The following is a 102,390-nucleotide window of genomic DNA, read 5'->3' as shown; positions in this document are numbered from 1 at the left end:
CACCCGTTCGCCACTCGAGTACCCTGCAAGCAGGGCCTTTCCGTTCGACTTGCATGTGTTAAGCACGCCGCCAGCGTTCGTCCTGAGCCAGGATCAAACTCTCCACAAAAAAATTTCAGAACAAATCCGAAACAGGCCGTGAAAAGCCCGAAACCCAACAAAAGAACAAACCACCACAAACCACACAAAATGCAGCTCATGCTGGCGTCCAAAAAATTACTACAAAGAAAAAATAAACAGTCCCCTCAACCCGACGGGGTCAAAAAGAGGAAACCAAAAAAGGTAAACACAATCACATGCCAACCAATCCATCTCAATGCAGCCGAAACACCAAACAGCATTCAAAAAGGTACGTGTTCCACATACCCAACCGGCACACACCAACCAACAAACCACTAAGCCTGCTGGCAGACAAACCAATCAACACACAACCATGCACACAAAAAATAAAAAGTACATTGGCACACTATTGAGTTCTCAAACATCACCGCCAACCAACAGAAAATTAACTTCCCGTTAACCTCTCATCGGCAGCTCGTACAAACTTACTCAACTCAAAGAACAAAATCAAATCATCGAACCAAGTCCGTACAAAATGTCACCATCAAGTAACCTCCCGGCTACCTCTCGGCGACTTGGATTAATGTAGTCCACCACAACCAAACAACACAAATCCCCAGCACACAACGGAAAACTGTGTACTGGGGACGTCGTTAAAAGAGCTCTTCTTCCTGAGTTCTTTCGATCGTGGCGCCGAGACGCTGCAGGTTTTCTACAAAATTCGGATAACCGCGGTCGATGTGGAAAACATCGTGAACCGTAGTGGTCTCATCCGCACACAACGCAGAAAGCACCAAGCCCGCACCTGCGCGGATATCGGAGCTCCATACGTGAGTAGAAGACAGCCGCTCTTTGCCGCGGACTACTACATGGTGTCCATCAACCTGGGCATCGGCCCCCAGGCGCAGCATTTCATCTACAAAGCGGAAGCGGGATTCAAAGACATTCTCTGTAATGACCGTCGTTCCGTCCGCAATGGCGGAGATGCCAATGGCCATAGGCTGCAAATCAGTAGGGAACCCCGGAAATGGCAGGGTCTGATAGTCCACCGACTGCGGGCGCTGATCCATGCGTACGCGGAAGCCGTTCTCATAGGTTTCCAGTTCGGCACCGGCGGACTTCAGCTTTTCCAGTGGCAGGTGCAGGTGGCGCGGCGAGATACCGCCCACCGTGATGTCCCCCTGAGTCATGGCGGCGGCATATGCCCATGTACCTGCCACGATGCGGTCACCGATAACCTCGTGCTGGGTGGGCTGCAGCTTATCGACGCCCCGGATAGTCACCACCGAGCTTCCTTCACCTTCGATATCGGCACCCATGGACTTGAGCATGGTGCACAGATCGACGATTTCGGGCTCACGAGCCGCATTATGCAGAACGGTTTCCCCCTCAGCGAGAACCGCGGCGGTGAGGATGTTTTCGGTTGCACCCACTGACGGGAAATCAAGGCGAATATTCGCGCCACGTAGGTGGGTGGCTTCTGCCACGACGGCACCGTGCTCAATACGAGTGGTAGCGCCCAGCTTTTCCAGGCCCGTCTGGTGCATGTCTAGCGGGCGGGAACCAATCGCGTCGCCGCCGGGCAGCGCTACCTTGGCATGACCACAGCGGGAGGTCAGGGGTCCGAGCACACAAACGGAGGCGCGGAACTGGCGGACTGCATCAAAGTCCGCATTAGATTGTGGCTGCGCAGGAGTAGTAATCCGGACTTCAGAGCCCTCGATAACTACCTCGCAACCGAGCCCCTCGAGGACCTTCTTCATCAGGGGGACGTCCAGAATTTCTGGGCAGTTGGTCAGCGTCGTAGTGCCCTCCGCCAGCAAGGATGCGGCCATGAGCTTTAAGACGCTATTTTTTGCGCCATCTACTTTGACGGTGCCCTCTAAGCGGGCACCGCCGGAAACAATAAACTGATCTTTCACAACTGCCTACGCTACCGGTTCTTAAGGCAACGCGCCGATGCGACGGGCGGCATTGACCGCCTCGTAGCGGGTGTGCGCACCGAGTTTACGCATTACCGAGCGCAGATAAGACTTCACAGTTTCTGCGCCGATTCCCATTTCCTCAGCCGCTTCCACGTTGGTGTGGCCCAGGGCCACACAAGAGAGAACGTCGAGCTCGCGGGCGGAGAGCTTGGTGGATTGCTTCACGCGCACCGGAGAAACCATCTGGTCACATAGCGTCTCCAGTTCCTTGCGCAGCTCCTCGTCTTCCACGCGGTTAGCCAGCATGCGCAGCTTAGAGTGGGTGGAGCGTACCTGTTCCCACTCAGCACCGTTCATAACGTGGCCGCGGGCGGCTCCGCCTTTAGACCCATCGGCGCGGCGCATCGCGGAATTTACAGCTAGGTCCTGCTCAAGAGTGCGCGCGGTCATCGTCACTTCTTCAATGACCTTGTCGCCCAGGCGAACTGGTGAATGCACTCCCACGTAGAGGACGCCGCGGATTTCGCGCTGGACCGTAACGGGCACAGCCACGATGGAGTGCAGGCCCTCGTCTTGGATTACGCGATCATTCTCGTGCGAAATGGTAGTAGCACGGGTGTAATCGGAGACGCCTACCGCGCGGCGAGTGCTCACCACTCGCCCACCCACACCAACGCCTGAGTCAATGATCAGATTCTGCAGCGCTGGGGTACGTAGGCCCACCCACTGCGTAATCTGCAAGCGATTGTCTGGCAGCAGCGTGGCATACATCGTCACCGGAATACCTGTAGCGGTTTTCAGGGACGATAACGCCGCGCGTACGGATTCTTCATCATCTTTGAGGCGATGCGACTCCATGAGACTCTTTCCTCGTCGGGGGTAACCAAGCAGGTGTACCCGTCTTCCCCCCGGGAATTTGGGGGCCAGCGGGCAACTGAGTGGAAGTATAGACAGCATGTGGGGGTAATTCGAAATCGCCCCTGGCTTATCCGGTGTTGTAATCCCACATGGAATGCCCGAATGCCCGGTCTAGAATTTATATACTGACCGGTCTACTTGTGTAGTGTACCCTTGCGTTGTACACGATTTGAATCCAAATCCGATTCCCAAAGGAGTCAATACAATGGCTGTCTACAACAACATTATGGAAACCATCGGCGGCACCCCGCTGGTCCGCCTAAACCGTCTTACCGAGGGCAAGGGTGCAACCGTGCTTGCCAAGGTTGAATCTTTTAACCCCGCTAACTCCGTGAAAGACCGCATCGGCAAGGCCATCGTTGAGGCCGCTGAGAAGTCTGGTCAGCTCAAGCCGGGCGGCACCATCGTGGAAGCCACGTCCGGCAATACCGGCATTGCCCTAGCTCTGGCCGGCGCCACTTTGGGCTACAAGGTCATCTTGACCATGCCGGAGACCATGTCCAACGAGCGCAAGGTGCTGCTGCGCGCCTATGGCGCAGAGATTGTACTGACCCCAGGCGCGGCGGGCATGCAGGGCGCCGTCGACAAGGCGAATGAAATCGTCGCCGAGAACGACAACGCTATCCTGGCTGCACAGTTCGCCAACGAGGCAAACCCGAAGATGCACGAGGAGACCACCGGCCCGGAGATCTGGGAAGACGCCGAGGGCAAGGTTGATGCCTTCGTTGCTGGTGTAGGCACCGGCGGCACCGTTACCGGTGTGGGTCGCTTCCTCAAGTCCAAGAATCCGGACCTGCACTTGGCCGCCGTCGAGCCGTCCGACTCCCCTGTCCTATCTGAAGGCCACGCTGGCCCGCACAAGATCCAGGGCATCGGCGCCAACTTCGTTCCTGAGGTACTTGACCGCGAGCTTCTCGACGAAGTCTTTACCGCCACCACCGAGGAGTCCATTAAGGCCTCCCGCGACTTGGCCACCCAGGAAGGCCTGCTGGTAGGCATTTCCGCCGGCGCTAACGTCTCTGCAGCTTTGAAGCTGGCAGAGCGCCCAGAGTTTGAGGGCAAGACCATCGTGGTTGTCCTACCGGACTTCGGTGAGCGCTACGTCTCCACCATCCTCTTCGAGGACATCCGCGAGGCTTAAATCACTTCGGATGAATAAAAGCACCCGCCAACCTTGGCGGGTGCCTTTTTTATGCCAGTACTATGTGAGCATGAACATTATGAGCTACATCCGTGAAGACTTAGCGAATGCAAGAGATCACGATCCAGCCGCTCGCGGCGACGTCGAAAATGCAATAGTGTACTCCGGCCTCCACGCGGTGTGGTCTCATCGCATTTCGCACTGGATGTGGAAGCGCGGCCTACGCGGGCCCGCGCGCATATTAGCGCAAATTAACCGCTTCTTTACCGGCGTGGAAATCCACCCGGGCGCCACTATCGGTCGCCGCTTCTTTATTGACCACGGCATGGGCATCGTCATCGGTGAAACCGCCGAGATTGGCGATGGCGTCATGCTTTACCACGGTGTCACCCTCGGTGGCCAGGTACTCACTCAGACTAAGCGCCACCCCACCATCGAGGACAATGTAGTCATCGGCGCAGGCGCTAAGGTACTCGGCCCCATCACGATCGGTGAGGGATCGGCCATTGGCGCCAATGCCGTAGTGACGAAGGACGTGCCCGCCGAACATATCGCGGTGGGCATCCCGGCCAAGAACCGCCCACGCAATCCAAATGAGCGCATCAAACTGGTCGACCCCGACTACTACATCTAAATTCTCTCCCAGCGGCCCACAGGCACTTGTGGGCCGCTTTTTATATGCCTTCTGGGCGTAGCAGGTCGCGGTATTCGGGATTCTTTTCTATAAAGTGCGCCACGGCGGAGCAGGAAGCGATGACTTGCTTGCCGACGCCCCGGGCATCATCAAGCGCAGCCTTAATCAACGGCGCAGACAGTCCTTGGCCGCGAAAAGCATCCTTGATGACCGTGTGGTTGAACTCGCGGGTATCGCCCGCGTCTACGTAGTAGCAAGCACCCGCCTCAGTACCGTCCACGGTGAGGACGTAACGGGATTTATCGGTCTGGTGTGCAATAGCGTGTTCCATGCACCTATACTAAAGCAAAAATGGCCCCTCTTAAGAGGAGCCATTATTGTGGCCAGAGCCAGGATCGAACTGGCGACCCCACACTTTTCAGGCGTGTGCTCTACCGACTGAGCTATCTGGCCAGAAACCCGAAGGTTTCCGCGACCTTGACGGGACTTGAACCCGCGACCTCCGCCGTGACAGGGCGGCGCGCTAACCAACTGCGCCACAAGGCCATTTTAAATTATGCGTGCTCTCTGGCACGGATAGTTACCTTACAGAAGACTCCCGACACTCACCAAATCAGCACGTCATAACACTATTCGGGAGCCTGAAGAGGATCGCTTCCTCCTAATTTCATCTCAAAGCGCTCATAGTCTTCCAGTGCGGCAAAGTGTCGCGAGTAAAGGTCGCAATCTCGGTCCACATAGCCATACAGGGCCGGAGCAACATCTACAATGTGGCGCAACTTCAGCTCTTCATACTCTTGCTCGTGAGCTCGGTTAGCAACTTTGTGGTGCGCCTCCTCCTCAGAATCTGCGTAGACGAGGAAGAAGTCTTCCCGGTAGAAATTCCTAAGCTCCGAATCCTGCGACACGAGCTCAAAGACGACAATCCCTACGTATGGTTCCACAGTGCTGACTCTCCTAATTCCTTAGTTGGCGCCAGCGTACCAAAACAAAAAGCAGCAATCGTAGAAACGATTGCTGCTTTTCTGCGACCTTGACGGGACTTGAACCCGCGACCTCCGCCGTGACAGGGCGGCGCGCTAACCAACTGCGCCACAAGGCCAATCGAATATTTAATTCGTACCAACACTTTCATGTTGGTACCCCCAACGGGATTCGAACCCGTGCCGCTGCCGTGAAAGGGCAGTGTCCTAGGCCGCTAGACGATGGGGGCCCGTCGCGCTATGGCGACCTCTAGAAATATACTGGAGACCTCACCTAGTTACAAAATCGCTCCCCCAGAAAGATTAGGAACCATGTCTGACCAGCATCAAACGTGCTCCTGTCACGAGCCACACGTGCACGGATATAACGCAGATTCACAAAGTAAAGATCGCTACCTCGCACGGCTCAAACGTATTGAGGGCCAAACACGCGGCATCCATCGCATGATCGAGGAAGACCAGTATTGCATTGACATTATTACCCAGATTTCGGCCGTGAAGTCAGCGCTAGAAAATGTCTCACTCGCGCTCCTAGAAGACCATATCGAGCACTGCGTGGCCGGTGCTGCCGCCGAGGACGGCGAAGTGGCCACGGAGAAGCTAGAAGAGGCGATGCGCGCCATCAAGAAGATGGTGAAAAACTAAAAGGAGCCACCCTACCGGGTGGCTCCAGTTGTGGGCCCTGTGGGGATCGAACCCACGACCTGCGGATTAAAAGTCCGTAGCTCTACCAACTGAGCTAAAGGCCCAACGTCGTTACATCTTAGCTTGCGACATTTGCAAAGTCCTAATTAGGGGGCGTCGGCAAGCGAAAGGCGCCCAGCTCACCGCTGAGCGCTCGCCAGGACACAGTTAGATTAGCCGCGCATATCGCCCTTTTCCATGAAGTTCACCTGGAAGTCGAAGGCGGTCTTCAAATCGTGCGGGGTGTGCTGGAACTTGTTTTCCTTGGCACGCTTGAAGTAGTCCTCCAGCAGCGGACGGTAGTCCGGGTGAGCGACAGAGATAACCTTCTCCACGCGCTCCTTCGGAGCCAGTCCGCGCAGGTCAGCTGCTCCATACTCGGTAATGATGACCATGGTGTCGTGCTCGGTGTGGTCCGTGTGAGACACGAAAGGAACCAGCGCGGAAATGGCGCCATCCTTGGCCACGGACGGCGAGACGAAGGTGGAGATATAGGCGTTGCGGGTGAAGTCACCCGAGCCACCGGTGCCGTTCATGATTCGGGAGCCGGAGACGTTGGTGGAGTTGATATTGCCGTAAATATCGGCCTCAATCATGCCATTGGAAGAAATCAGGCCAACGCGGCGAATGACCTCTGGGTGATTGGAGACCTGCTGTGGGCGAAGAATGATGTGCTTGCGGTAGCGCTCTGCCTCCGCGTTCATCTTCTCGGCATACTCCGGGGAAAGGGCAAAGGAGGTAGCAGAGGCCATGGTCATCTTGCCGGCGTCAATTAGATCAAGCATGCCATCCTGGATAACCTCGGTGTAGGCTTGGATATTTTCAAACTTGGAATCCAGGAGGCCAGCCATCACGGCATTTGGCACGTTGCCCACGCCGGACTGCATGATGAACTTGTCATACTCAAGGCGGCCGGCAGCCACCTCACCCTCAAGGAACTCGATGAAGTTTGCAGCGATCTTTTCCGAGATCTCGTCCGGCTCCTTAAACGGCGCGTTGCGGTCGGGGGCATCGGTCTTGACCACTGCGACCACCTTCTCCTCCGGCACCTCCATGTAGGTGGTACCGATGCGGTCACCCGGCTTGGTGATAGGGATCGGCTGACGGTTCGGCAGCTTTTCGATGCGGTAGATATCGTGCATGCCCTCGAGGTTGATGGACTGCCACTCATTAATCTCGATGATGATCTTATCCGCAGCCTCAATATATTCGAGGTTATTGCCCACGGCGGAGGACGGGACGACGTGGCCTTCCTCGGTGATGCGCACAGCCTCGATGATGGCTACTTGGAAATCACCGTAGAAGCCCTCCTCTACTTGCTGGCCAGAGTGAGACAGGTGAATGTCCTGGTAGAGCGCGGTTCCGTCATTGAACTGCTTACGCAAGGTGGGATCGGAGTTATAAGGAGAGCGGAAGCGAATCGCCTCAGCTTCCGCGAGGACGCCATCGCAATCCGGAGCAGTAGAGGCACCAGAGAAGACATCGATCTTAAATTCCTCGCCCTTTTCGTGCAGGGCCTTGGCCTTTTCTGCGATGGCGGTAGGCAGGCCCTTAGGGTAGCCAGCGCCGGTAAAGCCGGAAATGCCTACGCGATCACCGTGGTTTACGTGCTGAGCAGCCTCTTCTGCCGAAACTACGAGCTTCTGAAACGGGGCATACGCGATTCTTTCGGACAAGGGTAATCCTCCTTCATCGAGAGACTAGCCAAAATAACGGCCGTCCTAATTAGTTACACAGACCACATTAGCGAATCTTTGCAAGATTTCCACCACATTTGTGTGACCCCCACCCCATAAAACGGAAATAAGGAACGCCACCACTGTGGCCCTAGTTGCTATTTTGGCCCGTCAACTAGCACAATTGGGGCGTGAATTTGCGCATTGGACACTACGATCTCTCCTCCCCCGTCATCCTCGCCCCGATGGCGGGGGTAACCAACGTTGCTTTCCGCACGTTGTGCCGCGAGCAGGAATTGGCGCGCACTGGCACGGTTTCCGGCCTCTACGTCTGTGAGATGGTCACCGCCCGCGCGCTAGTAGAGCGCAATGAAAAGACGCTGCACATGACAACCTTTGCTCCGCAGGAGGATCCCCGATCACTGCAGATTTATGCGGTGGATCCGGAATATACTTACAAGGCAGCAAAGATGATCGTGGACGAGAACTTGGCGGACCACATTGATATGAACTTTGGCTGCCCGGTTCCCAAGGTGACCCGTCGCGGCGGTGGATCCGCTTTGCCTTATAAGCGACGCCTCTTTGGCAATATTGTCTCCGCCGCCGTCAAAGCTGCTGAGGGCACCGACATCCCAGTAACGGTAAAGATGCGCGTAGGCATTGACGATGAACACCATACGCATCTTGATGCGGGGCGCATCGCCGTCGAATCCGGCGCCGCCGCCGTTACCTTGCATGGCCGTACCGCCGCCCAGCGCTATTCCGGTGAAGCACGGTGGGACGAGATCGCCCGACTAAAAGAGCACCTAGCAGACACTGGAGTCCCGGTTTTGGGCAACGGCGATATCTTCCGCGCCGAGGATGCGCGCCGCATGATGGAACAGACCGGTTGCGACGGCGTGCAGGTCGGGCGCGGCTGCCTCGGCCGCCCGTGGCTCTTTGCGGAGCTCGGCGCTGCCCTTCGCGGCGAGTCCATCCCAGCTGAGCCCACCCTGGGTGAGGTTACCCAGGTTATTCTCCGCCACGCAGAGCTACTCGCAGAGCACGATGGCGAGGATAATGCTTCCCGCGACATTCGCAAACACATTGGCTGGTACCTGCGCGGCTTCCCAGTCGGCGGCCAAGTACGCGCGGGCTTGGCCAAGGTGGATTCCCTCGACGCACTGCGAGAGCTCCTAGCCCCATGGGCAGATTCCGACGCCTTGGCTGCCGACGCCGACGGTGCCCGAGGCCGCCAAGGTTCGCCTTCCAAGGTGGCATTGCCAGATGGCTGGCTCGACGATCCGGAGGATGAATGCGTTCCCGTCGCCGCAGATATTATGAATTCCGGCGGTTAACCTTATTAGGGCATCAGAGCACCCTGGGGTATATAGGTATCGTGCATTTATCTTCCACTTAAGTTGCGCGGGAATGGAAAGTTTTCGCTATTATTTCTGGCATGCGTGCTGCCTACAGGGAACACTTAGACAACTTCTCCCATGACCTCATCGTCATGTGCGATACCGTGCGCACCATCATGGATAAGGCCTCACAGGCGCTAATCCAGGGCGTTTTGGAATCTGCCGAAGAAGCTCTCACTATGACTGAGGAGCTCGATGAGATCCGCACTCGATGCTCGGAGCGCGCCGTAAAACTTTTAGCACTAGAAAACCCCATGGCGCAGGATCTCCGCCAAGTTGTCTCTTCCATCTATATCGTGGAAGACCTCTACCGAATGGGAAAGCTTGCCCAACACATCGCGGATTCCGCACGCCGCCGCCACCCCGATCCCGTGGTGCCTGCGAACTACATGGGCTACTTTGAGGAGCTGTACCGTCTCACTGAAGAGATGGGTTCTGTGCTGCACAATATTCTCGTTACTCCCGACGCGGATCTATCCGTGAACCTTCGCGCCGATGACGACACCGTGGACGATATCAACTCTCATCTTTTGCGCCTCCTGACCCAGCGCGAGTGGGAAGGATCCGTCCGAGAGGCAGTGGAGACCTCGCAGATTACGCGCTATTACGAGCGCTATGCCGACCACTGCGTTTCGGTTGCCGGCCACATTATCTATTTGATCACTGGGCTGCTGCCCCACGACTATGCCAAGAAGCTAGAAGAGAGCAAGAAGGACGCGGAGTTCGAGGCCCGTATGGCCGAGCTGGAGCGTCAGTTCCGCCGCTAAGGAATAAAAACTAAGAAACGGGCCGGTTCGAATGAACCGGCCCGTTTTCTCGGACAATCTCTCTACTCTTTAGCCAAAGCGGCCAGAGATATAATCCTCGGTCTCCTTCTGGGAAGGATTCTCGAAGATCTTGGTGGTGTCATCGAACTCCACCAGGTGACCCGGCTTGCCGGTTGCTTCCAGGGAGAAGAAGCCGGTCTTATCGGACACACGGGCTGCCTGCTGCATATTGTGGGTCACGATGACGATGGCGAAGTTCTCCTTCAGCTCGTGGATAAGGTCCTCCACGGCGAGGGTGGAAATCGGGTCTAGGGCGGAACAAGGCTCGTCCATGAGCAGCACCTCTGGCTCCACGGCGATGGCGCGGGCGATGCACAGACGCTGCTGCTGACCACCGGAAAGGCCGCCGCCCGGCTTGTCCAGGCGGTCCTTGACCTCGTCCCACAGGTTGGCGCCGCGCAGGGACTTCTCCGCGACTTCCTTGAGCTTCTTCTTGTTCTTCTCACCGGAAAGCTTGAGGCCAGCCACGACATTGTCCTCAATGGACATCGTGGGGAACGGGTTAGCCTTCTGGAAGACCATGCCGATGGTGTTGCGTACGGATACTGGGTCAACCTTTGGTCCGTAGATATTGGTGCCATCGAGCAGGATTTCACCCTTTACCGAGGCGCCGGGAATGACCTCGTGCATACGGTTGATGGTGCGCAGCACGGTGGACTTACCGCAGCCGGAAGGGCCGATGAATGCGGTCACGGCCTGGGCCGGGATCTGCATATTCACGTTCTGCACGGCGTGGAAGTCGCCGTAGAAAATGTTCACGTCATTGAGCGCGAGCTTAGACATTTGGGAGTTTCTCCTCTAGCAAGTGTATGGCGGAATCGAGTGTTACGGCGTTTTACTTCTTAACCGAGAACTTTGCGGACACGATGCGGGCCGCAATATTGAGGACGGCGATGAGGATAACCAGCGTCAAAGCTGCACCCCAGAGCTTGTCCAGCACGGCTGGCTGAGCGCCAGCCTTGTACATATCCAGCATCATCAACGGGAGCGAGGACTGAGATCCCTTGAAAGCGTCCCAGTTGATGACGGAGGAGGAGCCAACCAAGACCAGCACCGGCGAGGACTCACCCATCACACGGGCAATCGCCAGCATGATGCCGGTGACGATGCCGGACAGGGCGGTAGGCAGAACGATACGGGCGATGGTCTTCCACTTTGGTACACCGAGCGCGTAGGACGCCTCACGCAAGTCCATTGGGACCACGCGCAGCATCTCTTCGGTATTGCGCACCACAATCGGAATCATCAGCAGTACCAGGGACAGCGCCACGGCGAAGCCGGAGCGGCCGAAACCGAAGAGGGTGATCCACATGGCGAAGATGAACAGAGCCGCAACAATGGACGGCACACCAGACAGGATGTCCACCATAAAGGTGGTGACGCGGCCAAGCCATCCACCCTTGGAGTACTCCACCAGGTAAATAGCGGTGAAGATGCCGATGGGAATGGAGATGACGGAAGCCAAAATGGTTTGCACGAAAGTACCCACGATTGCGTGGGCAGCACCGCCGCCAGCCGAGCTATTCATGATGCCGCGCTGGGAGGCGGTCCACCACTCAGGGTTGAGGATTACGCCACTACCGCGGGCGATGAGTTCCCACAGAACCCACACCAGCGGGACCATAGCCAAAATCATTGCGCCCCAGACCACTGCAGTGGCGATGTTATTGGTCATCTTGCGGGAGTCGGAGATGTCCAGGAATGTCGCGCCGCCTTGGGAGGCAGGCTTGGCATTAGTTGTCGTAGTCATTGATCCTCCCCTCCTTACTTCTTCTTCACGATGGCGCGGGCAATTGCGTTGACCACGAAGGTCAGCAAGAACAGCATGAGGCCGGCGGCGATGTAGGCACCAGCGCGCATCTCGTTACCGAACTCGGCAGATGCCAGGGCGATGGCCGTGGCGAAGGTCGTGCCGCCATCGAAAAGCGAGAAGCGGAAGTCAATCAGCGGGGAGACGACCATGTACAGCGCCATGGTCTCACCCAGCGCACGGCCCAGGCCGAGCATGGAGCCTGCGATATAGCCGGACATGCCGAATGGCAGCACGGTCATGCGGATAACTTCCCAACGGGTAGCGCCCAGCGCCAGGGCGGATTCCACCTGGCCTGGAGGGGTCTGCACGAAGACCTCGCGGGCGGTGGCCGCGATGATTGGCAGAATCATCACGGCGAGCACGATGCCACCGGTAAACAAGTTGCGGCCGGTAGCAAAAGAGGGCGAGTTATCGAAGACATGGAAGAGGAAGAAGCCGCCGGCCCAAGACTCCATCCAGGAGTAAAAGCCGGATAGCGCCGGGCCGAGAACCTGCCAGCCCCACAGACCATAAACAATGGAAGGAACCGCAGCGAGCATGTCCACCAGGAAGCCGAGAGGTTTGACCAAGCGGGCAGGCGCGTAGTTGGACAGGAAGATGGCAATGGCCAGGGCCACCGGCATAGCCAGCAGGAGGGCGAAGACGGAGATAAGGACGGTGGTACCGAACATGGTCGGGATACCGAACTTCATCGCAGAAGTATCGGTGGTCTCCCAACGGCCACCATAGGTAAAGAAACCCAAGATGCCGCCGTCGTTGACTCCCAGGGCGGGAACTGCACGCCACAGCAGGAAGGCGGCAATAGCCGCAATCATGACGGTAATAAGTGTTGCCGAAGCAGTGGACAGGAACTCAAAGACACGATCGCCTGGGCGCTTTACGCCGCTATTGGAGCTGGTGGTAGCTACCTCTTCGTGTCCGCTGGTGGAGACTCGCTCGGCAGCGGTGATATTCGCGTCCGCCTGCTCTGGAGCCGTGGTGAGATTATTGTCTGCCATGAGACTGTTAATCCTTTTCAGCGTTGAAAATGGAAAATATCGTTACATACCTGCGCCCCCAAAGCGCGAATCGTGTGCGGCAGTGGGGGCGGGAGGTATTAAGCTTTTACAGCTTTAGCGCTTACTGCAAAGCGTCAACAGCAGCCTTCAGCTTGTCCAGGTGAGCACCCTCAACCGGGATGAAGCCTTGCTCAGCCAGCTGGTCGTCCTGGTGATCCAGGACGGTGGTGAAGAAGGACTTGACCAGCTTGGAGGTCTCCTCATCGTAGCCCTTGGAGCAGACGATGTTGTAGGTGGTCAGGATGAGCGGGTATGCACCCTCGTTATCGGAGGAGAACAGTGCCTCAGAGTCAACAACCATGTTGTGCTCGGAGTCGGTCTTCTTGAACTCCAGGTTTTCCAGAGCCTTGTTGACGGACTCGGTGGAGAGCTCAACTGGGCCGTGGCCGAAGTCAATCTTGGCCTTCTTAACGCCCTCGCCTTCCTTCTGGTCTGCAAAGCCAGCCTCGACGTAGGTGATAGCACCGTCGATGCTTGCAACCTGGTCAGCAACGCCGGAGGAACCGTTAGCGCCCTCACCAACAGAATCCGGGAACTGCTTGCCCTCGGAGTCCCAGTCGCCCGTAGCGGCCTTCAGGAACTTCTGGAAGTTTGCGGAGGTACCGGACTCGTCGGAACGGAAGATGACGGTGATGTCCTTGTCCGGCAGGTCGGTGCCCTCGTTGTCAGCGGCGATAGCCTTGTCGTTCCACTTCTTGATTTCGCCCTTGAAGATCTTGCCCAGGGTCTTGGTGGAAAGGTTAATCTCGGTGTCACCCAGGTTGTAGGCGATTGCAACCGGGCCGATGGTGGTTGGCAGGTGCCATGCCTCGTTGCCGTCGCAACGCTTAGCGGCAGCCTCGACCTCGCCCTCGTCTTCCTTCAGGGCGGAGTCAGAACCAGCGAAGTCAGCCTGGCCGTTGGTGAAGGCCTCAACGCCGGCGCCGGAACCGGAAGCATTGTAGGACAGGGAAGCGTCTGGGTGATCCTCGGAGAACGCGGTTTGGAAGTAAGACATTGCGTTCTGCTGGGAGGATGCACCGTCGCCGACGAGCTCGCCGGAGACGTCCTCGCCGCCAGCGGAATCGGAGGAGGAGCCAGACTCCTCAGAGCAAGCTACGAGAGCGGTAGAGGTTGCGGCTACGATGCCGAAGATTGCGGCAGTGCGCTTGAAGTTGCGAATCACGGGAAAACCCTTTCCGGTGCAGATCAGAGATTGATTGTCCGAGGAAACCGCATCTCTTAGAGAGATTTTCCTGCATCCCGCTCCGCCTTCTGGGGCGGGATGCAGGTGCACAGGTGCGGTTAACTCACAGGGTGTAAAGCTATCCGCAGTATCTGACCAAAAGGGTTCTAGGAGGTGAACTCTGAGTGAACAAACACGGCCCACCCCATGACTTTAGTCACACGCACCCCATACAACGTGTTCTTCATCAACTTTAAAGCCCAGGCGCTCATATGCTTTCAGCGCCGGATCATTGTCCGCTTCCACATAAAGAATTCCCCGCTGAGCACCCTTTTCCACCATGCGACGCAGACCAATCTGCAGCAGCGGTCCACCCAATTTCTTGCCGCGATAGTCCGCAGCCAAGCCCACCACGTAGACCTCACCGAATCCCGGGGCTTCCTCCGCATGCCATTTGGTCCAGTGGAAGCCGGCTAGGACCGGATCTCCTGCCGTATCCCACAAGAAGAGCAGGTCAGCGGGATCAAACCAATCCGCCTCCATGCCGCGGTGCAGGCGATCTATATCCCAGCCACCTTGCTCAGGGTGCCAGGAAAAAGCCTCATTATTTGCCTTGAGCCACTGCTCCTCCACAAACTCCTGCCCCCATTTTGCTACCGACTCGGAGTAATTGAGCGCCGTCAAAGGCACGTCCTCGGGACGGGCGACAGCAGCGAGCTCTTCTCCCCCAATACCCATAACCACTAGCTTACGGGTGACCTGCAGACCTCGGGAGTGTGCCAGGGCCTGTGCGGCCGGCAGGTTCCCGTGGGCCCAGGCCTGGAGATTGGGGGGTTCCGCGGCGGCGTCGTAAAGCAAAGCCCCATAGCCCTGTCCGCGGAAATCTGGGGCGATAAATAGCTCGGCGGTGGAACCATCCAGCCCAGCCACGCCGCACGGCTTCTTATCTACCCACGCCACCAAGTGGCGATGCTGCAGGCGGGAATCAGTGAGGCCATTAAGGAACTGCTCTGAAAGGGGCGCCATTCCATCCACACGTTCGGCCTGCTCAGCAAGCTCTTCTAGGCGGCTCGCCAGCTCCGGGGAGTCCGGCAGGTTTTCTTCCGTGATACTAAAGGCATTGCTAGTCATAGACCCCAGAATACGTAGGGTAAGAATGAAGGGGTGAGTGTTCTAAGAATTGACCGGCGCATCGTACACATCCTCCTCGTGGTGTGCGTATTCATTGCGGCCTGGGTGGCGGATGCCTGCGTGGCTATGCACACGGAACACAAGGTGGCACAGGCCGTAAAAGCCAATTCACGGCTGGAAAATACGCCAGATGTCTTTATCGGTGGCACCCCCTACGTGTGGGCTGCGGCCTCGAAGGAAATTCCCTATTTGGAGGTCAAGGCGCTCGACGTGGAGGTGCCCAAGCTGGGAATGGTCAATGCTTCGACCGTACTGCGCGATATTACAGTGACCCCAGAACAAGTAATGAACGGCGATATTGAGGGCGCGCCTGTTTCTACCTACTCGCGCGGCATTTCCTTAGACGGGGTGGCGTTGGGCCGCCTGCTGGGAATTACCGATCTATCCATTGCCAACCCAGACGATATCTCCCCTTCCGGTGGCACCTCCGCGGAAGCTGAGCTGACAGGCACCCTGCCTGGCGATACTCACAAGTCCACCGCCAAAGTCACCCTCCGCTTAGTCGGGCCGGAGTTTCGCATGCAGGTCTATGACACCGATGACGAGCGCCTGCAAAAGGCCTTTTCCCTCAACTTTGATACTCGCCAGCTTCCGCTTCCGGCCCAGGCTACCGCGGTAAAAATGCAGGGCGGCACCATCTCCTTCGAAATACAGCGCCGCAATATCAAGGTGCAGCTGGCCCAACTCTCTCCTCTGGAGATTGAAGGCTCGGAGCAAAAGGCCGTGGAAGAGGCAGAAAAGAAAGCCGCCGACACCAAGCACCGGGTGGGACCTGCGCCGCAGGCTAGCGCAGGCGGATAAAGTCCCGGAGCACTTCCTTCATCGTGCGCTTATGGACTTCTCTCCTATCCTGCGGGGCGAATACCTCGATGGCTTCCTTCACGGAGGCTAAGGTAACGGCATCGAAGCGCCCCTCAGATTCCCCGTCGGCCTGGAAGCGCTGCGGTTCGCGGCAGACCAGTTCGACGCGCATGGCATCGTCGAAGGCCACGGTCTTTTCTTTGGTGAGCTTATTGAGCCATCCACGTTTATCGGCGCCAAAGAGGTGCAGCAGGCCGACGACGCCGCCAAGTCCGCTAAACTCCTCCAGGCCAAAAAGAGCAAGGCCCTCATCAAAAGAATTGCGCGGATTGGTCACAACCGGCAGAGGGCCTAGGAAGGTCCACGGGTTGGTATTGGAGGTAAACATGAGCGGCACATCGTCTTTGCGCAGCTGCTCGCCGGTGCTGGATTCGGCCTTAACCGCAATATGCGGTGGATTCTTCCGCGCGCGGCTCCACGCCCGAATGGCAACATTGAGATAGCGCAGTGGAGTGGCAGAAAATCCTTGCTCGCGCGCCCGGTCCACGCGCGCCAAAACATCCGCATCCAAGCCGAAGCCGGCATTGACGGCAAACCAGCGATCGTTCCACGTGCCCAGGTAAATGGTGCGACGGAGGTTGCGCTCCAGCATGCGCGCCAATACGTGAGTGGCTTCCACCGGAGTGTTGGGAAAACCTAGAGCGCGCACGAAAACATTGGCAGACCCGGTAGGAATTACGGCCAGTGCGGGGATGGAGTGGGGGTCGGGGCGCTGCCCATCGGCCGGGCCGAGGAGCCCGTTGACTACCTCGTTGACGGTCCCATCTCCGCCTACAGCGATAATGACGTCATAGTCATCCCTGGTCATTCCCTTGACCATCTCTTCGGCGTGGCCGGGGTGGTGCGTAAATTGCACCTTCAGGCGCAGCCCCTCCACCGCTTGTAGGCAAGGAACGATTTGGCGGAAAAGGGCGTTGGTTTGTGAGGTCGAGTTGGGATTCGAGATCATCAATGCATGCACGAGGCCCAAGTCTAGTAGTTAAATAGGCGGGTTCACGACTAGGCTGGACGCCCATGAGCGAAAATAATAATGAAACCACTCCCGAAAACATCGAAACCACCGCGGCTTCCCACCCGGAAAATGATCCGGGAAAGCTCAACGGCAACGATGCCGTGAACCAGGCCGCCGAGCAGTGGAAAGACGCCGCTAGCCGCAATATCCCCGCTCTCGAGCTGGGCGATACCCCGGTACCGGACGATACCGCTAACCTGCGCCAGGGCCCATCGCTGCACGACGGCCTGCTAGGACTGCTCCCCCTCGTGGGCGTCTGGCAAGGCGAGGGCCAGGCACACGATACGCAGGGCCAGGAATATACCTTTGGCCAGCAGCTGGTCATCGCCCACGATGGCGAGAATTACCTCACGTTTAGCTCCCGTACCTGGAAGATTGATACCGAGGGCAAGCCGGAAGGCCCCTCCGTGCGCGAGACCGGCTTCTGGCGCATTTCTGAAAAGGATGAAATCGAGGTCACTTACACCTCTTCCAACGGCATTGTGGAAATCTTCTACGGCGAGCAGTTCAATGACCGCGCATGGCAGCTGGAGTCCGCCTCCACCATGGTCACCGAAACCGGACCGAAAAACCTGGGGCCGGGCAAGCGCATGTACGGCCTGATGCCCAATAACAACCTGGGCTGGGTAGACGAGCGCATGGTTGATGGTGAGATGCGTCCCTACATGTCCGCAGAGCTCACCCGTATCGCTGGCTAGTCCCCTAGCGCTTTATCAATAAGGTCGCGGATAACGTCCACGTTATCCGGGGCCTTTAATTTTTTGTCATTAAGCCGGGTGACTCGGGCGGCAACGCGCACCGAAGACACCAGCCACACTGAGTCCGCCTTTTCCACATACTCCACGGTGAGCGGCTTGGCCTTACAGCGATAGCCCTCCTTTGTGGCGTGGGCAAAAAGGGCCGCCTGCGTGGTTCCGGGAAGGATGCCGCGGCCGGCGGCGGTGCGCAGTTTCTCTCCCTTGACGGCCACCACGGTCGAGGTTGCGCCCTCGAGGATTTCTCCAGTGTCCGGATCGGTGAGGATGAGATCCTCAAAGCCCTTCTCTCGCGCCATGCGCAGCATCGCCATCGTGGCCGCATAGTTGAGCGTCTTGGCGGGTAATTCCTCAGCTACGTGCCACAGGCGCGGGCTGGTCATGACGGCTACGCCGTGCGCGCGCTGTTCTAGGACCCTTTCCTCGATGGGTTGAACCACGACCCAGGCGCTCGGCCTTCCCGTAGAGGCGCGCCCGCGGGTATAGGTCCAGGTGCATTTAGCATCCCCTGTCTCGTCCCCGCAGAAGTCCGCGATGGCGAGACGCGTGGCTTCTTCCCACTTGTCCATGGGCGGCTCCGGCAGGTTCATCGTGCGGGCTGAATCGCGGAAGCGCTGCGCGTGGCGCTGCAGGTTAGCGGCTTTTCCGCCGCGCACGAGCAGGGATTCAAAGATGCCATCGCCGCGGGTGACCGCGGCATCGTCCGCGTAGACGAGAGGCAGCGTGGGCAGATGCCTGCGTACCGACCCTCCAAAGGGCTCCACAACGTAGATGACCGGCTCTTTTCGCGGCGAGAACTTCATACCTTTGATTATGCCCTACCATCGGTAGTTGTGAGTTATTCTTCGCCTCTTCTGCAACGCACCGGTGCCGCGGAGCACCAGGACGCAACCGTACTCGATGCCCAAGGCGTGGCCTGGCACTATGGCAATCCACTGGGTGAGCAACGGGCTGCCGATGGCGGCACCATAGTCATCGACCGTTCCCAACGCCGCGTCATCCGTGTCAGCGGCAAGGACGCCGCCGAGTTTCTTAATAATTTGCTTTCGCAAAAGCTGGATACCGCCCCCGTGGGCTTTAGCGCCGGTGCCCTTGACCTAGACATCCAAGGACATATCCTCCACCACATGGATATCGTCCGCACCGAAGACGCCTTTCTTATCGACGTCCCCGCGGCCCAATTCGACTCCCTTTTTAAGTTCCTCACCATGATGGTCTTTTGGTCCGAGGTCACCGTAGAGGAAGCCGATATCGCCATCCTCACTCTCCTGGGTGAGACCGATATTCCCCTACCACCCATGGTGGAGTTTTCCCGCCAGGTTCAGTGGACCGGAATCAATCGCGTTGACCTGGGAGTTCCGCGCGAATCCTTGGTTGAGGCAACGAAGCTCTTGGAGGAATCCGGCGCGCGACTGGCCGGGCTTATGGCGTTTACCGCCGAGCGTGTGCGGGCCCGTCAGCCGGAGCTGGCAGCGGATCTAGATAATAAATCCATCCCCCACGAGGTACCGCAGTGGATTAGCCGTAGCACAGATAATCCGGCCCACGTCCACCTCAATAAGGGCTGTTACCGCGGTCAGGAAACGGTAGCGCGCGTGGAAAACCTCGGCCGTTCCCCTCGCCTATTGGTGCAGCTGCACCTCGACGGCTCAGCCCCGCAACGGCCGAATGTGGGCGATGACATTACTTTCAATGGACGTAAGGTAGGCCGCATCGGCACAATCGTGGATGACTGCGATTTTGGCCCCATTGCTCTAGGCCTGGTGAAGCGCTCTGCGCTGGACGCCGGCACCCTAGAGGTGGGCGATACGGCGGCTTCAATTGATCCTTCTTCCATCCCCGAAGATGAGGGCCCCAAGGCCGGACGTGAGGCGGTAAACCGGCTGCGCGGACGTTAGATCTCCCACTAGCTAGGGGGCGGTGCGGAATTTTTTCGTCACACAGGCTATTGTGTCTTACAGGAAGATACTCAATAGACAAGTCGATGGGGCGCCCAAGAATCCCTGGCGCGCCCTACTAACCCAAGGGGGTCATGCACATGGGACGCGGACGCGCAAAGGCAAAGCAGACCAAAGTTGCACGCCAGCTCAAGTACAACTCACCCGAGATGGATATCGAGTCCCTACAACGGGAACTCGCCGCACAGCAAGAGGGTGACTCCCGCGATTATGAAGAGGATGACCCATACGCCGACTACGTCGATGAATGGGATGACGACCGCGACGAACGCTAATCTTCCGCTCGCCGCTGGATAGTTCAAGGGCCCTAGGATTTCCTAGGGCCCTTCCTCATGCCCTCCCCTGGCAGGGCAAGGCACTTTTAGAAATTTGGGTGCTCGCCGTGCATGAGCACGCGCGGCTCCTCGCCAGAGGCGGAGCGAACGGTGCCCAACTCCCACGCATCGATGTGGCGCGCGGTAAGCATTGCTAGGGCGCGGTCGCGGTCTTCAGGGTTGACCACGGCAATCATGCCCACGCCCATATTGAAGGTCTTCTCCATCTCAGCCAGCTCCACCTTGCCCACTGAGGAGATGAGCTTGAAGATCTGACCCGGGGTCCACGAAGCGCGGTTAATATCGGCGGCTAGGCCTTCCGGGATGACGCGCTCGAGGTTGCCGGCCAGCCCACCGCCGGTGACGTGGCAGAAGGTGGATACGGAGCACTCACTGGCCAAAGCCAAGCAGTCCTTGGCGTAGATGCGGGTAGGCTCCAGCAGCTCCTCTCCGAGGGGACGGCCCAGCTCTTCTACGTGGCCGTCGAGAGGCATGCCAGCCTGCTCCAAAAGGACGTGGCGGGCCAAAGAGTAGCCATTGGAGTGCAAGCCGGAAGACCCCATGGCGATGAGCACGTCGCCATCACGGACCTTATCGGGGCCAAGCACGCCATCAGCCTCAACGACGCCTACCGCGGTGGCGGAGACATCGTATTCATTTTCTTCCATCATGCCGGGGTGCTCGGCGGTCTCGCCGCCCAATAGCGCGGCACCGGCCTGCACACACCCCTCGGCGATGCCCTTGACTACCTCGGCCACCTTTTCCGGCACGACCTTGCCCACGGCAATATAGTCCTGCAGGAAAAGCGGCTCCGCGCCGCAGACGACGAGATCATCGACGCACATGGCGACCAAGTCGATGCCGATGGTGTCGTGCTTGTCCATGGCCTGGGCCACGGCCAGCTTGGTGCCAACGCCATCGGAACCCGCGGCCAAGATGGGCTCCTTATAATCGCCGAGCTTAAACAGGCCGGCAAAGCCGCCGAGGCCGCCAAGGACCTCGGGGCGGGTGGCGCGCTTGGCGTGCGGGGCGAAAAGCTCAACTGCGCGGTCGCCCTCTTCGATGCTGACGCCGGCTGCGGCGTAGGTATTGTCACTCATGGTTTCAAAAGTCCTTTGTTATTTGGTGCCGAGCAAGGTGCGCACGGCGTCTGCATTGGAGTTTCCGGCGGGCAGGCCGAGCGGGTACTCGCCCGTGAAGCAAGCGGTGCACAGCTCGGACCGGGGCTGCTCGGTGGCGGCCACCATCTCCTCAACGGAGACAAAGCCCAGGGAATCGGCGCCGATGGTGTCACAGATGGTGGCGCAGACGGTTTCCGGATCGTCGGAAGGGCTGGCATTAGCAATCAGCTCACCTGGGGAGGCGAAGTCAATGCCGTAGAAGCACGGCCACTTCACCGGCGGGGAGGCGATGCGCACGTGCACCTCAGCGGCGCCGGCCTCGCGCAGCATGCGGATGAGAGCGCGCTGGGTATTGCCGCGAACGATGGAATCATCCACCACGACCAGCTTCTTGCCGTTAATGACCTCGCGCAGCGGGTTGAGCTTCAAGCGGATGCCCAGCTGGCGCAGGGTCTGAGTCGGCTGGATGAAGGTGCGGCCCACGTAAGCGTTTTTGACCAAACCATGGGCGAAGGTAATGCCAGATTCGCGGGCGTAGCCCACGGCGGCTGGATTACCGGATTCGGGAACCGGGATGACGAGGTCCGCGCCCTCGGCCGGGTACTCGCGGGCTAGGCGGCGCCCGATGTCCACGCGGGAGGCATTCACGGAGCGACCCTTGATATCGCTATCTGGACGGGCCAGATAGACGTATTCGAAGACGCAACCGTGACGCTTGGCCGGCGCGAAGTTTACGGAGCGGATGCCGGCCTCATCGATGGCGACGAGTTCGCCGGGCTCAATTTCGCGGATGAACTGGGCGCCGCAGATATCGAGCGCGCAGGTCTCGGAAGCTACTACCCAGCCCTTGGCCAGGCGGCCAAGGACAAGCGGGCGCACGCCGTGTGGGTCGCGGGCGGCGTACATGGTGTGCCCATCAGTAAAGGTCAAGCAGAACGCGCCCTTAACTCGCGGCAGCAGGTCGCGGGCGGAGTCAAAGACGGAGGTGTCTTCATCCACGCCGTCGGCAAGCAGCATGGACAAGCACATGGAGTCAGAAACGGATTCCTCGTGCGGCTTGATGAGGCCGCGTTGCACGGCTTCCTCGCGCAGCTCCAGGTAGTTGACCAGATTGCCGTTGTGCCCAAGGGCAATGTCTACCCCGGTGGAAGAGGTAGAAAACATGGGCTGCACGTTGGACCATTCCTTGCCGCCGGCGGTGGAATAGCGCGTGTGGCCCACCGCTACGTTTCCTTGCAGGGCGGACAGGGTGGATTCATCAAAGATATTGGCCACCAAGCCCATGTCTTTGAAGACGACGATACGGTCATCATCGCCCACTGCAATGCCAGCGGCCTCCTGGCCACGGTGTTGCAGGGCGAAGAGCCCAAAGTAGGTCAGCTTGGAGACTTCCTCCCCAGGAGCCCAAACGCCATAGACGCCGCATTCTTCGCGGGGCTCCTGCTCATTGTGATCGTCAAGATTGGTGATACTAGGAGTATGTACTTCTACCACGGCGTTTATATTAGCCTGTCGCGCCGCTGGAAACTAACGGAATGAGCGGCAACCACTGCGCGATTTCGCCCGCGCGGGAGCCGGAAGCATCCACGCGACCAGTGCCTACGGACTCTTCCCAGTCCGCCAATCCGGTGGCAAGACGCAGCCATGTCTCCGGGTCGGTCTCCACCACATTGGGTGGGGTGCCGCGGGTATGGCGGGGCCCTTCAATGCATTGCACCGCAACAAATGGGGGTACGCGCAGCTCCACGGAATGTCCCGGCGCGTCGGCCTCGAGGGTGCGGGCGGTGCGCCGGACGGCGTCGGCAAGCTGGGCCCTACCTGGCTTATCATGCTCCGCCGGGGCAGCAACCCAGTCTTTAATGGCCAAGACGGCCGCGCGGGTAGCGGCGGGATCGACGGGCTTTTTCATAACTACATCATAACTACTGTTATCTTGTTGTTTATGTCACCTACGCCTTCCGTTGCGGAAAATCAGAAATCGCCGGCGCTGACGCTGCGCTTTATGGCATCGCCAACCGACGTCACCATGGCCGGCGCCCCCGGCATCAGCGGCGGACGCGTCCTGGAATGGATTGATAAGGCCGCCTATGCCTGCGCCGTGCAGTGGTCCGGCCAGTACTGCGTGACCGCATACGTGGGCCATATTCACTTCACCCGCCCCATCCCTTCCGGGCACATCGTGGAGGTACGCTCGCGCATCGCCATGACCGGCCGGTCTTCCATGCACATCGTCAATGAGGTGCTTTCGGCTGACCCGCGCGAAGGCATCTTCACTCGCGCCTGCGATTGCCTGGTCATCTTCGTAGCCAAGGACCCTGCCACTGGCAAGTCCACCCCGGTGCCGCCCTTCGTGCCGGAAACCGATGAACAGTGCCGCGTAGAAGAAGCAGCCAAGTCCCGCATTGAGCTGCGCAAGGCCATCGAGGCGGAGATGGAAGAGCAAACCTATGACGGGCCTTCCGATGCCCCGCGTATGGTCAACCGCTTCCTAGCCAAGCCCACCGACGTCAACTGGGGCGGCAAGGTCCACGGCGGCACCGCCATGCAATGGATCGATGAGGCCGGTGCGGCCTGCACCATGGAGTGGTCCGCCGAGCGCACCGTAGCTGTCTATGCCGGTGGCATCCGCTTCTACCGCCCGATTTCCATCGGCGACCTCATCGAGGTCGACGCCCGCATGATGCGTACCGATACCCGCTCGATGCAGATGTCCATCCACGTCCGCTCCGGCAACCCCCGCGGCGGCCGTGAGCACTTGCAAACCGCCATCCATGCCACCGTGGCCTATATCGCCCTCGATCATGATGGTCAGCCACAGGTGGCCCGCCCCTTCCATCCGCATACCGAGGAAGATAAGCGCTTGGCCGAGCACGCCACCGTGCTGCGCGAGCTACGCGCCAAGTACTCGCCAAAACCTTTGGTGGTGGCGCCGACAAATCAGCACATCGATTAACTGCGCTCCCCTCGTTTCGGTGTTAATAAGTCCATAGTGGGCGGCGAACACGCCTTCTTTCTGCTTTAGATGGACTTATACGCAGACGACGTTTCCTGCCGTCTGCTCTTATATCCACACAGAAACGAGGGAATATGCACACCCCAACTTTGCGCCGGTCGGTACGCACCGGCCTTGCCCTGATAGCTTCGGCCTGCCTCTTGGCGTCCTGCCAGAATCCGGATAACCGCCCAGCGGACGAAACTTCGGCCACCACACCCGAGTCTTCCGCCTCGCACAGCCCCACCAGTTCTGAGCCCGCGACCACAGAAGCACCTGAAACCTCCGCCACGGAAAGCGAGGGCCCACGCGCCACCGCCGAGGGACACGTGGTGGTCCTTTCTACCGGCGGCACTATCGCCAGCACACACGATAAGACTGGCGCGGTGGTGCCTACCGTTACTGGCTCCAAGTTGGTGGAACCGCTTTCTGGCACCTTTGATAACAACAAACTCACGTTAGAGGTCAAAGACATTGCTAAGCTGGATTCTTCCGCGATGACCTTGGACGATACCGATAGCATTATCACGGCCGTAAACAAGGAACTGCGTCGCGATGATGTCGATGGTGTTGTGGTAACCCATGGCACCGATTCCATGGAAGAGACCGCCATCGCTGTCGATACCTTCCAAGACAGTGCGAAGCCGGTGGCCTTAACCGGTGCAATGCGCCCCTTTGATGATCCGAATCCAGATGGCCCGGATAACTTGGCGCTCGCGGTGAAGACCGTCACCGATCCCGCCAATAGGGGCCGCGGCACGTTTATCGCCTTTGCGGATCAGGTCATTCCTGCCCGCGGCGCTTTCAAGTCCGATACGTCCAAAGCCGATGGCTTTGCCAATAACAATGGCGAGAAGCAGCCTCAGCGCCCGAAGGCTCTGAAGTTTAAGCCACTGGGCAATACCCGCGTCGATATTATCGCCGCCTACCCCGGCGCGCCGGCTGATCTCATCCAGCGTTCCTTGGACAGCGGCGCCGAAGGCATCGTCATTGAGGGCATGGGCGCCGGCAATATCGGCGACGAGCTAGCCCAGGCTGCTCAGGCCGCGGCCAAGAAGGTTCCGGTGGTGCTCACCACCCGCGTGGATCACGGCCCAGTGGAGGGAATCTACGGCGGGGCCGGTGGCGGTGCCACGCTTGCCGACGCCGGCGTTATCTCCTCTGGCACCCTGCGCGCTCCCCAAGCACGTATGCTGCTTGCCGCCGCGATTACGACCGATACCGATCCCGGGGAGCTTTTCCCTGACGCTGACTAAGCAGCGCCTTGGACTACGACCATCCACACCGCCACGAGGTGTACCACCGCCGCCGCGATGGTCGCGGTGTGGAAGTGCTCGTGGTAGCCGTAGTAGCGCGCGTTGCGCCCTGGCCATTTGAAGCCATAAACCAGCGCGCCTAGCGAATACACCACGCCGCCGGCGAAGAGCAGCCAGACCACCGCGGCCCCCGCCTGCGTCCACAGCGTGGGCAGCAGCGGCAGCACGAGCCATCCCAACGCTAGGTAGACCACCACGTCGAGCCAGCGCGGGTGGCTAATCCACACCAGGTTCAAAATCACGCCGAGAATCGCTCCTGCCCAGGCAACACTTAGCATCCATGCCGCCTGCTCCGGCGATAACACGATGAGGCACAGCGGCGTATATGTCGCGGCGATAAATACCGAAATGGTCGCGTGGTCCGCTCGCCGCCACCACTGCACCGTACGCGCGCTCGCCCACGGGTAGCGGTGATAGAGCGCGGAGACGCCAAAAAGCCCCACCAGCCCCACGCCATAGACAGTCACACCAAGCCCCTGCCACCAGTGCAGCGTCATCCATGCATAGGTAATGAGCACGGTGGAGGCAATCACCGACAATAACGCCGCTATTGCATGCCCCCAGCCACGGCTAAGCGGCCTCGAACCGCGGTCCGCCATCCAATAGGTTCGCTGGACAAAACCCGGCCCCGGCGCGCTATCTGCATGCAACTGTGCCACGGCGATACTCCCCTTCTACTGACCCGGCAACGGACAACTTACGATACCGTAAGTGTACGAGTAGAGGCGGAGGACATCAAGGGGAGATACTTGGAAGCTGAAGTGTCCCAGGTTTTGGTCCGTCTGAGTAGATGGGAAAATCTGGACAATTCCGAGAAAATTTGACCAGGATGCCAAGGACCGTGTGGTCCACCTTGTGGAGGACCGCATTTTGGCGGAAAACATATTGATGCAAGCCGTGTGCTGAGGAGTAGGCCCACAGCTGGGGTTTCATGGTACACAGTTCGTCTATGAACTTTGATGGGCCCGCCGTGCCGGGAACATACCAGAATCTGTGCCTGAAGATTTGGTCGCCGAAAACGCGATGCTACGCCGTGAAAATCAAGAACCGCGCGATACTAATGAGCTGCTGAAGGCTGCCTCAGCTTTTTCGCGTCGAAACCAGGCACAAAACGTTAAGAAATGATCCGGTTCATCGATGAACACCGGAATCGTTTCACTGCCCGAGTTCATCTGTAAGACGTTGAAAAATAGCCGGGCTAGTGGGTTTATCACCTCGCGTGGTTATCGCCAGTCCAAGGCAAGGCTCCACCAAAGGTTGAGATACCGATTCCCGGTCGCGGACGAAACCGAATTCTGGAAGCAGAACCCGCCACAGGCAATTATTAAAAATCAAGGCAAATGCCCAGGACCAAAACTCGGGACACTTCAAAATCTACTGGAAGTGTCTCACCCATCACGCCCCGCCCGCTACAGTTGAATGACGCTGACCCATGCAAGCAGTTTCACTACATCGGGAAAAATTATGATTCAGAGCCCAGACCAGTCTGTACCGGAGAACACACGCCGTGAAAAGCCCGAAATCTCCTTCGGACTACACCTCTCCAACCATCAAGCGAAGTACTTCGCGCACGAGCTTGAGCGGAGTTATGCCAATGACCATGTCGGCAAGCTTGCAGGACTGCTTTTCGACGCCCAGGTGGAACCTAAGCCTCACCAGATTGAGGCAGCATTATTCGCGCTGAAGGGGAACGCGACAAGAGGCGTCGTGTTGGCTGATGAAGTCGGCCTCGGTAAGACGATCGAGGCGGGCATTGTTATTACGCAGTATTGGGCAGAGCGTAAACGCCGCATCCTGATCGTTGCTCCTGCCAGCCTCCGGCAGCAGTGGAAACAGGAGCTGTACGAGAAGTTCTTGATCCCATCCGAGCTGCTTGACTCAAAATCCAAGGCAACGCTTCTGGCTAACAAGACGCCTGGTCAGGTCTTGATTGCCTCTTACGAGTTTGTCCAACAAAACAAGGCGGATCTGATGCGCCCGTGGGACTTAGTCGTTGCCGACGAAGCCCACCGGCTACGTAACTTCTATAAGGGCAAGAAGCATGCCAAAGTAGCGCATTCGGTCGGTGAGGTTTTTGATGGCGCAAACAAGGTAGTGCTGCTCACCGCAACCCCACTACAGAACCGCCTTGAAGAGATCTACGGTCTTGTCTCTATTTTCGACCCAGAGTACTTTCGGTCTATCGATGTTTTCCGCGAACGGTATGTGAAAGCAGGAAGCACCGAATTCAGCCCTGATGACTTGGCGGAGCGCGTCGGCCAGTTGACCAAGCGCACCTTGCGGCGTGATGCAGAGAAGTACATCCGGTTCACCAAGCGTGACCCATTGACCGTAAAGTTCCAGCCTTCACAAGCGGAACTGGATCTTTATGACCTGGTCAACGCCTACCTCCAACGCGATACCTTGTACGCGTTCAATGACTCGCAGCGAGCACTTTCTTCGCAGGTGATGCGCAAGCGGTTGGGTTCCTCAACATACGCCGTGGGAATTACGCTTCGTAGAACAGCGAATCGGCTGACAGAGGAGCTGGCAGCAGGCCAGCCACAGGACAATCGCATGCCACCGTTCGATTTCGTTAACGACATGCTTGATGAAGAGCAGGCAGCATATGAGGTGTTTGGTGACCTCGTGGAGAAGCACGAGGACTGGTCGGACCCGGAAGTCCGCAAAAAAGTGCAGAGCGAGATTGATGAGCTCAGAGAGTACGCAACGCTCGCGGAATCGATTCACCAGAATCAGAAGTCGCTGAAACTCGGGGAGGCCATTGAGCGCGGCTTCGCACGGCTGCGTGAGGTCGGTGCTCCCGAAAAGGCCATCATCTTTACAGAGTACAGCGACACCCAAAACTTCATCGCGGAAACGCTGCGACAAGCAGGGTACGGGGAAGGGCTGGTGCTGTTCAACGGCCAAAATGATTCACCTGAGGCGACTGCGATTTATCAGGAGTGGCTCACAAAGAATGTTGGTAGCGACGTCATTACCGGCAACCCCTCGGCGGATCGTCGAAAAGCTCTTGTTGATTACTTCCATGACTCCGGCTCGATCATGATCGCAACGGAAGCGGCATCAGAGGGAATCAACCTGCAGTTTTGCTCAATGCTGATCAACTACGACCTGCCGTGGAACCCACAGCGGGTGGAACAGCGTATCGGCCGCATTCACCGTTTTGGCCAGAAACACGACGTTGTCATCGTCAATTTCTTCAATGAGGGCAATGAGGCTGAGGCTCGCATCTTGGAGCTGCTGGAGAACAAATTCCATCTCTTCGATAGCGTTTTTGGCGCTAGTGACGAGGTGTTGGGCCGCATTGAGAGCGGCTTCGATTTCGCTCAGGAGATTGCGAAGATCTACGACAGCTACCGCACTGCTGACGAGATCAATCAGGCATTCAAGGAACTTGAGAAGAAATACGCCGCCACTGTGAGCAAGGACATGGCTGAGGCGAAGGCGAAGGTTTTCGACAACCTTGATCCGTCAGTGCGTGACCGCTTGAAGTCCTACGACGAGCAGTCTGGTGAGGTACTGAACAAGTTTGAGCGGCTGCTCCTCCTCCTGACCATTCACGGCTTACAAGGCAAGGCCACGTTTGAAGGCGACGGCCGCAACTTCGTGCTGAACACGCCACCAGCTGCGGGTATTGCGACTGGCCGCTACCACTTCAAGTCCTCACCAAGCGACAATTCTAAGCAGTACCGCTATCACAGTGATCTCGCGAAGTTCGTCATCGATGGCACGCTGACAGCGGACACGCCGTGCCAGACCCTCGTATTCGACATCGGCAAGTCCGACCGTGCTAGCTCCCGCATGAAAGAATTGGCTGGACAGTCTGGATCCCTCACTGTCCGGGGGTTGACGTTCAAGATGAAGGCCAACGACAGTGACATTTCCGAGAGCTACTTGCTCGCTGCCGGCATCACCGATTCCGGCGAGGTACTGAACCAAGAAGATGCAGCAGAGATGATGGATCTGCGTGTCGTCGACACGTTGGATATAGCAGGGCCACTCAACACGGATCTGTTTGCGGCAGCGATCGACCAGCAGCGGGAGTCTCTGGAAAAGGAAGTCCAACACCGCAACTCGAGCTACTACAACCAACAAGAGGAACTGCTTGAAAGTCAAATCCTTGACCTCGACACAGAGCGCAGGAAAGCGGTCCGTGAGCTTGAGAAGAAGCGAAAAGAACTGCGCAGAAAAGCCACTCAAGCTGACGACCCGATGGAGCAGCTGAGGTTCAAGAAAAAGGCCCGCAATCTTGACGACGAAATCGATTCGATCGAGGACCAATATCGAAGAGAAAAGCGAAACCTGCGCGATAATGTCGATGAGTTGCTTATTCTGATTAGACAGTCGCTTCAGGGCAAACGGTCTGAAAAGGAACTGTTCACTATCCGGTGGCAGATCAAAGCGTAAACGAAGATAGTCAAAGGGAAAACAATGAGCGAAGAACGAGATATAATCAACGAAGTTCCTGGCAGCAGCCCCGAGTTCCGTACCGAGCTGGCCGAGCAGATCGCCGAATTGGCACCCGAAGCGATTGCTGACGGCAAGATTGACGTAGAGAAACTCAAGGAGCTGCTCGAGGGCGACGCCTCAGACACCAGCGAACGCTTCGGCCTGTTTTGGCCTGGCAAGAAGCGCGCTATGCGCGCAGCACAAACCCCGACGACTGCAACGCTTCGCCCGGATAAGAAAAACTCGAAAGACTGGGACACGACAAAGAACGTATTCATCGAGGGCGACAACCTCGAAGTGCTGAAGATTCTGCAGAAGCACTACCACGGCAAGATCAAGATGATTTACATCGATCCGCCGTACAACACCGGCAAAGACTTCGTGTACCCCGATAACTACAAGGAAGGCCTCGAGACCTACCTCGAATGGTCCAAGCAAGTCAACGAGGACGGCACGAAGCTGTCGTCCAACTCAGAGTCCGAGGGCCGGTACCACTCCAACTGGCTCAACATGATGTACCCGCGGCTGAAGTTGGCTAGGAACCTCTTGACTGATGATGGTGTGATCTTCATTTCAATTGATGACAATGAAGCAGCACACCTTCGTAAGTTGCTCGATCAAATCTTCGGCGAAAATAACTTCGTGGCTGCCATAAACCATAAAGCTCGAGGATCTGTTTCCAACGACAAGATCGTCTCACCAAATCATAATACTATTTACTTGTACGCACGCCGCTTCGACCTAATTTTTGACATGAGAAAAGGAATTGGCCTCGATCCAGATTTATCTGGTTTTGATCATGAAGATGCACGTGGTGCGTATAAATTTGTCCCGGTAGATGGTCCGGGCGGCGCCAGAAAAGGTAATCCGTATTATGAGTTTTTGGGAGTCGAAGGATACTTCAGGTATTCAAAGCAAACAATGCAAGAACTGCATGATGCTGGAGAAGTTGTAAAACGCGGAAATACTTTGCAGCGCAAATACTACCGGCAGGATGCTGCACAAAAGCGTAAGACAGATACCACTTGGTGGGATACTGCTGGTTACACTTCCAGTGCCACGTCAGCGCTTAAAAAGCTACTAGGAGGAGCTTTTTTCGATAGCCCTAAACCTGTTTCATTAATAGAGCGAATGCTTACTCAGTTCACCGAGAATGACGCACTTGTGCTGGACTTCTTTGCAGGTTCGGGCACAACCGCCCATGCTACAGTTCAGCTGAATGCAAAAGATGGAGGAAACCGCAAATTTATCTTGGTGCAGCTGCCGGAGCCCACGCCGGAAAAATCCGAAGCAAGTAAATCAGGTTTCAAAACAATTCCTGAGATCTCACGTCAGCGTTTGTTACTAGCTAGCGAGCAGATTGAAAATGAGCTTGGCGAGCAATTGGCCAAGCGCGACGAACCGCTAGACACCGGCTTCCGCTCCTACAAGCTCGCCGACACCAACTTCACCAAGTGGTGCACCGACTCTGATACCGACGCGACTGTGCTCGAACAACACCTGCTGGATCTCCGAGAAAGCGCCGACGACAACGCCACCCCTGATGACCTTCTCACCGAGATCCTGCTCAAGCAGGGCCACTCGTTGGTCGAGCAGATTCGTGACCGCGATATCGATGGTCTGTCGTATAAAGCGGTAGTTCGAGTCGATGACGAAGACGGTGAAGAAGACACCCTGGTGCTCGCGTACCTTGACGAACACACCAAGCCGACCCTGTTACAGCTTCGTGAGGCTATGGAGGTCAAGCCAGCTCAGTTCATCATGCTCGAGGATGCGTTCCAAGGCGACGACGAGCTGAAAACCAACCTGGCACAAATCTGCAAGACCAACGGCATTGAGCTCTGGACGGCGTAAAGGATCAACATGAAATTCAAGTTTGATGCCAAGCAGCAGTACCAGGTTCAAGCGATTGATTCCGTCACCGACTTGTTCGAAGGTCAGCCGAACGACGCCGGGGACTTTCTCACATCGTTTCACACCGAACGAGTTCTGCCAGAGACCAGCAACCAAGCGCTTGACCTAGATCTAAGTGAAGAGGTTGGAGCCGTCGGCAACAACTTTTTGTTGGATGAAGCAACTGTGCTCGAGAACCTCAAGGTTGTGCAGAACGGACAGGGGCTTGAACCTGCAAAAGAGCTTGTTGACGGCCTCCAGTTCGACATCGAGATGGAGACAGGCACCGGCAAAACCTATGTGTACCTTCGCACGATTTTCGAGTTGGCAGAGAAGTATAACTTCACCAAGTTCGTCATTCTTGTGCCCAGCGTTGCTATCCGCGAAGGCGTGAAAACAAGCATCGAGCTGATGCACGACCACTTCCGCCAGCTATACCCCGCGTCCCCGTTTGACTACATGGTCTACAGCGGCAAAAACGCTGAGGAAGTGCAATCCTTTGCAACGTCGACAAGCATTCAGATCATGATCATGACGATCGGCTCGGTGCGTGGTCGCGGAAACAACTTGATCATGAACCAAACCCGGGACAAGCTCAACGGGTTACGGCCGATCGATTTCCTGCGTGCAACACGGCCAATTCTGATCATGGACGAACCGCAGAACATGGAATCTGAACTATCCAAAACAGCGCTAGCAGGCATGGATCCGGCGTTCATTCTTCGCTACAGTGCGACGCATCGCGAAACGCGAAACCTTACCTACCGTTTGGATCCGGTAGATGCTCATGAGCTAGGCTTGGTCAAACAGATCGTTGTTGCTGAAGCGACAGAGCATGGTGGCGACGCCAAGCCTTACATCAAACTTCTTTCCATCGATAGCAATCCGTGGCAGGCGAGCCTCGAGTTGGTGTGCCGTAAGAAGGACGGATCCCTAGCCCGCCAGGTGAAGAAGGTGAAGCAGAACCAAGACCTCGAGAAGGTCACTGGCAACTCCGCCTACGAAAACAACTGGCGAATCAATGAAATCAACCTCGACGGTCCTGGCTTCATCGAGCTAACCAACCACGGAATTCTCCAAGTCGGCGAAACGATCGGCGGCAACGACGAGACCGTGTACCGCGAAATGATCCGCGAAACCATCCGCGAGCACTTCCGCAAAGAATCGCTGATGCGCCCGCTCGGCATCAAGGTACTGAGCCTCTTCTTCGTAGATAAAGTGGCCAGCTACTTGGGAGACGGCACCGACAACACCACTGCCGACGGCAAGTTTGCCCAGTGGTTCGACGAGCTCTTTATTGAGGAACGAGACCGATTCCCGAAGTACAAAGACCTTTTGCCACAAGAGCCGATTGAGCTGCGTCGCGCGTACTTCTCTCAGATCAAAAAAGGCGTATACGGCGACACCTCGGGTGTCACAGCCAAGGATGACGACTCCTACGACCTCATCATGAAACACAAAGCCCGGCTGCTGAGCGAAGACGAACCTGTTCGCTTCATCTTCTCCCACTCCGCTCTACGCGAAGGCTGGGACAATCCGAACGTTTTCCAAATCTGTACTTTGCGCGAAATGGGCTCCGAGACCGAACGCCGCCAAACAATCGGACGTGGTCTGCGACTGCCCATTAACCAGAGCGGCGAGCGTGTAGCGGACCGTTCCGTAGCTCAACTCACCGTCGTCGCTAATGAGTCCTACCAAGAGTTCGCCACTAACCTCCAAAAGGAATATAAGAAGGCCGGAGTGGCGATTGGGTACATCCGCAAAGGCGACTTTGCCAAGCTGCCGAAACCCGACACGGAGGAGCAAATAAACTTGGGCTACACCGAGTCCGCCGAGCTCTGGGACCATCTGAAACAACGTGGCTTTCTTAACAAAGACGGCTTCGTCACAGCGTCCTTCACCCCGGACGCCGACGACTTCTCCCTCGGCCTGGATGCAGAATACAGCCCCGTAGAAGAATCGGTCATCGAGGTACTGCGCCGAGCGAAGATTGAGCACTACGTAAAACCAAAGCGCGATCGAACTACTCGCAAGCTGAACAAGCGGCTGTACTTTCAGTCGCGCGAGTTCGAAGAATTTTGGGAGAAGATCAGCCAACGCACGTCCTACAGCGTCTCAGTTGATCGCGATGTACTGATAAAGAGCGCGGTGCGGAAGATCAAGAAAGCTGAAGAGATCGCGCCCCTTCGTATCGAAGTGAAGAAAGCCCGACTGACCGTTGCCCGCGGTGGCGCCAAAGGCTCAGAAACAAGCAGCCGCACAGCCGAGCTACGAGGCGGGTACAAGTTGCCGGATATCGTATCCGAACTCCAAGAAGCCACATCGCTCACCCGTAAGACGATCATCGACATCCTCATGCAGAGTGACCGCCTCGACGAGTTCATCTCAAACCCGAACGACTACATCAAGATGGTCAAAGGCATCATCGAGGCCGAACTCGCCGCAATCGTCACCGAAGGCGTCCAATACGAAAAGATCGGCGGCAGCGTGTACTCGCTCACCGAACTTCAGCAAGACGACATCGAAGAAAAGCAATACTTCCTGGACAACTTGTACAAGGTCAAAAACCGAGAGAAAACCGACTACGACTTCGTTGTCTACGACTCTGAAGTAGAGCGCCGGTTCGCCGAACTCCTCGACGAACGCGAAGACATCAAACTGTTCCTGAAGCTGCCGCCGAAGTTCAAGATTGATACTCCGGTCGGGCCATACAATCCCGACTGGGCAATCGTGAAACAGGTGGACGGGGAAGACAAGCTGTACATGATCCGCGAAACCAAGAGCACGATGGTCGAGCATCTCCTGCGCACAACTGAGCAGGCCAAGATCGATGCCGCCCACGAGCACTTCAAGACAATCGGGGTTGACTACGCGAAGGCTGCCCCGGGGAATTGGAATATTTAGAATGACAAAGGCCCATGATTCTGAACTACTCCCCACTAATCGGTAACTGATTTCTCAGTCCAACTAATGGGAAGCAATTCCGAAGCTGGGCTTTTCGTGCTTCCACGTCATTGGGCGACGGGAATGGGCAGCGGTTTACTCCACCACGGAGTTAGCACCCACGGCATGGTCGAAGAGATCCGGCAGGGTGGCGGACCAGGCAGAGACCAGCTGGGAGATGGCGACGGATTCGCCGCCGAGGGTCAGTGCGCCGGTTTCGGTGGTCTCACCCACTATGGCGGCTGGGATGCCCAGCTCGCCGGCGCGGGCAAGCACCTGATCGGCGCGGTCGGCGGTGGTGGCCACGAGCACGCGGGAGGCAGACTCGGAGAAGGCGGCGACAAATTCATCCTCGTGGACTGCCGAAAGGTCCAGGTTGAGGCCGAGGCCGGCGCCGTCGGCAGTCGCACCAGCGCGCTTAGCCATCTCAAAAGCGGCTACTGCTAGGCCACCTTCGGACAGGTCATGCGCGGCGGTAAGCAGCTCATTGCCGTGGAAGAACTCGGCCAGGCGCTTCTCGTTGGCCATGTCCACCTGCGGCGGCAGGCCATTGAGGGAGGAAGCATCGGAAGTATCGGCGCTTACCTGTTGCCAGATGGAGCCGCCGAACTCGTCCTTGGTCTCACCGAGGGCGATAAGTATTTCCTTTTCGCCCACGGTGCCCAGCTCGTTGCCGATGGCCTTGTGCACGTCATCGATAACGCCCAGCACGCCAACCACCGGGGTGGGCAGGATTGGCTCCTCGCCGGTCTGGTTGTAGAAGGAGACATTGCCGCCGGAGACGGGGATGGAAAGCTCCACGGCGGCGTCGGCAAGCCCATGCACCGACTCGCGGAACTGCCACATCACGTCGGGGTTTTCCGGGGAACCGTAGTTCAAGCAGTTGGTAATCGCGACGGGCTTCGCACCGGTGACGGCGACATTGCGATAAGCCTCCGCCAGCGCGAGGCGGGCGCCCATATTTGGATCCAGCTTGGTGTAGCGGCCGGAAGCATCGGCGGAAACAGCCACGCCGCGGCCGGTCTCCTCATCAATGCGCAGCACACCGGCATCCGCGTGGTGGGACTGGACGGTGTTGCCACGCACGTAGCGGTCATATTGGTTCATGATGAAATCGCGTGAGCACAGCGACGGGGAGGAGACGAGCTTCTGCAGGGATTCCACCAGACCACGCTTGTCGGTGCCCTGGTACTTCTGCAGCTCGTCCTGCCACTCCGGGCGGGCATAGGGGCGCTCGTACACAGGAGCCTCGTCCGCGATGGTGCCGGCGGGAGCATCCACGACGACCTCACCCTGGTGGCGGATAACCAGGTGATTACCCTCGGTGACCTCGCCGATCTCGGCGCAGGTTACATCCCAGTGCGCGCAGATTTCGCGGAACTTCTCCACGTTCTCCGGAGACACAACGGCGCACATGCGCTCCTGGGACTCGGAGGCGAGGATCTCGGCCGCGGTCATATCCTTCGCACGCAGCGGAACATTATCGAGGTTGACCTCCATGCCGCCATCGCCGGCCGCTGCCAGCTCCGAGGTAGCACAGGCCAAGCCCGCACCGCCGAGATCCTGGATACCTACGACCACGCCGGCGTGGTAGAGATCCAGGCAGCACTCGATAAGCACCTTCTCTGCGAAGGGGTCGCCTACCTGTACGGCCGGCAGCTTGCGCTCGGCGCCGTCCTCGAAGGTATCGGAGGCTAGCACGGAAACACCGCCAATGCCGTCCAAACCGGTGCGGGAGCCGAAGAGCATGACCTTATTGCCCTTGCCGGACGCAAAGGCCAGCTTGAGGTCCTCCACCTTGAGGGTGCCCACACACAGGGCGTTGACCAGTGGGTTACCCGCGTAGGTCTCATCAAAGACGGTCTCGCCACCAATATTGGGCAAACCCAGGGAGTTTCCGTAGCCGCCAATGCCGGAGACCACGCCGGGCAGGACGCGCTTGGTATCGGGGGCGTCGGCAGGCCCAAAGCGCAGCTGGTCCATCACGGCAATCGGGCGGGCGCCCATGGCCATGATGTCGCGCACGATGCCGCCCACACCGGTGGCCGCGCCCTGGTAGGGCTCCACGTAGGACGGGTGATTGTGGGACTCCACGCGGAAGGTCACCGCGTTGCCGTCTCCGATGTCCACCACGCCGGCGTTCTCACCGATGCCAGCGAGGATCTTCTCCCCCATCTCCTCAGTCATGGTCTCGCCAAAATAACGCAGGTGCGTCTTGGAAGACTTATAGGAGCAGTGCTCGGACCACATAACGGAGTACATGGTCAGCTCCGCATCGGTAGGGCGGCGGCCCAAGATATCGTGGATGCGCTGGTACTCGTCATCCTTCAGGCCGAGCTCCGCGTAGGGTTGCTGCTCATCCGGGGTGGACTGTGCCTTTTCTACGGTGTCATTATGAACGGTCATTAAAGTGGCCTCCTTAAACCGCCGGCGCCTGGGCGACGGCCTTGATGGCGGATACGAAAAGTCCCAGTCCGTCGGTGGATGGGCCGGTCAACGTGTCAATGGCGTGCTCTGGGTGCGGCATAAGGCCCACGATGCGGCCAGACTCATCGCTGACACCGGCAATGCCGTTGACAGAGCCGTTGTAATTATCGGTATAGCGGAAGACCACGCGGCCCTCGCCCTCGATGCGGGCAATGTCATCATCACCGGCCTGGAAGCGGCCCTCACCGTGCTTGGCCGGCACCAGAATCTTCTGGCCCTGCTCAAACTCACTGGTCCACGCGGTAGTGGAATTTGCCACCTCGAGGTAAGTATCGGTGCAGTGGAAGTGCAGGCCCTTATTGCGGGTCAGCGCGCCCGGCAGCAGGCCCGCCTCGGTCAAAATCTGGAAGCCATTGCAAATGCCAAGCACCGGCATGCCCTGCTTCGCACGGTCAATAACGGACTGCATTACCGGCGCCAGCGCGGAAATAGCGCCCGAGCGCAGGTAGTCACCATAAGAAAAACCGCCCGGCACTACTACCGCATCCACGCCGTGCAGATCGCTATCTGCGTGCCAGAGGCTTTTCACCTCTGCACCGGCGGTGCGGGCTGCGCGAGCGGCATCCACATCATCCAGGGTTCCGGGGAAAGTGATTACTCCGATTGTTGCGGTCACTTACTTGACCTCCAGCCCAACAACCTCGTGATCCTCGATGACGGTATTGGCCAGCAGTGTGGCGGCTACCTTATCGAGGTCCTCTGCGGTAACAGAGTCATCGACCTCGATTTCGAAGCGCTTTCCCTGGCGCACATCGCTGACACCGGATACCCCGATGCGACCCAGCGCGCGGACGACGGCTTGGCCCTGCGGATCCAGAATCTCCGCCTTGGGCATGACATTGACAACTACACGAGCCATGAAAATATTGCCTTACTGTATGGGGCTTTGGTCTGCGCGGCTTAGTTTAGTTGGCACCCCCGGCTTTTACCTAGACTCACCCCCGCAGTGTGGGTTTCACCCCGCTTGGGCAAACTCTACGTGAACCTCAAACAACGCTCTGGCAAACTCCGGCGTGCGCTCCACCCCGCCCCGGCGCGGCGATCTACTAATAGACATCGCACACTATCGCTCTCATTTAAGGTTGAATCTATGTCTTCTCGTCGCCTAGGTGCGCTGGCGCTCGCCACCGCCTTGTCTACTGCCGCCCCTGCTGTACCCACTGCCACGGCTGCCACCGACGGTTCCGCCGCAGTCATCTCCGAGGTCTACGGGGGCGGTGGCAATAAGGGCGCTGCCTTCACCCATGACTTCATCGAGCTCTATAACCCCACCGATGCCCCGATTGACCTGAGCGGCTATACCGTGGAGTATTTCTCCGCCTCCGGCAACACGGGCGGCAAGGTAGTGCTTTCGGGCACCATCGCCCCGCATGGCTACTACCTCGTGCAGGGAGCGGCCGGCAATGGAGCGGGCGATGCACTGCCTACCCCAGACGCCGAGGGCAACCTCAACATGTCCGGTTCCAAGGGCTCCGTGCAGCTTGCCGACGCCACCGGAACCCCCATCGATGCCATCGGCTACGGCGCCACTTCCCTCAAGGAGGGCACCGCTGCCGCGGGTCTGTCCAATGCCAAATCCGCCTCTCGCGACGCCGAGGGCACCGATACCGATGACAATGCCGCCGACTTCACCACCGGCGCCCCTACCCCGACTAACGCCGGTAATGAGGCTCCCTCCCCTCAGCCTGAGGATCCGGCCGAGCCCGAGCAGCCAGCTCCCGAAGGCGTGACCGCCATCGCGGATATCCAAGGCACCGGCGCTGAGTCCCCGCTCAAGGACCAGACCGTTACCACCGAGGGTGTTGTCACCGGCGTGTGGAGCGAGGGTGGCCTCAATGGCTTCACCATCCAGACGGGCGGGACCGGTGCCGAAGCTACCGACGCCTCCCAGGCCCTCTTCGTGTACATGGGCGATAAGCCAGCCGACCAGTACCCGGACCTCGCGGATTCCGTTGCGGTCACCGGCAAGGTCTCCGAGTTCTACGGTTCCACCCAAATCACCGCCGCCGAGGTCACGCAGCTCGATACCCCGCTAGAGAAGGTCACCCCACTGAAGGTCGACCAGCTTCCCGATGGCAACGAGGCCCGCGAGCCCTTCGAGCACATGCTCATCCAGCCCGGCGAGCACACCGTAACCAATAACTACGCCCTCAACCAGTACGGCGAGATTGGCCTTGCCCCTGGCAAGGAAGCCTTCCGCCAGCCTTCCGATATCTTCTCCCCTTCCACGGATCCCAATTCCGATATCCAGAAGCTGACCAAGGACAACGCCGATAAACTGGTCACCTTGGACGATGGCCGCACCCGCGATTACCTCAAAACCGACCAGGAAACCCCGCTGCCATATATCGCCCAGGACGATGCCCACACCATCAAATCCCTGCGCACCACCGATACCGTCTCTTTCCAGCACCCGGTCATCGTAGGCTTTTCTCACGAGCAGTGGCGCTTCCAGCCCACCACCCCGGTTACCGGCAACACCGCGGGCGCAGACCTGCCCATCTCTTGGGAGGACTCCCGCGAGGCTGAGCTGCACGCCATCGATGACGTCAAGGGCGAATACACCATCGGCGCCTTCAACGTTTTGAACTACTTCACCTCCCTGGGCGAGGAACTCGGCGGCAGCGCCTACACCGACCGCGAGGGCAATAAGGTCACGGTCAACCGCGGTAAGACCCGCGGCGCCTATACCCAATCCGCACTCGCGGACCAGGAACGCAAGATTGTCGCGGCCATCAACGGCCTCGATGCCGATGTCATCGGCCTTTCCGAAATCGAAGATGGCTACGCTGTCACCGGCGACTTTGCCCAGCGCGATAAGGCACTCAAGCACCTGACGGAAAAGCTCAATGAGGCCGCTGGTTCCGATAAGTGGGCCTTCGTTCCTTCCCCGTCCAAGGACGCCGTACCGGACTCCCCGGATGTCATCCGCACCGCGTTTATCTACCACAAGGATGTGGTGAAGCCTGTCGGCGAGTCCCGCATCTTCCAGGACGATCGCTTCACCGGCACCGCCCGCGAGCCTCTTGCCCAGGAATTCCAACCGCTAAAGGAGGGCGAGGAGTCCTTCGTTGCCGTGGCCAACCATTTCAAGTCCAAGGGCTCGGTGGCCAAGGGCGATGCCGATTCCGGCGATGGCCAGGGCAATAACCCGAACGTGCGCAACGCGCAGGCACAGGCCGTCCTCGATGCCCTCCACAAGCAGGAAGACTGGAAGGATAAGCCACTTTTCGCCCTAGGCGATTTCAATACCTATACCCACGAGACCGCGCTCGACGTCTTCCGCAACGATGGCTTTACCGTGCCCGCCGAAAAATATGGTGCCGATCCCTCCTACCAGTTCTCCGGCCTGCTTGGCACCTTGGATCACGTGCTAGCGAACGAGATAGCCACCGGCACGCTTGACGACGCCCAAGTCTGGAACATCAATGCCGACGAACCCGTCGCCTTCGAGTATTCCCGCCGCAACTACAATATCGTCGACTTCTACGATGACTCCCCGTTCCGCGCTTCTGACCATGATCCAGTCAAGGTCGGTTTCACCCTCGGTGCGGACGACTCCGCCGGCCAGCCGGACGATCCAGCGGATGACCCGGCAGATGATCCGGTGGACAAGCCTTCCGATGAGCCTTCCGATAAGCCAGAGGACAAGCCCGCGGAAAAGCCAGGTAACCCTGGCTCCGGTTCCAACTCCAGCACTAGCTCCGTCGGCGCCGGTATCGCCGCTGCCATCGCGGCTATCGCCGGCCTCGTCGCCATCCCCGGCTTCCTCGCTGTGACCGGTAATCTCCAGAAGGCCATCCCGGCCCCGATCTGGGGCATGCTGCCTAAGGAAGTAAAGAACTTCATCACCAGCCTGCAGCGCTAATCGCCCACAGACGCAGACCCCGCTCGCTTCGGAGAAGTCCCAAGCGTGCGGGGTCTTAATTTTTGCGATTTCAACGATTTCGTCCATCTAAAACACTACAACCGTTGACGGAAACAGGGTTTTAGATGGACGAAATCGTGCTACCGGACATAGACACCACCAACCATCCCCGCCACTCTTGTTCGCAGAACCTCTGACGAGGGAATGCGCTCCCTATTTTGGCAGGAAGGCGCCATAATCGGCAGGGGTCGCCCCAGCGTTAATAGCCCGGTCGGCAGCTTTGACGAAGTCATGGATCACCTTGCGGTCATCTAGGTTGCGGCCGGACACGGACAGGCGAACGGTATTGCCGCGCTGCGCGGACCGCTCTGCTGCACGAATGATGTTCTTGCGCCACCACTTAGCGGAGCCAAAGCCCTCGCCAAAGGACAAGTTACGGGCCTGGTGGAATTTGCCGGAATTGATCTGCAAAACACCGCGGGTAGAGGCTGCCACCTCAAACTTAAACTGTGGCAATACCTGCAGGGTGCCGGGAGACATGCGCCAGCGCGGCGGGGCGAAAATTGTGGGTTCGAAGCCGATCTTGGCCATCTGACGGGTCGCACCCGCGAGTCGCAGCTTTGCCTCGTGGGAGTCGAGATTCGCAAACTCTGCACGACGTCCCTGCACCGAGCGGTCGAAACCGTTGAGGATGAGTATGCGGCCGGCATCGGCTTGGTCTCGGAGCCAGCTTTTGGTGTCTTTATCTTTCGCAAGGTGCCAGTTGCCGTCGATATGCGGGGCAATAAGCAGGGAAACAGGAATCTCCTCTCGATCAAGGATCGAGAGGAGCCGGCTAGCCTGCTTCCGTGTGTCATCAAAGATGCTGGAGATCGATACCAGAAGGTGGCCATTCATAAGAAAAATTATCGCACAGGAATTTAGGATTCGCGCGCTGGCCCCCTATCCGGGTTTTACTTCTCCAGACCAGTGGCCTTATTGATCGTCCACGCATACTCGAAGGCGTTTTGGCGCCACTTTTCATAACGGCCGGACACTCCACCGTGGCCTGCAGCCATTTCAGTTTTGAGCAGGAACTCACCGCCGGTGGCCGTCGCCCGCAGCTGGGCAATCCACTTGGCCGGTTCAACGTAGAGCACGCGGGTATCGTTTAGCGAGGTAATAGCCAGGATGTCCGGGTAGTCTTTGGCCTCAATATTCTCGTACGGCGAGTAGGACTTCATGTAGTCATAGACCTCAGGATCGTGGTACGGGTCGCCCCACTCCTCCCACTCAGGCACGGTAAGCGGCAGTTCCGGCATGAGGATCGAGGTCAGAGGATCCACGAACGGAACAACGGCTTGGATGGCGGTAAAGCGGTCTGGGGCCATATTGGCGATTGCACCCATAAGCATTCCGCCGGCCGAACCGCCCTCGGCCACCATTTGGTCTGCGGTGGTCACGCCTCGGGCGATGAGGTCATCAGCGACGTCGATGAAGTCGGTAAAGGTGTTTTTCTTCTTAAGCATTTTGCCGTCGTCATACCAGGTGCGCCCCATCTCGCCGCCGCCGCGTACATGGGCAACCGCAAAAATCATGCCGCGGTCCATCAGGGACAGGCGGGTCACGGAGAAGGCCGGATCCACGCTGACCTCATAGGAGCCATAGCCGTAGAGCAGAGTCGGATTCGGCTGGGTGCGGTCAAGATCGGCGCGATGGACAATGGAGACGGGGATGTCGGTGCCGTCGGCAGCCGTGGTCCACAGGCGATAAGCTACGTAATCATCCGGGTTATAGCCACCGGGAACCTCTTGCTCCTTGAGCAGGGTGTACTCGCCGGTGTCCACGCGGTAGTCGAAAAGCTGGGCGGGCTGGGTAAAGGACACATAGCTTACGCGAAGCACCGGCGCGTCCCACTCCGGGTTACCAGATACGGAAACGGTGAAGAGCTCTTCGTTGAAGTTGAGCTCTTCGAATTCGCCAAAGCCGTCATTAATGCGCATGATGGCGGCACGGCCAATGCCACCGCGACGGTAACCCACCACAATTTGGTCGCGGTAGGTATCCACGCCCTCGATGCGGGTGGTTTCCTTATGAGGCAGCAGCGCGGGCAGATCCCGGAGAGCGGGCAGCTCGCCGTCGGCCTTGGTATAGCCCACCTCGAAGTTGGGGCCGGTGGCATTGTGGGTGACAATCCAGTAGTCCTCGCCTTTGACGACGGCGTGATCGACGTCGTAGTCCACGCCGGATTCTCGCTCCCACAGCAGGCGGAAGTCCCCCTCGGGGTTGTCTTCTTCGAGCACCCATACCTCAGAGGTCACCTTGGAGCTTATGCCAAGGAAGAGGTACTTATCAGAGCGGGCGCTGCCGATGCCCACGTTAAAGTGCTCATCTTCTTCCTTAAACACCTGCACGTCCTCGGACTGCGCGGTGCCTACCTTGTGGCGCCAAATGGTATCGGGACGCCATGCATCGTCGACGGTGGTGTAGAAAATAAAGCCGTCTCCGGCCCAGGTAGCGCCGTAAAAGATGCCCTCTAGGTGGTCGTCGAGAAGCTCGCCGGTCTCTAGGTCCTTGATGTAGAGCTCAAAGCGCTCATCTCCGGCAAAATCCACCGAATAGGCTAGGTAGCGGCCAGAATCAGAGATGGAGGCGGCACCGAGCGCGAAGAAGTCCTTCCCCTCGGCCAACGCGTTGGCGTCAAGGATAATCTCTTCCCCGTCCGGGGTGCCTTCCTCCGGGATAACCGGGGCGGTCCAGGGGTCGGACCCCTCCTCTACTGGAAGGCGGCAGGAATAACCGTAGCTCTTACCTTCCTCAGTGCGGCCGTAGTACCAGTAATCGCCGCGGCGGGAGGGCACGGACATATCAGTCTGTTTGATGCGGGACTTAATCTCCTGGAAGATATTCTCCGTCATCTCCCCCAAGTGCGCGGTCTTCGCCTTGGTGTAATCATTTTCGGCGTTGAGGTAATCCAGGGTTTCCTGGGATTCCTTATCGCGCAGCCACTCGTAGTTATCCACGAACTCCCGGCCGTGGAAGGAACGGGTCACGGGGTGGACGGCGGCTACGGGGGCGGAAAGATTCTCGTTGCTCATGCCGTCCCACTGTACGCGTGGCACCCCGTGGTGCGGGAGCTTCGGCGGGGAGTTAGTCCTCGGGCGAGAGGAAATCAGCGAAAAGCTTGCCGGACAGCCGCTCGTAGGCCTCGATGTAGCGCAGGCGGGTGGCGGAAACGACGTCGGCAGGCAGCTGAGGTGGGGTGCCGTCGGCGGCTTGGTCCCATCCGGAGGCGTCGGAAGTCAGCCAATTGCGTACATACTGCTTGTCGAAGGATGGCTGAACCTCGCCCTCGACATAAGAATCAGCCGGCCAGTAGCGGGAGGAATCTGGGGTGAGGACCTCATCGGCCAGCACGAGCGTACCGTCCTGGTCGAGGCCGAACTCGAACTTGGTATCGGCGAGGATGATGCCCTTTTCCTCCGCAAGCGCGGCGGCCGTGGAGTAGATGCGCAAGGTGGCCGCGCGTAGCTCCTCGGCGCGCTCGGCGCCTAGCTTGTCCACCACGTAGTCGAAGGACACGTTCTCATCGTGCTCGCCCTGTTCCGCCTTGGTGGCCGGGGTGAAGATGGGCTCGGGCAGGCGGGAAGCCTCCACGAGGCCATCTGGCAGCTCGATGCCACACACGGTGCCATTGGCCTTGTACTCCTTCAAACCGGAGCCGGTGAGAAAGCCGCGGGCCACACACTCGAAGGGCAGCATGTCCAATTTCTTGACTACCATCGCGCGGCCGAGGCACTCGGCAGGGATGCGCTCATCATCGAGCGGGCCGGCCAGGTGGTTGGGAAAATCGATGGAATCGAAGAAGAACTTCGAGGTCGCGGTCAGCACGCGACCTTTATCCGGGATGGCCGGCTCTAAGGCGTGGTCGTAGGCGGAGATGCGGTCCGAAACCACCATCAGCAGGGTGTTTTCGTCTACATCGTAGATATCGCGGACCTTGCCGGAGGCAAGATGGGTATAAGAAGAAAGCTCAGGACGCATGACTTTCATTCTAGCGCCCAGGGGTGGCGAGTAGGTTTCGATCAAATAAGCCCCGGAATCCGCCGGGATCCGGGGACTATTTGATCGAAATGCGAAGGGGCTGGAATTGCGAAGGGAGCCGGAAAATGCGGGCTAGAGGATTTCGCCCGGGGTATAGGCGGCGGCCTTGGGGTGCTCGCCTACCAAGGCGTTAATGCGGTTGAGCACCTGGTTGACCTGGGACTCGGCAGCGCCGATGAAGGCGTGCTTATCGGCCAGGGCGGCCTCGAGGTCGGACTCGTCCATGGGCAGGCGGTCATCGGCAGCAAGGCGCTGGACCAAGTCCTGCTCGCCGCCGTTTTCGCGCATATTAAGCGCAACGGCTACGGCGTTTTCCTTGATGACCTCGTGGGCAGTCTCGCGGCCCACGCCGGCACGCACGGCCGCCATGAGGATGCGGGTGGTAGCCAGGAAGGGCAGGTAGCGCTCCAATTCGCGGTCAATCATGGCGGGGAAGGCACCGAACTCGTCGAGGACGGTGAGGAAGGTTTCGAATTGGCCGTCGAGGGCAAAGAAGGCGTCGGGAAGCGCGACGCGGCGGACGACCGAGCAGAAGACATCGCCTTCGTTCCACTGCTGGCCGGCCAGGTCTGCGGCCATGGTGAGGTAGCCGCGGAGGATGACCTGCAGGCCGCCGACGCGCTCGCAGGAGCGGGCGTTCATCTTGTGCGGCATGGCAGAAGAGCCGACCTGGCCTTCCTTGAAGCCTTCGGTGACGGTCTCATTGCCGGCCATCAGGCGGATGGTGGTGGCCAACGAGGACGGGGCGGCGCCGAGCTCCACTAGGGCGGAGATGGCGTCGAAGTCGAGGGAGCGTGGGTAGACCTGGCCCACGGAGTTGAAGATGCGGTGGAAGCCCAGGTAATCCGCGATGGCGGTCTCCAGGGAGGCAAGTTTGTCTTCGGAGCCGCCCATGAGATCCAGCATGTCTTGGGAGGTGCCCATCGGCCCCTTGATGCCGCGCAGCGGGTAGCGCGCGAGAAGGTCTTCGACACGCTCGATGGCCAGCAGCATCTCATCGCCGGCCGTAGCAAAGCGCTTGCCCAGGGTGGTGGCCTGCGCGGCCACGTTATGGGAGCGGCCGGCCATAACCAGAGACTGGTACTCGGCGGCATGACGGCCGATGCGGGAGACCACGGCAATGGCCTTATCGCGGATGATCTCCAGCGAGGTGTGGATTTGCAGCTGTTCCACGTTCTCGGTGAGATCACGGCTGGTCATGCCCTTGTGGATATGCTCATAACCGGCCAACGCATTGAACTCCTCGATGCGGGCCTTCACATCGTGGCGGGTCACGCGCTCGCGCTCCGCGATGGACTCGAGGTTCACGTCTTCCACCACGGCCTCGTAGGCATCGATGGCTTTGGAGGGGATGTCTACGCCCAAATCCTTTTGGGCGCGCATAACCGCAATCCAGAGCTTGCGTTCCAGGATGATTTTATGCTCCGGGCTCCAGATGCTGGACAGCTCTGCGGAGGCATAGCGGGAGGACAGGACGTTGGAAATCTTCTTCTTTTCAGCCACGTGACTATTATTCCATGCCTGCCCCACCGCGGGGTGAAGGGTTAGAGAGAAATCTCACCGTCTTCTGCTCGCTTGCCGATGTCCCGGCGGACAAAACCACCCGCAAACTCGATGCCGTCGACGGTGGCGTAGGCGTCTGCTCGCGCTTCAGCCAGCGTGGATCCCTTTCCCAGCACGCTAAGCACGCGACCGCCCGCGGTGTGGTAGGCCCCGTCTGTGTGAACGGTGCCGGCGTGCAGGACGCGTTGCGGATCATCCAGCGCAGCTCCGGAGATGGCATCGCCCTTGCGCGGGGAGGCCGGGTAGCCTTCTGCCGCCATGACTACGATAACGGCGAAGCCATCCTCCCATTCCAGCGGCGCGAGCTCGGCCAGGGTGCCAGTCGCGGTGGCGTGGAGGGCCTCTGCTAGTGGGGACTTGAGAAGGGAAAGCACGGCCTGGGTCTCGGGATCGCCGAAGCGGCAGTTGAACTCGACTACGGCCGGGCCTTCTTCGCCCCACGCCAAGCCGGCATAAAGCAGGCCGGAATATGGGGTGCCGCGGCATACCATCTCCTTGGCCACAGGGACGCAAACCTCGTCCACGATGCGCTGCACGCCCTCCTCCGGCAGCCACGGCAACGGGGTGTACGCCCCCATGCCGCCGGTATTGGGGCCTTCGTCGTTGTCATAGGCGCGCTTGTGGTCCTGAGCTGGCAGCAGCGGGACGACGGTCTCGCCGTCAACCAGGCAGAAAAGCGAAATTTCAGGTCCATCGAGGAAAGACTCCAGCAACACCGGATTGCCGGCGGCAAGGACGGTATCTACGTGAGCGCGGGCAGCGGCGCGGTCCGCGGTGACCACCACGCCTTTGCCGCCGGCAAGACCATCGTCTTTGACCACAAACTGTGGGCCGAAGCGGTCGAGCGCGGCCTCAATGTCTTCCTCGGCCGCACCTGGGCGCAGCTGTTCCGCGCGAGCGGTCTTAACGCCTGCCGCCTCCATGACGTCCTTGGCAAAGGCCTTGGATCCCTCGATCTGGGCTGCTTCCTTGCTGGGGCCGAAGACCGCGATGCCGGCGGCGCGCAGGGCGTCTGCCACGCCAGCAACGAGCGGCACCTCGGGACCGATGACGACGAGATCTGCGGCGATATCCCGGGCCAGTTCTACCATGCGATCCACGTCATCTACCTGGGAGTATTCCGGGTGGACCGTGGCGAGAGTGGACATGGCCGCGCTGCCCGGCGCGGCGTGGATTTCGGTGCTCTGGGGGTCGGCGGACAGGCCCTTCACAAGGGCGTGTTCACGGCCGCCCGAACCAATTACGAGAATGCGCATGCCCACCATCATAACCAGCGGGTAGCCTGGCACACATGGCTTCTGTATTTAGCAAGATCATTAACGGTGAACTACCCGCTCGCTTTGTCTACCGCGATGAGACCTGCGTGGCTTTCCTCTCCATCGAGCCGCTGCGCTACGGCCACACCCTGGTCGTGCCCATCGAGGAAGTAGATAAGTGGACCGACCTGGATCCGCAGACCTGGGCCCACCTCAACGAGGTCGCCCTGGAAATCGGCGGTGCCATCAAGACCGCGTTCAATACCCCGCGCACTGGCTATATCATCGCCGGATTCGACGTCCCGCATACCCACATCCATCTCTTCCCTACCGAGAAGATGGAAGAGTATGACTTTGCCAAGGCCTTCGACGCCGATAACACCGACGATGCCGCGATGGATGAGGCGGCCGCCCGCATCCGCCAGCACCTGGGCTGCAACGAGGAAGGCTTTCGGGAGGAGGACTAGGACTCAGAGGGGGCGACGGCAAGCGCGGGCAGGCGCACCGTAAAGGTGGTGCCGCGGCCGAGCTCGGAGTCGACGCTAATGCTGCCATCGTGCTGTTCCACTAGGGAGTGCACGATGGCCAAGCCCAAGCCGGAACCGCCGGTATCGCGGGTGCGCGAGGTATCCGCGCGGTAGAAGCGCTCGAAGATATGCGCCGCATCTTCTTTGGACATGCCTTTGCCATCATCGATGACATCGATCAGCACGTCATTGGCTTCACGGCGCAGGCGCAGCGTCACCGTGGCCCCCTCGCCGCCGTGGCGGATGCCATTGGTCACTAGGTTAAGCAGCACCTGGTGCAGGCGGCTGGCATCACCATTGACCACGGGGATGGACTTGGCATCATTGGCCACCGAAATCTCGCGGCCGGGGAAGGCCGCACGCGCGGACGAGCCTACGGACAGGGCCAGTTCCAATAGATCCACCGGACGCAGGTCGAGGCGTGTACCCTCGGCGCGGGTAAGCGCCAGCAAATCCTCCACCAGCAGGGACATGCGCTTCGATTCATCATCGATCTTAGAAAAGACCATGTCCACGTCCTTGGTGGCACCGGAGCGATAAAGCTCGGTATAGCCGCGCAGGCTAGTAAGCGGCGTGCGCAGCTCGTGCGAGGCATCACCTACGAAGCGGCGCATCTGTTCCTCTTTGTCCTGCGCACGCACGACGGAGCGCTGTAGCTGCCCCAGCATAATATTGAGCGCGGCGGCCAGCTGGCCCACCTCGGTATGCAGCGGCCACTTGGGAACGCGCTTGTCCAGGTCGCCCGCCGCGATTTCCGACGCCGTCTTTTCCACCACCCGCAGCGGCCGCAACGCCCTGCGGATAAACCAGAAACCCACGGCCGCAATGGCGGCCAAGGCGATGGCGGCGATGGTCACCTGCACCATCGCCAGGCCGTGCAGGATTTCCTTTTCATGGGTCATATCCTTAGCGATGACCGTGATGACGCCATTAGAATCCGCAAAAGCCAGCGCGCGCCACTTGGTATTGTTCTCGATGGACCCAACGGTGGTGGGATAGCCGCCAAGCGGGATATTCTCCGCATTCGGTGTGGTCGAAGACGGCCCCGAATAGCGGATGGTGCCATTGGGCAGGTAGTTCAGCACCACGTATTCGGTAGGCGGGCGCTTAGTGTGATCACCGATAAAGAAGTCATTGCTGATATCGCGTGCCCACGTAGTCGATGCGGAGCGCAGCTCATCATCGACGTTATTAAAGAGCACATTGCGCATAATGGAGTTCACCGCAAAGGACGAGCCTGTAATACCCAGCCCAGAGACTACGACAAGGAGGATGACCAACCACGTACGCAGCGGCATTGCCTGCGGAATCTGGGAAAACATCCGCCGCTTGGAGGACTTGTCCTCCCCCTCGTCTTGCCCTAGGCCTTCATGCCACATGGATTGCGGGCGCGCTGCCGCTGGCGCAGGCGCCTGGCCCTGGGTCTCCTGTGAATCTTCCATTACCACAGCACTTTAGGAGCGCGGGGTGCGCAGTACATAACCCACGCCGCGCACGGTGTGGATCAACTGGGTATCGCCCGTATCAATCTTGCGGCGCAGGTAGGAGATATAGGACTCGACCACGTTGCCATCGCCGCCGAAATCGTAGTGCCACACGTTATCCAAAATCTTGGACTTAGACAGCACCACTTCTTTGTTCTGCATGAGGTAGCGCAGCAGATTGAACTCGGTGGGGGAAAGCTCGATGAGCTCACCGGCCTTGGTGACCTCATGGGTGTCATCATTAAGCGTCAAATCTGCGTAGCTCATGGTGGCGTCGTTGGTGGATTCTTCCGCCGCACCACCGCGGCGCATGATGACGCGCAGGCGGGTGATGACCTCTTCCAAGCTAAATGGCTTGGTCACATAATCATCCGCACCGATGGTCAGGCCGTGGATGCGCTGGTCCACCCCATCCTTTGCCGTGAGGTACAGCACCGGGCCGTCCAGCCCCTCCTGACGCAGCTTTCCTAGCAGCTCGAAGCCGTCCATGCCCGGCATCATCACGTCCAGGATGTAGGCATCAGGGTTTACCTCACGGGCTACGCGCAGCGCCTCGTGGCCGGAATTGGCGCTGAAGACCTCGAAGTTCTGGAACTTCAACGATACGGTGAGCAGCTCCACAATATTGGGCTCGTCATCGACGACAAGAACCTTGGCGAGTTTTTTGTCTTCCATGTTCTCCTCAGACTCCCTTAAAGGTTGCGAATTTCTATCACGCAATCATGACACGCTTGCTTCCCAGCCTACTGAAGAGTTTCTGGCTGAATCCTGTGAACATAGATGGTCGCCCTGGTCGCCGCAAAAGAAAACCACGCCCCTCCCCTAGTGAGGAAGAGCGTGGTAACTAACGCGGCGCGCTATTTAGAAGTCCTGCGGGCGTGGGATGTTGCGCAGGTTGGACTTTGCCATGGTGATCATCTGGCCCACACCACCGTCCAGAACGGTGCGGGTTGCAGCCTTGGAGAAGCCCATGAGCTGCTCGATGGTCAGCGTTGGTGGCAGGGACAGGGCGTTGGGGTCAGTAACGACGTCGATAAGAGCCGGGCCGTTGTAGGCCAACGCCTTCTTGATCTGCTCCGGAGCTTCCTTCGGATCCTCGATGCGGAAGTGCTTGATACCGGAAGCCTCTGCAATCTTGGCAAAGTTGACAGACTCGTGGTCGGTCTCGTGCTCCGGTAGACCCTGCACCAGCATCTCCAGCTTGACCATGCCCAGGGAAGAGTTATTGAATACGAACATCTTGATAGGCAGGTTGTGGAGCTTTACGGTCAGCAGCTCACCCATCAGCATGGATAGCCCGCCATCACCGGAGAAGGTGATGACCTGGCGACCAGGGTTAGCGGCCTGTGCACCCAGCGCCTGTGGCAGGGCGTTGGCCATGGTGCCGTGGCGGAAGGAGCCAATCTGCTCGCGCTTGCCGTTGGCAGTGATGTAGCGAGCGCCCCACACGTTGCACATGCCGGTATCGACGGTGAAGATGGCATCTTCATCCGCGTTCCTATCGATGAGGTCTGCAACGTACTCTGGGTGGATCGGGGTGTGCTTTTCCACGTTGGAGGTGTAGGCCTCCACGACGTGCTCCAGCTTGCCGTAGTGCTTCTTGAGCATCTTGTCCAAGAAGGAGCGGTCCTTCTTCTCATCCACGTGCGGCAGGATGTTCTCGATGGTAGCGGCTACATCGCCGGTAACCGGATAAGAAATCTTGGTGCGGCGGCCGATGTGGGAGCCGTTGATGTCCACCTGTGCCACATTGGCATCCGGCAGGAAGTCGTTATACGGGAAGTCGGTACCCAACAGGATGAGCAGGTCAGCCTCGTGGGTGGCCTCGTGTGCTGCGCCGTAGCCCAGCAGGCCGTTCATGCCCACATCGAATGGGTTCTCGTACTGGATGTACATCTTGCCACCCAGGGCGTGGCCGATAGGAGCCTTAATCTTCTCCGCCAGCTTCAGCACCTGTTCGCGGGCATCCTTGACGCCAGCGCCAACGAAGAGGGTGACAGTCTTAGCCTCGTTGATGGCCTGGGTCAGGGCCGCAGCCTCGGCTGGGTCTGGGAAGACAACCGGGCGACCGGTAGAGATCTTGGACTCCACAAAGGAGTCATCGTCGGCGTCCTGCATGGAGACGTCGCCCGGGATGACCAGCACGGAAACACCGTTGCCCGCCATGGTGGACTGAATGGCGTGGTGCAGGACAACACCGCCCTGCTCAGCGGAATTGACCATCTCGCAATAACCAGAGCACTCCTGGAAGATTGCCTCTGGGTGGGTCTCCTGGAAGAACTTGGAGCCGATCTGGCGGGATGGAATATGGGAAGCCAGTGCCAGAACCTTGGCGCCGTTGCGGTGGGCGTCATACAGGCCCTGGATGAGGTGAGTGTTGCCCGGACCGCAGGATGCAGCACATACTGCCAGCTTGCCGGTGGTCAGGGAATCTGCCTCAGCGGCGAAGGCTGCAGCCTCCTCATTGCGGACGTGAATCCACTCGATGGAGGAGCGACGAACTGCATCCACAATCGGATTCAGAGAGTCACCGACCAGGCCATAAATGCGCTCGACCCCCTGCTTTTCTAGGGTGTCAACTAGCTGTTCTGCATAGTTACGTGCCATTAATTATCATCCTTAACTCTTAATTGGTGCTAATACCACTGTGCTACTTACACCGCAGGAAAGTCCACTATTCTCCTATACACTCACACAGTGTCCCCAGCTGTGAGGAAGGTAATACTAACCTATCTTTGACTGTAAACTATAACGACCGTTCGGTACTGTTTACTCTGCTATGAGTATCCACCCGCCCCGCGCACGAAGCCTTACCGCTCCGGCCTCCACGGCCGCGCAGCGGTGGTCTTTCTGCGCCGTCATCTCTCTGGGGTTACTCATGGTTGGGCTGGATAATTCCATCCTCTACACCGCATTGCCGCAGCTATCGCAGCAATTGCATACCACCGATACCCAGCAACTATGGATTATCAACGCCTACGCGTTGGTACTCTCCGGTCTCCTTCTCGGTACCGGCACGCTAGGTGATCGCACCGGCCACCGGCGAATGTTCCTCATCGGTCTGGCCATTTTTGGCGGCGCTTCCTTACTCGCCGCCTATTCCCCCAGCGCCTGGACGCTGGTCCTAAGCCGGGCCTTCCTTGGCTGCGGCGCCGCCATCATGATGCCATCGAGCCTTGCGCTTATCCGCCTTACCTTTCCCGATGAGGTGGAGCGCAACACGGCCATTGGCATTTGGGGTTCCGTCGCCGTCATCGGCGCGGCGGCCGGCCCCACCGTGGGCGGCTTCTTTTTGGAGCACTTCTGGTGGGGCTCAGTATTCCTACTCAATGTCCCGGTCGTGGCCCTTGCCCTCGCGTTGACCTTGCTCCTAGCTCCGCCAAACGCCCCAAATCCCCTTAAACACTGGGACTTTCCTTCGTCCCTGTATTCCCTTATCACTCTTACCAGCCTGGTATTGGCCATAAAATCCCTGCCACACGCGTGGCCGGTGAGCGTCGCTGCGGCTGCCGTCTTCGTCTGCGGCGCGCTCGCCTTTGCCCACCGCCAGACCCGCTTGTCAGATCCCCTTCTGACCTTCGACATCTTTGGCTCCCGCGTCTTCAGCGGCGGGGCCTTAGCGGCCGGCGGCGCCATGTTCGGTATGTCCGGCCTGGAGCTACTCAGCACCCAAAAGCTGCAGCTTGTCGACGCCCTCTCACCCCTCCACGCCGGCCTTATCATCTCCGCCATGGCGCTATCTGCCATCCCTACCTCCATCCTGGGCGGCGCCACATTGCATCGCCTGGGATTCCTCCCGCTCATAAGCGGCGGATTCCTCCTTATGGCCACCGGCATGACCCTGCTGCTCGCAACCCGAGGCGAGACGCTTGCCCTACTCGTTGTCGCCCTCGTCCTCACCGGCCTAGGCGCGGGCCTTGCCATGTCCGTATCCTCAACCGCCATCATCAATGCCGCGCCCCTCCACCGCACCGGCATGGCCACTGGCGTAGAGGCGGTCTCTTATGAATTTGGCACCCTGATTTCCATTGCCCTGACCGGAACCCTCGTGCCTTTACTCATGGCCCGCGAACTCCCACCTCACCTCGCAGAACTAGGAACCGACGCGCTGCATCACCCCGCTTCCCACGCGACCGCCGCCAGCGCCTACAATGCCGGGTATCTTTCCACCATCGGTGGCCTGGCTTGCTTCGCCTTACTCCTAGCCGCGATAACCGCCTGGTGCTTCCGCGATAACCCCAAATCAGGAGATCCCCATGCCGCGAATCAACAAAAAGACCGCAGCCCTTGAAGCTGCGCTCGACATCATCGCCGCCGAGGATGTCTCCGGCCTTACCTATGACTCCCTGGCGCAGGCGACCGGCATGTCCAAGTCCGGTCTCATCTACCACTTTCCTACCCGCCACAACCTGCTGGTAAATTGTCACCGTTTTTGCGCTGAGCGCTGGGAAGAAGAGCTCGAGCAACTAGCCGGCGGCCACCCTGCCAGCGAGCTCAGCTTGGCCGAGCGCTCCCGCGCCTTGGTGCTCTCCATGGGCAAAAAGGATCCGCTCGTCAAGCTGCTGATGTGTGTGCACTCCCAGACTCACCCAGATTTTTCTGCCCAATGGGCAGATGTGGATGCACGGTGGATGGTGGATCCCTCCGCCGCCGAGACCGACGAGGATGACCTGCTCGTCATGTTGCTTAGTACGGGGCTGTGGGTGCACGATCACCTCAACCAGCGCAAGCTCTCCCCCGCTAACCGCCAACGCATGGTTGACCGGCTTTTTGGGCTTATTGATGCCCCACAAAACACCACGAAGGCTAGGCCCACGCTGGACCCAGCCTCCTTTTGAGCTGGAGACGAGACTTGAACTCGCAACCTACGCATTACAAGTGCGTTGCGCTACCAATTGCGCCACTCCAGCACCGCGGGAGATATCCCGCTCGTTGCATAGTACCCGAGCACCAACGCTAAAGGGAAAGCCGGTCCCCCATCTATGCATTGACAGGGTACAGGGGCTAAAGTTCAGGCAGAATCTATCCCACTTTCTCAGCGCTTTTTCGAGGGTTATTTCCGTGTCATTTTTGTCCGCTATGCGGGAGCGCCTGCGCGCTTCCTCGGGCCAAGTAGCCATCATCGACGCGGCTAAAGCCGCACCGCCGCCATCGCCACTCGCCCCGATCGATCTCCATGATGCCGCTCAAGTCACCGGCGTCATGGAGATCGCCGCCCGCATTGGTGAAATCCTCATCGGCGCCGGTACGGCTAACTCGGATGCCCGCGCCCAGGTACACCTGGCGGCATCTTCCTATGGCTTGCACTACTGCCACGTGGATATCTTGATGAATACCATCACCATCCACACCACCATCGGCACCGGCGAGCAGCGCCAAAACCTGCACGTCTTCCGTGTGGTGCCGAGCATTGGCGTGGATTTTTCCAAGCTCTCGGCCGTCGATAAGCTCATTCGCTCTATCCACTCCGGCCAGATGCCACCGGCCATGGCGGAGCAGCGCCTCGACGAGATTGACCGCATGCCCGCCCCTTATAAGCCGGCCACGGTCATGCTCGGCTGGGGCGCGATGGGTGGCCTGATTTCCATGATGCTCGGCGGCGATCTGCTCGTCGGCGTGGTGGCCTTTGTGGTTTCCGCCTTCATCATGGGTCTGAACGCTTGGTTGGCCAACTATCGCTTGCCGCCCTTCTATCAGAATGTGGTCGGTGGCTTCTTCGCTGTCTTCCCTGCCGCCATTTTGTACAACGTGGCGGCCTCGTTCGGCATTAATTTCTCGCCGGCACAGATCATCGCCTCCGGCATCATCGTGCTGGTAGCGGGTCTAACCTTGGTGCAATCGCTGGTCGACGGCATCACGCGCGCCCCCGTAACCTCCTCCGCCCGCTTCTTTGAGGCGCTGCTATCTACCGGCGCCATCATCGCTGGCGTGGGCGTGGGCATCCAGCTGGCTGATTCGCTGGGCTTTAACCTGCCGCCGCTGGCCACGCTGGCCCCGCCGGTCTACCACGAGATTCCGCTGCTGGTGGTGCTCGGTGGCACCGGCTCCGCCGCCTTTGCGCTAGCCTGCGGGGCTGCCTGGATCGAGATCACCATGTCGGGGCTTACCGCCGCGGCCGGCATGATCTTCTATTACTTCGTGGTGGTGCCGTTTGGCATCGGCCCGGTGATTGCCTCGGGCCTGTCCGCTGTGGTCGTCGGCCTGGCCGGCGGCTTGATGTCGCGCCGTTGGGGCATCCCGCCGCTTATCACCATGATCGTGGGCTATACGCCGATGCTCCCCGGCCTCATGCTCTACCGCGGCATGTACGCCTCGCTCAATGAGCAGATGATTACCGGCTTTACCAACATGGCAATGGCCCTGGCCATCTCCGGCGCCCTGGCCGCCGGCGTAGTACTGGGCGAGCGCGTGGCCCGCCGCCTGCGCCGCCCGCAGTACTTCCGCCCCTACTCCGCTTTCAAGCGCATCGGCCGCTTCTCCTTCCACAAGGCCACGCACTTGGCCCGCAAGGCCCCGCGAATCCCGCGTGTGCCGATGTCCCCATTTGCCCCGCGCGTCAATCGCCCGGAGTTACCACCCAAGCTCGGGCCGAAGCCGCCGCAGCAGCACCCGCGCCACGAGGCCCAAAACCACGGGCCGCATACCCGCTCCGCCGCGGACCTGTGGCCGGAGGATTCTCAGTGGCCGGCGCAGCCGCAGCAGCACGAGAAGACCACCTATACCGTGCCGGGCACCGAAACGTTTCGTGCCCAAAAACCGGAGCAGCCGGGCACCGAATCCGGACCCGAGCGGTCTTAAACGCCGCCGGTAGCGTACAATATTTGCTCTGATAGCTTTTCTTGCAAGCGCTTAAGTAGTTTTCACAACGTTCAGGAGGACACGTCGTGCCACCCAAGGTCCAAGACACCCACCCACAGGCTGACCAGAATCACGCCCTTGAGGAGGAGACCTCCCGCGCAGCCCGCCGCATCGTGGCCACCTACGCCCAAGACTTCCTCGACGGCGTGACCCTGATGTCCATGCTGGGCGTGGAGCCCAAGGGCTTGGTACACAAGAAGGTTCTGGCGGAGCAGGCCGATGCCGCCCCGAAGAAGTCGACCAAGAAATCCAGCAAGAAGTCCACGAAGAAGTCGACCAAAAAGTCCACCAAGAAATCGACAAAGAAGTCGACCAAGAAGGCCACGAAGAAAGCGACGAAGAAGGCCTCTAAGAAGGCAACAAAGAAGTCTGCTAAGAAGTCTTAAGTTATTCTTGCACCATGAGTGAGCATGGCAATGACTTCGTGGTGGTGGCCAACCGCCTGCCGGTTGATCTAGAAACCCGGCCCGATGGCAGCCATACGTGGACACCCTCGCCAGGCGGACTGGTCACCGCCTTGTCCCCGGTCCTGGAGTCCCATCAGGGCTGCTGGGTAGGGTGGCCCGGCGTGACTGACACCGCACCTGAGCCCTTCCGCACCGATGCCGGCGTGCTGCTGCATCCGGTCAAGCTCACCGAGTCCGATTTCGAGGGCTTTTATGAGGGCTTTTCCAATGCCACCCTGTGGCCGCTCTACCACGATCTCATCGTCACCCCTACCTACGACCGCGATTGGTGGCACGCCTATCGCGAGGTCAACCTGCGCTTTGCAGATGAGGTAGCCGAGGTCGCCGCCGAGGGTGCCACCGTGTGGGTCCAGGACTACCAGCTACAACTTTTGCCCGGCATCCTGCGCCAAAAGCGCCCCGATCTCACCATCGGGTTCTTCTTGCACATCCCCTTCCCTTCTGCCGATCTCTTCCGTCAGCTGCCCTGGCGAGAGGAACTCGTGCGCGGGCTGCTCGGCGCGGATCTCATTGGCTTCCACTTGGAGGCCAATGCCCGCAACTTCCTGGAACTCGCCCGCCGCCACGGCCTCGACGTGGAAGGCGAGGCCAGTACCCGCGAGGTCACCGCACATATTCACCTACCGCAGGGACGCACCATCGGCGTGGGGGCTTTTCCCATCTCTATCGCCGCGAAGGACTTTGCCAGGTTCACTGCGGAGGATGAGCGGGACGTCGCCAAGCTGCGCGAAGAGCTGGGCTCGCCCCAGCGCATTATCCTGGGAGTGGATCGCCTCGATTACACCAAGGGCATCCTGCAGCGGCTGACTGCTTTTGAGGAGCTGCTGGAGTCCGGAGCACTCGACCCGGAAGAAGTAGCAATGGTGCAGCTGGCCACGCCGTCGCGCGAGCGACTTGATCATTACAAGGCCACCCGCTCCAAAGTCGAAGAAGCCGTAGGCCGCATCAACGGGCGCTTTGCCCGCGTGGGCCACCCAGTGGTGCACTATCAGCACCGGGGCGTAGCCAAGAGCCTCCTGCGCTGCTACTACCGCATGGCCGATGTCATGCTGGTCACCCCCTTCAAGGATGGCATGAATCTGGTGGCCAAGGAATACGTGGCCTGCCACGACGATGGTTCGGGCGCGCTAGTGCTCTCTGAGTTTGCCGGCGCTGCCGATGAGCTCAGCCAGGCCTACCTGTGCAATCCCTTCGATATCGAGTCCCTCAAGGCCGCCTTGCTCAATGCGCTCACCGCACTTGACGATGCCCCCTCTGCCATGTCCCAGCGCATGCTTACCATGCACCAGCAGGTCACTGAGCACGACGTACAGCTATGGTCCCAGTCCTTCCTGAGCTGCCTGCGCCATGCCGACGCCGAGGAGGCTGGCGCATGATGCCTCGCTGTAACCGCCTCATTACTCCGCTCGCCGCTGCGTGCGCCGCCACGCTGCTCGTTGCCTGCGGCTCCGGCGAAGAAGAGCCCCAGGCCCCTGGTGATGAGCAGATCCTGGATAAGCAGTGGCAGGTAGTCTCCATCAACACCACCCCGGATGCTGCCTCTACCATCCCGGAATCCATCCCGCAGGCCCCCACGTTGAGCTTTGGTGAATCTACGCTGGTAGGCACCACCGGCTGCACCCAAATGGTGGGAAAGGTGACCTATTCCGCCGATGAGGAGCGCCAAAATATCCAGGATGGCAACCGCCTGCACTTTGATGAGGTGGATTATGACGAGACCGCCCAGGATTGCCATGGCGCGTCCGTGTGGGCCGATAACCTGCTGCGCAACTTGATTTCCACTGGCCGCGATTTCCACTACACCGTCAATAGCAATAACCAGCTGGTCTTAGAGCTGGTTACAGATGAGGTGGACTCGCCGTCTATCAAATTGGTTTCCCTCGGCAATTAAATACGTAGGCTGGAAGCCATGACGCTTTCCACCACAATCAAGGCCCTTGCCGCCGCCGAGCACCTCGCGGTGGTCTCGGATTTTGACGGCACGCTCTCCCCCTTTGCCACGGCCATCTACGACGTCGAGATGAACCAAGACTCCCTACGCGCCTTGGATAAACTTGCTCACCTGCCGCATACCACCGCGGCCGTGCTGTCCGGCCGCCACCTCGCAGGCCTGCAGCGCGTGTGTCCACTGCGCGAGCCCGTGCTATTCGGCGGATCCCATGGCGCCGAATCCTCTTGGGAAGAAACGGATCTAACTCCCGCGATGCGCGAGCATCTGACCGCCAAGGAAACCGAGATCCGCGCAATTATGGAGCGCTTCCCAGGCGCGGATATCGAGGTCAAGCCCTTCCAGCGCGTACTGCACCTGCGGGCGCTCGAGGATACCGACCCAGAAGCTGCCGCCCAGGCTTATGAAGCCGGTCTCGCACTCGACCCGGGCGGCTTCCCACGCACGGCCGGTAAGTCCGTCGTGGAGTTTTCTGCCACTCAGGCCACCAAGGGCACGTGGTTAGACGAGCTACGCGAGCGTACCGGCGCCACCGCCATGGTCTTTTTGGGCGATGATGTCACCGACGAGGACGGTTTCCGCGCCCTCCATCAGCCGCCGGACGTCGGTGTCAAGGTAGGCGAGGGCGATACGGCGGCCGTAGTGCAGCTTGCCGACGTCGACGCCGTCGCCCACTTCCTCACTGAGCTTGCCACCGCCCGCGCGGCCCATATAGGTCACTCCGGCGGCGACGACGCCTAGCCGGTAAACCCCGGCCTGCCCCGACTTAACGCGGTGGTGCCACGGTCCGCCCCGCCGCGAAATTCGTCCGCAGTACCCGCCGCGACACCGCCGGCACGGCCGCCGCCGCATTATCCGCGGCGGCGATGAGGTTAGAGAGCATGTGGCCGGCGGCGGCGCCTTTGGCCTTATTGGGCTGGATGATGGTCGTCAAGCCAAGGCGCTGCGCCGCATCGATGCCGTCAAAGCCGGTGACGGAAAGCTCACTGGGAATATCGATGCCCCGTTCGCGCGCATAGGTCATCACGCCCAGCGCCATGGAGTCGGTGGTGCACAGGACTGCGGTGAGGTCAGGGTGGGCGTCGAGAAGCAACTGCGCGGCCGCCCGCGTGGTTTGCGCATCATTGATGTGCTGGGTGACCACGGGCACGGTTTCCGGCGCGATCCCCGCCTGCGCAAAGACGTCCATGGCGCCCATGACGCGGGCGTGCTGCACGTGCATATCGGCCTCTTGCAACTCCTCCCAGGAAATGGGGCCATCGTGGCGCTCGCGTTTGAGGCGAATGGCCAGCACGCCAATCTTGCGGTGGCCGGCCTCCACCAGCGCGCGGGCGGCCGGAGCAATGGCGGCTCGGTCATCGATCCCTACAAAAGGCAGGCCCGAATCCGTCGGCTGATCGCAGACCACCACCGGCAGCCCGCGCCCGCGCGCCGCCTCCAGGTAGGCATCCCCGGCCGCCACGGAATAAACCACAAAACCATCCACGGCGGCCGAGCCGACCAAGCTGGTCGCCTCCGCTTCCCCCTCCGGGCCGGCCGGGATGAGGGTAAGCATGCTTTGCGCGCCGGCCGAGGCCTCCGCCATGCCGGCCAAGAAATCCACCGAGGCCATGTCTTCGAAGGCATAGGACAGGTGCTCAGTCAGCAGCACGCCCACCGCACCCGCACGGCGGGTGCGCAGGCTGCGAGCCGTGGGGTCCGGCCCGGGGTACCCTCGCGCTTTCGCCGCTGCCAGAATGCGCGCGCGCGTCGCGGCCGAGAGCTGGTCCGGCCGGCTATAGGCATTGGACACCGTCGTGCGCGAAACACCCAGTTCGGCGGCCAGCGAGGCCAGCGTCTTGCGGGTGGGGCTGCGTTTCACCATAGCCGTAAGCTTACCCCGCGGCCGCGTTTTCAATACATATTCAATTGACAACAATTACCATCAACAGCACACTGGGAGCTATGCATAACTCACTTCGCGCAACCGCCGCCCTCCTCGCGGCCGGCGGCCTCCTCCTCACCGCCACCGCTTGCTCCTCTTCTGACTCTCAAGACTCGGCTGCCGAGCCGGGTGCTCAGAAGAAAATCTCCATCGTCGCTTCCACTTCTATCTGGGCCGATGTTGCCCAAGCCGTGGCCGATACCGCCTCCGGCGTGGACATTGAGGTCAAGCCCATCGTGGAGGGCAATGGCGTCGACCCCCACCACTTCGAGCCTTCCGCGGCCGATATCGCCAAGGCCGAAGACGCGGACCTGCTCGTAGTCAACGGCGGCGGCTACGATTCTTGGATTTACCAGGCCGTCTCCGAGCAAGACAACATCATCTCCGCACTGCCGCTGACCGACCACGGCAAGCTGGCCGATGACCCCAATGTCATGACCATCGACGCCGCCAAGGCCACCGCCAAGAAGGACCCAAAGAAGGTCACCAATATCGAAGGCAACGAGCACATCTGGTACGACCCAGCTGCGCTCGACGAGGTCGCAGGTAATATCGCCGACCAGATCAATGAGCTCAATACCGATGCGCACGCCAGCACCGAGCGCGTGGACTCCCACGTCAACCGGCTGCGCGACAAGCTCAAGGAGCTACCGGGCGATCTCTCCTACGCCCAGACCGAGCCGATTGCGGACTACATCATGAAGTACACCTCCGGCAAGGACGTCACCCCAGAGGGCTACCGCAAGGCCACCATTTCTGAGGGCGAGCCCACCGCGGCCGACCTTGCCGCCTTCACCAAGGCCATCAAGGACCACAAGGTGGACCTTCTCATCTTTAACCCGCAGACCGAAACCGATACCGCCGGCCGTATCAAGTCCGCCGCGGAGGATGCGGATGTCAATATCGTCGAAATCGGCGAGACCCCGCCGGATGGCAAGGAGTTCTGGACCTACTATGACGAGGTCACCGACTCCCTGGGGAAGCTCTAGTGCTCATCCAATTTCATGACGCAGCGGTTGCCCCGCTGTGGTCCAGCCTTAACCTCGCCGTTGACCGCGGCGAGTTTATCGCCGTTTTGGGCCCCAATGGCGTGGGCAAATCCACCCTGCTCGGCACTATCTTGGGCACCCGCAAACTCACGGCCGGCAGCGTCGACGTGGACTGCCGCGTCGGATTCATCCCGCAGCAGCGCATGTTCCCGGCCGACCTGCCCCTGCGCGCCCGCGACTTAGTATCGCTCTCCCTTGCGCACGGCGCTTTCCGACGCCGCCGCCCTCCCCGCCACCGCGTCGACGAGCTCCTCGCCGAGGTAGGTGCCACCGGCCTGCGCGACCGCCGCGTAGGACAGCTATCCGGCGGCCAGCAGCAACTTATCCGCCAGGCCCAAGCGCTGGCCAATGACCCAGAGCTCATCCTTGCCGATGAGCCGCTGCTCTCGCTCGATCCGGCGCGCCAGCAAGACACCGTGGAGAAGCTAGATGCGCTACGCCGCGAGCGCGGCACCTCCATCATCTTTGTCACCCATGGCATCAATCCGGTACTCGGAGTGACCGATAAGGTGCTCTACCTTGCTCCCGGCGGCCATACCTTCGGCGCGGTAGATGAGGTCATGCGCTCCGATGTCCTTTCCGAGCTCTACGGTTCCAAAGTCAACGTCTTAAACGTCGATGGGAGGCTTATCGTTGTCTAGCTTCATAGAAGACACCCAGTACCTGCTGAGCGTTGATTTTGTACAGTCCTCGCTCATCGCCTCCGCGCTGCTGGGCATTCTTTCTGGCGTGATGACCTCGCTCATCGTGCTGCGCCAGATGTCCTTTTCCGTCCACGCGACTTCCGAGCTCGCGCTCATGGGTGACTCCGCCGCACTACTTTTCGGTCTCAACTTAGGCTTTGGCGCGGTCGCCGGGGCCATCGTGGCCGCCATCATCCTCGCCGTACTGGGCTTTAAGGGCCAGCAAGACAGCGCCATCGGCGTGGTCATGAGCTTTGGCCTAGGACTGTCGGTGCTATTTCTGCACCTCTATCCGGGCAACGCGAATACCGCGATGACGCTGCTGACCGGCCAGATCGTCGGCGTATCTTCGGCCTCGGTATGGCTTTTGGCCGCAACCACCGTAGTCATCCTCTCCGCCGTAGCCATCCTGTGGCGCCCCATGCTCTTCGCTTCGGCCGACCCAGTTATGGCCCAGGCGGCCGGCGTGCCGACCCGTTTCATCTCGGTCGCCTTCGCCGTACTCGTGGGCCTAGCGGCCGCGCAGTCGGTACAAATCGTTGGTTCACTGCTCGTCATGGCGCTGCTTATCACCCCCGGCGCAGCGGCCGTGCAGATTACTTCCTCACCCCTGCGCGCGGTCATGTGGGCCACCATTTTCGCCGAGGTGTCGGCCGTAGGCGGCTTCATCTTATCGCTCGCGCCTGGTCTTCCGGTCTCGGTCTTCGTCACCACCATTTCCTTTGTCATCTATCTGGTGTGCCGGCTCATCGGCTGGCGGCGCAATAAAAGCGCAGTGCGCGACGAGGTCGCCGCTAAACGCTTCCACGCCGACTGCCACACCACGGCCGAGGAGCACCACGCCGACTAAACTGGGCGGCTATGCACGTACACCGCCGCACCGCGGATGTGGATGGCCGCACCCGCCGCTTCCTCATCATCACGCCGGATAATCCCGGCCCGCACCCGGACCTGCTGCTCTTCTTCCACGGCTCGTTGCAATCCGGCAACGTGATGCGCCGCTTTACCAATGGCACCTTCGACGAGCTTGCCGATGCCACCAACACCATCCTCGTCTACCCCGACGGCGTGGATCGCCATTTCAATGATTGCCGCAGCATCCTACCGGTCACCGCCCGCACGGAGAACGTTGATGACATCGCCTTCGCCACGTATCTCGTTGAAGCTATGCAGTGCGAGTTCGGCACCGCGCGCACCTTTGCTTGCGGCTATTCCAATGGCGGTCAGATGGTGCTCCGCCTGCTTTTCGACGCTCCCTTTACCCTCACCCGCGCCTGCATCTTCGCCTCCACCTTGGGCGAGGGCGATAACCACGCGCCCAGCAACCCGGATGGCTACCGGCCCACGCCGCTGCTGTTTTTCCACGGCACCGCGGACCCATATGCGCCTTATGAAGGCGGTGTGGCCGGGCTGGACGCCGAGCGCACCCGCGGCCGCGTGCTCTCCGCTCCTGCCACCGCGGAGTACTTTGCGTTGGCCAATGGCTGCCAGCCACCGCGCGACTACCACCCCGCCCCGGATGTCACCGCCACCGAATACGCCGGCGATTTTCCCGTCGAACTATGGACCATGGAGGGCCTTGGCCACGTGATTCCCTCTAGCATGAGAACCGACCCGCGCATAGGCCCCAATACAGATTCCTTCCGCGCTGTGGATAAGGTCCGCGACTTTTTCGGACTCGGCACCGCGCAGTCCTAGTTATCCACAGCGGCGCGCCTTATCCCTCGCCTCTGGTCGCGTCCCGCACCTAATGTGTGGAGCCATGAACGCGCTGCACACTTTCTTGACAGGCCTAGCCGCCGGCATGGACATCATCGCCGACTGCCACGGCCTTTCCAAGCGCGCGCTTATCGACGCCGGCTGTCCCGATACCACCGCCACCCGCCTGCTCGCCCTCGCCGATACCTACTTCGGCCCAACCGCGTTTAGCCGCCTCCAGCGCGAATCCATCGCCGCCGCTCGCACCAATGGGCACAGCCTTACCGCGCTGCTGGCCATCGAGCGCTACGCCACTCGGCTGAGAAATAAGCGTCAGGCCTGGGCGCTGCGTCGGGAGTTGTGTGGGATGAAGGGGGATGCCTCGGACGTCGAAAAGCGGGGGCATAAACGCGTGCGCGAGATTAAAGGCCCGCCGCAGCGCACACCCGGTGTCAAGCTCTACCGCCGCGCCGAGGGCCCCTGGACTATGACGATTACCGGCAAATCCGCCGATATTGCGGATATGCATGCCGCACTGGATAAAGATGCCCCGCTAGATTCGGTGCGCAAGATTTTCCAGGGCAAGACCGCCGCCTCCGGTGCGTCCGTGACCACCAATGTGGTGCTGCGCTTGGACGAGCTCGACCGCGTCGTCGACTGCGCGGGCGATGACGTGACACTGCAGCTCACCAATGGCGCCCGGATGACCGGCGCAGACCTCGTGCGCCGCGCATTTACCGAGCATGGCTATGTCACCCTCATCCATCCCGTTAAAGGCCCGGTGAATCTGTATCGCACGGAGCGGCTCGCCTCACCCAAGCAGCGCACCATGGCGGCCGCGGAAAATCCCACTTGTCCTTGGCCCCAGTGCAATTATCCCGCCGACGAATGCCAAGTCCACCACCTCACCGCCTGGCGCCACGGCGGCGAGACAAACCCCGAAAACCTCACCATCGCCTGCCCGTACCACAACGGCGTCAACGACGATGACCCCAACGCCCCGCCAGTTCGCGGCCGCTTGGCCCGGGTGAATGGCACCATTAGGTGGCTGCCGCCCTGGGCAGAAGGCGGCTAGAAACTCTCGCTAGAGACTACTGGGCCGCGCGGCGCTGGCGTGCGAATTCGGAAAGCACAGAACCGGCCGCGACGGAAGCATTGAGGGACTCGACCCAATCCGTCATAGGGATGGACATGATGACGTCGCAGTTTTCCCGCACGAGGCGAGAAATCCCCTTGCCCTCGGAACCGATGACGATGACCACGGGGTCCGTCGCGCCGTTATATGTATCCAGCGTGTGCTCGCCGCCGGCATCTAGGCCGACGACCTGGTAGCCGCTCTTTTGGAATTGCTGTACGGTGCGGGTGATATTCGTCGCGCGGGCGACCGGCAGGCGCGCCGCCGTGCCGGCCGAGGTACGCCACGCCACGGCAGTCACGGATGCGGAGCGGCGCTCTGGGATGATGACGCCGTCGCCACCAAAAGCTGCCACAGAGCGAATCACCGCGCCGAGGTTGCGCGGGTCGGTGATGTTATCCAAGATGACGAACATGCCCGGACGGGCACTTTCGGCCGCACGGGAGATGAGCTCGTCGACATCGGCGTATTTATACGGCGGGATCTGCAGCCCGATGCCCTGGTGCATGCCGTTGCCGGTCATGCGGTCCATCTCGTGGCGCTGCACCTCGATGATGGGGATATTGCGGGTATTGCACATGGCCACGGCCTCAGACAGGCGCTTATCGTTGCGGGTACCGGCCACGATATAGAGCGTGGTGGCCGGAACCTTGGCATGCAGACACTCGATGACCGGGTTGCGGCCCACGACCATCTCGGCGGTCTCCTTCTGGTGACGGCCGGAGTTGCGGCGGTCGCGCTCCAGCTTGGCCTTGTGCTTGGCGTGGTAAATGCGGTCCTCTGCCTTGGGTGTCGGGCCCTTGCCGGCCAAGCCCTTGCGGCGCTGGCCGCCGGAGCCCTTGGTTGCGCCCTTCTTATTGGTCTTGCGGATTCCCGCGCCACCGCGGCCGTGGGTACGTGCCATAGTTTATTGTCCTTTCGGAGTGCTTAACGCTGCGCCAGCGACCAGGTCGGGCCGTCTGGGGTATCGGTGATGGTGATGCCGGCGGCCGCGAGGCGGTCACGGACGGCGTCGGCAGTAGCGAAGTCCTTGTCCGCACGCGCCTGGGTGCGCCGCTCCAGTTCAGCCTGCACCAGCGCATCCAACGCGGCATCCGCCCCGCTAGCTTGCGCTCCATCTTCCCACTCCAGCGGGTCAAAGCCAAGTACGTGTGCCATCGCCCGTACCTGGCCGGCCAGCGTGCGCGCCCCGGCCTCATCGCCGGCGGCAAGGGCCTTATTGCCGGCGCGAACGGTGGTGTGGATTTCCGCCAGAGCCTTGGGCACCGCGATGTCATCATTCATCGCGTCTTCAAAGCCCTGTGTCCACTCGCCTAGCTCCAGGTCATCGAAGTGAGCGAGGAAGTCCTCGATGCGGCGGTAGCCTGCGGCGGCCTCGGTCAGCGCAGCTTCGGAATACTCCAGCACGGAGCGGTAGTGCGCCGAGCCCAGGTAGTAGCGCAGCTCCACCGGACGCACCAGCTCGAGCATATTCGGAATAGAGAGCACGTTGCCCAGCGATTTCGACATCTTCTCGCCCGACATCGTCACCCAGTGGTTGTGCATCCAGTAGTTGGCAAACTTATCGCCGGCCGCGTGCGACTGAGCAATCTCGTTCTCGTGGTGCGGGAACTGCAGGTCCAGCCCGCCGCAGTGGATATCGAAGTTAGAGCCCAGGTAATAGGTAGACATGGCCGAGCACTCCAGGTGCCAGCCGGGTCGGCCGTCACCCCAGGGGGTGGGCCAGCTGGGCTCGCCCGGTTTCGCGGCCTTCCACAGAGCAAAGTCTTGGGCGCCGCGCTTGGCCGAATCTTCGCCCTCACCCTGTTCCATTTCTTCTACCTTGTTGCCGGACAGCGAACCATAATCCGAGCCTTCGGCCTTGGTCCATGCGGCAACGTCAAAGTAGACGGAGCCTTCGGCGGGGTAGGCAAAGCCGGCGTCGATAAGCCGCTGCATATAGTCGACCATCTGGGTGACAAAGCCGGTCGCGCGCGGCTCTACCGAAGGCGGAAGCACGCCCAGGGTGTTATAGGCCTTGGTGAACTCGCGCTCATACGTGGATACCCACTCCCACCAGGGGCGATTATTCTCGGCCGCCTTGGTGAGAATTTTGTCATCGATATCGGTGACGTTGCGCACCAAGGCTACGTCATAGCCTTGGGCGAGCAGCCAGCGGCGCAGGATGTCGAAAGCGACGCCGGAGCGCAGGTGCCCGATGTGCGGCTGGGCCTGCGGGGTGGCGCCGCACAGGTAAATCGAGGCATGGCCGGGGCGAATCGGCTCGAAATCGCGTTGGCTGCGGGTGGCTGTGTCATAAATGCGCAAAGTACTCACGCCACTTAGTCTAATTGACGCGTGCGCGGGGTTAGTGCGGTGGGCTAGGCGCGCCAGACGACGGCCGTAGCAACCGCCGCACGCCCCTCCTTACGGCCGGTGAACCCCAGGTGGTCCGTCGTGGTAGCAGATACGGACACGGGGGCACCAAGGATTTCGCTCAGTACAGCCTCGGCCTCTTCGCGGCGCGGACCCATCTTGGGGGTCTGGCCGATGAGCTGGGCGGCGGCGTTGCCGATGATAAAGCCCTCAGATTCGAGGAGCTGGCGGCATTCGCGCAGCAACTTCGCGCCGGAAACGCCATCGTATTCGGGGCGGCCGACGCCCACGAAGGAGCCGAGGTCACCGAGGTGGGAGGCGGATAAAAGGGCGTCGACAAGCGCGTGCGCTACAACATCCCCATCGGAGTGGCCCTCGCACCCGTCAACGCTTTCGAAGAGCAGGCCGGCGATCCAGCAATCCTTGCCGGCCTCGATTTGGTGGGCGTCGGTGGCAATTCCAACGCGCGGGATAATCGGATTAGTCATGGGTCTCCTCGGTCAGGGCGTGGGCCAGGGTGAGATCGATGGGCGTGGTGATCTTGAAAGCCAGGGTATCGCCCGGCACGGTTGCCACGCGCTCGCCGTGCCATTCCATGAGGCTGGCGTCATCCGTGGCGGTAAATTCGGGCTGCTGGGCCCAATAATCGAGGTTGGCCTGGCGCAGCGCGGACAGGCGGAAGGCCTGCGGGGTTTGCACTGCGCGCAGGCGGGAGCGATCGGGGGTGCTCAACACGGCCTCATCCGCGACTTCCTTGATGGTATCGGCCACCGGAACCACCGGCACGGCCGCGGGAGCGCCTTCCAGCACCCGCTTGGCGACGCCCCGCACCATCGCCGGCGGCGTCAACGCACGGGCCGAATCGTGGATGAGCACCACGGCATCCTCGTCCGGGATTGCTTGCAGGCCGGCCCACACGGAATCGGCGCGCTCGCTGCCACCGTGAACGAGGCGAATCGGGGCGGCGCTTGCAGCGTCAGTAGCACCAACGGCGTCGATGCGGCCGATAATGCGCGCGGCCTCAGCCTCCATGTCCGGGCTGACCAGGACGATAATTTCATCGACTACCCCGGAGGCCAGCAATGCTCGCACGGAGCGTTCCAGGAGGGTGCGACCGCGCAACTCGACATAAGCTTTGGGCACCTCGGCGCCGAGGCGGGTTCCCTGGCCTGCGGCCGCGATGAGCGCGATGACGCGCTGTTTAGTCTTCGTCGTCGAAGGAGAGGTCATCGAGATCGATGTCGTTGTCGATATCGGTGGTGATGGACTTATCATCTACCAATCCGGCGGCGCGGTGGCGCTCGATGGTGGCATCGATTTCTTCCATCATGGTGTCGGCCTTCTTCTCATCGACCGGCTTGGCCAGTGCGAGCTCACCTACCAGGATGGTGCGGGCCTTGCCAAGCATGCGCTTCTCGCCGGCCGAAAGGCCGCGATCCTGGTCGCGGCGCCACAGGTCACGCACGACCTCGGCGACCTTATTAATATCGCCGGAAGCCAGGCGCTCCTGGTTAGCCTTATAACGGCGGGACCAGTTGCCGGCCTCTTCGACGTCCTCGTCACGCAGCACGGAAAAGACCTTTTCTAGGCCTTCCTTGCCCACGACGTCGCGCACGCCGACGTTATCGGCGTTCTTGATGGGCACGCGGACGACCAGGTCGGACTGGTTGATGTGCAGCACCAGGTATTCGAGCGTCTCGTCGCCCATTTCGCGGGTCTCGATATCCTCGATGACGGCCGCACCGTGGTGCGGGTAGACGACGACCTCGCCGACCTTATACTCCATTGCCACTCCTTGTGTTCCCGATTTATCCCGGTTGACTAAGGCCGCTATTTTATCACGCACGGTCGCCCCGACTGCGGATACCCCCGTATACCCCCACGGTCTACCCGCCCGATTTGGGACAACTGTGTACTTTATTGCGAAAGGGACTAGGCTAAAGCGTTGACAAGCCCTGTGATCGCAATTGATGGAGGATGCTCAACGTGCAGTCCCTGAAGTCCGCCGCCCGCCGCGGTGCCATTATTTCCGTTACCGCCGTCTCCGCTCTGGCGTTGGCTTCTTGCTCGGCGGGTCATGTCACCCAGACCGCTGAAAAAGTGGCTGCGGTCGATGGCGCTTCTGCAAGCACGGAAGATAATAAGGCTGCAGTTCGCGATGTCACCATCCTGGTAGAGCCGGACGGCACTGCTGCACTGAAGTTCAGCGCCATTAACCAGGGCTACGACACCGATGTCATTTCCTTGGAGTCCGTGAAGGTCGATGGCCAGCGCGTTGAGATGAAGCAGCCACAGCCGCTGCACCGCGATGAGTCCATCATCGCTGATTCTCAGAAGAACCTGGAAGCTAACCCCCAGCAGGATTCCGAAACCGTCCAGTACATCGCCACCAAGTTGAAGAATGATGACTACGGCTACGCCGGTGACCGCCCGGTTACCTTCGAGTTCTCCAATGGCTCCATCGACGTAAACGCCACCATCGCTGCCACCCAGATGCAGTCCGGCGAGTTCGACCGCGACGTCGAGTCCTCCGAGGGCTACACCTCCGAGGCTCCGAAGAACTAAGCCACACTACTTTCCAGCCCCGCTCCCAGCCCGTTTCGGGCTGGGAGCGTCTGTGTGTTTTAGGCTAGAAGCCATGGCCAAGAAAACCCGCCCCATCCATACCTGTTCCGAATGCGGCTACGTCTCGCCCAAATGGCTCGGGCGATGCCCGGACTGCGGTGCGTGGGGCACGCTGGAGGAAAAGGCACCGGTGGTGGCGGTGCCAGGGGCGTCGGCAAGCAAGGGCGTAGCCCCGTCGAGTCCGGCACAGCCGATTACCAAGATTGGGGCGCAGGCAACAAAGACGGTGCGCACCGGTATCGGCGAGTTGGATCGCGTGCTGGGAAGCGGCATCGTGCCGGGCTCGGTGGTGCTTATGGCCGGCGAGCCCGGCGTGGGCAAATCCACGCTACTGCTGGAAGTAGCCTCGCGGTGGGCACAGCTCGGCCGCACCGTGCTCTACGCGACGGCCGAGGAATCCGCCGGCCAGGTCCGCTCCCGCGCCGAGCGCACCGGCGCCTTGCAGGAAACTTTGTATTTGGCGGCCGAGTCCAACTTGGATGGGGTCTTCGGGCACGTCGATAAGCTGCAGCCTAGCCTCATCATCGTCGATTCGGTACAGACCATGCATGCCGTAGGTGTGGAGGGTGTATCCGGTGGCGTGGCACAATCGCGCGCGGTAACGGCCGCGCTGACGTCATTGGCGAAATCCACGGGCATTCCGGTGCTACTGGTCGGCCACGTCACGAAGGACGGCAACGTGGCCGGGCCACGCGTGCTGGAGCACCTTGTCGACGTCGTCTTAAACTTCGAGGGCGACCGCCAATCCAGCCTGCGCATGCTGCGCGGCATCAAAAATCGCTTTGGTGCCACCGACGAGGTGGGCTGCTTCGAGCAGACCTCCGGCGGCATTCGGGAGGTAGCGGATCCCTCCGGGCTATTCCTCTCGCACCGCGGTTCTACGCCGGATGGCTCGGCCGTGACGGTCGCGATGGACGGGGTGCGGCCGATTCTGGCGGAGGTGCAGGCGCTGACGGTGGACCCGGTGGCGAAAAACCCGCGGCGGGTGGTTACCGGGCTAGATTCCAACCGCGTGCCGATGGTGCTCGCGGTGCTCCAGGCCCGCGCCGGCCAGCGCACCAATGATAAAGATGCCTACGTCGCCACGGTCGGCGGCATGCGCATTACGGAAACCGCGACGGATTTGGCGGTGGCGTTGGCGACGTGGTCCTCGTTGCACGAGCAACCGCTGCCGGCCAAGACGGTTGTCATTGGCGAGGTGGGCCTGGCCGGCGAGTTGCGTCCAGTGCCCAATGTGGAGCGGCGCTTAATGGAGGCCGCGCGGCTGGGTTATAAGAACGCGATTGTCCCACGCGGGGAAATCGAGCCAGTAGACGGCATTCGCGTCCACCAAGCTGGGACGCTAGGGCAGGCCATCGCTGCGGTGGCGAGGTAGCACCTAGCGCAGCGTGAAGTCCTGCGGCGGGGAGGAGTTATCGCCGATGATGGTGTGGGCGAAGTAGGCGCCTGGCTCAGCCGCGGGGCGATTGGTGCATTCGCCTGGCTTGGAGGCTTGGCGGGACCATTCGGCCTCGAATTTTACGTCCTTGCCGGCCGGGAAAGTCTGCGAGCCGGTCTGCACGGAAGCATAGCAATCCGTATCGGACCACACGCGCTCGTTATCGGCCATCTTGTAGACCTCGAAGCGCAGCAGGTTCTTGTCTAGGTCGATTTTGCAGTCTGCGGCCGTGGGGTTGGTGACTGTCATGAAGAACTTCGGCAGTTCGCCCTCCGGCACGGAGTAATTCAACATGGAGGTGCGCACCTGGAGGTCTGCCAGGTCGCAGGTCTTTTTTGCGGCTTCGGAGCTCGCGGCCGCGGAGCTGGACGGCTCGCTTTCGGCAGACACGCTTTCCGACGCCCCCTCGGCCGACGCCTCCGCGGAGGTCGCGGAGGTTTCTGGGGCGGCAGAAGATGCGGTCTGCTCCGGCGTAGGCGCGGGTGCGGCGGTATCGGCCGGCTCATCGCTGCTGCCCCCGAAGGCAGCCACAGCCGCCCAGATCAGCACCACGACCAGCACGAGTACGATGATGAGCGCCGCTACTCGTCGGCGCTTGTAAATCTCTTCTGGTAGGGGCTTTTTCTGCGTCACGCTGTCAATTTTAAGCGGTGGGCACGGGCCGGTGCGCTAAGCCTGCGCCGCGTGTCAGGCGGGCTAGTCCACCCCGAAGGTCTGCAGGGTTTCCACGCTGGAATCTTCCAGCAGGTAGCGCGCGCCGATAACGCCCAGGGCACCCTCGTCGAGCAGACGGCGGACGTTGGGCACGCTGGCAACCAGCTGGGCGACGGTCTGGCGGGTGTGCTCCCGCTCGACGTCGTCAGTCGTGGCATTTGGGCCCGCCACCAGTGCGGAGGCGGCAACCTTCTCGATGATGGGGCGCTGCAGGCCGGTGGGCAGCTCGCCGCCGGATACGAAACCGGTAGCCGCGCCCACCGCGCCGCAAGATTGATGGCCGAGGACTACCAGCAGGTTGGGTTTGAGGGCAGCAAGGGCGTAGTCGAGGGAGGCTAGGACGGCGTCGTCAAGAATGTGGCCGGCAGTGCGGATGACAAAGGCATCGCCGAAGCCGATATTGAAGACGTGCTCGATAGGGGCGCGGGAGTCGGAACAGGAAATAACCACCACGCGAGGGTCCTGGCCGTGAGTTAGGCCCTCGCGGTTATAAATCTCGCGCACGTCGACGGTCTCGCCGTCCAATACACGCTGATTTCCCGCCTTGAGGGCCTCCCATACGGCCTGCGGTTCGTGGGTAACATTACGTAAAGGCATAGGCCACATTCTAATGCCCTAGACTATCTCCCACGATGGATTCGCAAGCTCTTCTTTCCTGGTTCGATGCCAATGAACGAGACCTGCCCTGGCGCCGGCCTGGCACGAGCGCGTGGGGTGTGCTGCTCAGTGAGGTCATGAGCCAGCAGACCCCAGTCGCCCGCGTGGCTCCGGTGTGGGAGGACTGGATGCGGCGCTGGCCCACCCCGGCAGATTTTGCCCAGGCCACTCGGGCGGAGGTGCTGCGCGCCTGGGGCAAGCTGGGCTACCCGCGCCGCGCGCTGCGCCTGTGGGAGTGCGCGGCGGCTATTGGCGAGGGCGAGGTACCGGCGGACGTCGATGAATTGCTGTGCCTGCCTGGCATTGGGGATTACACCGCGCGCGCTGTGGCCTGTTTTCACTTCGGGGTAAACGTACCGGTGGTCGATACCAATGTGCGGCGGGTGTATACCCGCGCAGAAGAGGGCCGGTTCCTTGCGCCGCAGCCATCGAAGCGGGAGCTGGCGGCCGTGGCAGAGCTTTTGCCGGCCGAGAATGGGCCGCGCTTTTCAGCCGCGCTTATGGAGCTGGGCGCGCTGGTGTGCACGGCGAAGAATCCCGCCTGCGAGCAGTGCCCGCTGCGCGCGAGCTGTGCGTGGCAGCTCGCTGGCCGGCCGCAGCCCAGTGCAGAGGAGCAGGCACAGGCGAAAAAGCGCGTGCAGAAATTCGTCGGCACGGACCGACAGGTGCGCGGCAAGATTCTGGACGTGCTGCGCGCGGCGGAGCGGCCGGTACCACAGTCCGAGATTGACGTGGTCTGGCCCGATGCGGCACAGCGCTCCCGGGCGTTGGCTTCGCTGCTTGCCGACGGCCTCGCCGAGCAAAACGACGCTGGCCTGTTCCACCTCCCTATTTAGGAGGTTAATAATGGCCAGCTATAATCGCAGGTCGCGATCCAGGGCGTGTGAGCTGGTTAACGCCAGCGGCCGCGGAAATTGAATCCGCCCGGCAGGTTCACCCACATGCCGCCGCGGGAATTAAAGGTGACCGGCCCTACCTTGGTAGACATCGACGCGCCGGATCCAGAGACGTTGATCCAGCTATTCTTGCCGGTCTTTTTTCTTGAACGATACTGAAGTCCCATAAGCATTTATTTTAGCAATTCCACTTCCACCGTTCCTACTGCGCAGTAGGTTTTGGATATGGAAAAGATTTGTATGAGACTCCTCACAGTTTGTTCACTAATCCTCGGGTCGCTCTTTCTGCCGCCAGCTGCAAACGCGGCGGTGACTTCAGCTCACCCGGCGCCGCACCTGGCAGAATCGGCGGGCCAGGCGCAGGTGTTTACATATGACACCACCACCGATGCCGGCAAGCCGGTGCAAGCCTCGGCTACCTTGTACGAGCCCACTGCACCGTGGCGTGGCAAGGGCGAGCGCCCGACCATCGTCTTCGGACCAAGCACGCGTGGGCAGGGCGACCAATGCGCGCCGTCGCGCGCGGGCATGCAGCTGGGGTCGGTGGGCCTGAGCAAAGTGGGCTCTCCCACCATTAATGCCAGCTACGAGTACTCATTTTATATGATGGCCCTGCGCCACGGGGCACGCGTTATCGTTGCCGACCTTATTGGGTTGGGCATGCCAGGACACCACACGTATGTAAACCACATTGAAGAAGCACACGCGCTTCTCGACGCCGCCCGCTCCGGCCTAGAACTCGCGCACGCCCCGAAGGACGCCCCTATTGGCTTTGCGGGCTATTCGCAGGGCGGCGGCGCCTCGCTCTCCGCAGCCGAGTATGCCGAACGCTACGCTCCTGACCTCAACGTAGCCGGCACATACGCTGGCGCGCCGCCAACGGACCTGCCGGAGACTATGCGCAGCATTGACGGTTCAGCTATCGCCCACGTGCTGGGCTATGCCATTAATGGCTTTTCTGAGCGTAGCCCAGAATTCCGCGATGCAGTGTTGGCGGAACTCAACCCACGAGGCATTGACTTCTTACGTTCCGCGGCCACCAGCTGCACGGGCGATTCTGTTCTCATGTGGGGCTTTACAAATACCCGAATGCTTACCCGCACCGGGGAATCCTTGTCCGAGATTGTGGAACGCAAACCTGTCGTTAAGGAAACTTTAGAGCGCCAAAACCTGGGCAAAGCGGTGCCAAATGCACCGGTAATGATGGCTAGCTCACCTAGTGATGATTTAATCTCTCATGACCAGGTACGCAGGACTGCTGGAGCGTACTGCTCTATGGGCGGAACCATCGATTTCGTAGCCGCACCCGGCACCGCAACGATTCCACGCACTGGAATCGACCACGCCGTGCCCTTGTACCTAGAGATGCCGGTCGGGTTGCAGTATCTCTTTGACCGCTTTGAGGGCAAACCGGCACCCACTAACTGCACAGCATAAATAGATTCCTGGGCACAAATAAAGCCGCCCAGTTCTCGCAGGGAAAGCGAGGGCTGGGCGGCTTTAAGGCGCTATAGCGCCACTACATCGGCTGGCCGGCGCCTGCTGGCGGCGGGTTATGGCCATCGTCATCGGAGTCGGAACCGGAGCCGGACTCTAGGTCGGTTCCGGCGGCGGTGGAGCCGCCATCGCCCGGAACGTCCGGGGTGATGGTGTCGGGCTCGCCGGCATCGGTGGAGTCGGCGTCGTTTTCGCGCACCTCGGCGTCGTCAAGCTGCGGCTCCTCGGTGTCCTCCGGCAGAGGCTTCGGGCGTGGGCTGAAGGTGAACTTCGCGCCAGTGTTGTCCTTGGACTCGCCGTCCCAGCCCTCGACGTCGACGGTGATGATCTCACCGGCGCCGATTTCACCGAAGAGGATCTTCTCGGAGAGCTGATCCTCAATCTCGCGCTGGATGGTGCGGCGCAGCGGACGAGCACCCAATACTGGGTCGAAGCCTCGCTTAGCCAGCAGGTCCTTGGCCTTCTGCGTGAGCTCGATGCCCATATCGCGCTCATCCAGCTGCTTGGCCACGCGGCCGATGAGCAGCTCGACCATTTCCACAATCTGCTCCTGAGTGAGCTGGTGGAAGACAACGATGTCATCGATACGGTTCAAGAACTCCGGGCGGAAGTGCTTCTTCAGCTCGTCGTTGACCTTCTGCTTCATCCGATCGTACTGAGCATCCGCATCATTTTCGGAAGAGCCAGTAAAGCCCAAGCCCACCGGCTTCGAGATGTCCTGGGTACCCAAGTTCGACGTGAAGATGAGAACGGTGTTCTTGAAGTCAACAACGCGACCCTGGCCGTCGGTAAGCCGGCCATCCTCTAGCACCTGCAACAAGGTGTTGTAGATCTCCTTGTGGGCCTTCTCAATCTCATCAAAAAGCACGACGGAGAATGGCTTGCGGCGAACCTTCTCGGTCAGCTGGCCGCCCTCTTCGTAGCCAACGTATCCCGGAGGAGCACCGAAGAGACGAGAAGCGGTGAAGCGGTCGTGGAACTCGCCCATATCGATCTGGATGAGGTCATCATCCGAACCGAAGAGGAAGTTAGCCAGGGACTTCGACAGCTCGGTCTTACCCACACCGGACGGGCCAGCGAAGATGAAGGAGCCGGACGGGCGGCGCGGATCCTTGAGGCCTGCACGGGTACGGCGGATGGCGCGGGAGACGGACTTGACCGCCTCGTCCTGGCCAATGATGCGCTTGTGCAGCTCTTCTTCCATGTTGAGCAGACGGTTGGATTCCTTCTCTGTCAGCTTCAGCACAGGGATGCCGGTCCAGTGTGCCAGCACCTCTGCAATCTGGTCCTCGCCAACCTCGGCGATTTCCTCGAGGTCACCGGAACGCCACTGCTTTTCCTTCTCAGCGCGCTCCTCACCCAGCTTGCGCTCCTTATCGCGCAAGCCAGCTGCCTTTTCGAAGTCTTGGGCATCGATGGCCGCTTCCTTCTCCTTGCGGACCTCAGCGATGTGGTCATCGACCTCGCGCAGGCCCTTTGGCGCGGTCATGCGCTTGATGCGCATACGGGCACCAGCCTCATCGAGAAGGTCGACGGCCTTATCCGGCAAGAAGCGGTCATTGATGTAGCGATCCGAGAGGGAAGCTGCAGCGTGCAGCGCCTCATCGGTATAAGACACGCGGTGGTGAGCCTCGTACTTATCGCGCAGGCCCTTCAGAATCAAGAAGGTGTCATCCAGGGAAGGCTCGTCTACCTTAACCGGCTGGAAACGACGCTCGAGGGCGGCGTCCTTTTCGATGTGTTTGCGGTACTCATCCAAGGTGGTAGCACCGATGGTCTGCAGCTCGCCACGGGCCAGCTTTGGCTTGAGCAAGGAAGCTGCATCGATAGCACCTTCAGCAGCACCAGCACCGACCAAGGTGTGGATCTCATCGATAAACAAGATGATATCGCCGCGCTGGTTAATCTCCTTGAGGACCTTCTTCAGGCGTTCCTCGAAGTCACCGCGGTAACGAGAGCCGGCCACCAGGGAGCCTAGGTCAAGCGAGTAGAGCTGCTTGTCCTTGAGGGTTTCCGGGACCTTGCCGTTGACGATGTCGAGCGCCAAGCCCTCGACCACGGCGGTCTTACCAACGCCCGGCTCACCGATGAGGACCGGATTATTCTTTGTGCGGCGAGAGAGCACTTGCATGATGCGCTCTACCTCGGACTCGCGGCCAACGACAGGATCAAGCTTGCCGTCCTTGGCAGCCTGGGTGAGGTTGCGGCCGAATTGATCAAGCACCAGGGAATTGGAACGCTCACCGGAACCACCGGAGCCGCCACGAGCGCCGGCGCCAGCACCTGCACCGACTGGACCGGAGCCTTGACCATTGGAGGAACCACCCTCTTGCTGGCCGCCTTCATAGCCGGATAGCAGCTGGATAACCTGCTGGCGTACGCGTGGCAGATCGGCGCCGAGCTTGGTTAGCACCTGGGCAGCGACGCCGTCACCCTCGCGAATGAGCCCCAGCAGCAAGAACTCAGTACCGATGTACTTGTGTCCCATCTGCAGGCCCTCACGCAGCGAGAGCTCCAAGACCTTCTTGGCGCGTGGGGTAAAGGGGATGTGGCCGGTGTGCGGCTGGCTGCCCTGGCCGATGATTTCCTCGACCTCTCGGCGAACATCCTCCAGGGAGATACCCATGGATTCCAGCGCCTTGGCGGCCACGCCTTCGCCTTCATGGATAAGGCCGAGCAGAATGTGCTCGGTGCCGATGTAATTGTGGTTAAGCATGCGTGCTTCTTCCTGCGCCAGGACGATGACGCGGCGAGCACGATCGGTAAACCTCTCGAACATGATTCCCCTATACTTTCGCTTCTAATGTGTCACCCACTCTAACGCGGCAATCCGCCGATCATTTCCGGTTTTGCTCCCAGATGCCCGCAATACCGCGAGAATTCCCCATCTTCGCAGCTCACACGGGTGTACGCCGGTAGCGAACAGGGGCACGAGCATGTAATCTGGAATCGTTTTATTGTTCCCTGCTCCTCTTTCGCACTGTTTAAGGAAATCTCCACCGTGCCGCAACTTCCTGAGTTCTTCGCCACCCAGCACAACCTGCACGAATTGGCAGTAGTGGATGAAGCTCCTTCCTCTACACTCTTTGCCGTGGAAGTCGGGGCCACGCACCAGCCGCTGAGCGTGGAGATTTTCGCCCCAGGAATCACCGGCATGGTGGAAAAGTCCACCGCGTTACATGGATTGCATCACCCGGCTATCGCACCGCTGGTAGGCACGGGCACTACCGCAGACGGGCAAGAGTTTATTGTTCGCGAGGGGTTTGTCGGCACCCAGCTTTCGCAAATACCCAATAATCTCAGCCGCGCGGACGCGGCGGAGATCTTTGGCCCCCTGGCCGGTGCGGTGGATTTTTTGATCTCTCGCAAGCAGGCAGACTTTGCGGTCCATGGGCTAAGGGAAGCCCGGGTGGGCGTCGACAAGCAACGGCAGATTTCGGTACTTGCCGCGGCCGGCCCGTCTACCGAGGAGCACGGCGAGGCGGTAGAGGCATTCGAGCAACTCGTCGCACGCAAGTGCCCGGACTATAAGGCCACCGGCACGGCGGATAGCGCCAAGGATGTGGTGGCTCACCTGCGCCCGCAGCGGCCAGGAGGGCTTCGATGGGGCAAAGTGTTCCTCGCGTGAGCCGGAGTCTGGCCAGGAGGCCAAGATTTCCTGCGTGGGCGATGGGTTTAGCTATATCGTGACCTACTACCCCAGCATAGAAGAGCGCGATGCCATGCTTCCCGACGCCGAGCCGGTGGAGCTTTCCAATGACCAGTGCACCATCCAAAGCTATGAGACCACCGCGGATGTTCCTACTTACGTCATGGCCGTTGAAGGCACCCAATCCGCGTTCCTCGTGTGGGGCGATAAGGCTGAAAACGAGCGGCTGAACCTGCCGCTGTGCGCCTCTTAAATCGCACTCTCAGAGTTTCCGGCCCGCCGCGCATAGCGTGTGCGGGTCTTATGCCTGTCCTAGTGGCTACTCCGTCGACGGCACGCGCTTGAGGAAGGGGGCCAGCACAATAACCACCAGCGAGAGCACGCCTGCAAAAAGGAATGCCCAGTGCGCACCGTGAGCGGTGGCAGCAACATCATTCATGCCTTGTGCCAGGCCAGCCTTGGTGCCACGGCTAAGGAACGTCATCAAAAAGGCAGTGCCGGCCGCGCCCGCCAGCTGCTGCAAAGTATTAAGGATGGCGGAGCCGTGTGAGTAGAGCTCATCCGGCAGGGAGGCCAGGGACGTCGTCATCAGTGGCGTCATCATGAGCGCAATGCCGAGGGCGAATAGGACGTGCATAGCAATGACCATCCACACAGCGCTGTCCTCAGTGAGCAGGGTCATCAGCCACGTGCCCGCGGCAAGGAGAAGGGCACCGGGAATCATCAGCGGACGGGGCCCGTGGACATCATAGAGGCGGCCTACCATCGGGGAGATGCCGCCTTGCAGCAAGCCGCCGGGCATGACGACGAGCCCGGTGACCAGGGAACTTACCGCCAAAGAGGTCTGCAGGTAGATGGGCAGGACATTGACCACGCCAAGCAATAGCCCGAACATCAAAAGCATGCCGAGTACCGCCACGGTGAAGTTCGGAACCTTAAATGGTCGCATATCCAGCAGGGCGCGATTGTCTTTAGCCAGGCGCACTTGCCGGAGGGTAAAAAGCGCCAAGGCCACAAGTCCTATGGCGAGGACGAGGATGTCTATGAGGCCTTCGCCCTCCAGAATATTTTCTAGGGACGATACGGCATATACCAACCCGCCAAAGGCAAGGACGGACAAAATAACTGAGGGGAAATCCAGCGGGGTATCGCGTTTATCGCCCACGTTGACTAGGCGGAGGTAGCCGGCGACGCCGATGAGGCCGAGCAGCGGAACCATGGTCCAGAAGATGACGTGCCAGGTGAACATGCTAAGAACCAGACCACCCACCGTAGGTCCGAGCGCCGGGGCCACGGAAATGACCACGGAGATAATGCCCATGACGCTGCCGCGACGCTGCGGCGGGACGAGGGTCATCGCCACCGTCATCAAGGTGGGGATCATCAACGCAGTACCCGCCGCTTGGAAAACGCGCCCCACCAGCAAGATGCCGAAGGCTGGGGCGAGTGCCGCAAAGACTGTACCGGCAAGGAATACACCCGCGGAGGCGAGAAAGATCTGGCGGGTGGTGAATTTATCCATGAGAAAGCCGGTGGTCGGGATGACCACGCCCATGGTGAGCAGGAAACCGGTAAGCAACCACTGGGCGGAGGTAGCCGGGATGTCAAAGTCCGCCATGATGGCAGGCAATGCCACCGAAAGGGCGGTCTCGTTCAGGATCATCACCATCGCACCAAGGACGAGGATGGTGAGGTTGATTTTTACCTCTGCGGAAATGTGCGGATCTGGTTTCTGAGACACCCAGATAGGATACTGAGGCCGCCGATATGGGGAAAGTCGGGGAGTATAATTTTAATGTCTTCCTCCGCGCGGTCAGACCGCGCCACCCGAATATATAGAGAGGCCATCCCAGTGCGTTTTCTCCAGGATTCCCGCCCGCCGTACGAATTGACCTATTCCGATGTGTTCATGGTGCCCAGCCACTCCGAGGTGGGCTCGCGCCAGTCGGTGGATCTCACCACTGAGGACGGCACTGGCAATACCATCCCGCTCATCGTGGCCAATATGACCGCCGTGGCCGGTCGCCGCATGGCCGAGACCATCGCGCGCCGCGGCGGGCTCACTATCCTGCCACAGGACCTATCCCTGGATGCGGCCGCAGAGACCATCGCCTCCGTGAAAGCGGCTGACTTGGTCTATGACACCCCCATTATCGTGAAGCCGCACCATACCGTGGGCTATACCAGCAACCTTTTGCACAAGCGCGCTCATGGCGCGGCCATCGTGGTCGACGGGGACATGCCCATCGGCATTATCACACCGAAGGATCTGCGCGGGCAGGATAATTTCACCGCCGTCGGCCAATTGATGACCACGGATCTGGTGACGCTGCCGGTGGGCATTGACCCACAGGAGGCCTTCACCAAGCTGCGCAAAACCTCGCGGAAGTTGGCACCGGTGGTCAACCCGGATGGCACCCTGGCCGGAATCCTCACCAGGAAGGGGGCGGTGAGGGCGAAGATGTATAAGCCGGGCGTCGACAAGCAGGGCCGGTTACACATTGGTGCGGCCGTAGGCATCAACGGCGATGTGGAAGGCCGCGCCCGTGCGCTGGCGGAAGCCGGTGCTGACGTTCTAGTCATTGATACCGCGCACGGCCACCAAGCCAGCATGCTCAGCGCGCTGCGCAAGGTAAAAGCGCTGGACTTGGGGCTTCCCATTGCTGCCGGCAATATCGTCACAGCGGAGGGCGTGCGCGAACTGGTGGCCGCCGGCGCGGACATCATCAAGGTCGGCGTGGGCCCAGGCGCGATGTGCACCACCCGCATGCAAACGGGTGTGGGCCGCCCGCAATTCTCGGCCGTCCTGGAGTGCGCTGCGGCAGCCCGCGAGGTTGGCGCCCACGTCTGGGCCGATGGCGGCGTGCGCGACCCGCGCGATGTCGCTCTTGCTCTGGCCGCCGGTGCCTCCAATGTCATGATCGGCTCCTGGTTCGCCGGAACCTTTGAATCCCCAGGTGACCTGCACAAGGACGCCGATGGCGCCTTTTACAAGGATTCCTTTGGCATGGCTTCGCGCCGGGCAGTGCGCGGCCGCAACTCCGATACGGAGGCCTTCGAGCGCGCCCGTCGCGAGATGTTCGAAGAGGGGATTTCTACCTCGCGCATCTACCTCGACCCTGAGCACGGCGGCGTGGAGCATCTAGTGGACCGAATCATTTCTGGCGTCCGTTCCTCGTGCACTTACGCCGGCGCCAATTCCTTGGCTAGCTTCCACGAACGCGCCACTGTGGGCGTGCAGTCCGCCGCCGGGTTCGCGGAGGGGCAGCCGCGCGCCACGAACCGTTAATAGGCTGCATGCTACGTTGACAGATATGCTAACTCGCTATGACCAAGCGGCCTCCCGCGCGGCCGCACAGGTTATGGGGCGCTACTCCACCAGCTTCTCGCTGGCCACGCGGCTCTTGCGCGGGCGGGTGCGCGCCGATATCCGCCACTTATACGCGGTGGTGCGCATTGCCGATGAGCTTGTCGACGGCGCCGCTGCCCAAGCCCACACCGACCCCGCCGCCGCATTGGATGCCTACGAGAAAACCATCCTGGCCGCACCGCAGCAGCGACTGCACACGGATCTCGTGGTCCACGCTTATGCCTTAACCGCGCGTCGCTGTGGCTTCCCCCGCGAGTACCTTGCTGCCTTCTTTCACTCCATGCGCGCGGATCTTAAACAACGCGAGTATTCTTCGGCCGAGCTGCAAGACTATATCTACGGCTCGGCGGAAGTCATTGGGCTTTTGTGCCTACAGATTTTCCTAGCCGAGGAAAGCGTTTCACCCGCCGACCGCACTGCCATGGAACGCGGCGCCCGCGCGCTAGGTTCGGCATTCCAGAAGATAAACTTCCTGCGTGATTTGGGCGAGGATAGCTCTACTTTGGGGCGCACCTATTTTCAGCAGGCCCCATCCGGCCGGATTGATGAGGCCACCAAGTCCGCGCTCATCGCAGAGATCCGCCAGGAGCTTGCTACCGCCGCGCTCACCATCGACTTGCTACCTGCCTCCGCACGGGTTGGTGTGAGCGCGGCGGCGGATATCTTTGCCGAGCTGACCAATCGCCTCGCCGCAACCCCTGCTACGGACCTCGCCACCACGCGCGTATCCGTGCCCAACCACACCAAGGCTTGGTTAGCGGCCCGCGCAGTGCGCCGCCGCGGCCACAGCAAGCACGCCCCACACCCAGCCGAAGATTAAGGAGAACGTCATGCACGCCGTCGTCATCGGAGCCGGCATCGCTGGACTCGCCACCGCCGCCTTGCTCGGCCGCGAAGGATACGAGGTCACCGTGGTGGACTCGCTGGATGAGGTGGGAGGCCGCGCCGGCAGCTTTGCAGAAGACGGCTTTCGCTGGGATACGGGCCCGTCCTGGTATCTCATGCCCGAGGCTTTCGATCATTTCTTTGCGCTGTGCGGCACCTCTACCGAGGCGGAGCTAGATCTGGTGGACCTCTCCCCCGCCTACCGTGTTTTTCATGGGGATGCGCCCGTAGACGTGCACTCCGGTATCGAGGAAGTCACCGCGCTGTTCGAGTCCTTGGAACCCGGCGCGGGAGACAAGGTCCGGCAGTACTTGGCGCAGGCCAGCGATACCTATGACATGGCACTCGAGCACTTCCTCTACACCACCTTCTCCGCGCCGCTCAATTTGGTGCACCGCGATATTCGCGCCCGGCTTTCTCGCCTCGTGGCGCTGCTTGCGGCAAACCTGCAGCAGCACGTGGGCCGTAGCTTTGCTGATGCCCGCCTGCGCCAGATTCTGAGTTATCCGGCGGTCTTTTTATCCTCCGAGCCGGCCGCCGCCCCGGCCCTGTATTCCCTGATGAGCCACACCGATCTGGTGGAGGGGGTACGCTACCCACAAGGTGGTTTCGCCGCCGTGGTCCAGGCCATCTACCGGCAAGCGAAGAAGTTTGGCGCCACCTTCCGTTTGGGCGAGGAGGTTACCTCCATCAAGGTATCTAATCGGCAGGTAACGGGCGTGCGCACGAACAAGGGCGCCATCCACGCCGATATCGTGGTCTCCGCAGCGGACTTGCACCACACCGAGACCCAGCTTTTGCCGCCGCAGCTGCGCACCTACCCGGAGCGTTACTGGGGCCGGCGCAATCCGGGCCTGGGTACCGTGCTCATCTTGGCCGGGGTGAAGGGCAAGCTGCCCGAGCTGGCACACCATACGTTGCTCTTTAGCAAGGACTGGGATCCGGATTTCCGCGCCGTCTATTCCGGCCCAGAGCCCTCCCGGCCGTTGGGGGCCTCCGAGTCCATCTACGTGTCCAAGACCTCCGCCACCGACCCAAGTGTCGCCCCCGAGGGCCACGAAAATCTCTTCATTCTGGTGCCGGTGCCGGCCGCGGAGGCGCCCGGGTTTGGCAATGCCTATCACGCTGAGGAGTCCGAGCGCGTTGCTGCGATTGCCGACGCCGCCCTCAACCGCATCGCGGCCACGGCCGGGGTGCCGGATTTGGTAGACAGGGTCGTCGTCAAACGCACGCTCGGCCCCGCCGATTTTGCCGAGCGCTACCATGCCTGGTCGGCCGGCTCCATCGGACCGGCGCACACGCTACGGCAGTCGGCGTTTTTGCGCGGACGCAATGCCTCACGCAAAGTAAACGGCCTCTACTATGCGGGGGCTACCACCGTGCCAGGCGTCGGTGTGCCAATGTGCCTGATTTCGGCCGAGAACATCATTAAGCGCCTGCGGGGCGATAAATCCACCGGCCCACTCGTGCGCTAAAAACTTAGATATCCAGGAGAACTACTCGCCCGCTGCCACTCGAATCCACGCATTTGGGCAAGCGGTTTTCCGGCTTTGCGTCATCTAAGAACTTTGGCGCGGATACATCGCACGCCCAACCTTCGAGCCTGAGGAAGCCGCGGGTATTTACTTCCTCCGGCTTAAAGTCGTGGTTCACGTAGCTATCTACGACCTGCATAGCTTTGGTGCAGTTCGTGCCATCGACTTGCACGTAGACGTTCTTTCGTCCCCATTTTGTATCCATCTGCCCACAGATAGTGCCCATTTTGGCGTTGCCATTGGAATCGGGCTTAGGTGGGAAGGTATCGGAGTAGTACTGACCGTTGTCTTTTACGGTGAAATGATGTCCCTTCGCTGTGACCGTGAACTCATCCGAGTTTGGTGCCTCGAAGGTAACGCCTTCAATTTCTACCTTCTCCCCTGCCTTGAGCTGTTTCGACGGAGTCATATCACCTGGATCCACCGCGCCAGATGGGAAGAATCCCTCCCTCTTTTTGAAGCTGACCATATTAGCCTCCCACTGCGGCTGGTTTGGGTCTGGCATTAGGGGTGGATCTGCGAACTGCACGGTGCACCACGGGCCTGCGGAGAGCTCTTTAAAGGAGCACGAAACTTTTCCATCGGGACTTTTAACTCCCCACGCCTTCGACTGCGCGTATTCGGGGCCCTTCGCCAAAAAGTCCTCGGCCGAACGCATGGTCAGCCCCGAGGAATCCACCTTCTTTTCTGATTCGGTAGTTTCTTCCGCTGTGCTCTCTGGGGAGGAAGCTTCCGCCGAGCTAGTTGCGGTGCTTTCGGTCATCCGTGGACGGAATTGGGGCGCTTCCTCGTTACTGTCAGCAGAGGAACATGACGCAAGCCCAACGGCCAATACAGGTAGGGCAAGGATAGGGAGAATTCTTTTCATGCCTCGCATTTTTCCATGCGGTGAGAAACTGCGCTGGTCTTTTGCAGCAGGGGTGCAGGAACGAACATGAGCAGGAAATAGCAAAGCCGTCAGCCCGCGCGGGCTGACGGCCAAGCGATAGGACGCTAGGTGCTACTTCTGCTCGGGTTTGACCAGCGGGAAGAGCACGGTTTCGCGGATGCCCAGGCCGGTCAAGGCCATGAGCAGACGGTCCATGCCCATGCCCGTACCGGCTGTAGGCGGCATGCCCTGCTCCATAGCGGCGAGGAAGTCCTCATCCAGCACCATGGCCTCATCATCGCCACCGGCGGCCAGACGGGCCTGATCCTCGAAGCGCTCGCGCTGGATAACCGGATCCACCAGCTCGGAATAGCCGGTAGCCAACTCAAATCCGCGCACGTAGAGGTCCCACTTTTCGGTCACGCCCGGCTCGGAACGGTGCTGGCGGGTCAATGGGGAGGTCTCAACCGGGAAATTCTTGACAAAGATAGGGCCTTCGAGCTGGTCCTCGCACAGGACCTCCCAGGTCTCCTCGACCAGCTTGCCGTGGCCCCAGCCGCCGTCCTTAGGGACGTCGAGACCAATGACGTCTGCAATGCCCTTGAGCGTCTCGACGTCAGTATCGATGGTGACCTCCGGCTGGCCCGGGAACTTGCGCTGCAGGGCCTCATTCAGGGAGGGGTACATCTCGATTTCCGGCCATTCTTCGCCACCGAAATCGAACTCGGTGCCATCGGCAAGGGTGACGGTGGTCGAGCCGAAGACATCGCGGGCAACAGCCTGGATGGACTCACGCGTCATGCGGGCACAATCGTTGTAATCGCCCCACGCAGCGTAGGTCTCCAGCATGGCGAACTCTGGCGAGTGGGAGCGGTCAACGCCCTCATTGCGGAAGTTGCGGTTGATTTCAAAGACGCGGTCAATGCCGCCCACGACCGCGCGCTTCAAGTACAACTCTGGAGCGATGCGCAGGTAGAGGTCAATATCCAGCGCATTGGAGTGGGTGATAAACGGGCGAGCGGCTGCGCCACCGTGCAGGGTCTGCAGCATCGGGGTCTCGATTTCTACAAAGTCCTGGCTTTCCAGGTAATTGCGCAGCGCGCGCATGACCTTGACGCGAATCATGGCGTTCTTGCGGGCATCTTCGCGGATAATGAGGTCGTTATAGCGCTGGCGCACGCGGGTATCTTCAGCCATATCGGCGAAGGACACCGGCAACGGGCGCAAGGACTTAGCGGCCATGGTCCATTCGGAGACCATGATGGACAGCTCGCCGCGGCGCGAAGAAATCACGCGGCCGCGCACGGAGATGAAATCGCCCAAGTCGACGTCGGACTTCCAGGCGTCGAGACGCTCCTTGCCTACCTCTGCGAGGGAAAGCATGGCCTGCACCTGGGTGCCATCGCCATCTTGCAAGGTGGCGAAGCACAGCTTGCCGGTATTGCGCATAAAAATAAGGCGACCGGCAATGGCATGGGTGACCTCGGTTTCCTCACCAGGGGCCAGGTAGGTTACGCCCTCTTCGTTGCCAGGCTCTTCGCCTTCAGCCACGACGCGGAAATCATGGCGCAAATCCTTTAAAGAGATGGTGCGCTCAACGGTTACCGGGTAGGCCTCTACGCCGGATTCCAGCAGGCGATCGCGCTTTTCGCGGCGGATGCGCAGCTGCTCAGGGACATCGTTTACTTCATTATTCTTCTGCTCGCTCACGTTAGCCAAGGGTAGTCGATCCCCACCGCAGCACGCGATTTAGCCCACGCCACCCTCTCCCGGGAAAGGATTTACGCATAATTCACTTCACTGTCACCTCGGGGTCAACACACAGTTACGAAGATGACCTTTTATATATGACTGTCCCCATATGTAATCAATATTTTTCGACATTTTTGGAGCACTACCCATGGCGCTTAAGGGCCGCAATCTTCTCTCTAGTCTCTTCACATCCTCTCGTTCCAGCCTGACTTGCACCTACAAGTGCGGTAATGCCTGCTTTGGAGAGTGCGAGAACAAGTCCGATAACCCGTACTTCGGTGACCAGTTCTCCCGTCGTACCGCCCTGCGCGCGGGCAGCCTGTCTGTCGTAACCGTCGGCGGCGGCGCCGCGCTGGCTGCCTGCTCTAGCCCAGACGATGCTTCTACTGAGGCGTCTTCTTCCGAGGGCAAGGGCGGCAAGACCTCTGAGGCGAACGTCGAGCTAACCTCCGCAGAGGGCATGAAGTTTGACCCAGTACAGCCGAATGAAAAGGACGAAGTAGTCATCCCGGATGGCTACGAGCAGTCCGTGCTCATCGCGTGGGGCGATCCGCTGTTTAAGGACGCGCCGGAATTCGATGACAAGAATCAGACCGCCGAGGCAGCAGAGAAGCAGTTCGGATTCAACAATGACTTCGCCGGCCTCATCGAGCACCCGGACGATGACAACCGCCTTATCTACGTTTGCTCCCACGAGTACACCACCGAGCCGCAGATGTTCCCCAACTACGATGCGGACAACCCCACCGAAGAGCAGGCCAAGATTGGCTGGGCTGGCCACGGCCACTCCATCGTGGAAGTATCCAAGGTAGGAAACACCGGTGAGCTCAAGCGCGAGTTTGGCCCGCTCAACCGCCGCATTACCGCCACCACCGAATTCACCTTGGTCGGCCCGGCTGCCGGTTCCGATTTTGTAAAGACCTCCGCCGATAAGACGGGCAAGAAGGTCAAGGGTACTCTGAGTAACTGCTCCGGTGGCATCACCCCGTGGAACACCATGCTCTCCGGCGAAGAGAACTTTGACCAGTACTTCGCTCACGCCAAGCTGGATGACAAGAAGGCGCAGGAGTCCCTAGAGCGCTTCGGCATGGAAGATGGCGAGTCCCAGCGCAAGTGGGAGCGCTTTGATAAGCGTTTCGACGTCTCCAAGGAGCCGAACGAGCCGAACCGCTTCGGCTGGATCGTCGAGATTAACCCACTAGATCCTAAGTCCACCCCGGTCAAGCACACCGCTCTGGGCCGATTCAAGCACGAGGCCGCCAACATCCACATCGCCTCCGATGGCACCGTGGTGTGCTACGCCGGCGATGACTCCCGCTTCGAGTACATCTACAAGTTCATCTCCACCAAGAAGTACAAAGAGGGCGACATCGAGCACAACCTCACCATCTTGGACCACGGCACCTTGTACGTAGCCAAGGTAGAGGGCAACTCCCCAGCCGACGAGATTGACGGCTCCGGCGTACTGCCCGAAGACGGTGCCTTCGACGGCGAGGGCAAGTGGATTAAGCTGCTGACCTCCGATACGGAAAACAATAAGTTCGAGTCCCACGTCGACGGCATGTCTGCAGAAGAGGTTGCGGTCTACACCCGTGAGGCCGCCGATAAGGTGGGCGCGACCAAGATGGACCGCCCTGAGGATATGCAGGTCCACCCAGACTCGGAGAAGGTCTACGTTGCCCTGACCAACAATAAGTACCGTGGCGCTACCGGCGAGAACGCCAAGAAGAACAAGGAAGAGCCTATGGAATGGGCTCCTATCAAGGAGAACAAGAACGGCCTGGTCATGGAGATTGAAGATGACCACGCTGGCGAGAAGTTCACCTGGAACCTCTTCTTGGTCTGTGGCGATCCGAAGGAGGCTAATACCTACTTCGGTGGTTTTGACAAGGAGAAGGTCTCCCCGATTTCCTGCCCGGATAACCTGGCCTTCGATAGCCACGGCAATCTGTGGATCTCCACCGACGGTAACGCGTTGGAGTCCAACGATGGCCTCTACGCGGTGACCACCGAGGGCGATACCCGCGGTGAGCTGAAGTGCTTCCTTACCGTTCCGGCAGGTGCCGAGACCTGTGGCCCCATCGTCACCGATGAGCGCGTGATGGTCAACGTCCAGCACCCAGGTGAAACCGATGATGCCACCTTTGAAAAGCAGACCTCTCACTGGCCTGACGGTGGCAAGTCCACCCCACGCCCGGCAGTGGTTGTGGTGTGGAAGAAGGACGGCAATATCGGCGTCGATAAGAAGTAACCACCACCTGGTTTAAGTACCCACCGCGCGGCCCTTGTTCCTGCTCGAGCAAGGGCCGCGCTTTCGTCTATCCACGGCGACTGAACCAAAAGTCTCCGGGTACCCTTCAAATATAAATCCACCCATCGGTCTCCCCCACAGGCAAACACATATGTGAGTTATGGCATACTATTCGCACGTGTGATGCACGCCACCTGCCCGTCTATGAGGAGACACACACTATGAACTCTCTTGTCCTCGCCGTCATCGGTATCGCGATGATGGTCGCCGGCTATCTGCTCTACTCCAAATTCCTAGGGCGAAGAATTTTCCGGCTATCCCCGAATTACTCCACCCCGGCCCACACCATGGAAGACGGCGTGGATTATGTCCCGACCAATAAATACGTCCTGTGGGGGCACCACTTCACTTCCGTAGCGGGTGCAGCACCGATCATCGGTCCTGCCGTAGCCGTTATCTGGGGCTGGGTACCGGCCTTTCTCTGGGTGACCATCGGCACCATCTTCTTCGCAGGTTTGCACGATCTCGGCGCTCTGTGGGCCTCCCAACGCCACAAGGGCCAATCCATTGGTACCTTGTCTGGGCGCTATATCGGCAAGCGCGGGCGCAACCTCTTCCTCATCGTCATTTTCCTGTTGCTTTTGATGGTGAATACTGCCTTCGCAGTGGTCATCTCCAACCTGTTGGTATCCACTCCCACGGCCGTCATTCCCACGTGGGGCGCCATCGCCGTCGCGCTACTTATCGGCCAAGCCATCTACCGCCTGAAGTGGAACCTACCGCTGGTATCTATCGTGGGTGTGATCGCGCTCTACGCGCTGATGATCATCGGTGACCGCGTTCCCGTGGTCTTGCCGGATACCGTCCTGGGGATTCCCGCCAACGGCGTGTGGATCATCTTGTTATTCATCTACGCCTTCATCGCTTCGATGCTGCCGGTATGGGTGCTGCTGCAGCCACGCGATTACATCAACGGCCTGCAGCTTTTCGTAGGTTTGGCCATCTTGTACGGGTCTTTCCTTATCACTCGGCCCTCAATTATGGCGCCAGCGTTGCGCGATAACGTACCAGACGGCACCCCGGGCATCTTTCCACTGCTCTTTGTCACCATCGCCTGCGGCGCTGTCTCCGGATTTCACGGCGTGGTGGCCTCCGGTACCTCTTCCAAGCAGGTGGATAAAGAAACCGACGTGCGCTTTGTGGGCTACTTCGGCGCGGTGGGCGAGGGCTTGCTCGCACTGGGCACCATCATCGCTACTACCGCTGGCTTCAAGACCGCCGCGCAGTGGGAAGAAATCTACTCCGAGTGGAACGCCGGCGGCGTGGACGCCTTTGTGCAAGGCGGCGGCGCGCTCATGAATGAGGGCTTGGGTATTCCTACCTCCCTTTCCGGCACCATCTTGGCCACCATGGCCGTGCTTTTTGCGGCTACCACGATGGACTCGGGTGTGCGCCTGCAGCGTTTGGTGGTCCAAGAAATCGGCGAAATCATAGGCGTACGCATCAAGGCTTTGGCCGCCACCGTCATTGCGGTGGGCTTGGCCTTTGGGCTGACCTTCTCCGCCGGCGTGGATGGCTCGGGCGGCATGACCATCTGGCCGCTATTCGGTACCACCAACCAGCTCATGGCAGGACTCTCCTTGGCCATCGTGGTAGTCATCCTCACCCACCTACGTCGGCCGACGTGGCCAGTGGTCATCCCGCTCATCTTCGTTACCGCCATGTCCCTGTGGGCCGCGCTCCTGCAGCTAAAGTCGCTATTTACTAGCCAGAACTGGCTGCTGTTCTGCATGGACGCCATCATCGTGGTCGCCACCATCTGGGTCATTGTGGAGGCCGTCGGTGCCATCTCTCGTGCCCGCAAGGAGGCCCCACTGGAGTGGTCCGATGATGATCTTGACGCCCCGCTGCCCGAGCATGCTCGACAAGCTTAGGGCGTTCGGGGCTGGTCTCAATGAGTTCTACCAGGCCCCGTACCGCGCCAGTTTTGCCAAAGCCCAGCAGCAGGAAGACGATCTCTTCATGATGCTGGTGGTCTCGGAGGCCCTGGGCATTCCCAACCCGGCCAGTTACTACACCCTGGAGCTTTTGCCGTTGGTCTATGAGGATTTCCACGCCTGGCATACGCGCATGGGAATGGAAAGATCCCCGCTGGAGAATATTCAATGTTGTTAGAGACTGCACCCATCATGTTCTTTGGGGGCAAGGGCGGGGTGGGAAAGACCACCCTGGCTACCGCCACCGCGCTGCGCCTGTCCCGCGATCACCGCGTCTGCTTGGTCTCTACGGACCCAGCGCACAACTTGGGGCACATCTTTGGCACCGCGCTTGGCGATGCCCCCGTGGCCCTCACCCCTTCCCTCTCCGCCATCGAGATCGACCCGGCGCGCGCCACGGAACAACATCTTGCGCAGGTAGGTTCTGCGATGCGCCGTTTCATGCCCGAGCATCTGCATGGCGAGGTCACAAAGCACCTGGACTTGGCCCGGCAATCGCCCGGCACGCAGGAGGCAGCACTATTGGAGCGTATCGCGGCGCTCGTCGGCGAAGACTCCGACGTCGATTTCCTCATCTTCGATACCGCCCCGTCTGGGCATACCTCGCGGCTGATGGCTTTGCCAGAAATCATGGCCGCCTATACCGATGGCTTACTTTCCCGGCGCGAGAAATCCGATAAATTCGGCTCGCTAGTACGCGGAATGTCGCCCGGCAACAGCGCGAATAATGACCCCGTGGACCGGCGCAATCAGGAAATTCGTGCCACTCTTTTCCAGCGGCGCGAGCGCTTTTCCCAGCTGCGCGCGGCGCTGACTTCACCGCGCACGGTCTTCCATATTGTCCTTACCGCCGAGCGCCTGCCCGTACTCGAGTCAGCCGAGTTCCACGCGGACCTCACCGGAAATGGCGTGCGCGTGGGGTCCACGCTGGTTAACCGCCGTACCCCTGCCAACCAGGGAGAATTCCTCGCCGCCCGTCGCGCGGCCGAAGATGAGGCGCTCGCACTTCTCCGCGCCAAGCTCCCGCAGACCCCAGTGCGCGAGGTTCCGTGGCTGCCGGAGGAAGTGGGGACTCCGGAGGCCGTCGAAAAGCTGGCGGAATTTCTCTAGCTCTTCCCCCAACCAGCCCCATCAGGATTTCTAGTCTGCTAAAACCGAAATATGACTTTGCTCACCAAGGAATACCTGTCCCAGTTGCGCAAGGAGGCTGCGGCCGATTCACGGCTGCGGCTGGCCCGCAACGCCATCACCAACGTTGGCGCGGCCAAGGCGGCGCTTGACCGCGACCGCATTACCGCCTTATACCCCACCACGGAAACCAAGCTGGATAGCTTGGATGTAACGGATCAAAAGCGTTCCGGCCGCTGCTGGATGTTCGCTGCGTTAAACGTCTTCCGCCACCGCGCTGCGCAGGAACTCAACGTAGATAATTTCGAGTTTTCCTTCACCTACCTGCAGTATTTTGACAAGCTGGAGCGGGCCAACCTGGTTCTCAATCAGCTGCTGGATAAAAAGGACGCTGGTTGGGATGAGCGCACCGTGGCCGCAGTGCTCGACCACGCTGGAGCCGACGGCGGCTGGTGGTGCTTCTTTAGCAACCTGGTGGCCAAGTACGGCGTGGTACCTGCCGAGGTCATGCCGGAGGTCCGCTCGTCTGGACATACCGCGGAAATGAACCGCGATCTCGCCACGGTGGTGCGTCGCGCCGCCGCGCTAGATGGCCCGCGCGAGGACATCCTTGCTCAGGCACGCAAAGATTTCCACCGCATCCTGGCCATCCACCTGGGCACCCCGCCCGAGGAATTTACCTGGGCGTATCGCACCAAGGACGAGCAATTCGTGCGCCTGCACTCCACCCCGCGCGAGTTTGCCAAGAAATACCTACCCCACCTCGACGAGTTCGTGGTGCTGGCTGATGACCCCCGTTCCACCAACCCCAAGCATCGCGTATTTAGCAGCGCCGATGAAAGCAATGTGCTGGGCGGCGCACCGCAAGAGTACTTAAACGTCACCGTGGAAGAGCTCAAGGAGACCGCCAAGCGCAGCCTAGCCGCCGGCGAGCCGGTGTGGTTTAGCTGCGATGTCAACCGCCAATTCTCTTTCCTCAACGGCGTGTGGGACGAAGGGCTAGTGGATACCGATGGCCTCTACGGCATCGATTCCACCATGACTAAGGAGGAGCGTTTTACCTCCGGCGAGACCGCGCCTACCCACGCGATGGCGCTCACCGGTGTGGATGGGGACCGAGCTTGGCGCGTGGAGAACTCTTGGGGCTCCAAGCCACCACGCAAGGAAGACGGCGAGGATGTGCCGGGCAAGGGTTTTGCCACGATGGCCGATGCCTGGTTTGACCACAACGTCTTCCACATCGCCGTGCGCAAGGAGCACCTGAGCGATGAGCTTTCTCAGGCGCTAGATACCGAACCGATTGAGCTTCCCCTCTGGGACCGGATGAACTAAGGAGAATCGAGAAATGACCGAGATTAACCCGAACGAGGTTCATGCCGCCAATGCTGAGCTCGCCAGTGATGCCACGCTGCGCTTGGTACGCAATGGGGTGGCTCAGGAAGGCGTCGATAAGCTCAGCCTCGACCGCGAGGTACTGCACACCCTTAACCGGGTGACCAGCCATAAGCTAGATTCCTGGGGCGTGGCCGACCAGAAGGCTTCGGGCCGCTGCTGGATTTTTGCCGGCCTGAATTCCCTGCGCGGTGGGCTGATGGACAAGGCCAAGCTTAAAGATTTTGAGCTTTCCCAGACCTATATTTACTTCTTTGACAAGCTCGAGAAGGCCAATTGGTTCCTTAGCGCCATGGCTGAGCTGAAGGACCGCGATATTACGGACCGCACCGTAACCAAGCTCATGGATGATCCGATCGATGACGGCGGACAGTGGTCCATGTTTGTCGCACTGGTGGAAAAATACGGTGTAGTACCGCAGTACGCCATGCCGGAAACCGCTTCTTCGGAGGCCACGGCGATGTTGAACCGTAACCTGCAGACCGTGCTGCGCCGCGCCGCGCACCGGATCCGCAGCGGCGAAGAGGGCGCGCACAAGCAGGCGCTTGCCGACGTCTACCGTATCCTCACCGCCAACCTGGGCCTGCCGCCGGAGGACTTTGTCTGGCAATATCGCGATAAGGATGATGAGTTCCACCGCGCGGGCACCTTTACCCCGCAGGAGTTTGCCAAGGAATACCTGCCCGCAGACCTCAGTGAGTACGTGTGCGTGGTCAATGATCCCCGCAATGCCTACGGCAAGCTCTACACCGTGGAATACCTGGGCAATGTGGCCGGCGAGCGCGTAACCTATCTGAACGCGCCGGTGGAGGTGCTGCGCGATGCCGCGCGTGACTCCATCAACGATGGCCAGCCAGTGTGGTTCGGCTGCGATACTGACCAGCAATCCGATGATGAGCACGGCGTGTGGGCCAAGCACCTGCACGATTATGAGGCCTTCTACGGCGTGGAGATGGATCTGGACAAGGCACAGCGTTTGCGCCTGCACGAGTCCATGATGACCCACGCGATGGTGTTTACCGGCGCCGATATCGCCGAAGGCGGCGCAGTACAAAGCTGGCGCGTGGAGAATTCCTGGGGTCCAAAGAAGGCCGATAAGGGCTTTTGGACCATGGCCGATGACTGGTTCGACGAGTTCGTCTTCGAAATTGCCGTACACCCTTCCCGACTGCCGGAACAATACCAAGCGGCTTTGCAGTCCGAGTCCGTGACTACCCTGCCGGCCTGGGACCCGATGGGGGCCTTGGCGCGCTAGGTCTGCGGTGCGCCCAAGCGCCGCACATAGAGCATGCACACCAAGTCGCGGTCCTCGTTGACCGCGATGGTGCGCTCGCCTACCTGGTTAAAGCCGCGGCTGTCATAAAACTGGTACGTACAGCCGTCATCGGTAAACAGGTAGATATTCTTCCCGGAATGGCGGGATTCGAAGGCCTCAAGTAGTGCCGTGCCCACGCCGCTCACGCCGGAATTGGGATCCGCGACGAGGAAACCGATTTCGCCATCAATGGGGTGCTTGCCCAAGTACTTGAGCAGCATGTCCTGATTGGCGGCATCGTAATCATCGCGGTGCCCGCCCGGGCGCAGATTATTAAAGATTTCCACCGCGCGGACAAATGCCTTGCGCCACCACGGATATGGCAACGCGGGCTTGCCCTTCATGGAGGCCAGCAGCACGCCGAGGAAGCGGTCGCCATCGTAAGCGGCCAAGATATCGGTGGCCTTGGCGCGCTCTAAATCCCAAAAATAGCGGCCATAGGCGCGCTCGAAGCGAGGATTTTTCACAAACCAGTGCAGATGCATGCCTTCAATGGCAAAGGAAATGGCCTGGGGTTCATCGCGCGGGTCTAGGTCGCGGATCTGGATATCGGTCATTAGTCCTCCGATAGCTGTTGGGAAGCGGCATCTTGTGCGCGCTGTTGCTCGCGTTGCTGTTCGCGTTCGAGCTCGGCCTTGGCTTCGTGTTCTTCAATATTATTAAAACCGATGCCCAGCGGCAGGCCCACATTATCGATGAGCCGGACGCCACCGATTGTCGCGGCAACAAGCAGGCGGGCATCACCTTCTACGGGAGGGGCCCCTAAATCTCGACCGCGCACCTCGAGATACTCGGGTTCAACCCCCGCGGCGCGAAGCACCTCCGCGGCAACCTCACGTACCTTCTGCGCACCGGCCTCGGCGGCGTGCGCGCCAGCGGTGAGCGCGGCAGATAGTGCCGCGGCCTGCTCGCGGGATTCGGCCGGCACGTGGGTATTGCGCAGGCTCATTACCACGCCGTCGGGCATGCGCACAGCGGGTACGCCTTGCACACGGACTCCTAGGTGGAAGTCCTGGACCGCATGGTGGATGGCAAGGAGAAGCTCGTAGTCCTTCTCGCCTAAAAGGACGTCGGTTGGCGCAAGCGTCAAAATGAGCGCGAGGTAAAGCGTGAGATCCCCGCTGAGATCCGGCTCGAGAGCGGTGGCGGCGTCGGCCGGTGCTACGGCGATGCGGCGTCCGTGTGGCCACAAGGACTCGGGCGAGTACTCCCACACGATGTCCACTCCTTCGGCCCGCAGAAGCTCAAGGTCCTCCTTCTGCGGGGACTGCAGGGCCACGACGGTAACGGCGCCCCGGATGCGCTTCGCCGCGCGCACCAGCGCGATATGACCGGCGTGCACACCGGTAGTCAGCGGCACGAAGGCGACCGGCCGGCCAGTCTTGTGAAAAGCACTACCGACCATGCGGATGCGCTCAATATCGTTGATGACGGTAGCGTTTCCCAGCTCCAGGCTCATCGGCTCTCCTCTTGTAGGGCCCACATTTCTAGCTCTTCGCGGCCGTCCACCTCTCCTAGGCGGCGGGCAACTTCCACGTAGCTGCGCCGCAAGCCGGGGTCAGTGGCGCCGCGGTAGGCGGCGATAATTTCTTCGGTGTCCATGTCCTCACCCACCAGGGGTGGCTCTTCTGAGGGCGAGAGGAAATGAGCATCAACCGCCGCAGAGATATGCAAGCGCCGCAGCATTTCGGCGTAGTAGGCGCGGGCGGCAAAGGGGGCACGTTCGGCGTCGGAAAGCGCTACGGTCTCTGCGTAAAACTCGGCGATATTAAGTTCCACCACGGTCTCGCCCAACTCATCCAGGGTGGTCACCGCCCAGCGCTTAAGTGTAAATGGGGCGAGCGCCGCGACAACGCAGCCGTGGGTTTCCAGGGGATCCAATACCTGCACTCCGCGCGAAAGGCAGGTGTGGAAGACGATTAGTCCGCGATGGACGTGTGGCTCGAGTAACTCCACGGTAGCTTCCAGACGGGCATCGCCCACGGCGATAATGAGAGTCTCGAAGGAAGAAAGCTCGGCTGGATCCGAGAGCATCTGCACCTCATGGCCGGCGCGTTCCATGGCATTGGCCAAGGTAAAACCGGCCAAGCTACGGCCAAAGAGAGCTACCCGCATGCGTGGCGGGCGCATTTATTTGTCCTTCTTTTTCTTCGCTTGGGCCAAAAGCTCGGCTACAGACACTGCGCCTTCGCGCTTATCGTCGCTGCGGCGGCGGCCACGCGAATCCGGCTCCTCAGCAGCCGCGCGATGATGCGAGCGGGCCGCCTTCTGGCGTACTGGCTCGGACTTTTCTGGGGCCACGTGCTGGCCGGAGCCCGGGTACTCCGCGCGCTCATCGCGCTGCGGCGCCGCCTGCTGCGGGATGTTTTGTGTCTCGTCATTGGCCGTGGTCGCAGCCTCCGGCTTGCGATGGCTGCCGTGGTGCTCGTTGGCGGTCGAAGTGCGGGAGGTCTTCAAGGAGTCATCTCCGCCGGTGTCCCAGCGCACCGCTTGGAAACCGCCAGTATTAAAGGTAGAGGCGCCAGAAGCCTTGCCGGAGGTACGCTGCGCGCGCGTCTTTTCACTAATGATGTCATTGAGTGGGTTGGACTCAGCGTGCGCTGCAGACGGCTGGTTCCCCAGGCGGCCGGCGATAGCATCGGCGGACGGGGCGCCGGAAGAAGACTGGGTGAAGTCCACGTTGCCTTCCTCCGCATCCGGGCGCGCGGCGGCCGCGGTCTGGGCCTCCAGCTGCATGATGCGGCGGGCTTCTGCGTGTAGGGCGGCCGGCTCATAGGTGAATTCGTGGCCGGAAAGATCCTCAATCTGCTTGCGGATGGAAGCGAGCTCGGTGCGGATCTCATCGAGCAGTTCCTGGTCCGGTAGGGGCTGGCCATCGGCCGCGCGGGCTTGCTTCAGCTCGGCGCGGTGGGCGCGCTCCTGCAGTTCCAGCTTGGTAACGGATTCTTCGGCCTGGCGGCGGTAGCGCATCACTAGGAAGAAGCCGAGCACAGCGGCCCATAGGGCGGCGATGAGCGCAATCTTTAGCGCTGCGGCAGAGCCGGAAATCAGCATGACGATGCTGGCTAGGACGGCCAGCACCACGAGGACGATGAGCCCGATCTGGCCCAGATCCGGCTTGGACGTCTTGGCGGAAGTAGTGTGAGAAGAAGAGCGCGGCTCAGTCATGCTCACTAATGTACCGTTTGTACCCCATCTGGTGGGGGCGGGGTCTCACAGTGTCGCTCCAGCCGCAGGCCAGCAGCGCACATGGCAAGGCCACCGAGCGCCGAGGCAATGACCCCCACCAGGTCATCGGAGGCGGCCGCAAGCGTGCCGGCGTTGGGGATAACGTAGACGGCCACGCCTGCATAGATTCCCCCCACGATGGCTCCGGTCCACGCCGAGGCCTTGCCCACCAGCATGAACTGCGTGATGGTCATGGGATTAAGCTGCGAACTATCTAGGCCGATGCCATGCTCGTCCTCGGTGGCTTGGTCCACCTTCCAGGTCAGCACTAAGCAGATGACCGCCATGAGCCACAGCGTGGCCGAAACCGTCACTGGGATGTGCAGCATGGAGCCATAAAAGCGCGTAGTGAGGATGGCCGCGGCGGCGGCAAAGAAGACCCCGGTGCCAATGAGGGCACCCAACGAGGTCCGTTTCATAGCTCCTCCATCATGCCCAACCGGCGAATATCGGCGCGCTCCTTCGGGTCGAGTGCTGCCACCCGCTTGGCGACGCCCTCCCCACTCAACCTAGCACCACCATCGGCCGCCAACCAGGGAATCAGCACGAAGGCGCGCTCGTGGGCATAAGGATGCGGGACGGTGAGCTCCGGGTCATCGGAGGTGTATCCCTCGATGTCCACGATGTCTACGTCTAACGTGCGCGGGCCCCAGTGACGCACCCGCACCCGCTCCGCGGCCTCCTCGAGCTTCTGCCCGCGGCGCAGCAGTTCCTTGGGTGACTCGTCCACATCCACAATGAGCACGGCATTGAGGAATTCGTCCTGGTCCGTTACTCCCCACGGCGGGGTGGCATAGACCGGCGAGGCGGCAACAATGTCGCCGGCGAATTCGTCGAATACCGTGCGCAATAGCTTCACGCGGTCATCCATATTGGATCCGATGGATAGCACCGCGCGCATTAGAGCGTCCTCGCGTGCTTGCGGGAGCGGCGGGCGACCACGACGACATCGGCAAAAGTGCGCGGAATCGGTGCCTTCGGCTTATGAAGCGTGACCTCGACGGCGTGCAGGCCCTCGAAGGTAGCCATGATGGTATCGGCCACCTCGCTAGCGACGGTCTCGATGAGGTCGCGGGCGGGGCCTTCGATGATGTTTGCAGCGACGTCGGCAAGCTCGGCGTAATTGATGGTCTTGGTCAGATCATCGGTAGCGGCGGCCTCGGCGAAATCGGACCAGCAGGTGATGTCCACGATGAAAGGCTGGCCGGTACGCTTTTCTTCCTCAAAGACGCCGTGGTAGCCAAAGCATTCCAGGCCGGTGAGTTCAATGCGGTCTGCCATGATTTACTCCTCAGGTTTACGTGATAGAGCCGTGGACTTCATAGTTCCATTGCCATCAGCGCCATTGCTATAGCTGCCGCTGGCGTTGACCCCGCCTGTGTAGTCATTGCCGGCGTTCCAAGCGGCCGCCACATCCACGGCGTCGCGGGAGACAGCAACCTCATGCACGCGCACACCCCACGCCCCCATCTGGGCGGAAATGGCGGTTACGGCCGCGGTAGCGGGATCGGCCAGCAGCGGGCTGGACTCCACGCCGCGATCCTCCCGAATGGCGGCCAGGAAGCGTTTACGGGATGCTCCTACCAGGAGGGGAAATTCGCCGCCGAGGAACTCCGGCAGGGCCTTGAGCAACGCCCAATTATCCTGCGGGGTTTTGGCAAAGCCCAAGCCCGGATCGAGCACGATATTATCGCGGCGCACGCCGGCGTCTAGCGCGTTATTCGCCAGGCGTTCTAGGGTTTCTCGCACATCGCGCACCACATCGCCGCCGTGATCCGCGCTGCCGGCCGCGGAGCCGAATGCGCCCTCCTGCAGCGTACGCCAGTGCATGAGGCACACGGGCACGCCGGCCTCGGCCATCGCGCGATACATCTCAGGATCCGCCAGGCCACCAGAGACATCATTAATCATGTCCACGCCGGCCGCTGTCGCCGCACGTGCCACCGAGGCGCGCATCGTATCCACGGAGGTGCGGATGCCGAGCTTGCTCAAGGCCTGAATGACGGGCACCACGCGGCGCTCCTCGACGTCCGCCTCCACGCGGACCGCGCCCGGGCGGGTGGATTCGCCGCCGACGTCAATCATGTCAGCACCCTGCGCCACGAGCTCGCGGGCGTGATTAATGGCGGCATCAAAGTCCAACCACCGGCCGCCATCGGAAAAGGAATCCTCCGTAACGTTGACGATGCCCATCACCAGAGTGCGATTGCTCCGGGTCAGATCCGAAACCGAGGTTGCCTGCTGCATGGCGTGCTCCTTAAGGCTTTTAATGGTGAACCGAATTTAGCTACGAATCAGGCTGAGTACCTCTGCACGAGAGGCGGCATTATTTTTGAAGCCTCCGCGCACCGCGGAGGTGGTTGTCGTCGCACCGGGCTTGCGGATGCCGCGCATGGCCATGCACAAATGCTCGCACTCGATGACCACGATGACGGACTGCGCGCCAAGGACCTCCACCAGGGCATCCGCGACCTGCTGGGTCAGGCGCTCTTGGACCTGGGGGCGCTTGGCGTACATATCCGCTAGGCGGGCAAGCTTGCTCAAGCCGGTGACGTGGCCGTCTTTACCTGGGATATAACCAATGTGCGCCACGCCGTAGAACGGCACCAAGTGGTGCTCGCAGGTGGAATAGATAGGGATATCGCGCACCAGGACCAGTTCTTGGTGGTCCTCGGCGAAGGTCTTGTGCAAGACCTCGGTTGGGTCTTCGTGCAGG

The 102,390-nt window shown here is 60.2% G+C and carries 92 protein-coding genes, 6 tRNA genes, 1 rRNA gene and 1 pseudogene (1 of these 100 cut by a window edge); 44 read left to right on the top strand and 56 right to left on the bottom strand.

The genetic code is table 11. From position 1 onward, the window contains the following. The 3 genes from RAE07_RS06180 to ramA form a co-directional block, all read right to left on the bottom strand. A 16S ribosomal RNA gene (locus RAE07_RS06180) occupies positions 1-109 on the bottom strand; the annotation flags it as partial. A 604-nt stretch (positions 110-713) separates the two neighbouring features. Continuing rightward, the gene (murA, locus tag RAE07_RS06175) at positions 714-1,982 is read right to left on the bottom strand and encodes a UDP-N-acetylglucosamine 1-carboxyvinyltransferase (RefSeq protein ID WP_023019848.1); all 1,269 of its coding nucleotides are present in this window, start codon (positions 1,980-1,982) and stop codon (positions 714-716) included. 21 nt (positions 1,983-2,003) lie between these two features. Then, positions 2,004-2,843, bottom strand: a complete 840-nt coding sequence (gene ramA / locus RAE07_RS06170; protein ID WP_005325834.1) for an acetate metabolism transcriptional regulator RamA — start codon at positions 2,841-2,843, stop codon at positions 2,004-2,006. 265 nt (positions 2,844-3,108) lie between these two features. Between ramA and cysK the strand changes: the two genes are divergently transcribed. Beyond that, a complete protein-coding gene (gene cysK / locus RAE07_RS06165) occupies positions 3,109-4,044 on the top strand; it encodes a cysteine synthase A (protein ID WP_023019849.1) in 936 nt (311 codons plus the stop codon). A gap of 70 nt (positions 4,045-4,114) precedes the next feature. After that, positions 4,115-4,678, top strand: coding sequence for a serine O-acetyltransferase EpsC (gene epsC, locus RAE07_RS06160; protein ID WP_034655513.1), 564 nt, complete (start codon positions 4,115-4,117; stop codon positions 4,676-4,678). Between the two features lie 40 nt (positions 4,679-4,718). On the opposite strand, the gene RAE07_RS06155 is transcribed toward epsC, so the two are convergent. The 6 genes from RAE07_RS06155 to RAE07_RS06130 all read right to left on the bottom strand — a co-directional run bounded on the left by RAE07_RS06155 (position 4,719) and on the right by RAE07_RS06130 (position 5,891). After that, positions 4,719-5,009, bottom strand: a complete 291-nt coding sequence (locus tag RAE07_RS06155; RefSeq protein ID WP_023019851.1) for a GNAT family N-acetyltransferase — start codon at positions 5,007-5,009, stop codon at positions 4,719-4,721. 49 nt (positions 5,010-5,058) lie between these two features. Next, positions 5,059-5,131, bottom strand: a tRNA-Phe gene (locus RAE07_RS06150). A 19-nt stretch (positions 5,132-5,150) separates the two neighbouring features. Further along, a tRNA-Asp gene (locus tag RAE07_RS06145) sits at positions 5,151-5,224 on the bottom strand. An 83-nt stretch (positions 5,225-5,307) separates the two neighbouring features. Continuing rightward, a complete protein-coding gene (locus RAE07_RS06140; RefSeq protein WP_023019852.1) occupies positions 5,308-5,622 on the bottom strand; it encodes a DUF4288 domain-containing protein in 315 nt (104 codons plus the stop codon). A gap of 84 nt (positions 5,623-5,706) precedes the next feature. Beyond that, positions 5,707-5,780, bottom strand: a tRNA-Asp gene (locus RAE07_RS06135). Between the two features lie 35 nt (positions 5,781-5,815). Then, a tRNA-Glu gene (locus tag RAE07_RS06130) sits at positions 5,816-5,891 on the bottom strand. 82 nt (positions 5,892-5,973) lie between these two features. Here RAE07_RS06130 and RAE07_RS06125 point away from each other — a divergent pair. Continuing rightward, positions 5,974-6,306, top strand: a complete 333-nt coding sequence (locus RAE07_RS06125; RefSeq protein WP_023019853.1) for a metal-sensitive transcriptional regulator — start codon at positions 5,974-5,976, stop codon at positions 6,304-6,306. Positions 6,307-6,337: 31 nt separating this feature from the next. Here RAE07_RS06125 and RAE07_RS06120 read toward each other — a convergent pair. Next, positions 6,338-6,410: transfer RNA gene (locus RAE07_RS06120), tRNA-Lys, on the bottom strand. Between the two features lie 108 nt (positions 6,411-6,518). Next, on the bottom strand, positions 6,519-8,021 hold the full coding sequence (gene scpC, locus RAE07_RS06115) for a succinyl-CoA:acetate CoA-transferase ScpC (RefSeq protein ID WP_200288676.1): 1,503 nt from the start codon (positions 8,019-8,021) through the stop codon (positions 6,519-6,521). 191 nt (positions 8,022-8,212) lie between these two features. Between scpC and dusB the strand changes: the two genes are divergently transcribed. Together dusB and phoU are read left to right on the top strand one after the other, a co-directional pair. Beyond that, positions 8,213-9,358, top strand: coding sequence for a tRNA dihydrouridine synthase DusB (gene dusB / locus RAE07_RS06110; RefSeq protein ID WP_239205549.1), 1,146 nt, complete (start codon positions 8,213-8,215; stop codon positions 9,356-9,358). 101 nt (positions 9,359-9,459) lie between these two features. After that, positions 9,460-10,188: a phosphate signaling complex protein PhoU gene (gene phoU / locus RAE07_RS06105; protein ID WP_317001543.1), complete on the top strand. Its 729-nt coding sequence runs from the start codon at positions 9,460-9,462 to the stop codon at positions 10,186-10,188. A gap of 69 nt (positions 10,189-10,257) precedes the next feature. Here the strand turns inward: phoU and pstB are convergent, their stop codons facing one another. The 5 genes from pstB to mshD form a co-directional block, all read right to left on the bottom strand. Continuing rightward, on the bottom strand, positions 10,258-11,031 hold the full coding sequence (gene pstB / locus RAE07_RS06100; protein ID WP_317001542.1) for a phosphate ABC transporter ATP-binding protein PstB: 774 nt from the start codon (positions 11,029-11,031) through the stop codon (positions 10,258-10,260). A 52-nt stretch (positions 11,032-11,083) separates the two neighbouring features. Beyond that, positions 11,084-11,998 (bottom strand): phosphate ABC transporter permease PstA, encoded by a 915-nt coding sequence (gene pstA, locus RAE07_RS06095; RefSeq protein ID WP_317001540.1) that lies wholly within the window; start codon positions 11,996-11,998, stop codon positions 11,084-11,086. 14 nt (positions 11,999-12,012) lie between these two features. After that, a complete protein-coding gene (pstC, locus tag RAE07_RS06090; RefSeq protein ID WP_023019858.1) occupies positions 12,013-13,059 on the bottom strand; it encodes a phosphate ABC transporter permease subunit PstC in 1,047 nt (348 codons plus the stop codon). 121 nt (positions 13,060-13,180) lie between these two features. Then, positions 13,181-14,284 (bottom strand): phosphate ABC transporter substrate-binding protein PstS, encoded by a 1,104-nt coding sequence (pstS, locus tag RAE07_RS06085; protein WP_179386949.1) that lies wholly within the window; start codon positions 14,282-14,284, stop codon positions 13,181-13,183. A 213-nt stretch (positions 14,285-14,497) separates the two neighbouring features. Then, a complete protein-coding gene (gene mshD / locus RAE07_RS06080; protein WP_317001539.1) occupies positions 14,498-15,415 on the bottom strand; it encodes a mycothiol synthase in 918 nt (305 codons plus the stop codon). 33 nt (positions 15,416-15,448) lie between these two features. Between mshD and RAE07_RS06075 the strand changes: the two genes are divergently transcribed. Further along, positions 15,449-16,276, top strand: coding sequence for an LmeA family phospholipid-binding protein (locus RAE07_RS06075; RefSeq protein ID WP_200288673.1), 828 nt, complete (start codon positions 15,449-15,451; stop codon positions 16,274-16,276). On the opposite strand, the gene RAE07_RS06070 is transcribed toward RAE07_RS06075, so the two are convergent. Next, on the bottom strand, positions 16,260-17,297 hold the full coding sequence (locus RAE07_RS06070) for a diacylglycerol/lipid kinase family protein (RefSeq protein ID WP_234288162.1): 1,038 nt from the start codon (positions 17,295-17,297) through the stop codon (positions 16,260-16,262). The two genes, RAE07_RS06075 and RAE07_RS06070, sit on opposite strands and share 17 nt — an antisense overlap. Positions 17,298-17,350: 53 nt before the next feature. Between RAE07_RS06070 and RAE07_RS06065 the strand changes: the two genes are divergently transcribed. Then, complete coding sequence (locus RAE07_RS06065) at positions 17,351-18,046, top strand: heme-binding beta-barrel domain-containing protein (RefSeq protein ID WP_317001538.1); 696 nt, start codon at positions 17,351-17,353, stop codon at positions 18,044-18,046. Here RAE07_RS06065 and RAE07_RS06060 read toward each other — a convergent pair. Beyond that, on the bottom strand, positions 18,043-18,906 hold the full coding sequence (locus RAE07_RS06060) for an aminodeoxychorismate lyase (protein WP_317001537.1): 864 nt from the start codon (positions 18,904-18,906) through the stop codon (positions 18,043-18,045). The genes RAE07_RS06065 and RAE07_RS06060 overlap by 4 nt on opposite strands. Positions 18,907-18,936: 30 nt before the next feature. Here RAE07_RS06060 and ygfZ point away from each other — a divergent pair, with 30 nt between their 5' ends. Further along, positions 18,937-20,001, top strand: a complete 1,065-nt coding sequence (gene ygfZ, locus RAE07_RS06055) for a CAF17-like 4Fe-4S cluster assembly/insertion protein YgfZ (RefSeq protein WP_317001536.1) — start codon at positions 18,937-18,939, stop codon at positions 19,999-20,001. Between the two features lie 140 nt (positions 20,002-20,141). After that, positions 20,142-20,336 carry a DUF3073 domain-containing protein gene (locus tag RAE07_RS06050; RefSeq protein WP_023019866.1) on the top strand — a complete coding sequence of 65 codons (195 nt, stop codon included), beginning with the start codon at positions 20,142-20,144 and terminating at the stop codon, positions 20,334-20,336. An 86-nt stretch (positions 20,337-20,422) separates the two neighbouring features. On the opposite strand, the gene purM is transcribed toward RAE07_RS06050, so the two are convergent. The 3 genes from purM to RAE07_RS06035 are packed head-to-tail and all read right to left on the bottom strand — an operon-like array spanning position 20,423 to position 23,405. After that, entirely contained in the window at positions 20,423-21,475 is a 1,053-nt protein-coding gene (gene purM, locus RAE07_RS06045; RefSeq protein WP_023019867.1) for a phosphoribosylformylglycinamidine cyclo-ligase, read from the bottom strand. Between the two features lie 18 nt (positions 21,476-21,493). Beyond that, positions 21,494-22,990, bottom strand: coding sequence for an amidophosphoribosyltransferase (gene purF, locus RAE07_RS06040; protein WP_248100191.1), 1,497 nt, complete (start codon positions 22,988-22,990; stop codon positions 21,494-21,496). Between the two features lie 10 nt (positions 22,991-23,000). Continuing rightward, positions 23,001-23,405, bottom strand: coding sequence for a sterol carrier family protein (locus RAE07_RS06035; RefSeq protein WP_317001534.1), 405 nt, complete (start codon positions 23,403-23,405; stop codon positions 23,001-23,003). A gap of 33 nt (positions 23,406-23,438) precedes the next feature. On the opposite strand from RAE07_RS06035, the gene RAE07_RS06030 reads away from it, so the two are divergent. Together RAE07_RS06030 and RAE07_RS06025 are read left to right on the top strand one after the other, a co-directional pair. Further along, positions 23,439-24,449 carry an acyl-CoA thioesterase gene (locus tag RAE07_RS06030; RefSeq protein WP_239205537.1) on the top strand — a complete coding sequence of 337 codons (1,011 nt, stop codon included), beginning with the start codon at positions 23,439-23,441 and terminating at the stop codon, positions 24,447-24,449. 134 nt (positions 24,450-24,583) lie between these two features. Then, the gene (locus RAE07_RS06025) at positions 24,584-25,744 is read left to right on the top strand and encodes an asparaginase (protein WP_317001533.1); all 1,161 of its coding nucleotides are present in this window, start codon (positions 24,584-24,586) and stop codon (positions 25,742-25,744) included. Here RAE07_RS06025 and trhA read toward each other — a convergent pair. After that, positions 25,741-26,403, bottom strand: coding sequence for a PAQR family membrane homeostasis protein TrhA (gene trhA / locus RAE07_RS06020; protein WP_317001546.1), 663 nt, complete (start codon positions 26,401-26,403; stop codon positions 25,741-25,743). The two genes, RAE07_RS06025 and trhA, sit on opposite strands and share 4 nt — an antisense overlap. 162 nt (positions 26,404-26,565) lie before the next feature. Here trhA and RAE07_RS11980 point away from each other — a divergent pair. From RAE07_RS11980 to RAE07_RS06005, 4 genes and pseudogenes are all read left to right on the top strand, one after another. Next, positions 26,566-26,757 (top strand): annotated as a pseudogene (locus RAE07_RS11980) (hypothetical protein). A 511-nt stretch (positions 26,758-27,268) separates the two neighbouring features. Further along, positions 27,269-30,214, top strand: coding sequence for an SNF2-related protein (locus RAE07_RS06015; protein WP_317001545.1), 2,946 nt, complete (start codon positions 27,269-27,271; stop codon positions 30,212-30,214). A 24-nt stretch (positions 30,215-30,238) separates the two neighbouring features. After that, positions 30,239-32,110, top strand: coding sequence for a site-specific DNA-methyltransferase (locus RAE07_RS06010; protein WP_317001532.1), 1,872 nt, complete (start codon positions 30,239-30,241; stop codon positions 32,108-32,110). Positions 32,111-32,119: 9 nt separating this feature from the next. Then, the gene (locus tag RAE07_RS06005; protein ID WP_317001531.1) at positions 32,120-35,053 is read left to right on the top strand and encodes a restriction endonuclease; all 2,934 of its coding nucleotides are present in this window, start codon (positions 32,120-32,122) and stop codon (positions 35,051-35,053) included. A gap of 135 nt (positions 35,054-35,188) precedes the next feature. On the opposite strand, the gene purL is transcribed toward RAE07_RS06005, so the two are convergent. Genes purL through purS form a run of 3 tightly spaced genes read right to left on the bottom strand, consistent with a single transcriptional unit; the run spans position 35,189 to position 38,438 of the window. Continuing rightward, positions 35,189-37,498 (bottom strand): phosphoribosylformylglycinamidine synthase subunit PurL, encoded by a 2,310-nt coding sequence (gene purL / locus RAE07_RS06000; RefSeq protein WP_317001530.1) that lies wholly within the window; start codon positions 37,496-37,498, stop codon positions 35,189-35,191. A 13-nt stretch (positions 37,499-37,511) separates the two neighbouring features. After that, positions 37,512-38,195: a phosphoribosylformylglycinamidine synthase subunit PurQ gene (gene purQ, locus RAE07_RS05995; RefSeq protein ID WP_239236715.1), complete on the bottom strand. Its 684-nt coding sequence runs from the start codon at positions 38,193-38,195 to the stop codon at positions 37,512-37,514. Further along, positions 38,196-38,438, bottom strand: coding sequence for a phosphoribosylformylglycinamidine synthase subunit PurS (purS, locus tag RAE07_RS05990; RefSeq protein ID WP_317001529.1), 243 nt, complete (start codon positions 38,436-38,438; stop codon positions 38,196-38,198). Positions 38,439-38,669: 231 nt separating this feature from the next. Between purS and RAE07_RS05985 the strand changes: the two genes are divergently transcribed. Next, positions 38,670-41,447 (top strand): ExeM/NucH family extracellular endonuclease, encoded by a 2,778-nt coding sequence (locus RAE07_RS05985; protein ID WP_317001527.1) that lies wholly within the window; start codon positions 38,670-38,672, stop codon positions 41,445-41,447. A gap of 213 nt (positions 41,448-41,660) precedes the next feature. On the opposite strand, the gene RAE07_RS05980 is transcribed toward RAE07_RS05985, so the two are convergent. The 5 genes from RAE07_RS05980 to purD all read right to left on the bottom strand — a co-directional run bounded on the left by RAE07_RS05980 (position 41,661) and on the right by purD (position 48,349). Further along, entirely contained in the window at positions 41,661-42,344 is a 684-nt protein-coding gene (locus RAE07_RS05980) for a DUF2334 domain-containing protein (RefSeq protein WP_317001526.1), read from the bottom strand. Positions 42,345-42,400: 56 nt separating this feature from the next. Next, positions 42,401-44,524, bottom strand: a complete 2,124-nt coding sequence (locus tag RAE07_RS05975) for a S9 family peptidase (RefSeq protein WP_317001525.1) — start codon at positions 44,522-44,524, stop codon at positions 42,401-42,403. A gap of 52 nt (positions 44,525-44,576) precedes the next feature. Beyond that, positions 44,577-45,470 carry a phosphoribosylaminoimidazolesuccinocarboxamide synthase gene (locus RAE07_RS05970; RefSeq protein WP_317001524.1) on the bottom strand — a complete coding sequence of 298 codons (894 nt, stop codon included), beginning with the start codon at positions 45,468-45,470 and terminating at the stop codon, positions 44,577-44,579. A 132-nt stretch (positions 45,471-45,602) separates the two neighbouring features. Next, positions 45,603-47,033, bottom strand: a complete 1,431-nt coding sequence (gene purB, locus RAE07_RS05965; protein ID WP_200288657.1) for an adenylosuccinate lyase — start codon at positions 47,031-47,033, stop codon at positions 45,603-45,605. Positions 47,034-47,074: 41 nt separating this feature from the next. Beyond that, positions 47,075-48,349: a phosphoribosylamine--glycine ligase gene (gene purD, locus RAE07_RS05960; protein WP_034655982.1), complete on the bottom strand. Its 1,275-nt coding sequence runs from the start codon at positions 48,347-48,349 to the stop codon at positions 47,075-47,077. Between the two features lie 35 nt (positions 48,350-48,384). Between purD and RAE07_RS05955 the strand changes: the two genes are divergently transcribed. Then, on the top strand, positions 48,385-48,816 hold the full coding sequence (locus RAE07_RS05955) for an HIT family protein (protein WP_023019885.1): 432 nt from the start codon (positions 48,385-48,387) through the stop codon (positions 48,814-48,816). Here the strand turns inward: RAE07_RS05955 and RAE07_RS05950 are convergent. The 3 genes from RAE07_RS05950 to RAE07_RS05940 all read right to left on the bottom strand — a co-directional run bounded on the left by RAE07_RS05950 (position 48,813) and on the right by RAE07_RS05940 (position 52,967). Continuing rightward, positions 48,813-50,318, bottom strand: a complete 1,506-nt coding sequence (locus RAE07_RS05950) for a sensor histidine kinase (protein WP_317001523.1) — start codon at positions 50,316-50,318, stop codon at positions 48,813-48,815. The genes RAE07_RS05955 and RAE07_RS05950 overlap by 4 nt on opposite strands. A 12-nt stretch (positions 50,319-50,330) precedes the next feature. Next, entirely contained in the window at positions 50,331-51,035 is a 705-nt protein-coding gene (locus RAE07_RS05945) for a response regulator transcription factor (protein WP_023019887.1), read from the bottom strand. A gap of 186 nt (positions 51,036-51,221) precedes the next feature. Further along, positions 51,222-52,967 carry a pyruvate dehydrogenase gene (locus RAE07_RS05940; protein ID WP_248100165.1) on the bottom strand — a complete coding sequence of 582 codons (1,746 nt, stop codon included), beginning with the start codon at positions 52,965-52,967 and terminating at the stop codon, positions 51,222-51,224. A 172-nt stretch (positions 52,968-53,139) separates the two neighbouring features. Here RAE07_RS05940 and RAE07_RS05935 point away from each other — a divergent pair, with 172 nt between their 5' ends. Continuing rightward, positions 53,140-54,651, top strand: a complete 1,512-nt coding sequence (locus RAE07_RS05935; RefSeq protein ID WP_317001522.1) for an MFS transporter — start codon at positions 53,140-53,142, stop codon at positions 54,649-54,651. Continuing rightward, the gene (locus RAE07_RS05930; RefSeq protein WP_317001521.1) at positions 54,617-55,198 is read left to right on the top strand and encodes a TetR/AcrR family transcriptional regulator; all 582 of its coding nucleotides are present in this window, start codon (positions 54,617-54,619) and stop codon (positions 55,196-55,198) included. Before RAE07_RS05935 ends, RAE07_RS05930 begins: the two co-directional genes overlap by 35 nt. Here the strand turns inward: RAE07_RS05930 and RAE07_RS05925 are convergent. After that, a tRNA-Thr gene (locus tag RAE07_RS05925) sits at positions 55,198-55,270 on the bottom strand. The two genes, RAE07_RS05930 and RAE07_RS05925, sit on opposite strands and share 1 nt — an antisense overlap. A 151-nt stretch (positions 55,271-55,421) precedes the next feature. Here RAE07_RS05925 and thrE point away from each other — a divergent pair. From thrE to otsB, 5 genes are all read left to right on the top strand, one after another. Beyond that, positions 55,422-57,158 (top strand): threonine/serine exporter ThrE, encoded by a 1,737-nt coding sequence (gene thrE / locus RAE07_RS05920; protein ID WP_248100140.1) that lies wholly within the window; start codon positions 55,422-55,424, stop codon positions 57,156-57,158. A gap of 86 nt (positions 57,159-57,244) precedes the next feature. Further along, the gene (locus tag RAE07_RS05915) at positions 57,245-57,604 is read left to right on the top strand and encodes a hypothetical protein (RefSeq protein WP_023019892.1); all 360 of its coding nucleotides are present in this window, start codon (positions 57,245-57,247) and stop codon (positions 57,602-57,604) included. Between the two features lie 14 nt (positions 57,605-57,618). Continuing rightward, on the top strand, positions 57,619-59,061 hold the full coding sequence (locus RAE07_RS05910; protein ID WP_317001520.1) for an alpha,alpha-trehalose-phosphate synthase (UDP-forming): 1,443 nt from the start codon (positions 57,619-57,621) through the stop codon (positions 59,059-59,061). Beyond that, positions 59,058-59,576 carry an META domain-containing protein gene (locus tag RAE07_RS05905; protein ID WP_284835445.1) on the top strand — a complete coding sequence of 173 codons (519 nt, stop codon included), beginning with the start codon at positions 59,058-59,060 and terminating at the stop codon, positions 59,574-59,576. Before RAE07_RS05910 ends, RAE07_RS05905 begins: the two co-directional genes overlap by 4 nt. An 18-nt stretch (positions 59,577-59,594) precedes the next feature. Then, on the top strand, positions 59,595-60,374 hold the full coding sequence (gene otsB / locus RAE07_RS05900) for a trehalose-phosphatase (protein ID WP_284835446.1): 780 nt from the start codon (positions 59,595-59,597) through the stop codon (positions 60,372-60,374). Positions 60,375-60,399: 25 nt separating this feature from the next. Here the strand turns inward: otsB and RAE07_RS05895 are convergent, their stop codons facing one another. Then, positions 60,400-61,497: a LacI family DNA-binding transcriptional regulator gene (locus RAE07_RS05895; protein WP_023019896.1), complete on the bottom strand. Its 1,098-nt coding sequence runs from the start codon at positions 61,495-61,497 to the stop codon at positions 60,400-60,402. An 80-nt stretch (positions 61,498-61,577) separates the two neighbouring features. On the opposite strand from RAE07_RS05895, the gene RAE07_RS05890 reads away from it, so the two are divergent. From RAE07_RS05890 to RAE07_RS05870, 5 genes are all read left to right on the top strand, one after another. Next, positions 61,578-62,546, top strand: a complete 969-nt coding sequence (locus RAE07_RS05890; protein ID WP_200288650.1) for a metal ABC transporter solute-binding protein, Zn/Mn family — start codon at positions 61,578-61,580, stop codon at positions 62,544-62,546. Beyond that, a complete protein-coding gene (locus RAE07_RS05885) occupies positions 62,546-63,247 on the top strand; it encodes a metal ABC transporter ATP-binding protein (RefSeq protein WP_023019898.1) in 702 nt (233 codons plus the stop codon). The genes RAE07_RS05890 and RAE07_RS05885 overlap by 1 nt, the downstream gene beginning before the upstream one ends. Next, entirely contained in the window at positions 63,225-64,139 is a 915-nt protein-coding gene (locus tag RAE07_RS05880) for a metal ABC transporter permease (protein WP_317001517.1), read from the top strand. Before RAE07_RS05885 ends, RAE07_RS05880 begins: the two co-directional genes overlap by 23 nt. An 11-nt stretch (positions 64,140-64,150) precedes the next feature. Continuing rightward, on the top strand, positions 64,151-64,987 hold the full coding sequence (locus RAE07_RS05875; protein WP_200288648.1) for a CE1 family esterase: 837 nt from the start codon (positions 64,151-64,153) through the stop codon (positions 64,985-64,987). A gap of 64 nt (positions 64,988-65,051) precedes the next feature. Further along, a complete protein-coding gene (locus RAE07_RS05870) occupies positions 65,052-66,062 on the top strand; it encodes an HNH endonuclease signature motif containing protein (RefSeq protein ID WP_248100132.1) in 1,011 nt (336 codons plus the stop codon). A 16-nt stretch (positions 66,063-66,078) separates the two neighbouring features. Here the strand turns inward: RAE07_RS05870 and rlmB are convergent, their stop codons facing one another. From rlmB to RAE07_RS05845, 5 genes are read right to left on the bottom strand one after another with little or no spacing between them, the layout of a single operon-like run. After that, positions 66,079-67,026 carry a 23S rRNA (guanosine(2251)-2'-O)-methyltransferase RlmB gene (gene rlmB, locus RAE07_RS05865; RefSeq protein ID WP_023019902.1) on the bottom strand — a complete coding sequence of 316 codons (948 nt, stop codon included), beginning with the start codon at positions 67,024-67,026 and terminating at the stop codon, positions 66,079-66,081. A gap of 23 nt (positions 67,027-67,049) precedes the next feature. Continuing rightward, a complete protein-coding gene (cysS, locus tag RAE07_RS05860) occupies positions 67,050-68,438 on the bottom strand; it encodes a cysteine--tRNA ligase (protein WP_023019903.1) in 1,389 nt (462 codons plus the stop codon). Positions 68,439-68,482: 44 nt separating this feature from the next. Continuing rightward, positions 68,483-68,965, bottom strand: a complete 483-nt coding sequence (gene ispF / locus RAE07_RS05855) for a 2-C-methyl-D-erythritol 2,4-cyclodiphosphate synthase (RefSeq protein WP_200288645.1) — start codon at positions 68,963-68,965, stop codon at positions 68,483-68,485. Then, positions 68,958-69,707 (bottom strand): 2-C-methyl-D-erythritol 4-phosphate cytidylyltransferase, encoded by a 750-nt coding sequence (gene ispD / locus RAE07_RS05850; RefSeq protein ID WP_317001516.1) that lies wholly within the window; start codon positions 69,705-69,707, stop codon positions 68,958-68,960. The genes ispF and ispD overlap by 8 nt, the downstream gene beginning before the upstream one ends. Next, positions 69,679-70,263, bottom strand: a complete 585-nt coding sequence (locus RAE07_RS05845) for a CarD family transcriptional regulator (RefSeq protein WP_317001515.1) — start codon at positions 70,261-70,263, stop codon at positions 69,679-69,681. The genes ispD and RAE07_RS05845 overlap by 29 nt, the downstream gene beginning before the upstream one ends. A 191-nt stretch (positions 70,264-70,454) precedes the next feature. Between RAE07_RS05845 and RAE07_RS05840 the strand changes: the two genes are divergently transcribed. Then, entirely contained in the window at positions 70,455-71,042 is a 588-nt protein-coding gene (locus RAE07_RS05840) for a hypothetical protein (protein ID WP_034655526.1), read from the top strand. A gap of 73 nt (positions 71,043-71,115) precedes the next feature. Then, positions 71,116-72,477, top strand: coding sequence for a DNA repair protein RadA (gene radA, locus RAE07_RS05835; RefSeq protein ID WP_034655528.1), 1,362 nt, complete (start codon positions 71,116-71,118; stop codon positions 72,475-72,477). Positions 72,478-72,480: 3 nt separating this feature from the next. Here radA and RAE07_RS05830 read toward each other — a convergent pair whose 3' ends face one another. Continuing rightward, positions 72,481-73,173: a hypothetical protein gene (locus RAE07_RS05830; RefSeq protein WP_023019908.1), complete on the bottom strand. Its 693-nt coding sequence runs from the start codon at positions 73,171-73,173 to the stop codon at positions 72,481-72,483. A gap of 63 nt (positions 73,174-73,236) precedes the next feature. Then, entirely contained in the window at positions 73,237-73,851 is a 615-nt protein-coding gene (locus RAE07_RS05825) for a carbonic anhydrase (protein ID WP_248100126.1), read from the bottom strand. A 35-nt stretch (positions 73,852-73,886) separates the two neighbouring features. Here RAE07_RS05825 and RAE07_RS05820 point away from each other — a divergent pair, with 35 nt between their 5' ends. Beyond that, positions 73,887-74,747 (top strand): iron-sulfur binding domain-containing protein, encoded by an 861-nt coding sequence (locus RAE07_RS05820; RefSeq protein WP_239205483.1) that lies wholly within the window; start codon positions 73,887-73,889, stop codon positions 74,745-74,747. Positions 74,748-74,803: 56 nt separating this feature from the next. Here the strand turns inward: RAE07_RS05820 and RAE07_RS05815 are convergent, their stop codons facing one another. Further along, positions 74,804-74,974: a DUF4236 domain-containing protein gene (locus tag RAE07_RS05815; protein WP_080970400.1), complete on the bottom strand. Its 171-nt coding sequence runs from the start codon at positions 74,972-74,974 to the stop codon at positions 74,804-74,806. Between the two features lie 142 nt (positions 74,975-75,116). Here RAE07_RS05815 and RAE07_RS05810 point away from each other — a divergent pair, with 142 nt between their 5' ends. Next, positions 75,117-76,244, top strand: a complete 1,128-nt coding sequence (locus tag RAE07_RS05810; RefSeq protein ID WP_232212554.1) for a lipase family protein — start codon at positions 75,117-75,119, stop codon at positions 76,242-76,244. Between the two features lie 82 nt (positions 76,245-76,326). On the opposite strand, the gene RAE07_RS05805 is transcribed toward RAE07_RS05810, so the two are convergent. Further along, positions 76,327-79,083: an ATP-dependent Clp protease ATP-binding subunit gene (locus tag RAE07_RS05805; protein ID WP_317001513.1), complete on the bottom strand. Its 2,757-nt coding sequence runs from the start codon at positions 79,081-79,083 to the stop codon at positions 76,327-76,329. 222 nt (positions 79,084-79,305) lie between these two features. On the opposite strand from RAE07_RS05805, the gene RAE07_RS05800 reads away from it, so the two are divergent. Both RAE07_RS05800 and RAE07_RS05795 read left to right on the top strand, forming a co-directional pair. Next, a complete protein-coding gene (locus tag RAE07_RS05800; protein ID WP_317001512.1) occupies positions 79,306-79,932 on the top strand; it encodes a hypothetical protein in 627 nt (208 codons plus the stop codon). Beyond that, the gene (locus RAE07_RS05795) at positions 79,865-80,206 is read left to right on the top strand and encodes a hypothetical protein (protein WP_317001511.1); all 342 of its coding nucleotides are present in this window, start codon (positions 79,865-79,867) and stop codon (positions 80,204-80,206) included. The genes RAE07_RS05800 and RAE07_RS05795 overlap by 68 nt, the downstream gene beginning before the upstream one ends. A 66-nt stretch (positions 80,207-80,272) precedes the next feature. Here RAE07_RS05795 and RAE07_RS05790 read toward each other — a convergent pair whose 3' ends face one another. Beyond that, positions 80,273-81,694, bottom strand: coding sequence for an MDR family MFS transporter (locus RAE07_RS05790; RefSeq protein ID WP_317001510.1), 1,422 nt, complete (start codon positions 81,692-81,694; stop codon positions 80,273-80,275). Positions 81,695-81,805: 111 nt separating this feature from the next. Between RAE07_RS05790 and RAE07_RS05785 the strand changes: the two genes are divergently transcribed. From RAE07_RS05785 to crtI, 3 genes are read left to right on the top strand one after another with little or no spacing between them, the layout of a single operon-like run. Beyond that, positions 81,806-83,242, top strand: a complete 1,437-nt coding sequence (locus RAE07_RS05785) for a GuaB1 family IMP dehydrogenase-related protein (protein WP_317001509.1) — start codon at positions 81,806-81,808, stop codon at positions 83,240-83,242. Between the two features lie 25 nt (positions 83,243-83,267). Continuing rightward, the gene (locus RAE07_RS05780) at positions 83,268-84,143 is read left to right on the top strand and encodes a phytoene/squalene synthase family protein (RefSeq protein WP_239205475.1); all 876 of its coding nucleotides are present in this window, start codon (positions 83,268-83,270) and stop codon (positions 84,141-84,143) included. A 10-nt stretch (positions 84,144-84,153) separates the two neighbouring features. After that, positions 84,154-85,683, top strand: a complete 1,530-nt coding sequence (gene crtI / locus RAE07_RS05775) for a phytoene desaturase family protein (RefSeq protein WP_317001508.1) — start codon at positions 84,154-84,156, stop codon at positions 85,681-85,683. 4 nt (positions 85,684-85,687) lie between these two features. On the opposite strand, the gene RAE07_RS05770 is transcribed toward crtI, so the two are convergent. Both RAE07_RS05770 and lysS read right to left on the bottom strand, forming a co-directional pair. Further along, on the bottom strand, positions 85,688-86,506 hold the full coding sequence (locus RAE07_RS05770) for a hypothetical protein (protein ID WP_239205471.1): 819 nt from the start codon (positions 86,504-86,506) through the stop codon (positions 85,688-85,690). Between the two features lie 237 nt (positions 86,507-86,743). Beyond that, positions 86,744-88,321: a lysine--tRNA ligase gene (gene lysS / locus RAE07_RS05765; RefSeq protein ID WP_317001507.1), complete on the bottom strand. Its 1,578-nt coding sequence runs from the start codon at positions 88,319-88,321 to the stop codon at positions 86,744-86,746. A gap of 190 nt (positions 88,322-88,511) precedes the next feature. On the opposite strand from lysS, the gene RAE07_RS05760 reads away from it, so the two are divergent. From RAE07_RS05760 to RAE07_RS05735, 6 genes are all read left to right on the top strand, one after another. Beyond that, the gene (locus tag RAE07_RS05760; protein WP_200288635.1) at positions 88,512-90,614 is read left to right on the top strand and encodes a PhoX family protein; all 2,103 of its coding nucleotides are present in this window, start codon (positions 88,512-88,514) and stop codon (positions 90,612-90,614) included. A gap of 221 nt (positions 90,615-90,835) precedes the next feature. Then, positions 90,836-92,548: a carbon starvation CstA family protein gene (locus RAE07_RS05755; protein WP_284835457.1), complete on the top strand. Its 1,713-nt coding sequence runs from the start codon at positions 90,836-90,838 to the stop codon at positions 92,546-92,548. Further along, positions 92,532-92,789, top strand: a complete 258-nt coding sequence (locus RAE07_RS05750; RefSeq protein WP_239205465.1) for a cory-CC-star protein — start codon at positions 92,532-92,534, stop codon at positions 92,787-92,789. Before RAE07_RS05755 ends, RAE07_RS05750 begins: the two co-directional genes overlap by 17 nt. Next, a complete protein-coding gene (locus tag RAE07_RS05745) occupies positions 92,780-93,721 on the top strand; it encodes an ArsA family ATPase (RefSeq protein ID WP_317001506.1) in 942 nt (313 codons plus the stop codon). Before RAE07_RS05750 ends, RAE07_RS05745 begins: the two co-directional genes overlap by 10 nt. A gap of 51 nt (positions 93,722-93,772) precedes the next feature. Continuing rightward, entirely contained in the window at positions 93,773-95,071 is a 1,299-nt protein-coding gene (locus RAE07_RS05740; RefSeq protein WP_317001505.1) for a C1 family peptidase, read from the top strand. Positions 95,072-95,084: 13 nt separating this feature from the next. Beyond that, on the top strand, positions 95,085-96,386 hold the full coding sequence (locus RAE07_RS05735) for a C1 family peptidase (protein WP_239205461.1): 1,302 nt from the start codon (positions 95,085-95,087) through the stop codon (positions 96,384-96,386). On the opposite strand, the gene RAE07_RS05730 is transcribed toward RAE07_RS05735, so the two are convergent. The 9 genes in view from RAE07_RS05730 to folE are tightly spaced (at most 36 nt apart) and all read right to left on the bottom strand, a layout consistent with a single transcriptional unit that may run on beyond the window. After that, the gene (locus RAE07_RS05730; protein ID WP_316328036.1) at positions 96,383-97,003 is read right to left on the bottom strand and encodes a GNAT family N-acetyltransferase; all 621 of its coding nucleotides are present in this window, start codon (positions 97,001-97,003) and stop codon (positions 96,383-96,385) included. The genes RAE07_RS05735 and RAE07_RS05730 overlap by 4 nt on opposite strands. Further along, the gene (locus RAE07_RS05725; RefSeq protein WP_239208082.1) at positions 97,003-97,905 is read right to left on the bottom strand and encodes a pantoate--beta-alanine ligase; all 903 of its coding nucleotides are present in this window, start codon (positions 97,903-97,905) and stop codon (positions 97,003-97,005) included. Before RAE07_RS05725 ends, RAE07_RS05730 begins: the two co-directional genes overlap by 1 nt. Next, a complete protein-coding gene (locus RAE07_RS05720) occupies positions 97,902-98,576 on the bottom strand; it encodes a 6PGD fold domain-containing protein (protein WP_239205455.1) in 675 nt (224 codons plus the stop codon). The genes RAE07_RS05725 and RAE07_RS05720 overlap by 4 nt, the downstream gene beginning before the upstream one ends. Next, positions 98,577-99,614, bottom strand: a complete 1,038-nt coding sequence (locus RAE07_RS05715) for a DUF6779 domain-containing protein (RefSeq protein WP_200288627.1) — start codon at positions 99,612-99,614, stop codon at positions 98,577-98,579. 5 nt (positions 99,615-99,619) lie between these two features. Continuing rightward, a complete protein-coding gene (locus RAE07_RS05710) occupies positions 99,620-100,093 on the bottom strand; it encodes a DUF3180 domain-containing protein (protein ID WP_023019930.1) in 474 nt (157 codons plus the stop codon). Then, the gene (folK, locus tag RAE07_RS05705; RefSeq protein ID WP_023019931.1) at positions 100,090-100,575 is read right to left on the bottom strand and encodes a 2-amino-4-hydroxy-6-hydroxymethyldihydropteridine diphosphokinase; all 486 of its coding nucleotides are present in this window, start codon (positions 100,573-100,575) and stop codon (positions 100,090-100,092) included. The genes RAE07_RS05710 and folK overlap by 4 nt, the downstream gene beginning before the upstream one ends. After that, on the bottom strand, positions 100,575-100,955 hold the full coding sequence (folB, locus tag RAE07_RS05700) for a dihydroneopterin aldolase (RefSeq protein ID WP_023019932.1): 381 nt from the start codon (positions 100,953-100,955) through the stop codon (positions 100,575-100,577). The genes folK and folB overlap by 1 nt, the downstream gene beginning before the upstream one ends. A gap of 3 nt (positions 100,956-100,958) precedes the next feature. Continuing rightward, positions 100,959-101,921, bottom strand: a complete 963-nt coding sequence (folP, locus tag RAE07_RS05695) for a dihydropteroate synthase (RefSeq protein WP_023019933.1) — start codon at positions 101,919-101,921, stop codon at positions 100,959-100,961. 36 nt (positions 101,922-101,957) lie between these two features. Continuing rightward, positions 101,958-102,390: the 3' portion of a GTP cyclohydrolase I FolE gene (folE, locus tag RAE07_RS05690; RefSeq protein ID WP_023019934.1), read on the bottom strand. Its footprint extends 161 nt past the window's final position; only the last 433 of its 594 coding nucleotides appear in the window; its start codon lies off the right edge, out of view; its stop codon occupies positions 101,958-101,960.

This window comes from Corynebacterium nasorum (assembly GCF_032821635.1).
GTDB lineage: Bacteria > Actinomycetota > Actinomycetes > Mycobacteriales > Mycobacteriaceae > Corynebacterium > Corynebacterium kefirresidentii.
This window is presented reverse-complemented; position numbering and strand designations above follow the sequence as displayed.

Excerpts from the sequence above, each read along its gene's own strand:
- RAE07_RS05750 (WP_239205465.1), top strand. The coding sequence starts at position 92,532 with ATGCTCGACAAGCTTAGGGCGTTCGGGGCTGGTCTCAATGAGTTCTAC.
- RAE07_RS05725 (WP_239208082.1), bottom strand. The coding sequence starts at position 97,905 with ATGAGCCTGGAGCTGGGAAACGCTACCGTCATCAACGATATTGAGCGC.
- RAE07_RS06155 (WP_023019851.1), bottom strand. The coding sequence starts at position 5,009 with ATGGAACACGCTATTGCACACCAGACCGATAAATCCCGTTACGTCCTC.
- RAE07_RS06065 (WP_317001538.1), top strand. The coding sequence starts at position 17,351 with ATGAGCGAAAATAATAATGAAACCACTCCCGAAAACATCGAAACCACC.
- RAE07_RS06010 (WP_317001532.1), top strand. The coding sequence starts at position 30,239 with ATGAGCGAAGAACGAGATATAATCAACGAAGTTCCTGGCAGCAGCCCC.
- RAE07_RS05930 (WP_317001521.1), top strand. The coding sequence starts at position 54,617 with ATGCCGCGAATCAACAAAAAGACCGCAGCCCTTGAAGCTGCGCTCGAC.
- purM (WP_023019867.1), bottom strand. The coding sequence starts at position 21,475 with ATGAGTGACAATACCTACGCCGCAGCCGGCGTCAGCATCGAAGAGGGC.
- RAE07_RS05710 (WP_023019930.1), bottom strand. The coding sequence starts at position 100,093 with ATGAAACGGACCTCGTTGGGTGCCCTCATTGGCACCGGGGTCTTCTTT.
- RAE07_RS05815 (WP_080970400.1), bottom strand. The coding sequence starts at position 74,974 with ATGGGACTTCAGTATCGTTCAAGAAAAAAGACCGGCAAGAATAGCTGG.
- crtI (WP_317001508.1), top strand. The coding sequence starts at position 84,154 with ATGCACGCCGTCGTCATCGGAGCCGGCATCGCTGGACTCGCCACCGCC.
- pstB (WP_317001542.1), bottom strand. The coding sequence starts at position 11,031 with ATGTCTAAGCTCGCGCTCAATGACGTGAACATTTTCTACGGCGACTTC.
- pstA (WP_317001540.1), bottom strand. The coding sequence starts at position 11,998 with ATGACTACGACAACTAATGCCAAGCCTGCCTCCCAAGGCGGCGCGACA.
- RAE07_RS06030 (WP_239205537.1), top strand. The coding sequence starts at position 23,439 with ATGTCACCTACGCCTTCCGTTGCGGAAAATCAGAAATCGCCGGCGCTG.
- RAE07_RS05755 (WP_284835457.1), top strand. The coding sequence starts at position 90,836 with ATGAACTCTCTTGTCCTCGCCGTCATCGGTATCGCGATGATGGTCGCC.
- purS (WP_317001529.1), bottom strand. The coding sequence starts at position 38,438 with ATGGCTCGTGTAGTTGTCAATGTCATGCCCAAGGCGGAGATTCTGGAT.
- RAE07_RS05795 (WP_317001511.1), top strand. The coding sequence starts at position 79,865 with ATGTGGTGGCTCACCTGCGCCCGCAGCGGCCAGGAGGGCTTCGATGGG.
- RAE07_RS05910 (WP_317001520.1), top strand. The coding sequence starts at position 57,619 with ATGAGTGAGCATGGCAATGACTTCGTGGTGGTGGCCAACCGCCTGCCG.
- epsC (WP_034655513.1), top strand. The coding sequence starts at position 4,115 with ATGAACATTATGAGCTACATCCGTGAAGACTTAGCGAATGCAAGAGAT.
- RAE07_RS05950 (WP_317001523.1), bottom strand. The coding sequence starts at position 50,318 with ATGGAAGATTCACAGGAGACCCAGGGCCAGGCGCCTGCGCCAGCGGCA.
- RAE07_RS05905 (WP_284835445.1), top strand. The coding sequence starts at position 59,058 with ATGATGCCTCGCTGTAACCGCCTCATTACTCCGCTCGCCGCTGCGTGC.
- RAE07_RS06015 (WP_317001545.1), top strand. The coding sequence starts at position 27,269 with ATGATTCAGAGCCCAGACCAGTCTGTACCGGAGAACACACGCCGTGAA.
- RAE07_RS05720 (WP_239205455.1), bottom strand. The coding sequence starts at position 98,576 with ATGCGCCCGCCACGCATGCGGGTAGCTCTCTTTGGCCGTAGCTTGGCC.
- RAE07_RS06060 (WP_317001537.1), bottom strand. The coding sequence starts at position 18,906 with ATGAAGTTCTCGCCGCGAAAAGAGCCGGTCATCTACGTTGTGGAGCCC.
- RAE07_RS05820 (WP_239205483.1), top strand. The coding sequence starts at position 73,887 with ATGGATTCGCAAGCTCTTCTTTCCTGGTTCGATGCCAATGAACGAGAC.
- ispD (WP_317001516.1), bottom strand. The coding sequence starts at position 69,707 with ATGACCTCTCCTTCGACGACGAAGACTAAACAGCGCGTCATCGCGCTC.
- RAE07_RS05895 (WP_023019896.1), bottom strand. The coding sequence starts at position 61,497 with ATGGTGAAACGCAGCCCCACCCGCAAGACGCTGGCCTCGCTGGCCGCC.
- RAE07_RS05780 (WP_239205475.1), top strand. The coding sequence starts at position 83,268 with ATGCTAACTCGCTATGACCAAGCGGCCTCCCGCGCGGCCGCACAGGTT.
- RAE07_RS05940 (WP_248100165.1), bottom strand. The coding sequence starts at position 52,967 with ATGGCACGTAACTATGCAGAACAGCTAGTTGACACCCTAGAAAAGCAG.
- ispF (WP_200288645.1), bottom strand. The coding sequence starts at position 68,965 with ATGACTAATCCGATTATCCCGCGCGTTGGAATTGCCACCGACGCCCAC.
- trhA (WP_317001546.1), bottom strand. The coding sequence starts at position 26,403 with ATGGCGGACCGCGGTTCGAGGCCGCTTAGCCGTGGCTGGGGGCATGCA.
- RAE07_RS05840 (WP_034655526.1), top strand. The coding sequence starts at position 70,455 with ATGCTCAACGTGCAGTCCCTGAAGTCCGCCGCCCGCCGCGGTGCCATT.
- RAE07_RS05845 (WP_317001515.1), bottom strand. The coding sequence starts at position 70,263 with ATGGAGTATAAGGTCGGCGAGGTCGTCGTCTACCCGCACCACGGTGCG.
- folK (WP_023019931.1), bottom strand. The coding sequence starts at position 100,575 with ATGCGCGCGGTGCTATCCATCGGATCCAATATGGATGACCGCGTGAAG.
- otsB (WP_284835446.1), top strand. The coding sequence starts at position 59,595 with ATGACGCTTTCCACCACAATCAAGGCCCTTGCCGCCGCCGAGCACCTC.
- RAE07_RS06005 (WP_317001531.1), top strand. The coding sequence starts at position 32,120 with ATGAAATTCAAGTTTGATGCCAAGCAGCAGTACCAGGTTCAAGCGATT.
- RAE07_RS05945 (WP_023019887.1), bottom strand. The coding sequence starts at position 51,035 with ATGGAAGACAAAAAACTCGCCAAGGTTCTTGTCGTCGATGACGAGCCC.
- RAE07_RS06125 (WP_023019853.1), top strand. The coding sequence starts at position 5,974 with ATGTCTGACCAGCATCAAACGTGCTCCTGTCACGAGCCACACGTGCAC.
- RAE07_RS06035 (WP_317001534.1), bottom strand. The coding sequence starts at position 23,405 with ATGAAAAAGCCCGTCGATCCCGCCGCTACCCGCGCGGCCGTCTTGGCC.
- RAE07_RS05735 (WP_239205461.1), top strand. The coding sequence starts at position 95,085 with ATGACCGAGATTAACCCGAACGAGGTTCATGCCGCCAATGCTGAGCTC.
- RAE07_RS05715 (WP_200288627.1), bottom strand. The coding sequence starts at position 99,614 with ATGACTGAGCCGCGCTCTTCTTCTCACACTACTTCCGCCAAGACGTCC.
- RAE07_RS05970 (WP_317001524.1), bottom strand. The coding sequence starts at position 45,470 with ATGCGTCCTGAGCTTTCTTCTTATACCCATCTTGCCTCCGGCAAGGTC.
- RAE07_RS05825 (WP_248100126.1), bottom strand. The coding sequence starts at position 73,851 with ATGCCTTTACGTAATGTTACCCACGAACCGCAGGCCGTATGGGAGGCC.
- RAE07_RS05745 (WP_317001506.1), top strand. The coding sequence starts at position 92,780 with ATGTTGTTAGAGACTGCACCCATCATGTTCTTTGGGGGCAAGGGCGGG.
- RAE07_RS05740 (WP_317001505.1), top strand. The coding sequence starts at position 93,773 with ATGACTTTGCTCACCAAGGAATACCTGTCCCAGTTGCGCAAGGAGGCT.
- ramA (WP_005325834.1), bottom strand. The coding sequence starts at position 2,843 with ATGGAGTCGCATCGCCTCAAAGATGATGAAGAATCCGTACGCGCGGCG.
- pstC (WP_023019858.1), bottom strand. The coding sequence starts at position 13,059 with ATGGCAGACAATAATCTCACCACGGCTCCAGAGCAGGCGGACGCGAAT.
- RAE07_RS05975 (WP_317001525.1), bottom strand. The coding sequence starts at position 44,524 with ATGAGCAACGAGAATCTTTCCGCCCCCGTAGCCGCCGTCCACCCCGTG.
- RAE07_RS05805 (WP_317001513.1), bottom strand. The coding sequence starts at position 79,083 with ATGTTCGAGAGGTTTACCGATCGTGCTCGCCGCGTCATCGTCCTGGCG.
- phoU (WP_317001543.1), top strand. The coding sequence starts at position 9,460 with ATGCGTGCTGCCTACAGGGAACACTTAGACAACTTCTCCCATGACCTC.
- RAE07_RS05890 (WP_200288650.1), top strand. The coding sequence starts at position 61,578 with ATGCATAACTCACTTCGCGCAACCGCCGCCCTCCTCGCGGCCGGCGGC.
- folB (WP_023019932.1), bottom strand. The coding sequence starts at position 100,955 with ATGGCAGACCGCATTGAACTCACCGGCCTGGAATGCTTTGGCTACCAC.
- purD (WP_034655982.1), bottom strand. The coding sequence starts at position 48,349 with ATGCGCATTCTCGTAATTGGTTCGGGCGGCCGTGAACACGCCCTTGTG.
- RAE07_RS06050 (WP_023019866.1), top strand. The coding sequence starts at position 20,142 with ATGGGACGCGGACGCGCAAAGGCAAAGCAGACCAAAGTTGCACGCCAG.
- RAE07_RS05980 (WP_317001526.1), bottom strand. The coding sequence starts at position 42,344 with ATGAATGGCCACCTTCTGGTATCGATCTCCAGCATCTTTGATGACACA.
- radA (WP_034655528.1), top strand. The coding sequence starts at position 71,116 with ATGGCCAAGAAAACCCGCCCCATCCATACCTGTTCCGAATGCGGCTAC.
- purL (WP_317001530.1), bottom strand. The coding sequence starts at position 37,498 with ATGACCGTTCATAATGACACCGTAGAAAAGGCACAGTCCACCCCGGAT.
- RAE07_RS05880 (WP_317001517.1), top strand. The coding sequence starts at position 63,225 with ATGGGAGGCTTATCGTTGTCTAGCTTCATAGAAGACACCCAGTACCTG.
- RAE07_RS05955 (WP_023019885.1), top strand. The coding sequence starts at position 48,385 with ATGGCTTCTGTATTTAGCAAGATCATTAACGGTGAACTACCCGCTCGC.
- RAE07_RS05730 (WP_316328036.1), bottom strand. The coding sequence starts at position 97,003 with ATGACCGATATCCAGATCCGCGACCTAGACCCGCGCGATGAACCCCAG.
- mshD (WP_317001539.1), bottom strand. The coding sequence starts at position 15,415 with ATGACTAGCAATGCCTTTAGTATCACGGAAGAAAACCTGCCGGACTCC.
- cysK (WP_023019849.1), top strand. The coding sequence starts at position 3,109 with ATGGCTGTCTACAACAACATTATGGAAACCATCGGCGGCACCCCGCTG.
- RAE07_RS06025 (WP_317001533.1), top strand. The coding sequence starts at position 24,584 with ATGCACACCCCAACTTTGCGCCGGTCGGTACGCACCGGCCTTGCCCTG.
- RAE07_RS05770 (WP_239205471.1), bottom strand. The coding sequence starts at position 86,506 with ATGACCGAAAGCACCGCAACTAGCTCGGCGGAAGCTTCCTCCCCAGAG.
- RAE07_RS05760 (WP_200288635.1), top strand. The coding sequence starts at position 88,512 with ATGGCGCTTAAGGGCCGCAATCTTCTCTCTAGTCTCTTCACATCCTCT.
- RAE07_RS05985 (WP_317001527.1), top strand. The coding sequence starts at position 38,670 with ATGTCTTCTCGTCGCCTAGGTGCGCTGGCGCTCGCCACCGCCTTGTCT.
- folP (WP_023019933.1), bottom strand. The coding sequence starts at position 101,921 with ATGCAGCAGGCAACCTCGGTTTCGGATCTGACCCGGAGCAATCGCACT.
- rlmB (WP_023019902.1), bottom strand. The coding sequence starts at position 67,026 with ATGGCACGTACCCACGGCCGCGGTGGCGCGGGAATCCGCAAGACCAAT.
- RAE07_RS05875 (WP_200288648.1), top strand. The coding sequence starts at position 64,151 with ATGCACGTACACCGCCGCACCGCGGATGTGGATGGCCGCACCCGCCGC.
- RAE07_RS05870 (WP_248100132.1), top strand. The coding sequence starts at position 65,052 with ATGAACGCGCTGCACACTTTCTTGACAGGCCTAGCCGCCGGCATGGAC.
- RAE07_RS05935 (WP_317001522.1), top strand. The coding sequence starts at position 53,140 with ATGAGTATCCACCCGCCCCGCGCACGAAGCCTTACCGCTCCGGCCTCC.